Genomic DNA, 115,343 nt, shown 5'->3' on the forward strand with positions numbered 1-115,343 from the left:
CTGCGCGCACTGGGTGTCGCGCCGGCTGACGTGCCGGACGGCGCCGACGAGCGGGCCGGACGGTTCCGCTCACTCGCCGCCGGACGCCGGCTCCTGCTGGTCGTGGACGGGGTCACCCGGGCGGCCCAGGTGCGGCCGCTGCTGCCCGCCGGACCCGGTCCGGCCCTGATCGTGGTCGGTCAACGGCACCTGGGCAGTCTCGACGGAGTACGGCGGGTCGCCCTCCCGCCGCTGGGCGCCGCTCGGGCCCGTGACCTGCTGGCCACCCTCGCCGGACCGGACCGACTGGCAGCGAATCCGGCCGCCACCACCGAGCTGGTCCGGCTCTGCGCGGGGTCGGTGCTCGCGCTGCGGATCGTCGGTTCGAGGCTGGCGAGGTGGCCGGGGATGTCGGTGGCTGCCCTGGTCGGCCAGCTGGGGGATGGCCGGGGCCGGCTGGACCTGCTGGCCTACGAGGACCTGTCGGTGCGGGCCAGCCTGGCGATCGGTGTCGCGGTGGTCCGCTCTGAGGACGAGGTGGCAGGTCGGCTCTTCGAACTGCTGGGCGCGTCCCCGGAGGCTCCAGCGGTGGTGGACCGGGCCGCCACGCAGCTCGGCGTCTCTAGCCAGCGGGTGCGCCAGGCTCTTGAGGACTTGGTGGAGGCGCATTTGCTCTACCGGGACGGGCCAGGTGGCTACCGACTCCCCGCATTGGTCGGCGAGTATGCCGCCGAATTGGCCGCCGTGCCGTTCCCGTTGGCGCACCCACCGGTCAGCGGCACGCCCATCACCCTGCTGCCCAGATCGGCGTAAGGCCGGGTCGTGACACCTGTTGCCCATGTTCGTGGTGGCCCGATCTCCACCTCGCGTCCGGTCAACAGCAAGGAGTGACATCTCAGCCACCTGGCTAAGGCCAGAGCGGGGCGGTGCCCTGGGCTCAACCGGGCGGGTCTGGGCTGCGATCTGGCCGTCATCGAGGCAGGCGAGGTTCCCCCCGTTACCCCCCCGGGGCGCTCCTCGTCATGACCACTGCTGGTGTCGCACCGACGTTCGTGCCACCGCTTGATCGCGCCGGTCGTCGACTACCGGTACGACCGAGGAGTGCGTGCGCGCGGGCGCTCCTGCGGGCCAGGTAACGACCATCGCCGATATCGTGACGATCCGCCTACTGTCATACCCGCTGGTACTGAAGGCCATAAGAACGTGGACGGTTTCAACATCGACAGGAATAGCACTCGCCATCAATCAAATATCTCCAATATAGGAGATCGTGTATGACCCCTTGGAATCCTTACCCATCGTGTCTACCTGAAGACCGGAGGGTGACGGGTGAAGAAGATAGCGAGAGGTCCCCTGATCGGGGGGCTGGTGCTGGCCTTGGTGGCCACGCTCGGCGGGATGGAGGCGCTGCCGGACAAGGATCCGGGCAGCGTCGATCAGACGGCGAGCAGTCAGGAGGATGACGGCGGCCTTCTGTCCCGGCTCGGTCGAGCGGCGGGCGGTCTGGTGGACGGTGGGCCGCGTAAGGCGAAGCCGGAGGTGGTCAGCGCCGGGCTGGCGGTGAACGAGAAGCCGCCGGCGGCGAAGAAGTGGCCGCCGCAGAAGCGGGTCAAGGAGTTGACCGGCAAGCGGACCGCCAACGGCAAGGTCTACCAGCTCTCGGACGGTCGAACGCAGGCCGAGATCTCGATGGTGCCGCTGCACTACCGCGACGCCAAGGGCACGTTGCAGACCATCGACACCCGGGTCCGTCCGGTCAAGGACAAGGGCTACGTCCAGGGCAACCGGACGAACACCTTCACCAGCCTGTTCGGTGACAGCTCGGATGAGCTGGTCCGCTTTGAGCAGGGTGGGCAGAGCATCGAGCTGGGTCTGCAGGGCGCGGCGAAGGGCGTGACGCCGACGGTGTCTGGCTCGACGGTGACCTACGCCGGTGTGGCGGGTGGCGCGGATGTCGTTTATGACGTCACCTCCACGGCGTTGAAGGAGAAGATTGTCCTGCGCCGGGCCCCGAGCGGGCCGGTGTCGTACACCTTCACCCTCGACACCGCTGGTCTCACCGCGCAGCAGCGGGCGGACGGCTCGATCGCGTTCGTCCCGCGCGCCGGCGGCGAGCCGGCGTTCGTGATGCCGGCGCCGTTCATGTTCGACGCGAAGGACGACAAGGCGTCACCGGTCGGCAAGGTGTGGAGCGACAAGGTCACACAGACGGTGAGCCAGTCCGGCGGCCGGTCGACGATCACGGTTGCCGCCGACGGCGGCTGGCTGGCCGACCGGGCGCGGGTCTACCCGGTGGTCATCGACCCGACCATCAAGGTCCAGCCGGTGCCGACCGACGCGCAGGACGTGCAGATCTACTCCGCCGACCCGGCCCACGCATACGGGCAGGACGTCACCAAGTGGCCGTTGCACGTCGGCACGTCGGGCGCGGGCAAGTGGCGCTCGTTGGTCAAGTTCGACACCAGCCTGGTTCCGGCGAACACCACGATCGACGACGCGCGCCTGGAGATGTACTACTCCCAGACGCACACCGCTTGGCAGTACGACGTGCCGATCGAGGCGCGTCGGGTCACCGCCGAGTGGGACGAGGACTCCGCGACCTGGGACTCGATGTACAACAAGGTCGACACCGGACCGGCGGGCAACTTCGTGACCGTCGACGACGGTAACACCGGCTCGTCGGCGCAGGGCACCTGGACGGCGTCGACGAGCCCGCTGACCTCGGAGGCGGTCGGTACCGACTATCGAGTGAACAAGGACGCGGTGACCGGGGAGACCTACACCTGGACGCCGACCATCACCGAAGCCGGTGACTACAAGGTCGAGGTGCACTACGTCGGCGCCTTCGACCGGACCGACACCGCCACCTACACCGTCCACTCGTCCGGCGGCAAGAAGACGGTGCACCCCGCGATCGACCAGCGGACGCCTGACGAAAAGGGCGCCTGGAAGACCCTCGGCACCCACCACTTCGACGCCGGCACCACCGGCAAGGTCGTGCTCGGCGACGTGGCCAACGAGGTCGTGATCGCCGACGCTGTGCGGTTCAGCAAGCAGGGCGCGGTGAAGGACGCGGCGAAGTCCAGCGCCTGGCTGTCCTTCCCGGTGCGCAACGTGGTGCAGCAGTGGGTCAACAAGACCCAGGCCAACTACGGCTTCTCGCTGCAGGCGAAGAACGAGACGACCCTCGGCCAGGGCGGCCCGGTCTTCGAGGCGTCAGAGTACGCCTACGCCAACGACCGGCGGGACTACAACCTGCCGAAGCTGGTCGTCACCTACGGCCGGCCCGGTGTGGCGGTGAACCCGCCGACGACGGTCACCTCGACCGGCGCCGTGCTGACCTGGCCGGCATACGGTGACCCGACGCCCGCCACCGCCGACAACGACGACGTGGTCGAGTACCAGGTGCACCGCAGCGTGCACCAGAACTTCACGCCGTCCGGCACGACGCTGATCGCGCCGGTCTCGTCGAGCACGCTGACGTACCAGGACACCACCGCGGTGCCGACGGCGGCGGACAACACCGACCCGATGGACCGCAAGTTCTACTACTACATGGTCGCAGTCAAAACCCGGGGCGGGCAGATCTTCGCCGGTCCGACCCAGCCGGCGATGCTGCCGAAGGCCGGCCAGATCACCCGGATCTACCGGACCGCCGGCACGAACGCGACCGGCACCGACGGCGTCATCGACACCACGCTGTCGAAGACCCGCTCGACCGAGAACGTCGACGTCTACGACGGTGACCCGTACGTCAGTCCGGGCAACAACTCCGACTACTACGGCGACACGCGGGGCCTGATCAAGTTCCCCGCCCTGGCCGGCATCCCGACCACCGCGCAGGTGGTCGACGCGCAGCTGAGGATGTACAACACCTACCTCTACCCGGGCACCGACACCGACGAGTACGTCGACGTCTACAAGATGACGACGGCCTTCGACGAAACCAAGGCGACCTGGAACACCAGCAACGGCACCACCGCGTGGCTCACCACGGGTGGTGGCGGTGACTACGACACCAGCTGGAAGGCGAGTTTCAACGGGTTCACCAACGACCCGGAGTGGGAGAACTGGAACGTCATGCCCGCAGTGCAGGGCTGGCTCACCACGCCCAGCAGCAACAAGGGCTTCCTGCTGCGCCAGCGGGACGAGACGAACCTTACGGCGCGGGCGATGCTGCTCTCCTCCGAGGCCGAGGAGCCGCTGCTACGGGCGACGCTGGAGGTCACCTACCTCGAGCAGACCGCCGAGTCGACGTACTACGCGGCGTCGACGCCGCAGGTGGTGACGCCGAACGCCACGTACACCGTCCCGGTGACCGTGTCGAACCCGACCCTCGCCGCCTGGAACACCACGGACTGGGAGCTCTCCTACGACTGGAAGCGGGCCGACGGGACCGACCTCGACGATGAGAGCTACGAGCTGCGTACCCCGCTGCCGAAGAACGTGGTGGCCGGTGGCACGGTCGACATCACCGCACAGGTGAAGACCCCACCATCGTCAACGGAGGGCAACAAGCGCACCGAGTACGTCCTCAACTGGGACCTGCGCCGCAAGCTCGACGGCGCGAAGCTGTCGGCGTCCTCGCCGATCAAGGCGCTTCCGCAGAACGTGGCGGTGGAGGAGCCGACCTCCGACCAGCTCGGTCTGGAAAAGTTCTACTCCTACGCGGGGAAGAACACCGGCGCCGGCGGCACCCTGATGAACAACCTGTACGCCGGCAACACCGTCTGGTCGTACAACCCGTTCAACAACCCGTCCCAGGGCCTGTCGACGTTCGTCCGCATGTCCTACAACTCCCTCGACACCACCGACTCGGTCGCCGGGTACGGCTGGTCGCTGCAGGCGTCATCGATGATGCGCCTGGGCACCCCCTGGACTTCCACCCCAACCCGAACCCCACCAAGGTCACCTTCACCGATGGTGACGGCACCAGCCACTGGTTCACCTGGGATCCGGCGACCTCGCAGTGGAAGAGCCCGAAGGGTGTTCACCTCTACCTGGAGAAGGTCACTGCGCTCGACTGCAAGCCGAACACGCAGGAGCGGCGGGCCTGGCGGCTGACAAAGCCGGACCGCACGCAGTTCTACTACGACTGCGAGGGCTTCCTCTCCAGCACTGTCGACAACAACGGCAACGAGATGCTGTTCACCTACGAGGAGCGCAAGTCCAACAACAAGCCGACCAAGTTCCTGCGCTACCTCACTGACGCGGCCGGCCGCAAGACCCTGACCATCGACTACTACGCCAAGGGTCAGGCCTACGACTACATCAACGACACCACCTGGGCGCGGACGCCGGCGACCAACCTGACCAACCCGAAAATCATCGACCACGTCTCGCAGATCACCGACATCTCCGGGCGGAAGCTGACCTTCAACTACACGGACAAGGGTCTGCTCGGTGAGCTGATCGACGGCGCCGGCTCCACCAACGGCACACCGAAGAAGTTCCAGTTCCGCTACGACATGACGCAGGGGAACAAGAACGTCAAGCTGGTCAAAGTCACCGACCCGCGCGGCAACGCCACGGACCTGGCCTACCACTATCCCCAGACCGGCGACGACCCGAAGTGGCACTGGCGGACCAAGCACTACACCGACCGGAACGACAAGGCCAACCTGACCCAGTTCGCCTACGCCGACCCGGACGCCACCAACAACATCCGTACCACGGTCACGGACGCGGAGAACCACTCCACCGTCTACCTTCAGGACGGCTACGGCCGGCCCGTCCAGACCACCAACGCCAAGAACCAGACGACCAAGCTCGGCTGGGACGACGACCACAATGTCACCCGGCTCGAGGAGAACAACGGCGCGGTCTCGACCTGGCAGTACGACCAGAAGACCGGCTACCCGACCGAGATCAAGGACCCGGAGGCGGTCGAGAACGGCACAGCGGGCACGGTGCTGACCTACCAGCTGCAGCTCAACGGCTACGTCGCCGAACTCGTCGAGAAGACCAGCCCAGAGGGGCGCAAGCACACCTTCGGGTACGAGCCCGACGGCGACCTGTCGTTCGTGGTCGATCCGATCGGAAACACCACATCGGACCCCGACGACCACAAGACCTCGTACACCTATGACGCGTGGGGTCAGCTCATGACCGCCACCGACGCCAACAACAACACGACTAAGAACCTCGAGTTCCACGCGTCGGGATACCCGCAGGCGATCGAGGACGCCGCCCAGAAGACCACGCGGTTTGGCTACGACGTGCGCGGCAACGTCCTCAAGGTCACCGACCCGTTGCTGCACTACACGACCCAAGGCTACGACGTGTTCGGCCGGCCGACGACCTCGACGGTGCCCAAGGACCAGACCGCGGGTGAGTTCATCACGACACCGGCACCGGTCTACGACGGCAACGACAACATCACCGCGGCCACCACGGCCACGGGAGAGGTGGCGACGGCCATCTACGACGCGGCCGACCAGGTCATCCACATGCTGACGCCAATCGACAAGCCGGGAGACCCGGAACGCAGGTCGTCGTTCACCTACGACAAGGTCGGCAACCTGCTGACCGCGGTCGAGCCGAAGGGGAACCTGAGCCCGACCGCCGGGGACTTCACCACCATCAACGCCTATGACGAGATCTATCAGCTGACCGACGTTGTGAACGCCGGCGGCGACAAGATGTCGTACTCGTACGACGACGTCGGGAACGTCGTCAAGGTCGTCGATCCGGTCAAGAACGCGACCGCGGATCCGGCCGACTACATGTCCCGGTTCGAGCACGACTCCGCGCACCGTGTCGTCAAGGTGATCGACGCCACCGGGAAGTTCACCACGACGACCTACGACAAGGACGGGCTGGTCACCGCGTCGACCGACCAGCTCGGCAACAGCACGCTGATGGTCCTTGACCGCAACGGCAGGCCCGAGCAGGTCAAGGTCCCGCACAAGAACGTCAACGGGACGCTCACCCACCGTGTCACCGGCTACGGGTACGACGAAGTGGGCAACCGCACGAAGGTCACCAGCCCGCGCGGTATGGCGACGGCCAACCCTGACGATTTCGCACAGGTGTCGGTGTACGACTCGCTCAACCACGTCAAGGAGAGCCGCACCGAGTACGACCCAAACGACGCGCGTTACTCCACACCGGACAAGACCACCTTCGAGTACGACGACGCGGGCCGGCTGACCATCGTTTCCCAGCCGCCGTCGTCCGGTGAGACCGACCGGAACGAGACCACCAACACGTACTGGGACAACGGCTGGACGCGCAGCTCGACCGATCCGTGGAACATCGCCACCAGCTACGACTACGACAACGAGGGCGCGCAGACCCTGCGCAAGGTGAGAAGCGCCGACGAGGACTCGTCCAGCCGGACGATGTCCTGGCAGTACTTCCCGGACGGCAAGGTGAAGGCACGCGCCGACGACGGCGTTCCGGTCGGCCGCAACGTCGTCCTCGTCGACAACTCCGACAGCCAGAACGTCTCCGTCACAGGAACCTGGCCCGCGGCGACGTCGGCGACGAACAAGTACGGTCCCAACTACGCCACACACGCCGCCGGGACTGGGACCAACGCGTTCACGTGGAACCTCAACATCCCGAAGTCGGGCACTTATCAGGTGTACGCCCGCTACCCGACGGTGTCGGGCGCGGCGACCAACGCGGAATACACGGTCCGGCACGCGGCCGGCTCGGCAGTCGCCACCGTCAACCAGTCCGCCAACGCCGGCACCTGGGTGTCGCTGGGCTCGTTCAGCTTCACCGAAGGCAACACGCAGAAGATCACGTTGTCAGATCGGTCGGGCGGCACGGTCGCGGCCGACGCGATCAAACTGGTCCGCGACAACGGCGGTGAGACCGACGCCGAGAAGTACGACTACACGTACGGATACGACCCAAACGGCAACCTGACGAGCATCGCCGACTCGTCACCGGGCGCCCGCATCGACTCGTACGCGATCACGTATACCGGCCTCAACCAGGTCGAGGAGGTGCGGGAGAAGCTCGCCGGCGTCGAGAAGAACAAGACGGTCTACGGCTACGACGACAACGGCGCACCGACCAAGGTCAGCAACAGCAAGCAGCACTCCCTGTTCGAGTACGACGTCCGCAGCCTCCTTCACAAGATCACTAACGGGAAGACGGCGACGGACCCGGACGCGAAGGTCACGACGTACTCCTACAACGACCGAGGCGACCGCACCCACGAGGTGAAGGGCAACGGCAACACCGTCGACAGCACCTACTACCTGGACGGGTTGCTGCGCACCCAGGTGGAGAACAAGCCTAACGGCACGCTGGTCTCCGAACACACGATCGACTACGACCTCAACGCCAACCGCCTGCGCGACGTCAGCAGGAAGATGAACGCCGACAACCGCTCGGCGTACCTGGACTCGACAACGGACTACGGCTACGACCCGCGGGACCGGATCGCGACCTCGACCATCTCGGGCCACGGCGCGGGCACGGAGACCTACGTCCACGACGCGAACAACAACGTCATCTCGCAGACGGTCAAGGACGTGTCCACCACGTACGACTACGACCGCAACCGGCTCGTCGGTGCGACGACGTCCGGGATCACGGCGTCCTACAACTATGACCCGTTCGGCCGCCTGGACACGGTGACCGCGCTGGGACAGGTGTTGGAGCGCAACGTCTACGACGGCTTCGACCACGTCATCGAGAACCGCAAGACGTCGGGCGGCACGACCTCGACAACGAAGTTCACGTTCGACCCGCTGGATCGCACCGCGTCGAAGACCGATGGCGCCGGCGGCGCGGACGAGAAGACCACGACGTTCAACTACCTGGGCCTCTCCGGTGAGGTGCTGGACGAGCAGGTCGCGGGGGAGATCACCAAGTCCTACCGATACTCCCCGTGGGGAGAGCGGCTCTCCCAGGTTACGCACGAGACGGACGGCACCGAGGAGAGCTCCTACTACGGCTACAACCCGCACACCGACGTCGAGACGTTGACCGACGCCGCAGGCGACACCAAGGCGACGTACGGATACACCGCCTACGGCAACGACGACACCAACCAGTTCACCGGCATCGACAAGCCCGACTCCACCGATCCGACCAAGGAGCCGTACAACGCATACCGCTTCAACTCCAAGCGGTGGGATCAGGCATCCGGCACGTACGACATGGGCTTCCGCGACTACAGCCCAAGACTCAACCGGTTCCTCACCCGGGACATGTACAACAGCGCGCTCGCCGACCTCGACCTCGGCCTGGACCCATGGACCAGCAACAGGTACGCGTTTGGTGGCGGCAACCCGGTCTCGGCGGTCGAGCTGGACGGACACCGGCCGTACGAGGACCCGCCGGACACCAGCTGGATGAACTACTACACGCAGAACGTCACCAACAAACCGACGACCGGACAGTACGTGCCTGGCTTCGGCTGGGGCATCACCAGCGAGACGTTGTTCGGCTCGGTGTCGGTCTACGACGCGGACGGCAACCTGATCGCGGCGGAGGCGACGATCCGCAGTGGTGGTGGGCTGCTGCCAGGTGAGAGCGGCCGGCCCCTGACCGACCAGGACCTCGAGCAACGCGCGCTCAAGTGGGCCGAGCGGGAGGGCCTGCTGCAAAAGGGGAACACGCTGCGGATCGACGTGGACAAGCCGGATACGCCGCCGTGCAACAACTGCGGTGCCCACATGCGTCGCGCGGCCGAGACGCACGGCATGCGGATCTGGTACACCTCGCAAGGGACCACCACGGTCTACGGCGATGAGTTCTCCTCGGCACACCTCAAGGGCGCGGGCATCAAACCCATCACGCCCAAGAGCTCGCAGGGCACGTTGTTCGAGCTGCCACCGACCAAGCCCAACGGCGGCACCGGCAAGCCGGGTGGACCGCGCGGCGGTGGCGCCGCCCGCGGGATGAACGGCACCGGAAACGCACTGGGCCTGCTTGGCTTCGGCGCGGACATGTACTTCTACTACAAGTACGGCCCGTGCGGGGTGTTCTACTACGAAGTCGCCAACCCGGGGGCGTGTCAACCACAGATGACCGCCTAGCGCGGCGGCGCAACAGTGGAGACCCCGGCCGGCGTCGGCCGGGGTCTCCCGCGCCACCACAGGTAAGGTCCCGTCGGGGGCGACGCAGGAGGAGGGTGCACGTGGATGCTGCGCAGTGGTGGGCCCTAGACGACGCCGGTGCGCGGCGGTCGGCGTCGTCGATCGCCGACCGCCTTGGCGTGCGTCTGGTCGAGGTCCGGTCGCACGAGTTCGCCGGGCGGCGGGGACCGGTGGCCCTGTTCGACGTCGCCGGTGCGCGGTTCGCCTTCGTTCCCGGCGGCCGCACGAGCGTCGGCTTCGACGGCGCCCGGTTCGCGCCCACTGAGGGGCAACGGCGCAGCTTCTCGGACAGAGCCGAGCAGCTCAACGTCGCGGACGACATCCAGGCCTACGTCGACGCGATGACCTCGCCGCCGCGTACGGTCGTCGTGCCCTCGCTGCTGGTCAGCGTGGCGGCGGTGGACGTGGCGGCGGTACCGGTTCCGGTCGACGACCCCCAGGTGGTCAGTTTGGTCACCAACGCGCGCGCCACGGGCGGTGGCCTCGGCGGTTCCCAGCCCCGGAGGGTGGAGTCGGCGGGGCGGGCCGTCGCGGTGCTCGGCGACGACTGGGCGATCGAACGGGCGTGGTTGATCCGGACGCCGACGCACGCCGAGGTTGTCGAACGGCTGGCCCAGCGGGGGCAGCGGCTGCTCTCCGCGCATGAGTGGGAGCACGCGTGCGGCGCGGGAGCGTCTACGCTCTTCCGGTGGGGCGACGTCGAACCCGAGGGTGTCGTGCACACGCTGGCGGCCGGCCCGCACCGGGAAGCCAACCTTTTCGGGCTTCAGATCGGCCAGAACCCGTACGACGAGGAGTGGACAGCTGAGCCCGCCGTGGTCCGGGGCGGCGACGGCGGCAGCATGGCGCATTCCGGCATCGGCGGGTTTCCCAGCTGGCTTGCCCTGGCGACGGCCTACCGGGACCCCCACTACGAGCAGTGGTTACGCACCGACAGCGACATGCTCGACCGGGTGCTGGTCAGACCGGCGATCCTGGTGCCGTAGCCCGCCTGGTCGATCCCGACGTCGCCTGTCAAGCGTGACGCACGTCGACTCCGTCACACGGATACGCCGTACGCACCCATTGATGCTCGTCGCCAGCGCGGAGGTAACGGTCGTGTTCCAAGGGCACGTGCCGAGTCGCGATCGACGCGCTCTCGGTCGGCACCTGCACCACGGTCGTTTCAAGATCATGTGGTGAGTTGGAGGATGGTGAAGGGTCGGTGCATGTCGCGGCTGGCCCAGCGGGTGGCTTCGGTGATGTCGTGGCGTCCGGCCAGGCGTATTGCTCCGATGGCGAGGTTGCGCAGGGTGGCCATGATGCGGGGGCCGGAGCGGGTTCGGGTGGTGGAGGCGTCTTCGGCGTAGAGGGTGTCGCGCAGCCAGTGCAATGACTCGACGCCCCAGTGGCTTTGGGTGTAGCCGGCCAGGTCGGCGGGGCTGGCGATGGTGGCGGGTAGGTTGGTGACGCCGAGCGCGGCGGCGGCGCTGGGGTGCCCTCCGGCCAGGTCGGTGACGTAGCGTTCGACGAGGTAGACCTGTGCGGCGTGGGGGGAACGGCAGGTCGGGCGGCGCGGGAAGCACCCGGATCGTGCGTCGGGTGATCCGGGCGTGGCCGATGTCGGTGTGGCAGTACGCGATCGGGGTCTGCGACCAGGGCAGGGCGTTGACCGCGGTGTAGAGGGCTTGACGGTTCTCCTTGACGGGCAACACGTAGAAGCCTTCGCGGGCGTGGATGTGCGCCGCGGTCGCCTTGACGGTGTGTAACGCATCGGCGGTGACCACGGCATCGCGTAGATCCTGGATCTGGTCCAGAACCTCGGTGGCGTGCGGCACCTCGTTGGACTTGGTGTCGATCTGGGTTTGCGCGGCGACGACGGTGACGTCGCCGGGCCGGCCGGCCAACGCCGCGAGGAGGTGAACCTGGGTGCCGTCGGCGTCGGTGGCGCCGCGGACCACCTTGCCGTCGAGGCGTACCTGCATCAACCTGTTGGGCTCGTAAATTCGGTTCGGTGGCTGTGACGTGCGGCTTTGTGCGAGGTCGGTCCAATCAGGGCGGCGACGATCCAAGGTATGGCAGCCTCGCTGGTGTACCTGCTCCTGCGTCAGGTCCTGCAGATGCTGACCCAGCTCGCCTGGGACGGCGGCGCGAAGGACGTCGAACTCCTGGTCTTACGGCATCAGGTGGCGGTGCTGCGCCGGCAGGTGCACCGACCCGATCTCCAGCCCGCGGACCGGGCGGTGCTGGCGGCGTTGTCGCGGCTGCTGCCTCTCGGCAACACTGGGCGGCGTTCTTCGTCACCCCGGCGACCCTGCTGCGCTGGCATCGACAGCTGATCGCACGACATTGGACCTACCCACACGCGCGACCCGGCTGGCCACCCGTAGACCGCGGGATCCGGGAACTGGTCCTGCGCCTGGCCGCGGAGAACCCGACCTGGGGGGCATCGCCGGGTGCAGGGTGAGCTGGCTCGTCTGGGCTACCGGCTCGCGGCCAGCACGGTATGGAAGATCCTGCACCAGGCCGGCGTCGACCCGGCACCCCGCCGAACGGGACCGACCTGGAAGCAGTTCCTGACCGCTCAGGCACACACCATCTTGGCCTGCGACTTCTTCACCGTCGACACCGTGCTCCTGAAACGGATCTACGTACTGTTCTTCATCGAGCTCGCCACGCGGCACGTCCACGTCGTCGGTGTCACCGCACACCCGACCGGCACCTGGGTCACTCAGCAAGCACGGAACCTGCTCATGAGCGTCGACCAGCGCGCCGATGGGATCCGGTTCCTGCTCCGCGATCGCGACACGAAGTTCACCGCCGCCTTCGACACGGTCTTCACCGCAGCGGACATCGACGTGATTCGAACACCGCCACAAGCGCCGAGGGCGAACGCCTACGCGGAACGGTGGGTCGGCACGGTGCGGCGCGAGTGCACTGACCGGATGCTCATCGCCGGCGAACGGCACCTGTCGAGCGTCCTGACCGAGTACACCAAGCATTACAACGGCCACCGGCCACACCGATCACTCGGCCAGCGACCACCGAACCCGCCACCGCAGGTCGTTAATCTCAGCAGTGCTCGCGTCCAACGACGCCCGATCCTGGGCGGATTGATCAACGAATCCTCGCAGGCAGCGTAGGCCGAATCTGATTTACGAGCCCGGCAGGTTAGGCGTCGGTGTAGTACCCCCATTCCTCTGCGCCAAGGGACCGGAAGCCCGCCAGTCTGGCCTTCGCGTTCATCCAAGACCGAGGCCCCCAAGAGTCGAGCCACGCAGGTGGGGTTCTGTCAGGCGGTTGGTAGCCGGCCCACGGGTCCTCCTCGGCCTGATCCTCTGGGGCTCCGCTTTCATTGTCCTCGCCAGCGCGACCGTCCGAACTCTCGGTCGACTGGTCGACCCCGCCAAGGTCCGCATCGCCGCCAGTCGGCGGGGTTCCCTCATCTGCGGAATCAAGATCGTCAACAGCCATCTTGCCATTCTCGCCAAGAACCCCCTCGGCCGCATCCACACTCCGGGGCTACTCGACGTCGCTGGCCTTCGAACACGGATCGAGATGCTTGGCGACGAATTCAACCCTGGTCAACTGAATGTCGAGATCCTCCGTTACATGGCAATTGCGGAGTGCTCCGCAGTCCTGTCAGGCTGGTCGTCTGGGCCGGAGGCCGAGGCTCTAAGGGACGTCTCGTAACTGGGTGAAGGTGTTGCCCGGCGCCAGACCGGCGATCAGCCGGCGAGGATGATGTTGTGGAGGTTGGCGATGCCGGAAGCGGCGTCGGCCAATGTGTGAGCGGCGCGGCGGTAGTCACGCAGGATCTTGAAGCACTTCATCCTGGCCAGGGCGTGTTCGACCCCTGCACGGACCCTCCGGTGTTCGACGTTGAGGGCTTCTTTCCAGGCCGGCAGGTCACCGCCGTCGGCGGGCTTGCGGTACGGGATGATCACCTCGGGGTTGCCGCGGTAGCCGCCGTCGGCCATCACCGGCCGCCCGGCGAGTTTCTCCTCGATGCCGCTGGTGCGGTAGACGATCGTGTCGTTGCGGTTGCCCGGCTGTGGGTCGCCGACGGCGATGACCAGGCGGGTGCTGGCGTCGATGGCGACCTGCAGGTTCGTCGAGTACCGGTAGTTCTTGCTGCGGGCGGCCAGTCGGTGATCGCGGGTGGGAATCAGGGTGCCGTCGACGATGGCGATCTGCTCGACCGGCCGCCGCAGCACCGGCGCGAGGGCCAGCAACGGGCCGAGAGTGTCGATGACCCGGTGCGCGGCCGAGTGCGACACCCCGAACAGCGGCCCGATCTGGCGCATCGTCAGGTTCGTGCGCCAGTAGGTGGCCACCAGCAACACCCGATCGGGAAGGTCCAAGGCCCACTGCCGGCCCGGCCGGCCATCGGCGATGCCGTCACCGCCACGCTCGGCGACCACGCGGACCAGCTTGCGGAACTGGGCGGGCTGCAGCCCCGTGAACGGAAAGATCCACTCCGGGCGGGCCGCGGTGATCACCTGCACCCAGGCATCCTGACCGACCATCCACAACGGACAGACACCGGGGTTACGAGACGTCCCTTACGACCTCGTGCATGGTTGTGGGTGCTGGGTGGGATGATCTTCGGATGGTTCGGTCCACTGTGGTGTCTCATCGTCGTGTGACGGGCTTGTCCGTGGAGGTCCTCGCCGAGCTGGTGGCCGAGTTGGGTCCGGTGTGGCAGGACCGGCAGCAGGCCCGGTTGACTGCCCGGACCCGGCGGCGGGCGGTGGGTGCCGGTGCCCGCTACCGGCTGGTCTTCGTTGACCGGCTGCTGGCCACCCTGGTCTGCCTGCGCCACGGCGTGACCCACGATGTGCTGGCGGCGTGGTTCGGGGTGGACCGCTCCACGATCAGCCGTGCGGTGGGCGAGATCCGACCGCTGCTGGCCGAGCGGGGCTGCCGGGTGCCAGGCGGCGTGCGACTGCGCACCCTGGCCGACGTGGTCGCCTACCTGGATCATGTGCGGGCGGCGGCGTTGATGGACGCCACCGAGATCCGCGTCCGCCGTCCCAATGCCGGCCGGGCCGGACGACAGCGGTTCGTGTCCGGGAAGTCGCGCACCAACGCGATCAAGGCCCTGGTCCTCAGCGACACACACGGGCGGTTGTTGTTCTGCGGCGCCACCGCGCGCGGCAGCACCGCCGACATCACTCAAGCTCGCCAGGCCGGTCTGACGCACTGGCTGGACCACACCGTCGGGGTGCGCATCCTCGCCGACGCCGGCTATCAGGGCCTGGGCGCCCAGACAGGCGGCCAGGTGATCACCCCGACACTGCGGCACCACAAGAAAGCCCTGGAACGCCTGCCTGGCATCGCCGAACTACGCCAAGCCCAGCGCCGCGAACACGCCCGCCGCCGGGTGCGCGTCGAGCACGCCATCGCCCACCTGAAGAACTGGCGCAGCCTGACCCGCCACCTCGGCCGCCGCGACAGCCTCGACACCACCATCCGCGCCGTCGCCGGCCTGCTGTCCGACCACCAACACACCGACCGCGGCAAACCCATCGCCGCCATCACCGCCGGCCCCGCCGTGTGAACCCTTACCCGAGGCCGAGGGCACTCCCACACTGCGGACAACCATGCACGAAGTCGTTAGCAACGGCTTCGGCAGCCCTATCCTCCGCACGGCCTTTATGGCTCGAAGACACCAACCTCCCTCTCGCGCCTGCGTACGGACACTCCTTGAGCAGACGTGCCGGGCGCGAGCATGGCGCATCGGGCCCACACGGGCTCGACGGGTGGAAGCAGCACCAGCCTTGTCCAGTCCAGCGCGATGGATCGACGCTGCGGGGTGGGGACGAGCACGGACCATCGGCAAAGCGCTCGGCGAGTTCTCTCATGTCAGTCTGAAGCCCTGTGGGAGGGCGCCCGTGACTTCCTCGTACAACTCTCCACCGAGCCCGACGATCTGGTGCGTCGTCATACCGCACGCGGGCACGTCATCGACCTTGTGGCATACATGCTCGGCCACGCACCGGCGCAGCGACCAGGGCACACTCGAAGAACAGGCGGACTAGGCCAGCAAAGCGCTGCATGCGCTTGCCCGTCCGACGCTGGTCGTCATCGACGACGTCGACCGGCTGCAGCCCGAGCAACTCCTGGCGGTGTTCCGGGCTGTGCGTGTGCTGGGCCTGCTGCCGCACGTGCACTATGTCCTCGCCTCGTTCTACAACACCTCGAACTACTCCTTCGCCAACCTCCTGGCTGACGCCGATGGGCTGGCGGACAACCTGGCCAGCAGAGGGTTACCGACGGTTGCTGGGTGATGATCGCTTGCTCGGTGTGTGCTCCAGCGGTCGGAGCAACGGCGGGTGACAGCGGTGGGCGCGGCTGGGCCCTCCTGAGCACTCGTGGCAAACCGCTGGCAGGTACCCTAGGGCCTCGCGCCCTCGTAGCTCAGGGGATAGAGCATCGGTTTCCTAAGACGGTGCTCTATCTGTTTTTTCGGGCTCGATACCTGCTGTTTCCCATTTTCGTCTCTTGTTTACTGGTCGCACCGGCATGTTGCTGTGCTCGCTTGCTGAAGATCAGCAGGAGGAACTTCAGTCCTGTTTAGACCGCAGTTCGGGTGGTCCGGTGTGTCGTTGCTACGGTCTTCCGATTTCCCCGCGCTGCGTCAGTTTCGGGATGCCGCGAGAGCTTGGGTCAGCAGCGCGGCCAGCTTGGCTGCGCGTGCCGGGTGGTGGTGGTGACCGATCCAGGTGACTCGTCCGATGAGGTGTTCGGCGAAGGCGGGGTGGCTAGCCTCGGCCCTTCGTTAAGGGCTGTCCACGGGCTGGGCAGGAAACAAAGAAGTGCCTTCTGATCAGGGAAAATAGGGCTTGTCGAAGGTCCCATGTTCCTGTCACGGAAGGCACTTGCTGGGTGAAGGCTACCGGAACACGTCCGAAGATCATGGTGACCGGGGACGGGCGAGGCGTGGTCGGTCACGCCGGTGCCCGACTACTCGCCGATCTTGCCGATACGACCGGCCTGACCAGCGCCTTCAGTCAGGCACTGGCCGGCCTGCGGCAACGGCAGGGCGGACACGACCCGGGTCGGATCGCCGTGGATGTGGCGGTGATGCTGGCCGACGGCGGTGAGGCCATCGCGGATCTGGCGGTGCTGCGTGACCAGCCCGGCTTGTTCGGGCCGGTCGCCTCGGATCCGACAGCGTGGCGGCTGTTGTCGCAGCTGGACGAGCCGATGCTGGCCGAACTACGTGCCGCGCGGGCCCATGCTCGTGAGGTCGCCTGGGCCCAGCACGCCGAGACCCGCGGCGACCTGCCGCAGGTGACCGCGGCCGGCCGCCCGGTCGACGGCCTGGTCCTGGACATCGACGCGACGATCGTGATCTGCCACTCCGAGAAGGAATCCGCGACCCGCACCTGGAAGAAGACCTTCGGCTTCCACCCGTTGTTCTGTTTCCTGGACAACACCGGGGAAGCACTGTCCGGGCTGCTACGCGAGGGTCGGGCCGGATCGAACACCACCGCCGACCACATCACCGTCCTCGACCAGGCCCTCGCCCAGATCCCCGATGCCCACCGGCACGGCACCCCGATCCTGCTCCGCTCCGATTCGGCCGGTTCCAGTCACGGCTTCCTCGCCCACCTCCGTGGTCTGCGCCGGCAGCACCTGGACATCCGGTTCTCCGTCGGCGCCGCGATCACCGAGCCGCTGCGGCAAGCGATCCGCGCCGCAACCGACTGGTGTCCCGCCGTCGATGCTGGTGGTGACCTGCGGGAACACGCCGAGGTCTGTGAGATCACCGGCCTGTTCGACGCAGCCGGCTGGCCCGAGGGCACCCGGTTCCTGGTCCGCCGGGAACGCCCGCACCCCGGCGCCCAACTGTCGCTGTTCGACACCATCGAAGGCTGGCGGCACCAGGTCGTCGCCACCGACACTCCGCCCGGGCACGGCAGCATCCAGTTCCTCGAGGCCCGCCACCGCGGCCACGCCCGGGTCGAGGACCGCATCCGCTGCGGCAAAAACACCGGCTTCGGCCGGTTCCCGTCCCGCGTCTTCGCGATCAACCAGGCCTGGCTGCAACTGGCCCTGACCGGCATCGACCTACTCGCCTGGACCCAGACCCTGCTCCTGGACGGTGACCTCGCCGCAGCCGAGCCGAAGAAACTGCGTTACCGGCTGCTGCACGTCGCGGCCCGCATCACCCGCACCGCCCGACAGACCCGCCTCGCCATCGCCGCGAACTGGCCCTGGACCAACGAACTGACCAGCGCATTCAACCGCCTCGCGGCGCTACCCCAGCCCGCCGGCTGACCCCACGGCCTCACACCCCGACCAACGCACGGAGGAACCCGGCCCCGCGCCGGGCCTTCAACATGCCAGCGAACCGATGCACAGCACACAACGCCTGGCCATCGAGGAGCCACTATGAATCAGCGGCCAAGCGAAAGACGGAGGCTAGTCTGGTTTTGCACGTCGAGGCCCGTGCGGGCAGCGTTGTGGAGGATGGAGCGGAGCCGGTCGTAGTCCTCGCGCGGTGTGGCGGGGCGTTGGTTGACGACGAGTCCGGCGAGGAGTTGCCGGTCGGCGTGGCCACGTACGTGCGTCTTGTCTGGGTGGATTCGGAAGCCCCGTCGCGGACTGCGGCGGTGACAGCAGCGATGAGGTCGCGGACCCGGCGGGTGGTGAGATCGCCGGAGAAGGCGAGATCGCAGTTGCTCCGACTCGACCACCCCGCAGCACCAGGATCCCGCCGCCTGGCCCGCGCCGGGACGCCAGCAGACGACGTGGGCGTCGCCCATCAGCATCATCCACGGTGACGCCTTCCGGGTGAGAGCCCAGGGCAGCGTCCAGATCGACGCGTGGGGCACCACCAAGAGCATCGCCGGCGAGCTACCGACCGCTCCGACCACCGGCGGATGGCCGGCACCCGGTGCCCCCCGGTACGCACTCATAGCCCGGGTCACCACGGGCTCCATGTGGTGAAGAAGACCAGCCGGATCTACGGACCCAGCTCCTGGTTCCCGGTCGGCACCGACAGCGACTGCATGCTGTTCTCCAGCAACGGCGATCCGGCGCCGCACCTGGTCTTCACCTTCAACGACAACAACCTGGGCGACAACAGCGGCGGCGCGGGGGTCGTCGTACGGCAGTGGTTCTGAACAGGCGGGGGTAGAGCAGTCGAACAGCCACGAACCCGATCATGCTTCAACTCGGTCAAACTCCAGCTCACAACCTGTGCGTCGAGTTCTGGCACGGTACAGGTGGCGACATCCCCGATTTTTTCGGCAGATCGTTGGATCCGCTTGACGACCACCTCATCCGTCCAAGGCATCCTCGCTGGTGTCGCAGCTCGCGCGGTCCGTCCTGCGATCGCCGCAGGTCTCGGTTTCTCGTACGGCTGAGGCCGCCCGAGGTGGAGGTCACCGGGCCGCGCAGTCCGTCGTTTTCCTTTCTGGAGATTCCGGTAAACGCGGTGGCGGTGGGGCCGGTCGAGCGGTTCCAGGCTCAGTGATGTGGCGGGCCGGGATCGTCCCAGGAGATGACCACGGGTTCTGCCGGGCTGATCGGCGAGTACCAACACGCCGCTTGTCTCAGAAGACTGCAGCTCAGGGCCGGAATCGTATTTCAAGCGCCACAGGAGTGGATCGACGTGTGGACGGGCCTTTCCCTGAACGGCGGCCGGTGGTCACGCTGCCCGCGCCCATCGACCGCCGGCCCGCCCGCGCTGTGCACGGCCGGGCGCTGGCCGGAGCTGTCGCCCGCCTTCGGGGAAAGGCCCGCCACGGTTATCTCAGGGTGAAGGCGCGGACGGTGGTCTGCTTGATGGTGTTGCCTGCCTCGTCCCAGGCCTCGACCTTCAGGGTGACGGCGCCCTTGGCGGCCCCGTAGCGGGCCTTCGCCGTGTAGGTGCCGTCCTGGTCACGCTTGACATCGACGGGGGTGTAGGTGGCGCCGTCGTCGGTGCTGGCCCAGAGCTTCAGGCCGGCGATGTCGGGCATCTTGGAGGCGGACGGGGAGTGATAGGGGGAGACGGTGAAGGTGTGCGTGCGGCCCGCACGCACGCTGTTGGCGGCGTCCAGGGTGTCGCCCAGGTCGTAGCTGACGAACACGACCGGGGCCGGCTTGCAGGGCTTGGCGGTGCCGTACAGCACTTCGAGGGAGCAGAACGATCCGGGCAGGGGGTCGGCCGCCACCGGGGTGGTGAAGGTCCACTCGGTGTCGTGCTGGGCGTTCTTGGCGGTCAGCCGGTAGCTGCCCGGGCCTTCCGGCATGGTGAAGAGCGGGAGGACGTCGGTACCGGAGACCGGGGTGCGCGGGATCTCCTTGCCGTCCCGGAAAAGGCTGACGTCGATGCCGGGCTCGAAGGGGTTGGCCCAGTAGTCGGCATTGTACTGCCTGGTGCCAGGCGAGCCGTTGCTGAGCTCGAACTCCGCCCACAGGCTGTCGCCCTGGACACAGATCATGCACCGGAAGCTCCAGCCGAGGTTCGCGCCCGGCTTGGCGAGCTTGTAGAGGCTGTCCGGGCCGGTCGCGGCGCCGGGCGTGAAGGGGGCGGTCAGCCACGACTGCCGAGTGCGGATCGGCTTGTCGAACACCTCCAGGGCCCACTGCGATCGCGCATCGGAGAAGCGCAGCGGATCGGGTATCTCCCACATGCCGTGCGAGCTGACGACCTCGGGGTCGAGCGGTCCGACCCAGTCACGCCGGTTCGGCAGGGTGAGCCTGGGGGTGCCCCACTCTGAGGGCTGCGACACCAGCGGGAGGAGGTCGTCGGTCTTCCACGCGTACCGCCAGTCGCTGTAGCGCTGCGGTGCGACGGTGTGGATGTCCATGTCGATCCGGGCCAGGTCCCGCTCGGTGAAGGTGTAGTGCAGCGAGCGGGGCACGCGGCCCTCTTCGTATGGGGCGAAGGTGTAGGTGTAGGGCGACTCCTCGGTGCCGGTCACCCGGATGGTGAGCCGATTCCCGCCGCTGAGCCGCTCGCGTAGGTCGAGCGCCTCGCGGGAAGGCAGAGACACGTTGGGGATGCCGACCGGCTTAGGGGGGCCGGTGAACGGCTTCTGCGCGAGGCCGAGCGGGATCGCGCAGTTGCTCCCCGGCTTCGGGAAGTGCGCGATCGCGGCCGCGCCCGCGTCGCGGATTGGGCCGATCCGCTCGATTTGGGCTCCGCAGACGTCGCCGAACAGGCCCGCCGCCGTCGGCGCCTCCATGAGGACGAGCTTGCCGCGCAGGTCACGGCCAGCGATGTCCTCGGGCCTGCCCTCGCCGACGTCGACGACGTCCAGATCACGGGTGCCGGTGAACGGCCGGAAGTCAGGGAAGATGTCCTGCTGTAGGTGATTCCCGTAGACGTCGAAGCCGTGCATCGGGGCCGCCGGGTGCAGGGCAGGTGCGCGAGGCGTGCGCACGCTCATGGCGACCTCGCTCCGGCCGAGGGTGAAGCGGGTGTGGAAGCGGAACCCGCCCTTGGTGACCGTCTTCGTGGGCAGGGCCCATAGCCGGGCCCACGAGCCGATCGGCGTGTTCGTCGAGATGGCACCCATGTAGGAGGTGCCGTTGGACACGGTCCGCTGGTAGGCCATGGTGGGGGAGTTGTTCAGCGGTTCAGCCGGCTGCGGGGTGGTGAAGCGCACCTCGGACAGTTTCCGGGCGTCGAGCGTGATCTCCGTGTCGCCGGTGACGGTGATCTCGGGCTGGAACAGGAAGGCCAGGTTGTGCCGGTCGTCGCCGTCGACCCAGATCAGCCCCTGCGTCACGCTGACGACGCCCTGCGGAACGCGGGTGACCGTGGTCCCCACTTTGCTCAGCAGGGTGCCGCCGATGACGCCCTTGCCGCCGGACACGTCGATGGTGTCCTGGCCCCAGGGGCTGTACGGCTTGCCGTCCCGGCCCAGGGTGTGGATGGTGAGCGTGGCCTTGGGCGCCTCGCGCACCGCACCGGCGGGGGTGCGCAGCTGGACGCCGTCGGCGGCCGCGGTCACCACGCCCGTGTAGGTGTCCAGAGCCAGGCCCTTGGAGTCGAGGCTGACGGTGGTCGTCGCGGTCGCCGAGGCGGGCACGGTCAGCGTCGCGTCGGCCACGCTGAGCGCGCCCTCCACCACGCTCCCGTCCGATTTGCGCAGGCCAGGGGTGAGGGTCAGGGTGACCGGCTGCCCGCTCAGGTTGGTGTAGGTCAGGTCCCGGCTCGCGGGCCCGCTCTCCTCCGTGAGGGCACCGAAGTCGAGCCCCGAGGTGGTGGCGAAGACCTGCTGGGTGTACGCCCTGGCCACGTCGACCCGGCCCGCGCCCTGCTTGTACACGCTGATGTCGTTGTCCTTGGACGTCGACATCAGCGCGGCCTTGATCTGCTGGCCGGTCCAGTCCGGGTGCTGCTGGGCCAGGATCGCCGCAGCTCCCGCGACATGTGGCGTGGCCATCGAGGTACCGCTGGCTGCTGTGTAGTGCTCGTCGAACGGGGTGCCCATCATGGTGCCCCCGGCACGCGCGGCGGTGATCGCCACGCCGGGGCCGGCGATGTCGGGCTTGAGCCCGCCGTCACCGAAGCGCGGCCCCTGGCTGGAGAAACTTGCCCACTTGTCCTCCTTGTCGACCGCGGCCACGGTCAGCGCGGCGTCGGCCGCACCGGGGGAGGAGACCGTCTCGGCGCCGGCGGCGCCGGAGTTGCCTGCGGCGATCACGAACAACGCGCCGCTGGAGGCGCTCAGCGCGTTGACCGCCTGGCTCGCGGGGTCGGTGCCGTCGGTGGGGCTGCTGCCCAGGCTCATGCTCACCACCTTGGCGCCGCTGGCGACGGCCCACTCCATGCCCTCGATGGCACCCGAGTCGGTGCCGGAGCCGGAGTTGTCGAGCACCTTGCCGATGATCAGCTGGGCACCCGGGGCGACGCCCTTGTACCTGCCGTTCGCCGCCGCGCCCGATCCGGCGACGGTGGAGGCCACATGGGTGCCGTGCCCGTGCCCGTCCTTGACGTCCTCGCCGGGCATGAAGGACTTGCTGGCGACGACCTTGCCGGCCAGATCGGGATGGGTGGCGTCGATGCCGGTGTCCAGGACGGCAACCTTCACGCTGGTGCCGTCGTGCCCGCCGGCCCACGCCTGCGGCGCGCCGATCATCGGCACGCTGACGTCCAGGTCGGCCTTGACCTTGCGGTCCAGCCACACCTTGGCGATGTCGCCGCGCAGCATGTCCGGCGTGTTGGCCAGCCCGGCCAAGCCGCTCGCGTCCTTCTTCTCGGGTACGGCCCGCACCGCCTGCCAGAACGTGCCCGCCTCAGCCTTGGTGACCTTGACCGCGGCGGCGTTCACGCTCTCCAGGGTGAGGGCGGGCTCGCTGGCCGGGATCGCCTGGGCCGCGGCGGCGACGGACGCGTCGCTGCGCTGCGCGGGGTACTGCACGATGACCGGCAATTGCTTGGTCTTGTCGTCGGTGTAGCCGTTCTCGGCCAGGTAGGTGACGTTGAACAGCTCCCGGTCCAGGCGGCCCGCCTGGATGGCCGGCATGGCGTCGCTGGGGGTGACGTAGATCCCCTTCGGGAAGGCCAGCGTGGACAGCAGCGCCCGGGTGCCGTCGGGGCGGGGCGTGGCCTCGGCCTTCACGGCGTACTTGCCGCCGCCGGCCTCGACGAGGCTGACGACGTCGCCGGTGACCAGGGTGATCATCTTGGAGCCCGGGCTCAGCCCGGCCAGGGGAATCGGACCGGGCGTGGAGGGCTGGAGGGCTGGGGCGGCCAGCGCGGGAGGTGCGCCCGGCGCGACTAGGGTGCTGAGCACCAGGATCGAGGCCGCCAGGAGCGATGGGCCGCGGGATCTGCGTGGAGACATGCGGAACTAGCCCTTCGGGTGTGGGGGATGGGGGGTGTCAGACCGGCTCGAAGCCGTCCGGGGGTTCTTCCGGAGCCTCATCGGGGGTGGGGGCCGGCTCTGCGTCGTCCGGGTTCGGGTCACCCGGGTCGTCGGATTCGGACATACCGCAAGCCTCGCCGTCGCGGGTACGCCGGGACTATGGGGCAGATCCCCCATTCAGCGCGCCCGAGCCCCCAAGCGCGGCGCGGGAGCGCAGCCCCAGCTTGCGCAGCACGGCGCTCAGATGCTTCTCCACCGTCTTGGGGGACAGGAACAGCTCCTTGCCGATCTCCCGGTTGGTCAGCCCGGCGGCTGCCAGCTCGGCCACCTCGCGTTCCCGGGGCGACAGCGCGGGACCGTAACCGTTCGGGCCGCCCGGGTGGCGCCCCTTCACCGCCACGCCGTGCCTGCGCGCTGCCTGCGCCGCGCGGTCCAGATCCCACCGGGCGCCGAGCTCCAGGTAGGCCGCGTGCGCCGCGCGCAGGCTCTCGCCGGCGTCCGGGTCCCCGGCCCCGAACAGCGCCTCGGCCGCCTGCTCGCGCGCCTGCGCCGCCTCGTACGGCGCGCCCAGCCGGTCATAGGCGTCGGCCGCCGCGGCGAACTCCTGGGCGTCGCCGCTCAGCTGGGCACGCGCGTACGTCAGGGCGGCGGCGGCCAGCGGGGCGTCCAGCCCGTCCAGCGTCACCGAGAGCCGGGCGACCAGGGCGACGGCCTCGTCATGCCCGCCGGTCCCGGCCATCGCGGCGGCCAGCGCGGGCAGCACGCGTACGGACAGCGGCCACAAACCCTTGGTGTCCCAAACCTCGATCGCTGCCCGGGCCACGCCCGGCTCCGCCGACAGCCGCAGCAACGCGGTCACCGACAGCGGCAGCAGCTCGTATCCACCCAGCGTGATGGTGCGCCGTACAACGGCGGGCAGGTCGCGCCTGGCGGTGTCCAGGTCGCCCCGCGCCAGGGCCAGGCAGGCCGAGACAGTCTCGGCGGTGATGCGGTCGAACGGCCGCCCGTCGTACTCCTCCAGCAGCTCCGCCACCTGGTCGTCCAGCCCCTCCCACCGGCCCCGGCCGTAGGCCAGCAACAGGCCGACGAGGCGGCACCTGGCCAGCGGCTCGCCGTCGTCGGCGGCGCCCAGCGTGGCGGCCGCCAGCAGCCGGTCGGCGATCTCGAAGTGCCCGGCGCAGCAGGCGTTCTCCGCGATGGACCGGTAGGCGTTGACCTCTTGGCGGTGCCGGGGCCGGTCGCCGGTCCGCCGCCGGATGTCGCCGGCCAGCTCCGCCCAGCGCGGGTCGCCGATGCAGATCAGCGACATCGCGACCTTCCCTAGCACGAAGACTTCGGCGACCGGGTCGCCGATGGCGGGCACGGTCTCCAGCGCGCGGTCCAGCCAACGGGCGTGCTCGGCCACGGACACGGTGGGATCCATCGGCCGGCCGAGCGCCGCCATCACCCAGGCCGCGAGGTCCGGACGCTCGCCGAGGTCCTCGACCGCGGCCGCGAGGGCGTGGCGCTGCACGGCGGGGTCGCCGCCGAGCCGTTCGTGCAACATGCTGATCAGGAAGTGCAGCTGCCCCCGCTTCAGGCCGGGGCCGGCCGACTCCAGGGCGTCGGAGAGCAGGTCGACCACGGCCGGAGGCCGCAGCACCTGGGCCGCCGCCCAGCCCAGGCGTACGGCCAGCTCTCCTCGCCGCTCCGGCTCCAGAGGCGCGCTGCGCAGCACGTCCTCCAGGATCCGCACCGCCTCCGCGTCGTCGCCGAGAGCCGACGCCTGCTCAGCGGCCCGCTCGGCGATCCCCGCCCACTCCGCCAGCAGCCCGGCGCGGCGCAGGTGGTGCGCCAGCTGCCCCAGCGGCACCGGCTCCACCGCGCGCACGGCGGCCGACGCGCGCTCGTGCAGGTCCTGCCGCCGGCCCAGCGGGATCCCGCCGTACACCGCCTGAGCGGCCAGCACGTGCCGGAAGACCACAAGCCCGTCCCGCTCGGTCAGCAAACCGGACACCAGCAGCTCGTCCAGCCCGGCCACCGATTCCGCCTGGGCGAGGCCGGCCACCTCCCTCAGCGTCGGTACGGCCACCGGCACCTGCAACACCGCCGCCGCCTCGGCCACCCCGCGCGCCACCTCGGGCAGCCTGGCCACCCGCTCACGCACCGAGTCGCGCACCCCGCGCGGCACGTCCAGCTCCTCCAGCGCCCGGCGCGCCCACCGGCCGCCGCGCAGCCGGATCAGCGCGCCGCGTGAGCGCAGCAGCGCCAGCAGTTCCTGTACGGCCAGCGGCAGCCCCGACGACAGCGTGTACAGATGGGCGCCGAACTCGGTGGTGACCCCCTCCTCCTCCAGGATGGCGGCCGCCAGCACGCGGGTCTGCTCGAGGTCGAGTGGCTCCAGCACGAGGTGCTCGCGCACGACGGCGTCGGCCGGCCGTCCCGTCATCTCCCTGATGCCGGCCGTGGCCTCCTCGCCCCGGTAGGTGACCACAACCGACGCCGTGGCCGGCGCTACGGCTAGCAGGTAGGCCAGGAACTCGATCGTCTGGTCGTCGGCCCAGTGCAGGTCCTCCACGACCAGCACCGCCGGCCCGAGCGCGCCCAGCACGTCGGCCAGGCCGCGGAACAGCCGGTGCCGCTCGGCCGCACGGTCGTCCAGGGGCTCCAGCAGAGGCGGCAGCACCGCCGCCAACTCAGGCAGCAACCCGCGCAGCGCGCCGGCGACCGGCGACAGCTCGGCCGTCGCGAGTGCCGCGCCGGTGCCGCGCAGCGCTTCCACGACCGGGCCGAGTGGGAACGGCTCGCGGATGCGCCGGCACCCGCCGGTGAGCAGCAGCCGGCCGGCCAGTTCCGGATGCGCGACCATCTCCGCGACGAGCCGGCTCTTGCCGATGCCCGCCTCGCCCTCCACCACGACGACGGCGGGCGGGCGGGTCACCGCGGACACCAGACGTCGTAACTCCTTCTGGCGTCCCACCAGAACCGTGCCGTCCAGCGCCATCGTGCCGCCTCCGCTCGCCTCTGCGATCATTCAAACAGGTCCTCGTATGACAGAGCGCTGCTGGTCGAGGTCCTCGCGCTGCGGCATGAGGTGGCGGTGCTGCGCCGCCAGGTTCCGGGCCGGCCGCGGCTGTCCTGGCCGGACCGGGCGATCCTGTCCGCCCTGGCCCGCCTGCTGCCCCGCCGGATACGGGCACGTCGAATCGTCACCCCGGCGACGTTGCTGGCCTGGCACCGTCGCCTGGTCGCCAGACGCTGGACCTACCCGAACCGACCCGGCCGGCCACCCGTCAGCGACGAAATCCGTGACCTGGTGCTACGGCTGGCCCGCGAGAACCCTGTGGGTGCCGAAAACCTCATCCCTCCTGCTCAGCGGTTGTCTTGATCACGGCGATGAGGTCGCGGGTGTATTGACGAGCGCTGTCCTGGACGCGGCGGTGATCGACGTTGCGTGCTGCGCGAGGATGACTGGCTGTGCTGTTTCGACTGGCCTACCTCGGTGTGACGAACGCTCTCGCGCTGCTGCGGCTCCTGCCGATGAGCGACCGGGACAAGGATGCCGAGATCCTGGCGCTACGCCACCAGGTCATGGTCCTCGAGCGGCAGCTGGGCGGCGAACGGCTGCGGTTCACCCCCGCTGACCGGGCGTGGCTGGCCGCACTGCTGCACCGACTGCCACGCGACGTGTTGCGCAACCTGCGGCTGCTGGTCCGTCCGGGAGACCGTGCTGCGCTGGCACCGTGACCTGATCGACCGCAGGCACGCCAGGTTCTCCCGACCCCGTAGGGCCGGACGGCCACGAACCGTGCGGTCGATCCGCCGGCTGGTGCTGCGCCGGCTCCGTTGCGTTGAGCGTTGGCACGATCGAGGCAGACTTGAGCAGTGAGGTCATCGAGCCAGCCTGACCCGTGGCTGCCGCCGAAGTCGGCGTTCGCCGGGTTCCGGTTCCCGCCGGAGGTGATCGTCGTCGCGGTCTGCGGTTCAACCTCTCCTATCGCGATGTGGAGGAGCTGCTGGTCGAACGTGGCGTGGAGGTCGATCACGTCACCGTGTACCGGTGGGTGCAGCGGTTCACGCCGCTGCTGGCCGACGCCGCCCGCTTCTGCCGGCACTCACCAGGCGATAGGTGGCACGTCGACGAGACCTACGTCAAGGTCAACGGAGTCTGGCGGTACGTGTACCGGGCAGTCGACCAGGACGGGCAGGTCATCGACGCGCTGGTCTCGGCCCGCCGCGACGCCGGCGCGGCGCGGCGGTTCTTCCGCCGGGCGCTGTCGACGTTGAAGGTGACACCCGCAGAGGTGGTCACCGACGCAGCGCCGGTCTACCCCGGCGTGCTGGATGAGCTGATCCCGTCCGCGTGGCACCACATCGAGCAGTACGCCAACAATCCAATCGAGGCTGATCACAGTCAGCTCAAACAGCGGTTGAGACCGATGCGCGGGCTACGAACGGACAAGGCAGCGCAGGTGGTCATCGCCGGCCACGCGTTCATGCAGAACCTGCGCCGCGGACACTACGAACTCGCCGTTGACGCCCCGCCCGCTCTGCGGGTCGCCGCGGCGTTCACCGAACTCGCCCAAGCGATCTGACTGCGGACCCGACACGGGTTCAACACGTCCGCCGATCCGACAACGCAACGGCGCCTACGGGGCCGACCCTGTTAATCCTCATCGCCGCCACGGTCTTCCTGGTCCGCCTCGCAAGACCCTGACCGCCTGCCTCGACCCCCAGGGAAGATAGTCGATGGGCTATCTTCCCTAGCTAGCCGCGATCCGCCGGCCCTCCCGGCCGTCGGTAGATGTCCCCGAAGGTCGTCCTTGGCTGGGCGTCGAGGCGCGGCCGATCGGCAGTACATCGATCGTCAAGCTGAGCATAGGAGCAAAAGGGTGCACTTGAGGCAGACCATGATCCCCGCCATCGCGGTCGCGGTGGCCATGACAGTGGCGGGATGCGGAGGAGCTACCGAGTCCGGCGCGGCGAGCGCTCCGAGCCAAAGCGCCAGCGCGGTCCCATCGACCCCGCCGCCCTCGGCACCCGCAGGGAACAAGCTTGGCGATGCGATTCCCTTTGACGAGAACACCTCGACCATCACGTTCTACGGTTACAAGCACAACGCCACGCAATTCGGAAAGCCATCAGACAGTGCCTATGTCTATGGCGCGATCGACCTCAAATACTGCCTCAAAAAACTGCCCAAGGGATACTCCGCTGTCTCGATTGGCACCTCAAACTGGGTATTGAAATTCGGGGACGCTTCAATCAAGAGCACTGGCCACGCTGGCGGCAACGGCATGAAGCCCGAGTATCCCGACCGGAAGGAAATCAAGGTCGGGACCTGCGTTCGTGGTTGGCTTGAGTTCGAGGTACCCAAGGACGGAAAGCCGACTGCGGTGGAATATACGCCAGCAGGGGCTCCCGAACCAATCACTTGGACTCCGTGACCTTACCGTTCCAGCACCTGCGGCTGAGAGCCGGCCGAGGCACCCGGCCCGACACGGGCGCGAATCATCGACCTGACCCGGACGACCCCACCATGAGATTGTTTACTTGGGGCAGGTGTGTTTGTGAACAGTTATTGCGGTTGGGGCAGCAATAACTGTACACAAACCCCTACTAGGCCCAGGTCTTCGCCAAACAGCTGGTTGTCAGGTGTTTGCCGGGGCATCCTTCGGCTCGGCGCTGATCGCCTTCGGGGTGTGGAACAATGCCAGATCGATGCGGCCGTGACCGTCCGGGGTCCGCAGCATCGCGTCGTCCTGCCGGACGTCGTCAATCCCAATGATGACGCGCTCCACCCAACGTCCCTCGATTGGCCCCTTGCCCTCCAGCTTCATGCCAAGTTCGACGAAAAACGAGATAACAGCGTCAAGGTCGTCGACAACGATGAGGACGTTGTCCATCCGCTGACTCGTCATGCCGGGCTTCCTTGGCGTTGTACGGCCACGGTGGCCGCATCCACTTTTGAGACGGAGCCGCCAAGCCATTCTCGGCATCCTTGCAACATTTTCTTCGGGAACCTCTTGACGCGGCAGCGCCCGTCACACGCCGGTCGTACCACTTCGGACGAAACACCGCAGGTCAGAGAGCCTTTCGCTACTTTGCGGAGCCAACACTGACGCTCAGCCGGGCCTTGAAGCCCATAAGTAGCAAACCTCGTCGGATCGTCGGTGTGTACTCATTTGCCGCGAGCCGCGCAACGAGTGGCCCTTACCGATCGACCTGCCACCCAACTCCGGTAGGCGGACGACCGTGATCGACAAGGTGTTTGACGATCATGAGGGCCTGTCCCAGCGGGACTGTATCCCGGTCGTCGTAGGTATCGTGCTGGTCCGTTGCTCAGCACGTACCCGCCCTGCTGGCCACTTGCCGTTGGGTCGGTCGCGTGCTCGCCAGCGTCGCCGGGCTCATTGAGGATCATGACTAAGGGACGTCTCGTAACCCCGGCGTCTGTCTGTTGAGGACGATCATCGAGGATCTCTGGGTGCAGGTGATCACCGCGAGGCACCCGGAGTGGATCTTTCCGTTCACTGGACTGCAGCCCGCCCAGTTCCGCCGGCTGGTCCACCTGGTCGCCGAGCGTGGCGGTGTCGCGATCGCTGACGGCCGGCCAGGCCGGCAGTGGGCTCTCGACCTGCCGGATCGGGTGCTGCTGGTCGCCGCGTACTGGCGCACGAACCTGACGATGCGCCAGATCGGCCCGCTGTTCGGGGTGTCGCACTCCGCCGCCCACCGGGTCATCGACACCCTCGGCCCACTGCTCGCCCTGGCCCCGGTTCGCCGACGCCGGGTCGACCAGATCGCGATCGTCGACGGCACCCTCATCCCGACCCGGGACCACCGCCTGGCCGCCCCGAGCAAGAACTACCGCTACTCGACGAACCTGCAGGTCGCCATCGACGCCCACACCCGCCTCGTCGTGGCCCTCGGCGACCCACAACCCGGCAACCGCAACGACACCATCGTCTACCGCACCAGCGGCATCGACCAGAAGCTGGCCGGACGGCCGGTCATGGCCGACGGCGCCTACCGCGGCAACCCAGAGGTGATCATCCCGTACCGCAAGCCAGCCGACGGCAGCGAGCTACCCGAGTGGAAGGCAGACCTGAACAGACAGCACCGCACCGTCCGAGCACAGGTCGAACACGCCCTGGCCAGGATGAAGTGCTTCAAGATCCTCCGCGACTACCGCCGCGCCGCCCACACATTGACCGACGCTGCTTCCGGCATCGCCCATCTCCACAACATCATCCTCGCCGGCTGAACCACCAGCCCGGGCGGGGCAACACCTTCGGTGAGTTACGAGACGTCCTTTAGCAACCGCTGGCGAGCAGCCTCAAGGAGCTGCACGTAGTCGGGGCTGAATATGCCGACCAGAGACTTGTCGAGGGTGCCGCTGATGGTGTGCAGCGCAGACCAGACGGCCCGGTCGTCGACCACTTGAGCGAAGGTCCGCGAGGATTCCATGCGGTCAAGCCAATCCGAAAGCACCAGCGCTTGGTCGTGGCTCAGCTTCAGGACGACCTCTCCACCGCTCATCCTGGCAACGTAGCGCAGCCGGATCGGAATCAGGGGAGTGTGACGTGCCCGTTGCGTGCCCGATGGGACGGGACCCCAGGGTCAACCCCGGTCAGCTCCTGGACGTGGCTGCCGGCGTGGCGAGGCAGGTCAAGCCAGGTCACTGTCGTCCGACTATCGGCCGTGACCACACTTCCTAAACCGTGTGCCGTAGGTTCGAGTCCTCTTCGGAGCGTTCTGCAGACCAACAGATCACGTCCGCTGCAATCGAGCAAATGCGTCGACCGCCGGCGCTGTGCCTGACCGCGACAGTCCGTCAGGTCCCGAGCCTGACGTGCTTGCAATCGTTAAGGCTCGTTCGGACGAGGCTCAAGGCGTCGGGGCGTCTTCTCAGGGAAACATAGTGACCCCTTGTGTTTCCGCGGCGTCGCGGTGGTCGTGTTGCGGGGTAGGCCTTGCCGGGCCGCCCCAACAGCGAGCGAGCGACACCAGCGGGAATCTCGGCTGGGTGGCCCGACCACGTCGGCGCCGGCAATGAGCGCCGCGATGGCGGTTGCTACTGCGTGCCTGGGTCGGGGATGCACGAGACGCACGAGATCCGGCTCGTACTCGGCGGCCGCGATCACACCGAGTCGAGGCATCCCGACGATCGTCGCCCACGACCCTGCCGCCATCGGCACCGCCAGCAGCACGTCGTCATCTGCAGATTTGGCAGCGACCGTCAAGCCATGGCCTGAGCCTCCCCAGCAGCGGGCGGTCGGTCAGGTCAGCGTCGGATGAGGCCGAGCTGGGTTGCGGTTGCGACGGCGGCGGTGCGGGACTCGACGCTGAGCTTGGTGTAGATGCGGGCGAGGTGGGACTTGACTGTGCCTTCGGTGAGGTGAAGCCGGGAGCCGATCGCTTGGTTGGACAGGCCGTCGGCGACCAGGGTGAGGACTTCGGTCTCGCGGCGGGTCAGGGCGGTGCGGGGGTCGCGTAGCCGACTCATGAGCCGGTCGGCGACTGCGGGGGCCAGGGTGGTGCGGCCGGTGGCGGCGGTGCGTACGGCGGCGGCGAGGTCTTCAGGTGGAGCGTCTTTGAGGAGGTAGCCGGTGGCGCCGGCTTCGATGGCGGGCAGGGTGTCGGCGTCGGTGTCGTAGGTGGTGACGATCAGTACGCGGGGTGCGCCGGGGCGTGCGGTAATGGCGGCGGTGGCCTGAGCGCCGTTCATTCCTTTGCCGAATTGCAGGTCCATGAGGACGACGTCGATGTCACCGCGGCCTGCGCGGGTGACGGCTTCCTCGGCGGTGGCGGCTTCGGCCACGACTGTGATGCCGGGTTCGGTTTCCAGTACGGCGCGCAGCCCGGCCCGGACTATGGGGTGGTCGTCGGCCAGGAGCAGGCGGATGGGGGTGTGGGTCACGAGTTTGCCTCGACGCTGTTGTCGGCGGGGGAGGCGAGGGGTAACTGGGCGGCCAGGGCGGTGCCGTGGCCTGGGGCGGATTCGACGGTTAGGGTGCCGCCGAGGGCCAGGACGCGGGCGCGCATCGCGGGCATCCCGAATCCGCCGTTCTGGGCGTCGGGTGTGGGAAGCCGGTGAGGGTCGAAGCCGTGCCCGTTGTCGATGATGTCCACGGCGACGTGGTCGCCGAGGTAGCTGAGGGTGACGTCGGCGGTGGTTGCCTCGGCGTGGCGCACGGTGTTCGCGAGGGCGGACTGGACGATGCGCAGCAGGGCTGCCTCGTGCTCGGTTGGCAGCGGCCGGGGATCGCCGGTGAGGTGGAAACGTGCGGTGAGCCGGTGGCGAGCGCTGGTGGTGGCGCATAGTCGTTCCAGGGCGCCAGCCAAGGTTGTGTCTTCGAGGTCAAGTGGGGCGAGGGCGGCGACGAAACGGCGAGCCTCGGCGAGGTTGTCAACGGCGGCCTGGCGGGCCTGCTCGACGTAGCGGGTGGCCTTCTGCGGTGTGGAGGGCAATGCCCGTTCAGCGGCGCGCAACAGCAGTTGGATGCTGGATAGGCCTTGAGCGAGGGTGTCGTGGATTTCCCGGGCGAGGCGCTCGCGTTCGGCGAGCACGCCGGCGGTGTGCTGTGCCGTGGCCAAGTCGGTGCGGGCCGCAATGAGCTCGTCGATCAGCTTCCGGCGGTGTTCGCTCTCGCGGTACAGGGCCTGGTACCCCCATACCACCGCGATCGACACGGCGGCGCCGAGCGCCGGGCCGATCGCCATCGCCGGGCTGACGGAGCTCTGGTGAGCGCCGAAGCCTGCGATGGCCGCCGCCGCGGTGATCACTACGGCGGCCAGGCCGCCGCGGCGTGACAGCAGGTGCAGTTGCAGGAAGTAGAGCGGGAAGGCCACCCACACCGCGTCGGCCGATAGGACCAGCAGCATCAGCCACAGGGCGACCACGGCGGTCAGCCATACCGCGGCGGCGCGCCGGGAGCGGCTGATGCGGGCCAGGAAAGGTCCGGCCGCGTAGACCAGCCCACACGCTGCGGCCGCAGCGATGACCGTCCCGGCGTGCGGACGGCTGTTAACTACCGCCCGTCCGGCGGTCAGGGCGAGCAGGCCGACGACCAACACGTGCACACACCAGGTCAGGGTGCGGGTGGCGGGCGTCATGCCCGTAGCAGTCATCCTCACAGTTCTTCCAGCCTAGGCAGTCAGCTGCCGGAACGGCCTCGATCAAAAGTTAGAACCGGCGTGCAGCCTTTCGACGCACCAGGAGCTGCCCTGCGCCAGACGCGGACTCAGAGGGTGCGCGGCGACGCTAGAGACCTACCGCTTCCACCCCATGAAGGGCAGGTCAAAGCCGTGTTCGTCGCCTGGAGAGATCTGAAGTTCGCCAAAGGGCGTTTTGCCCTGATGGGAGCCGTCATCGTGCTGATCACCCTGATGGTCGGGCTGCTGTCCGGGCTGACCGCCGGCCTCGGTCAGCAGAACATCTCCGCGATCACCGGCCTGGCGGCCAACAAGATCGCTTTCAACGCGACGGGCACCGGTGAGAAGCTGTCGTTTTCGAACTCCACCGTCACCGAGAACCAGTGGCAGCAGTGGGCCCGGACCCCGGGCGTGCAGAACGCCCAACCGCTGGGCATCACTACCACCAAGGCCGCCGCCGGCGACAAGACCATCGGGGTCTCCGCCTTCGGCGTCCAGCCCGGCTCGACGCTTGCCCCAGCAAGCAACAAGATCAACGAACGCGCGGCGGTCCTGTCCATCACCGCCGCTGACAACCTCGATGTAGCCATGGGCGACACCTTCACCCTCGGCGGGCAGCAGGTGACCGTCGCCGCCGTGCACGGAGACGCCTCCTTCAGCCACACCCCCGTCGTCTGGACCAGCCTGGACCTGTGGCAGAAGCTGACACCTCCCACCGACAAGCCCAACGGGCCCACCGCCACCGTCATCGCCGTGAACACCACCACCGACGCCGACGTACGGGCCGCCGACAAGGCCACCGGCACCACAACGGTCGCCAAGACCAACTCACTGTCCGCGATCGGCTCCTACACCTCCGAAAACGGCTCCCTGCAGCTCATGCGCGGCTTCCTGTTCGCGATCTCCGCACTCGTCATCGGCGCCTTCTTCACCGTCTGGACCATCCAGCGCAGCGCCGACCTCGCCGTACTCAAAGCCCTGGGCGCCTCCACCACCAACCTGCTCAAGGACGCGCTCGGCCAAGCCGTCGTCCTGCTGACCGGCGGCACACTGCTCGGCACCGGCCTCGCCGCCGGCCTCGGCGCCCTCGTCGCCGGCGCCGCCGTGCCCTTCATCCTCACTCCCGCCACCATCCTCGTCCCGGCCGCCGTGATGATCGCGCTCGGAGCACTCGGAGCCGCCCTGTCCATCCGTCGCATTACCTCCGTCGACCCGCTGACCGCCCTGGGGAGCGCCCGATGAGCCTCAACGTGCACGACATCACCCTCACCTACCCCGACGGCGACACCCGCCTGACCGCCCTCGACCACGTCACCCTGAACGTGCCCAAGGGCAGCCTGACCGCCGTCGTCGGCCCCTCCGGCTCCGGAAAGTCCACCCTGCTCGCCGTCGCCGCCACCCTCATCAGCCCCGACGCCGGCACCGTCACCATCGACGGCACCACGACCACCGGCCTGAGCCGCCGAGAACTGACGACCCTGCGCCGGAACAAGATCGGCATCGTGTTCCAGCAGCCCAACCTGCTGCCGTCGCTCACCGCAGCCGAACAACTCCAAGTCATGGCACACCTCGACGGACGCTCCCCGGCCAAGGCCCGCAGCCGAGCCATGGAACTGCTCGACAACGTCGGCCTTACCGCACAGGCAGAGCGGCGCCCCCACCAGCTGTCCGGCGGCCAGCGCCAGCGCGTCAACATCGCCCGGGCGTTGATGAACGACCCCACCGTGCTCCTAGTCGACGAACCCACCAGCGCCCTCGACCACCAAAGAGGTGCCGCCATCATCGACCTGATCACCCGACTCACCCATCAACAGGCCACCGCCACCGTGCTCGTCACCCACGACCACACCCGCCTCGCCGCAGTGGACCAGATCGCCGAGGTCCACGACGGCCGACTCAAAGTGCCCACACTGATGCCGTAACCACTGTTCTCGAGACGCCCACAGCAGGCCGGATTCCAAGACGTGCTCCACCAAGATGCGGACCTGACCGCCGCCCACAGCATCCCCCGCGCGACCGTGACCGCCGTCAGCTCACAAGCCCCGGGAGTCTGGTCTGTAGTCGCTCGAAATCGAGCAGGCTGCGGCAAGGTCCGGCGAGTGCACTCCCGCGACCGGAACGGCCGACCCCGATGCGTTGCCTGCCGACGTGACGACCAGGACGCGACCGACACGGTGGTCGGTATCGTTGCCCGGATCGACCCCGATCTGCCGGTCGACGTGATCGCCCCCTGCGGTCATCGCGGCGGTGAGCCAGCCCGGGCAACGCCAGCAACTCGCCGACGACCAGATGGTCCGACTGCTCCTCGGCGACGAGCCCGTCGAGCTGTCCGAACCTCTCACCAGCCTCGTCCTGCACCTGATTGCCGCCCGCCGAGGGCACGCCCGGCTCGGTCGCCGAGGCGCCTCTCAGCGGCTGTTCCCCGAAGGCGAACCCGAGCGACACGTCAGCTCCTTCCACCTCACCGAACGGCTCCGCCACCTCGGGCTCCGGCCCAGCCACGACCGATCCGCCACGCTGTTCCACTCAGCACCGAACTCCCAGCCGCATTACTCGCCCGCATGCTCGGCTTCGAGGACTGGCGAGCTGCCCCCCGACTCCACGTCACCGTCACCGTCGCCTGGCAATGCGCCTCAGCAGGAGACTGGCTGCCGACGTGGCAGAGGTCAGCCGCCGATGAAGACGAATGACGACGTCAAGTAACGACGGATGATTCAGGCGGCATTCGGATTTGCCGACCACAGTGCACTGAGCGTCCCGCCGGGACCGTCGCTAGCTCTGATAGAACGGCTGCATGACCAGCGCCGAGGATCTGCCGGCTTTGACCGCTGCCGACCTGCTCGCCGGCTCGGTCGCTGTCAACCTCGGCGCCGCGATGCGGTCGGTGATCCCGCACGGGTCCCTGTCGGCCGGCGGATTCGTTCTCCTGCAAACCGCTGGCAGATACACACCGCTGCTCACCGCCGTCGCCACCTGCTGCGCACTCGCCGCCATCGGCATGACCATCCGAGCGACAACCCCTGCGCCACAACCCTTCACCGCCCAGACCTGAGACGATCAACCATTCGCGCCCGGACCGAGCCGTTACACGGCCATACGGGCGTCGGGTCCGACAACGTCACTCACATTTGTCGTCGGACCCTCGCCCGTGCGGCTCGCAGCAATCGGGACGGTGTCGGTACACCCGCAGATCACGCCCGTGACGGAGTGCTGCCTCGGACGTGACCTCGTACAGGCACGCCTGCCACAGGACGTTCCCCCCGCCGCGGCGGACCACTTGGCCGTCACCCGGCCCGCCGCGCAGCAACACGTCCACTCAAGCGACGGTACGTGGTTCCTAGGCACCTGGTGGTACGACCGGTCCGGCCGCCTTTCCCCGTAAGGGCTGCGGGAGCAGGGTTGGAAACCGTAGGCTGCCGAAGCTCTATGCGCCAAGTCGGCAATTCCGGCGCGGCCTGGAGCTGGTCCGTCGGCTGGCAAGCAGCTGGCAGCGGGTTCGTGGCGGCGTCAACCGCGCGGCGCGTACATGATCACGGCGACGCCGATCAGGCAGATCACCCTGCCGGTGACGTCCCACTGCCCTTCACCCAGGGCCTTCTTCTCGGTCATGCTCCGACGGTAGACCCGTACCTAGATACAGGATGCAAGCCGTTCGCGCGAGTTGCCGGAGACAACCGGCGCGGTCTCCGCACAGCCGTTCGTTTGACAGACCCGGACCGGGGACACGGGCGAAACGAACGCCGAGCCCTACGGGTCGCACCCTGCGACGACAGCCTGTTCCCCGGCGCCCGGCAAGTCTTCCGGCTACGCCGCGACACGGGCAGACTACCGCCGCCGAAATCGGAGGAATGTCCTGCAGGGAAGCGGGTACCCGGCGACGCCAAGTTTGGGCCGAACAGCGAGGTGTGTGATGCGATCAGCACGGCTACTCCCACTTCTCGCATTGACCACCTTGGCGGCAGCGGCGGAGGCAGGGGCGATGAACGTGGCCGGCTTCGAACGCACCAGGGCGATCGCACCTCAATTCGCCGCTATCTGGCCGTACGGCATGTTCCACGACCTGCGTTGGGTATTGGTCTACCACGACAGCTGGTTCAGTTTCGGCATCGGGCTGGCCTGCGCGGTCATCGTACGAGGGCTGTTCTGCGCTGGATGCGTCGCGCTTGCCTGGCCCACGGCAATCCCGCGGCCGCCACTGCGCCGGCTCATCGGACGTAGCCTGCTCTTCGCCGTGTTCATCGCCGTGATTCTGCTGCCCTGGGCCACGGTCGCGGTTGCCACCGCCCAATTCGCGTTGGCCGGGATCCTGCTCCTCGAACTGCTGCCAGTGCTGATCCTGGCCCCGCTCGTTTCCCGCGGCGGAATCGTGCCCGACTGGTGGCGTGGCCTACCCACGCTCCGACTGGCCGGCTGGTCGCTGCTCACCTTCACGTTGCTCACCGTGGGTGGCGCCGCAGTGGCTGCCACTCCAGGCTGGAGCGTGGTGGCAACGGCAGGCGGGATAGGCGCGATCAATGGTCTACTTTGGCGACAAATGGTCCACGCCGCCCTCCGTCAGAAGCCAGCGCACTGGCGACTGGCGCCGGTAGCTCCGCTCGTCGCCGTCCTGGCAGTCGGCAGTCTGTATGCCGTCGATATTGCCTCGACGCGGGTCAGCAGCACGCGGCCCGTACCGGCATCGTCGCTGCCCGACCTACCTGCCGTACCCCAGGCTGTGATCTACCTTGCTGGCTTCAACTCCGCCTACCCCGGTGATCCCGCGCCACCGACCGGACCGGTGATCCGCTTCTCCTACCGGGGCATCGATGCCGACGGCCGGGCTCGGCCGTACGGACCCGTCGACACCCATCAGTCGATCGTCGACAGCGCCCACCTCCTTGCCGAGCAGGTGGACCGGGCCCATGCCACTACAGGCCGCCGGGTGGCACTTGTCGGAGAGAGCGAAGGGGCAATGGTCGTCCACTACTACCTCCGCCGACTGCGGAAGCCGGCGGTGACAAGCGCCGTCCTCACCGACCCGTTGATCCGGGCCGGCCGCACCTACTACCCACCGCCGGACGCCGAAAGCGGGTGGGGAATCGCTACCGGCTGGTTGATACGCACCTTGCTCGCAGTGCCCGGCGGAGCCAGCTCGGGCGCCCCGGACCAGCCGTTCCTGCGTTCACTTCTGGACAACGCGCCGCTGTTTCGCAACCACCTGCTCTGTCCGGTGCCCGGGGTAACGACAATCTCGTTCCTGCCGACCATCGAAACGATAGTCCTCCCGCCCTCGGGACGGACCGTTCCGCAGATTCCCCTAGTCGAGGCCAGCGGTATCCACGGACAGCTCACCAAACGGCCATCCGTGCAGCGCGCCATCGGCGCCTTCCTCAACGGCCAGCCACCGGTCGACCCACAGCTGCATCGCTACCGCCGCGCCCGACTGGACTTCTTCGTAGCGTGGCAAGCCCCAGCCCTCCCGCTGAGACTAAACCCGACGTGGCGGACGTAGGCCCGCGCTGACGCCCTGTTCCAGCCGGTGGGCTGCCAGTCCTGACACCTGCCGCGACGACACCGCACCGCACGACCCGGTGCAGCGTTTCGAGCGCCGCCGCGAACACCAACGCCCGCAGCGGCCCCGCAGCGTGCGCTGCCAGCCCGCCGATCAGGATCGCCGTCTCGCCCGGTATGACCAGCCCGAGCAGGGTCAAGGACTCCAGCGCCGGCAACACGAGCACCAGGGCCAGGACGAGGCCCGGCGGTAACCGCTGAGCACCGCGATTAGCTCGTCCACCTGCTGATTGTCGCACCTAGCGGGTTGATTTTCGGGCAAGAACCGTTCCGCCCGCGGGCGGTCCGTAGGGTTCGGACCGACAGCGGGAATCGAGCCGGATGAGGGGTCAGCCGAGGATCGGTGGTAACGCGGAGGCATCGCCCGTCGCCGGCGCTGCTGGTCAGCCTGGCCGTCTCGGCCGGTCTGCTGGTCGTCGTCAGCGTCTTGGTGCGGCACCGACCCGTAGCGCTGTGGGAGCGGGACCTGTTCGTCCTGATCAACCACCTACCCTCAGGGCTGACGCCGGTGCTGGTCGTCGTCATGCAGGCCGGCTCGTATGCGGCGGTGTTCGTCGTCGCCGCGACAGCCGTCATCCTGCGGCGCACCGCCGTCGCGTGGCGTTTCCTGCTGGCCGGCAACCTCGCGTACTGGCTCGCCGTCGCCGTCAAGGCCGCGGTCGCCCGGCAACGACCGGCGGCGCTGCTGACCGAACTGACCCTCCGGGACACGATCACCGGAGCGCTCGGCTACCCCTCGGGGCACGTCGCGGTCGCCACCGCCCTGGCCCTCGTCGTGGCGCAGGCCGGCAACTCCCGCTGGCGCCGCCTGGCCTGGGCGATGATCGCTCTGGTCGCCGTAGCGCGGATCCACGTCGGCGCTCATCTGCCGGTCGACGCCCTCGGTGGGATCCTCGTCGGTTGGCTCGCGGTGTGCCTGACCCGGCTCGCCGTCGGCGAGGTCGGACCGCAGCAGTCCGCCCGCGATCTACGCGAGACGCTGCGGCGACGCGGATTCGACGTGCGGCGGCTGGAACCGATCGGCGGTGACGCCCGCGGCTCCCAGCCGTGGCAGGCGGTCACCACCGATGGACGGCGGCTGTTCGTGAAGGTGACCGGCGGCCAGCAACGCGATGCGGACTGGGCCTACAAGCTCTACCGGAGCCTGCGCTACCGGCACGTCGCCGACGCACCGCCATACCTGAGTCCCGAGCAGCAGAGCGAACACGAAACCTACCTGACCCTGCTGGCCGAACGCGCCGGCGTCCGAGTCCCGGCCGTCGTCACGACCGCCACCGCACCCGGCGGAAACGCCCTGCTGGTGCAGGAGTTCATCGACGCGGCCCCGCTCGGCGCCGTCGTCGGGCCGGTCCCGATCGCCGCCGTGCGGGACGCATGGGGACAGGTGGCGCTGCTGCACCGGGCGGGCATTGCGCACCGCGACCTGCGGGCCGCCAACGTGCTCGTCGACGGCGACCGCGCGTACCTGGTCGACCTCGGGTTCGGCGTCGACGACGCCCCGGCCGACCAGCGGGCCCGGGACATCGTCGAACTACTGGTCGCCCTCGCCACCCGGGTCGACTCGGCCAGTGTGGTCGCAGCCGCAGTCGACCGACTCGGCGCCGAAACGGTCGCGGACAGCGTCCCGTTCCTGCAACCGCCGGTGCTCTCCCGCGCCGGCCGCAACGTCCTACGCGCCCACCCCGGCCTGTTGAAGTGCCTCCGCGAGGAGATCCTGCGGCGCTGCCCGGACCGGGAGCGGCCCCCGGCCAAGGTGGTCCGGGCAGCGCCGCGGGACATCCTCCTGCTGGTGGTCCTCGGGCTGATCGTGTACCTCCTGCTCCCGCAACTTGGCGAGCTACGCACCGCAATCCACCTGATGGTGCACGCAAATCCGGTGGCCGTCGTGGCAACGCTGCTCGGCTCGGCCCTCACCTACCTGCTCAGCGCCGTCGTGCTCCGGTTGGCCGCGGCCAACCGGGTACCGCTCGGCGAGGCCACTCTGGTGCAGGTCGCAGCGTCGTTCGCGAACCGGCTGGCCCCCGGCAGCCTCGGCGGTGCCGCGCTCAGCCTGCGCTACCTGCACCAGAAAGGACTCGACACCGCGGCGGCGGTCACCGCCGTGGTCGTCTCCCGCACCGCCGGCGTGGTCTCGCTCGTGGTGCTGCTGCCGATCCTGCTGCCCTTCGCGCGGCAGCCCGCCCGTACCCTCACCCACGGCGCGACCAAGGCGCTGCCGCTGCTGCTGGGCGCCCTCGTCGCGCTGCTCGTCCTCGCGGCCGTCCTCGCCGCACCCCGCATCCGGCGGCGCGCACGCGCGGCGGCCGGCCGTGTCATCGCCGCCCTGCGCACCTTGACTCACCAGCACCGTCTCCGGCGGCTCGTCGCCGCGTCCGTGACGCTCACCCTCACCTACGGCCTCTGCCTCTACCTCGCCCTACTCGCCACCGGCCAGCCCGTCGACATCGCGCTACTACCTCCGGTGATCCTGGTCTGCGTCATCGGCGAGGGCGTCGCCTCCGCCGCGCCCACCCCCGGCGGGCTCGGTGCCACCGAGGCCGCGCTCGTCTCCGGCCTGCTGCTCTACGGAGTGCCGCTGGACACCGCCGTCGCCGGCGTCCTGATCTACCGTCTCGCGACCTTCTGGCTCCCGGTGCCGCCGGGTTACCTGGCCCTCCGCCACATGACCCGTCACCGCTTGCTGTAACCGCGACTGCGCAGAACGAGACGACGACCAGCGCTGCGGCCTACACTCGACGGGAGCGGACCATCAAGGGCACACGACACCAGGGCAACGTTGCACTGGTGCGATGTCCGGGTTCAGCGGCCGCGCCTGCAGCGCACGGCCACCCGATCGGCTGCGGCGAACAGCCACCCGTGGTGCGCGTCGTCGGTCTCCTGCCGCGCCCGGTGGTGCATCTTCTCGAACACCCGCGGCACGGCGAGAATGAACGTCGGCTGATATTCGCGCAACTGGTCCAGCACCCCTGCGAAGTCGGAGCTGCGCACCATTGTCGCCCGTGTCTGGACCATTCCCACCTGGATCAGTCGCGCGAACGCGTGCGCCAACGGCAGAAACAACACCGTTGCTGCACCCGGGTGCAGCAGCTGGGGCAACACCGCCACCGCGCTGGTCGTGTCGCACATGATGTTGCGGTGGGTCAGCACGCAACCCTCCGGACGCCGGGTCGTACCGCTGGTGTAGACGATGGTGGCCACATCGTCACCAGACACCCGCCGGCGCCGCGCGTCGACGTCGGCATCGGCGACCCCACGGCCCAGCCCCGCCAGGGCGATCAGCCCTCCGGCATCCATCTGCCACACGTCACGCAGGCCCGGCAGATCCCCGCGCACCGCCTCGACCAGACCACCCGGAACTGACCACCGGAGAGCCGTGTGTCTGGGAAACCGGCCAGCCACGGTTCGGGAAGTGGCCGACAGAAAAGGACCCAACCCCTGGGCACCGCGCTGGCGGCCCACTTCACTCTGAGGGGGCGGCGGCGCAGCAATGCGCCGTCGGTACCCGGCCGAAGCGAGTGGGCTTGCACGCCCTCAGCGATCGTCTCCAGCAGGGATAAGGAGCCAGCGCGCAAAGCAGCTTTCGTCGTCCAGCTCGGTGTACCACCGGATCTTGAACCGATACGCTGTGGTGTCACCCGTCTGGATCAGCATGCCCGGGTCAGGCTCACGCTGCGGTGGACCGTGAACGATTGGCACCGGCCCTGGCCGTGCCGGCAACAACGGAGCCGAGTACTCGCCGGCGCCGTCGATTGCTGTGCTGAAGATCGCCAGTTCACCACTGCCGACGGCGAGGTCATCACCCTCGTCGTCCTCGTCGTCCGGATACTCCAGTGCTGCAGCGAGCACACGCGGGTAGTCGGGCCCAGATGCCTGCACGAAGGCGAGCGTGCCGCCCTCGGACTGGAAGACCTCAACCCAACTGTCGTCGCGGACAACCCCGTCCCCGCCGACCAGAGCCGCCCTGCCAGCCCCGACGACGATGGCGGTGTCCTCCGTCGCCATGTCAACGACCCGTTCAAAGTCGTCGTTGCTGTAACCGCACCATTCGCTCCGACGCATGGCGTCGATAGCGAGGAACGGTTCACCGTTGGTCCACAGCCGGCCGACATGAACCCATGATCCTCGCACTGACCCAGTATCACTGCCGCGTACGAGGACCCAGCAGGGGGGCATCTCGTGGCCATCGCCCCAACCAGCCCTACCGGTCCGTCGATGAGCCATTCGGGCCCGCGTCCGACTCGCATCGCCCGCCACGGCATCCGGACATGCCGCTGACATGGCGCACCGACAGCTCAGTTGCCATCACCGTTGATGTCGCCCTCGCCGTTACCCGCCCGGCCGGGCCATCCTCGTGGCCGCAGATCAGCGCCAGCATCATGGAGTTGGCGTCACTCAACGTGACTGCCGGATCAGCGGTGAACACGAATACGAGACAGGTGGATCACGCGACCCTGCCAGTCCGTTGTGTGGCTTTCCGCCGTCGGGACGGGCGGGGGCTGCCAGACTGGGCGGCATGAGCACCGGCCACTGGCGGGGTCGGATCCTGCCTGCCGCGCCGGGGTCCCGCGTCACTCGCCTGGAGTTGTTCTACGACCTGGTGTTCGTGCTCGCGTTCCTCAACGTCACCACCCTGCTGTCGGCGCACCTGCACGTACGCACGCTGCTCGCGGGGCTGGTGGTGCTGGCCCTGCTGTGGTGGTGCTGGGTCTCCTTCGCCGCCCTCGGCAACGTGGTCCGCACCGACCAGGGGGTGCTGCCGCTGATCGGCGCGGTGACGGTGGTCGCCCTGTTCGTGCTCAACCTGAGCGTGCCGGAAGCGTTCACGAACCGACCCGGTGGGCCGCCCGGCCCGCTCGTCTTCGCCGCCTGCTACCTGGTCATCCGGGTGGTTCAGGTGCTGGTGCTGCTGACCCGCGCCGACGCCCCGGGCCGCGCGGCACTGCGGTCCGGCCTGCCGCTGCTGGCCAGCGTGATGCTGATCCTGGTCGCCGGGGCGCTGCCCCACCCGCCCCAGGTCGGGGTGACGTGGCTGCAGCTGACGCTGTGGGCGGCCGCCGTGGGCATCGAGTTCACCGCCGGGGGCCTGGTCCGCAGCGCCGGTCTGGCGGTGGTCTCCGCCGCCCACGTGGCCGAGCGGTACGCGCTGATCCTGCTCATCGCGCTCGGCGAGTCGATCATCTCGCTCGGACTGGGAACCAAACCGGCCGCCGGCCTGCCGCTCAGCTGGGCGGTGATCGTGGCGTCGGTCCTCGGCGTCACCACCATCGCGGCGCTGTGGTGGATGTACTTCGACACCGTGGCGCTCGAACTCGAGCAGAGGCTGCACGGCACCCGCGACCCGGACGCGCGGGCCGCCTACGCCCGTGACGTCTACGCGTACCTGCATCTGCCGTTGATCGCCGGGATCATCCTGTTCGCCCTCGGCCTGAAGCGCTACCTCGCCGTGATCGCCGACCCGCACGGTGACCCGTGGCGGGTGCGGGCGCTCAGCCTGGACTACCGGGTGCTGTTCGCCGGCGTGATCATCTACATCGTGGGCCTGCTGGCGTTGGGGGTGCGGGCCAGCCACCGGGTGCGCCTGTGGCCGACCGTGACGGTGGTGGCGCTGGCCGTCGTGCTGCTGCCCGCAGGCCGGTTGCCGGCGGTCGCCGGCCTGGCGGTGCTCGCCGCGGCCTGCGTCGCGCTGGTGCTGGCCGGGCTGCGCGCCAGTGACCCGCTGCGCCGCGAGGTGCGGCAGGTCGCGCTGCAGGAGCAGGTCGCCGCCGAGCAGGAGCAGTCCGAGTGGCGCCGTCGCCACCTGTGAGCCGAGGGGCCGGCCCTTGAGGACCAATGGCCGGAAATCCGGCGCTGCGCCCACACCCCCGGCGACAACACCCGGATCATACGTACGTGCCTGTGGCTGGACGACCCGCCGCGGGACCCCAAGGGCTGGCTGGTCGCCGTGGCCTGGCGTAAGTTCCTCGACGCCGCCCGCGCCGATACCTCCCGGCGGCGGCGAGAGGAACTGGTCGAGGCCGAGCCCATGCCCGACCCGGGCGAGGCGGTGGACGACACGCTTCAGCTGTACTGTCTGTGCGCGCACCCGCCCCTGACACATCCCCGGCGCTCGGCTGTGCACGGGCAGCCTGCTCACCGTGCTCGATGCCGCGCTGCATGCGCTTCGTCTCGCGTCGCCTGAGGCCAACCGGGCAGCGATACTGGCCGCACTGCGCCACCAGGGGACCGTCGTCGCGTGCGCGACCGGGGTACGCACCGCCCGCCCTGCCTTCGCCGCCTTCTGGGCCAGCTACACCAGCGGCTTCCAGGACGCGCTGCGCAGCTATAGACCCGTCACCGCTCCGCTGGAACTGCTCGGCGGACGGAATTGGTGACTGGGCGCACCGGCGGAAGAGCAACACGGGTGGCAACGGCGCCACCCCCACCGTGCCGGTTCCGGACGGCGAAAGACGGCGAAACGTCGGCATTGGCTCGTGGTGAACGACGGCTATCCCAGACGGCCGTCCTGCGCCGATCATTGCCCCATATTGACATGAGTCATTCTCACCTCCAGGCGGAACGCCCGGGCACGGAGGGCGAGAGGTCGGCACCAGCAGCCGGGCGTACCGAACGGCCCGACTCCGCGTCCCCGGAGGATCGCCATGCCCAGACCCGCCCTTCGCGCCCGGCTCGCGGCGCTCACCGCCGCCGCCCTGACCACGAGCGTCCTGACGGTCACCCCGCCGTCACCGGCGCTCGCCGCCACCACCTTCACCCCCGACGACTACTGCCTCGGCCAGTGCGCCGACATCCTGCCCCCCGGGCAGAACGGCAACGCCACGCTGGTCGCCATCCTGGCCCACCAGACGCTCGGCACCCGCCCAGCACACTCCAGCGACCAGCTCGACGAGTACGCGAACCTGGTCTACAACTACGCCGGGCTGACCGACGAGCAGATCGCCCACTTCTACAACGACGCCTCGTTCGGCGTCCCCGCCGCGCAGGTCGAAAGCACCATTTCACCGCGGGCGGACGTCACCATCGTGCGGGACAAGGCCACCGGCGTCCCGCACGTCACCGGAACCACCCGCGCCGGCACCATGTTCGGCGCCGGCTACGCCGGGGCCCAGGACCGGCTCTGGGTGATGGACCTGCTGCGGCACGCCGGTCGCGGCACGCTCACCTCGTTCGCCGGCGGCGCGCCGGGCAACCGTGAGCTGGAGCAGAGCATCTGGGCCAACTCGCCCTACGCGGAGGCGGACCTCCAGGCGCAGGTGGACGGGCTGCGCCTCAAGGGCACCCGGGGCCAGCAGCTCTACACCGACGTGGTCGACTACATCACCGGCATCAACGCCTACATTGACAAGTCGATCGCCGACGACAACTACCCCGGCGAATACGTGCTGACCGGCGCTGGCAAGCCGACGCACTTCACCATGACCGATTTGATCGCCACCGCCGGTGTGGTTGGCGGGCTCTTCGGCGGGGGCGGTGGCAGCGAGATCCAGTCCGCGCTGGTCCGGGTGGCCGCCAGGGCCAAGTACGGCACCACCGAGGGCGACCGGGTCTGGCAGGCGTTCCGCTCCCAGAACGACCCGGAAACCGTGCTCACGCTGCACGACGGGCAGAGCTTCCCCTACGGCGCGACACCGCCGGGCGCGACCAGCGCGGTACTCCCCGACGCCGGCACGGTGATCGCCGAGCCCCTCGCCTACGAACAGAGCGGCGGGGCCGCCGCCCGCGCCGGTGCCAGCACAGCCACCCACGGGCTGCTCGGCGGGCTGTCCAACCTGCGCGCACACGGCATGTCCAACGCAGTGGTGGTCTCCGGCCGACACACCACCACCGGCAACCCGGTCGCCGTGTTCGGCCCGCAGACCGGCTACTTCGCCCCGCAGCTGCTCATGCTCCAGGAACTCCAAGGGCTGGGGATCAGCGCGCGCGGCGCCGCGTTCGCCGGGCTGAACCTCTACGTGCTGCTCGGTCGAGGTCAGGACTACGCCTGGAGCGCCACCTCGGCCTCCCAGGACCTGACCGACACGTACGCGGTGCCGCTGTGCACCACCGACGGCAGTGCCCCGACGCTCCGCTCCAACCGCTACCTCCACCGGGGCCAGTGCCTGGCGATGGAGGTGCTGGAGCGGCGCAACTCCTGGTCGCCGACCCTGGCCGACCCCACCCCTGCCGGCTCGTACACGCTGCGCGCGCTGCGCACCAAGTACGGGCTGGTGGCCTACCGGGGCCTGGTGAACGGGCAGCCGACCGCGTTCACCAGGCTGCGCTCGACCTACCGGCACGAGGCCGACTCGGCGATCGGCTTCCAGGCGTACAACGACCCGTCGGCCATGGGCAGCGCGGCGGCGTTCCAGGCGTCCGCAGCCAACGTCGGGTACGCGTTCAACTGGTTCTACGTCAACTCGACCGAGGCGGCGTACTTCAACTCCGGCTCGAACCCGGTACGGCCCGCCACCGCCGACCCGAACCTGCCGACGAAGGCCGAGCCGGCCTACGAGTGGGTGGGCTGGAACCCGGACACCAACAACGCCACCTACACCCCGGCGTCGGCCCACCCGCAGTCAGTCAACCAGGACTACTACGTCAGCTGGAACAACAAGCAGGCGCAGGACTTCGCCGCAGCCGACGGCAACTTCAGCTACGGCGCGGTGCACCGGGGCCAACTGCTCGACGGTCCGGTGCGCGCAGCCATCACCCAGCGCAAGCTCGGCCGCGCCGACATTGTGAAGATCACCGCCGAGGCGGCAGTGACCGACCTGCGTGGCCAGCAGGTTCTCGGCGAACTGCTACGGGTGCTCGACAGCACGCCGGTCACCGACCCGGCGCTGGCCGCCGCCGTGAGCAAACTGCGAGCCTGGCAGCAGGCCGGCTCCCGCCGGGTGGAGACGTCACCCGGCTCCAAGGTCTACCAGCACGCCGAGGCTATCCGGATCTTCGACGCCTGGTGGCCGCTGCTGGCCGCGGCCCAGTTCCGACCCGGCCTCGGGCCCGACCTGTATGCCGCCCTGGTCGATGCCATCGAGGTGAACGAGGCGCCGTCAGGCGGCCAGAACGGCGGGCGTGACGGCGCCGTGAGCTGGGCATTGCAAGGGCAGGCGCACAAGGGTTCGTCGTTCCAGTACGGCTGGTGGGGCTACGTCGACAAGGACCTGCGCACCGTGCTCGGCGACCCCGTCGCCGGCGGGCTGGGGCGCGCGTACTGCGGCAACGGCAACCTCGGCGCGTGCCGGCAGGCGCTGCTCGACACGCTCGGCCGCGCCACCGCGGTGCCGGCCACGACGGTCTACCCGGGTGACACGTCCTGCGGGGCCGGCGACCAGTGGTGCGCCGACTCCATCGCCCAGTCCGGGCTCGGCGGCATCACCCACCCGCTGATCGCCTGGCAGAACCGTCCCACCTACCAGCAGGTCGTCTCGTTTCCGGCGCGACGCGGCGACAACGTCACCAACCTGGCGCAGGGCCGTCCGGCCACCGCGTCGAGCACCCAGTTCCTGACCAGCAACACCCCGGACAAGGCAGTCGACGGCAGCCTCGGCAGCCGATGGTCCAGCAGCTACAAGGACAACCAGTGGCTCCGGGTTGACCTCGGCGCGGCCCGGACGGTCAGCCGGGCGGTGCTGCGCTGGGAATCCGCGTACGGCATCGGGTACCGGATCGAGGTCTCCGGCGACGGTACCTCCTGGCAGCCGGTGTTCAGCACCACCACCGGCAACGGCGGCGTCGACAACGCCACCTTCACCCCGGTCAGCGCCCGCTACGTGCGGGTGTACGGGGTCAACCGGGCCACCTCGTACGGGTTCTCGCTCTACGAATTCGAGCTCTACGGACGGTGACCTCGGCCGGAGGGCCGGCGGGAACCACCCGCCGGCCCCTGCAGGGCGTGCACAGCGCCATGGCCGGCGGGCGGGGCCTGCAGGCTCTCCCGAACGCGATCGTGGTGCCGGCGGTCCGGGCGGTGACGACGATCCACGTCGCAGCCATCTCGGGCTGAGGCGCTCTACCGGCGGCGCCGGGCGTCGGCCTCCGCGTCGAGCAGGTCGTTCAGCGTCAGTGCCGAGTTGATCAGGCAGAGGGGGCTGAACGCCCATCGTGCCGAGCCGACGCAATTTCCCGTCGAAGTCAGTGGCGACGAGATCCGGGACGAGGCCAGAGGTAACTCTTATGTACCCGACGCCCAACCAGCTTCGACATGAGCCACCTTGGCCACCTCAATCCGGAAGGCGTGGTCGCCGCTGGCCGCGGGGCGTCTCGGCGCCCACCAGCGCTCGGCTGCTTCCTGTCGCTGATCGTTCTCACCGCGTTTGCCGAGATCAACGGCGCGCGGCTGTTTGGCAAGGCTGGCACAAGCACCAGGGCATACGTTCGATCCCCGGATGAGTTTCGTCGGCAGATCGCGTCGATGACGCAGCTGGGGCTACCGTCAGGTCGTGACGGTCAGTCGCGCGTCGAGCCAGGGGATCTGGATGGTCGGCATTGAGTACGTGATCGCGTTCGGTACCTCAGCCGGCCCGCTGGAGGCACCGGTCGCGATCATCGGCTCTCGACGGGTCGATGTCCGGTGAGCGCCGTCGAGGTTCTGGTGGTCGGGGCGGGGCCAACCGGACTGGCCATGGCCGGGCAGTTGGCCGCCCTGGGTGTGCGGGTCCGGGTGGTAGATCGATCTGTCGACCGGGTGCACGAGTCCCGTGCCCTGGCGGTTCAGCCGCGCACTCTGGAGGTCCTCGCCAGTCTCGGGGTGACCGATGAGATGGTGGCCGTGGGGAACCGCGCGGTGCGACTGCGTCTGCACGCACGGGGGCGGGCACGTACCGTGCCGCTGTTTGACTTGGGTTTGTCCGGCACCGCGTATCCGTATCTGTTGTTCCTGTCGCAGGCGGAGACCGAGCGCATCCTGGGGGAGCACCTCGCGGCGGTGGGGCTTGATATCGAACGGGGTGTCGAGCTGGTGGGTCTGGACCGTGCCGCCGACGGTGCGGTGGCGATGCTGCGGCACGGAGACGGCCGGGCGGAGCGGGTGGCGGCCCGGTATGTGGTGGGTTGCGACGGCGCGCACAGCGCTGTGCGGCACCTCGCCGGGATCGGATTCGAGGGCGGCGCGTATCCGCAGACGTTCGTCCTGGCTGACCTGGAGGCCGACGGCCTCGACACGGGGACGGCGCACGTGTTCTTGTCCGAGCGGGGGATGCTGTTCTTCTTCCCACTCGGCCACCCGAGCACCTGGCGACTGCTGGTCATGCGACCGCCCGCCGAGGTGGTCTCACCAGACGCCCCGGTCACCCTCGACGAGGTGCAGGCACTCGCCGACACTTACACCGCCGCGACTGTGCGGCTGCACGGTCCTGTCTGGATGACCAACTTTCGGCTGCACCACCGCGCCGCCACCCACTACCGGGCCGGGTCGGTGTTCCTGGCCGGCGACGCCGCGCACATCCACAGCCCCGCCGGCGCGCAGGGAATGAACACCGGCATCCAGGACGCCGTCAACCTCGGTTGGAAACTCGCCCAGGCCCTGCGGGGCGGCGCCACCTCGACGCTGCTGGATACCTACGAGACGGAACGGGCGCCAGTCGGTCGGATGGTGCTGCGCTTCAGCGACCGGGCGTTCACTGTCGCGACGTCCACCAACCCTGCCGTCCGGTTCGCTCGTACCCGGATCGCCCCCGCTCTCATCCCGGTCGTGCTCGCGTCCCGGTTCGTGCGGGCCTCCGCGTTCCGGACGGTTTCGCAGTTGGGCATCAGCTACCGGAACAGTCCGCTGTCGGTGGACGGGCCGCGTCCATCGCGCACCGGTCCACGACCCGGCGACCGGCTGCCCAACGCCCCGCTCCCCGAAGGCGGCACGCTCCACCGGCTCACGGCCACGCCCAGGTGGCACCTGCTGCTGTGCGGGCCGCCACCCGCCTGGTCGAGCGGCGAGACCGTGACATTAAGTCAGCAGTACTCCGACCGGCTCGACGTGCACTGGCTGACCGAACCCGACGCGAGTGAAGCGGCTACCGCCGCCCACGCGTTGCGACAGCTCGGCCTGGCCCCCGGCTCCAGCGGCCTGTATCTGATCCGCCCCGATGGTCACATCGGCTACCGGTCAGGCGGCACCGACATGACTGGGCTGGTGACCTACCTGCAACGCTGGCTCCGCTCGCCACTGCCGTGAGACGGAGCCCCGTCGAGTATCGGCACCGTGCAGCCGTGCCGGTCAGCGCGGAGAGGTCATCGCGCGGTGGTATCGGCGGCCTCCTTAAGCGCTCGGCGTAGGCGTCTGATCGGTGGTACGCCTGACACGCCGGTGTCCTCGATATAGAGCCGGCATGCCATCGCCGGACGGTGGTGGGGTTCGGCGAACGGATCCTGGCCGTCGATAAGGACACTGGGTGAGCCGACGAAGCCGAGCTGCTCGGCCTCAGCCTGGCTGGCCACCACTCGGACGGTGATCCGCACCGTCGCCAGGCCCACCTCGTCGAGTGCTCGGCGCACCACGACAATGCCCGGTCGGCGCCATCGCTACCATCGATCAATGACGTTGCGACAGCGCCGCTGGTTGATCAGGTGTGCCAGCAGACGGCGGGTCTCTGCGAGGGTGATGGAGATGAGCCCATCGTCGGGATGTTGCCGTCCTCTCCCACTGCGGCGGCCGTGACGGCAAGGTGGTCAGGGTGATGTGGCGGTACCAAGCCTCGTAACGGCGGACCTGGTAGTGGTCGAGGCCGGTTTCAGTTCTGGCCTGCTGGAAGCATTCCTCGATCGCCCAGCGGCGCCGGCGACGCGGACCAGGGGGTATTGGTGGTGCCGGCAACATGTGTCTCGGCAGCATCGACCCACCCGATGTCGACCCGCTCGAAGCCGCGGTGAATGACCTGTCGGCCCAGACCGGGGCGCTCTTCGTCATCGCGGCGGGCAAGGACGGCTGTGGTTACGGCGTTCACCCAGTCGGCTCACCGAGGACCGCCGTCGCGGCGCTGAGCGCGGCCGCGGTCGCGGTCGCCGACAGGGGCTACATCGCCAACTTCTCGAGCTGCGGCCCTGGCGCCGGTGACTCCGCGCTGAAGCCGGAGATCAGCGCCCCTGGCGTGAACATCACCGTGGCGGTCCCGGCGGCGGCTCCACCGCGGCACAGCTGCATCCGACAAAACGGTCTGCTGGCCCCTGCCGTAAATGGACAGCTCCAGTCAAGCGGGCTGGGGCATAGATCGAAGTCGGTCGAACGGGTGCAGGTGTCGACGTTGCGGCGCGTGGGTGCCCGATAACTGGCGGGGTCTCTGGTAAACGGTTCAGCCTCAGCTCACGGCAAGGTCGATGTATGCGGGGTCGTGGTCGGACCCATCACCGCTGATCTGGGTGCGGCGCATCACGTGCGCGGCGGTGACGGTCAGGTCGGGGGTCGTCCAGATCTGGTCGTAGAGGGCGAAGGTGGTGACGCCCTTCGCCCGGTGCCGGTGTGTCCACATGGTGGGGGACAGGTCGGCGAACTTGTCGTCGATGAGGGTCCCGTTGCGGTTGGGGCCGGCGATCGTGGTGCCGCGTTGGATGTGTTCGGTGAGGTTTGCTTGTTGCAGGGCGGCGAGGGTCTCGGCCTCAGGGGCGTCGTTGAAGTCGCCGGTGACCACAACGCGGCGGGTCAGCCGCTGTCGGCGCAGGATCTTGGCGATCGCCGTGGCTTGGTCGCGGCGTCGTTCGGCGATGGCTTTTCGAGCGGCTGCGACCTCGGCGGGGCTGAGGGTGTGTTCGTCGGTGATGAAGTTGCTCTTGAGGTGGTTGACGAGCACGTGCAACGGTTTACCGTCCGGGGCGGCGATCTCGGCTTGAAGGAGGTCGCGGCCGAACACCGGTTCCCCGGCAGGGTTGGGCCAAAACCGCCAGGAGCTGATGCGGGTGATCGGGTGGCGGGAGCAGATGGCAACGTCGATGCGGCGGGGGTCGTTGCCCTCTACGACGACCCGGTAGCGGTAGTCGATGCCCAGGGGGCGCAGGTCGTCGCGGTGGAACGTGTCAAGGGCGTCTTGGTCTTCGACTTCCTGCAGGCACAGCACGTCGGCGTTCAGGGCGGCGATGCGTCGGGCGATCCACGCCCGGGCTTTCGGGTCCTTGCCCTTCACGAGTCTGCCGCGGAAGGTGCGCAGAATTCCGCTCATGTGGGTGCCGTCGGGCAGGACCACCTCGACCACTGACGGTTGCTCGCTGCTCGGCCCGCCTGTTGCGTCCGGCGTAGCGTCGGTGGCGATCTCGGCGAGCGGGGGATTGGCCACGGTCCGGGAAAGCTCCGCCTGGAACGACCAGCGGGAGAACAGGTTGTTGGCGTTGAACGTCGCGATCCTCACAGCTACCGCCCGCTTCCACTGTCCACGGATCGGCCCTTGGATGAGCTTGACGATACGGTCCGCCCGCCCCAGGAGGGCACAACTATCAGCAAGCCGCCAATCCTGGAGCCCGCCGGCCCCGCCTTGGTGACCCCGTCGGGAAGACGTAGAGGTCCGTCGGTGCCTTCAAGCCGCCGCCGATTCAGATCAGCTCATCGACTCTGGCCTCAGGGGTACTACGAACGGCGGAGTGTCACGTAGGCCCTGAGACCCCATGGCCTATTAACCGGCATTTGGGTGAAACTTGTATGCGCCTTACGGCCCTCCGCGGGCGGCCCGCGACGAGCGTCAACGTCCGGAGAAGCTCGGAGCCAGAGCGGCTACAGGTATCGGCAGACCTGCTCGGGTGGGCAGGTGTCCGGTTCGGCGTCGGCGGCGGACTGGTGAAGCTGAGCCACGGTGCAGCGTAGGGCGTGCAGGTCGGCCAGCTGCGCGTCGATGGCGTCGAGCCGTTGGGCGAGCAGTTCGCGTACATGTCCGCAGGGGGCGTTGCCGGCGTCGCGGACGGCAAGGATGTCGCGGATCTGGGCAAGGGTGAATCCGGCGGCGCGACCGCGGCGGATGAAGTCGAGCCGCGCGACCGCCTCGTCGTCGTAGTCGCGGTAGCCGTTCCCGTAACGTCCCGCAGGTGGGAGCAGGCCGCTGGCTTCGTAGAAGCGTAGCGTTTTGGTAGTAATGCCGGTTGCGTCGGCGAGTTCCCCGATCCGCATTCGTGGCCTCCTGCCGTCGCGCCTTGACCTTCCCCTGCACTGGAAGGTCCAGTCTGGTACCGGTAGAGCCGTAACGGCCAAGCGGTGTGCCTCATGCCACCGGTCAGACGGAAAGGGGCTGTGATGACCGCAGCAGCAGAGCGCCAGCTTGCTGTTGAGCTTCGTTCCGTGCCCGAGTGTCCGAACCTTGGCCCGGCTCGGCAGGAGCTGCGCGCCGCGCTGGCCGACGTCGGGCTGCCGCCGGAGGTTGTCACCGAGGTGGTGGGGGACTATCCGTCACCGTCGATCCTGGTCAACGGCTTAGATGTGATGGGCAGCACCGGTGACGGGTCGGCGGCCTGTCGCCTGGACCTTCCCACGGGCGAGCGCATTCGTGCTGCCTTGCGCCAGGCGATGGGCCCCGAACCCGCCACCGCCGCAGCCGAGCCGAGCCCGGTGGATTGCTGCGCGCAGCCGGGCAACGCTATCCGGACCGACCGACCCCGCCGCGCCGAGCATCTGCCCGACCGCCTCCGGCAGGTGCACCAGACGATCCTCCGCCACTTCTCCACTACTGGAACCGTCCCCACGGACGCCGACATCCGCACTGCTGTCGGCGCCCCGGACCTGGACACCGCTAACGCGCTGCGCGAACTCGCCCGGGAAGACCTTGTCGCTGTCGACAGCGCCGGGCGTCTGGTCGCGGCCTACCCGTTCTCCCCAACGCCAACGCCGCACGTGGTCTCATTCGGCGATGTCGAGGTGTTCGCGATGTGCGCCATCGACGCGTTGGGCATGCCGTTCATGCTCGGTACCGACGCAACGATCACCTCCGCTGATCCGCACACCGACCAACCGGTCCGCGTGACCATCACCAACGGTGCCGCCACCTACGAGCCGGCCGAAGCGGTGGTCGTCTACGCAGCCACCGGAGGCGCTGGTGGCTCCGTGGACACCTGCTGCTCCACCATCAACTTCTTCACGAGCGCGCCCAACGCTCAGGCGTGGATCACCGCCCATCCCCACCTGGCCGCCACTGTTCTCGACCAGAACCAGGCCGTCACGCTCGGCCGCGACATCTTCGAACCGCTGCTCGCCTGAGGCCGACAGCACCATCACCACCCCGCCGCCGCCGGACCCGACACGAGGTGCCTCAATGCAAGGCTCCGCAAAAAATCAACAGTTCACCGCCACGGTCACCGCAGCCACACGCGGCCGCGTCCTGATCCCGGTCCCCTTCAACCCGGACACCGTCTGGGGAGCCAAGCCCGCCCACCACATTCGCGGCACCGTCAACGGCATGGGTGTGCGTGCCGTGGTGGAACCAGCGGGCGATGCCTTCGGGTTCACCCTCGGCCCGGCCTGGCTACGGTGCTGCGGCCTGGCCGCCGGCGACACCGTCTCCGTGACCATCGAGCCCGAAGGGCCCCAACGCGGCGACCTCGCCGAAGACGTGGCCGCCGCGCTCGACGCGCATCCGCAAGCTGGCGCGTTCTTCGACTCGTTGGCCCAGTTCTACCGGCGCGCATACCTACGGTGGATCGACGCCACAAAACGCCAACCCGAGCAACGGCCCCGACGCATCGCCGAGATGATCGAACTCCTAGAAGCCGGGCACAAGGAACGCCCGCGCCCTTAGCGACCCGGATCGACGCGGGGTAGTGCCAGCGGGCGTGTAGCAGCGCCTGTAGCAACGATGACGAACGACGGCGGACCACCAATGGCTCTTGACGGGGACGACGAGGGCCGGGCCGGCCGCGGGTGGACGCAACCGGAAGGCAGGGTGGCGTCGGGCGATGTCGGGGAGCTGCGCGCCGGCGGTGACTCGTCGCTGCAGGTGGGCGAAGTTGGTTCGTTCGCCTTCCCACACCACCAGCTCGCCGTCGAGGACGGCACCCGGCTCGACGGCTTCGGTGACGGCTCGGGTGATGTCTGCTGGATATGCCCCGAGCGCTGGCTCGGCACGTTCACCGTTCCGGTCGGCGCCGTCGGATTTCAGAATGGTCCGAATTGCCTGGGGCCGCAGCCATGGCGGCGCCCCCTACGGTGTGTCGCTCGGCAGGGCTATCCCATGCGGCGCTGGGGCCAGCGCGACCAGACCAACTCGACCGTGAAGAGTTGGTCCTGTCCGCATGTCAGAGATGGTCGGGCTATCTCGTCTCAGGTTGCGAAGACGGGTTTTGAGATGAACCGCCTCGACAACAAGGAGCAGGTCATGAGCGAGGAGACGACCCACCAGAAGGTCGCGCTGGTCACCGGGGCGAACAAGGGGATCGGTCGTGGGGTTGCCGAGCAACTCGCTGCACTGGGCATGACGGTCCTGATCGGCGCCAGAGACCCGCGGCGCGGCGAGGAGGTCGCTGCGGCGATGCGCGCGGCCGATTGCGACGCGCACGCGGTCACCTTGGACGTCACTGACCAGGCCACCGTCCAGGAGGCCGCGAAGCGGATCGAGGAGCGCTTCGGCTACCTCGACGTACTGATCAACAATGCCGGCATCACCGGCTCCGGGCAGGTTTCACCCGAAGACGCCCGCGATCAAGTCCCCAGTTCCGTCGACCTGGACATGGTCCGAGCGGTGTTTGAGACCAACGTCTTCGGGGTGATCGCGGTGACCAACGCCATGCTGCCGCTGCTGCGGCGGTCACCGGCGCCGCGCGTCGTCAACGTCAGCAGTCACGCCGCGTCGCTGGCTCTTACCAGCGATCCGGACGGGCCCTTCGCGGCGCTGCTGCCGTCGGCTGCGTATTCGCCGTCCAAGAGCGCGCTGACCGCGCTCACCGTGCAGTACGCCAATGAGCTGCGAAAGGACGGCGTCCTGGTCAACGCAGTCGCCCCCGGCTTCGTCGACACGGACAGCAACAACCACACCGGGTTCCTTACGGTCGCGCAGGGCGCCGCAGTCGTGGTGCGGCTGGCTTCGCTCGGCTCGGACGGACCGACTGCCGGGTTCTTCAGCGAGGAGGGTTCGGTGCCCTGGTGATGGCGGCCCTGGACAGCGGGATGTTCTACGTGCCTCGCGACATGGCCGGTCCGCAGGTGCCGGGCCCTGCTGCTGGCCGGCCAACAGGCAGTGGTAATTGATGGTCGAGGGGCGCTGCTTCTCCAATTGGGAGTTCTGCCGCCCCTTGTGGCGGCAGCGATTCAAGGAGGGGGCGGTGTGAGGAAGACCGAAGAGTTCCAGGAGTTGCGGCCGCTGCTGTTTTCGATCGCCTACCGGATTCTGGCCAGTGTGAGCGAGGCCGAGGACGTAGTCCAGGAGACCTGGCTGCGCTACCAGGCCACCGCCACCCAGCCCGGGTCGGCTAGGGCGTTCCTGTCGACCGTGGTCACCCGGATCTCGATCGACGTGCTGCGCTCGGCCCGCGTCCGGCGGGAGGAGTATGTCGGGCCATGGCTCCCCGAACCGCTGCTGACCGACCCGTACGAGGATCCGGCGCGGTCGGCGGAGCTGGCGGACTCGCTGTCGATGGCGGCCCTGCTCCTGCTGCAGCGGCTCACCCCGCTCGAGCGCGCGGTCTTCGTGTTGCGGGAGGTGTTCGCTTTCGGCTTCGCGGAGATCGCATCGGCGGTGGGCCGTTCGGAGGCGGCGTGCCACCAGCTCGCGGTGCGGGCGCGCCGTCACATGGACGCGGGCCGGACTCGGTTCGATGCCGACCGGAGGGAACGCGAGGAACTCGCCGAACGGTTCTTCGACGCCTTCCGGGAAGGGGATGTCGACGGTCTGACCGAGCTGCTGGCCGCCGACATTCACATGATCGGCGACAGTGGCGGTAAGGCCCCACAATTCAAGCCCATCATCCTTGGCGTCGAGAAGGTGATCCGGGTGCTGGCGATGTTTGTCCCGCTGGTGATCAGCAGCGGTGGCGTCGTGGAGGCGCAGCAGGTGAACGGCCAGCCGGGCGCAGTCTTCCGCGACCGGGACGGCCAGGTTCTCAGCACCTGGACGTTAGACATACTCGACGGACAGATCCAGACGATCCGCACGGTGAACAACCCCGACAAGCTCGGGCACGTTGGTCCCGTAGCGGACGCCTGGGCATCATTCCGCGAGGCGCGGCACACCAGCGTTGGTCTACGGCGGCCTAGATCCGGCTAGTTCTGTCTCGTAGATCATGTTGGTCGGGGATGGCGGGTAGCCAGTCGAGGGTTGCGACCAGGTTGAGAGTGGCCTGGAAATGGGTGGCGAGTTTGTCGTACCGGGTGGCGAGGCCGCGCCAGTGTTTGCGTCGGTTGAAGCCGCGTTCGATACCTGGTTGCGGCGCTTGTAGGCGGTGGTGTCGAAGGTCGGTGGGTGGCCGCCCCGTCGTCCCCGCCGGTTCTGGTTGGCGATCTGGTCGTTGGGCTCGGGGATGACGGTGGTAATGCCCTAGAGCCCTCCGGTTCGCTCGGGAGGAGTACGCCATGTCGCCGGTCACCGAGTCAGGTCGCATGCGTGGTCTGCCGGCATCACCGGGTCGGGGTGCCCAGACCTGGTGCAGTAGCGGGATCAGTTGCCGGGTGTCAGCTGCCTGGCCGGGGGTGATGCGGGTAGCGAATGAGCAGCCACGTCCCAGGCCAGGGACCCGGCGACGAAGATCCCGCCGTAGGCGGCCAGGATACGACCGAAGTTCGGATCCGGCTGCAACGACGCCGCGAATCCGTACGCACCGAGAGCCACGATCCCGGCGGCGATCCACAGCAACCCGCGATGCTCCCGCCAGCCCTGCCAGACCAGCCAGGCCCCGCCGATCTCGGCCACCGCAGCCAGGACGAAGAAAGACGAGGGAACGCCCGAGTGTCACGACGAGGACCCGACCGAGGTCTCCTCCGGCGACCGATGTGTAGGCGGTTCGGCGCACGCACAGTCCCCACCAGCACATCCGGTGCGGTGCCGGCGGACCCGCCGGGTTGCCCACCACCAAGCGACGCCTGCCGCGACTGCCAAACCGACCGCGACGCCGGGCATCGCCCGGGTGGCGGTGGCCCAGCCGGCACCGCCGAGGAGCCCGGCCGCCAGCAGCAGCGGCAGCACGCAGCATGCCGCGCACGCGACGCCGGCCAACCCGGTCAACCCGGACGGCAACAATCGACGCGGATTAACCCTCGACACGATCAGCTCCCTTGGCTAGTTCCACGAACGGAAGCGGACAGCATGGGCTTTCCGCGCAGGCAACCAGGTCGTCGCAGCCAGCGGCGACAGCCTCACGTAGCGTGTCCCGGATCACCGACAGGTCGGCGATCTTCTGCTCCACCTCAATCAGCTTCGCCTGCGCACGGGCCTGCAACCCGGCCTCGGGACGCCGACCATGCCGGTGAACACTCACGTCCAGTAGATCGGCGACCTCATCCAGGGTGAACCCGAGCCGCTGCGCGGTCTTGATCACCCGCAGGATCGTGACAGTCTCCGGCGGGTAGAGCCGATGCCCACCCAACGTCCGATCCGGCTCGGCCACCAGACCTCGCCGCTCGTAGTAGCGCAACGTCTGCTGGTTCACCCCCGCCGCCTCCGCTACCTGCCCCGACCGCAACCCCGGCTTCACGCGCCCTCCTGGAGCCCGGCGCGTGCGGCGAGAGCGTCGAGTACGTCGACGTGACCCTCCGGCACCGCGACGTCCAAGGCGAGCTGCCCGCCGGTTGCGGTCAAGGTGAAGGTGAAGAACGAGCAACACCCGGTCTCCCGTGTAACCAGGTCCGCCGCCCGTCCGGCTACCGTCGGCGCGGGCCGCAGCTCCAGCCGCACCCGCAACCGGTCAACGCGCTCCATCCCGACCACCGCTGAGGCGAACAGGTCATCGAACTCGGCCAGCCGCAACGGCTGCTCCACCGTCGGCAGCGTGCACTCCTGCGGCACCCACGACCCCTCACCCAGGGTCCTCATCTCTGTCATGCTCAGACGGTAGGCCTGTACCTAGGTACAGGATGCAAGCCGCTCGCGCGAGTTCCAGTCAGGCGGCCCGGCAAGGTCGACTGGCAGCGAGGAACACGGGCCAGCGAACGGCTGACGTTCAGCTCTAGATCACTCGATCAACAACGGCACCTCAAACGTCGACATGTCCGCCCGTAAACGCAAGTAGCGGACGTGGTGTCGCCACCGGTGATGTTCGTAGGCGGTGTCGACGTCGATTTCCGCGACGATGCTGGGAGTGACGGGGGAGTACGGCAGGGTTGGGGCCGGTCGAGTTGTCCGGTCCACGCGGCGGGCAGGGGTTGCGGCCAGGGGTGTGACCCCTGCGGGTCGACGGGCGTGAGCAGGGCGGCCAGTTCGGCGCGCTGTGCGGGTCGTAGAGGGCTGGTTCGACCGGTGTAGCGGAGCCGTCCATGCTGATCGCAGCGGCCCAGCAAGAGGGTCTCGGGACCTTCGATGCTGGGGGAGACGCCGCCGATGATGGCTTCGGTGGTGCGGTAGGCCCGGACTTTATGCCAGCCACGTCGGCCCGGTTCGTAACGCCCGTCGAGGTGTTTGATCACGACGCCCTCAATGCCCGCGGCGGTCCAGGTCGTCAACCATTCGGCGGCCTGGTCGAGGTCGGCGGTCTGTGGGGACAGGGTGAGTTGGGCGGGTGCGCCGGCGAGCAACTGGGTGAGCAGGGCACGTCGCTCGTGCAGGGGCCGGTCCAATAGCGGTCGGCCCGGTGGGGCGCTGAGCAGGTCGAAGACGACGTAGTGCGCGGGGTGGCGTCGGGCGATGTCGGGGAGCTGCGCGCCGGCGGTGACTCGTCGCTGCAGGTGGGCGAAGTTGGTTCGTTCGCCTTCCCACACCACCAGCTCGCCGTCGAGGACGGCACCCGGCTCGACGGCTTCGGCGACGGCTCGGGTGATGTCTGCTGGCGATGTGGGATATCAGAACTGTCCGAATGCTGGCCTTCGTGGCGCCTGGCGATGCTCGATGAAGAAGTGTGTCGAGGCGGCGTAGTCGTGGAGGTGCCGAGGCACGCCGGGTGTGGTCGCGAGCCCAGGGGGATCCTGACCCTGAATCGCATGGAGCCCGTGCTCGCGTGACACGTAGTTCAGCGGCGCACTGCCCCTGGGCGCGCGGTCAGCGGCATAGAAAGAGTGCATTGCTGTGGTTGGTCCGGCTCGAAGGTGTTTCCGCGGTGTTGAGCACCGTTGTGGCGAGTGAAAGACGCGGGGTAGTGTCGTTGCACTGCACGTGCTAACGTCTCTTGGCATGTGCAGGGTCCGCTTATGAGTGCTCCTGGGATGGCCGGGGACGATCTGTTACAGGTGCTGGCGGCGCTGGCCAGCCCACACCGCCTGCGGGTCGTCGCGACGTTGGCTCGGGAGCGCAACTACGTGAGCCAGCTGGCCCGCGAGCTCGGCATCAGCCGGGCGCTGCTGCAGGTCCACCTCCGCAAGCTCGAGGCAGCCGGTCTGGTATCGGCGCACCTGGAGCTTTCCGAAGACGGGAAAGCGATGAAGTTCTACGAAGTCAACGAGTTTGTCTACACGCTCACGCCGCAGTCCATCGCGGTCGCGGCGCAGTCGCTTACGACGCCAGAGCCGGTGGAGGAGTCATGAGCGGAAACGACTGGGCCGAAGTGGTCGGGGCCGTCGGCATCTTCGCGTTCATTACCACCGTGATCGCGGTGATCATCGTACAGGTGGCCACCACGCTGCGGGCGAAGGCAGCCCTCGCCCGCGAGGACGAATATCGCAAGCTCGCCGAGAGGGCGGTCCAGCTACAGGAGGCCACGGAGCAGCGGTTGGCCGCTATCGACGATCAACTTGGGCAGACGCAGTCCCGGCTCGCCTCGATCGAGCGGGTCCTCAAGCAGGTCGAGTAGCCAGGTAGGTCCCGGGCCGTCGAGGTGCAACTCGACGGCCCGGGTGAAAGACGCACCGCCTCGCCCAAGGGCGAGTTCTCTCCGGAACGTTCCTTCACCGAAAGGACAGCATTTCATGCTGCCCAGAAGCAAACCCGGCGGTCCGCTCATCGAGCGAGTCGCCGGGTGGTCGATCCGCCATCGGTACCTCGCGGTGCTCGGTTGGCTCGCGCTCGTCGTGTTCGCGGTCCTGTCGAGCGCGCTGATTCCAGGGGATGAGGCTCGTTCCGTCGACCCGGGCGACTCCGGTCGCGCCCAACAGGCATTGCGGGCGCAGCAGGTCTACGAGCCCATCCGCGAGAGCGTCCTGGTGCAGGCACGAGCTTCCGGTGCACCGCGGCTGCTCGACGACCCCGCGGCGCGGGCCACGATGGAAGATCTTGTCACCGCGTTGCGGGAGTCGGGTGCGGTGGCCGACCTGCGGTCGCCGCTGGCAGCGGACAGCGTGGAGTTGCTCTCCCAGGACGGCCGGTCCGGCTTGGTCACCTTCCAGGTGGCTGGAAGCGATGATCAGCGAGTCGCCAAGTACGAGACAGCGGTCGGCGTGATCGAGGCGGCGACCGCCCGGCACCCAGACATGCGGGTAGCGCAGGCCGGCGACCGGAGCCTGTCGGTCGCGGTCGACCAGGCCGTCCAAGACGATCTCCAACGCTCAGAGCTCATCTCGCTGCCGCTGACCGTGGTGATCCTGCTGGTCGTATTCGGCTCCCTCGTCGCGGCGGGCATCCCGCTGCTGCTTGCGGCGACCACCGTCGCAGGCACGTTCGGGTTCCTGCAGACCATCGGGCACTGGATGCCGATCAACAGCGCCGCCTCCTCGATGGTGCTGCTGATCGGGGTGGCGGTCGGGATCGACTACTCGCTGTTCTACATTCGCCGGGTACGGGAAGAACGCGTCGCCGGCCGCGGCATCACCGAGGCGCTGCAGGTCACCGCGCGTACCTCCGGGCACGCCGTGGTGGTCTCCGGGCTCACCGTCATGCTGTGCGTGTGCGGGCTGCTGTTCACCGGGCTCGACAACCTACAGGGCCTTGCCGTCGGCGCGGTGCTCGTCGTCGGCCTGGCGATGACCGGTTCGGTGACCGTACTGCCAGCGCTGCTTTCCCTGCTCGGGCGGCGCGTGGATAGCGGCCGGGTCCCGTGGCTGGGCCGGCGGCGAACCGCTGCGGCGCAGTCGCGCGCATGGTCGGCGGTGGCGCGTTCGGTGGTGCGGCGTCCACTGCTTTGGGGCGGCGTTGCGAGTGCGGCACTCGTTGTCGTGGCGCTACCCGCGCTCGGGATGCGGCTGCAGGACGCGGCCGTGACCGACAGCCTGCCGCGAAGCGTGCCCGCCGTCGACGCCGCGATCCGGATGCAGGAGGCGTTTCCCGGTGCGGCTACGCCATCACGGGTGGTCATATGGCGCACTGACGGCAGCGATGTCGACGGTCCGGCGGCGCGGCAGGCGATCGACGAACTGCGCCGGCGGGTCGCCGGGCCCGTCGCCGTGGTCGAGGTCGACCAGGCCCTGGTGGTGCGGGTCCCGCTGCCGGGCGGCGGCACCGACGCCACATCGAACGCCGCGCTGAATGCCCTCCGCGATGACGTGCTGCCGGCCACCCTCGGCAAGGTTCACGGCATCGAGTACGCGGTGGCCGGACGGACAGCGTTCGCCCACGACTTCACCGACGTGGTGCGCGACCGCAGCCCACTGGTCTACGCATTTGTCCTCGTGATGGCGTTCATCCTGCTCATGGTGGCGTTCCGTTCGGTGGCGATCCCGGCGGTGTCGATCGTGCTGAACCTGCTGTCGATCGGCGCCGCATACGGCGTGGTGACCTGGGTGTTCCAAGACGGCCACCTGACCTCGGTGCTCGGCTTCACCCCGTACGGCGGGGTGGTCGGCTGGCAGCCTCTGTTCATGTTCGTCATCCTGTTCGGCCTGAGCATGGACTACCACATCTTCATCCTCAGCCGGATCCGCGAACGGTGGACCGCCGGAGCGACCGCCCACGACGCGATCGTCGGCGGCATCAGCACCAGCGCCGGCGTCGTCTCCAGCGCCGCCGTCATCATGACCGGCGTCTTCTCGGTCTTTATCACCCTCGGCGCGATCGAATACAAGATGCTTGGAGTCGGGATGGCGGTCGCCGTGATCATCGACGCCACAATCGTTCGCGGAGTCCTGCTACCAGCAGCGCTGGCGCTCCTCGGCGCTCGCGCTTGGACTCTGCCCGGCCGCCGCACGTCACGAGACCCAGTACCCGATCCGACGAGTTCCGCCGCCGGTATACCCATGCCGAAGCCAGCAAGCATCACCTGACTGAAAACCAGCGACGGATAACACACTCAACTCGACAGAAGCGGATGCGGCATGATGGGTCTGCTGCACCGATAGGTGACAGTTTCAGTCACGCGGCCTGACTGGCCGGTCGGGTCATGATGGTCTCGTACTCGATAGGGGTCAACCGGGACAGGGATCGTTGGCGTCGACGGCGGTGGTAGGTCCGTTCGACCCAGGTCACGATCGCGGTCCTCAACTGCTGCCGGGTCGTCCAGGTTCGGCGGTCAAGGACGTTGTTCTGCAGCAGGCCGAAGAACGATTCCATGGCGGCGTTGTCGCCGGCGGCGCCGACTCTGCCCATCGACCCGGTCACGTGGTGCTGGTTGAGGGCACGGACGAATTTCCGGCTTCGAAATTGCGACCCGCGGTCGGTGTGCAGCACGCAGCCGGCCACGTCACCACGGCGGGCTACGGCGTTGTGCAGGGCGTTGACGGCCAGCCTCGATTTCATGCGTGAGTCGATGGAGTAGCCGACGATCCGGTTGGACCACACGTCCTTGATCGCGCACAGATACAGCTTGCCCTCACCGGTGCGGTGTTCGGTGATGTCGGCCAGCCACAACCGATTTGGGCCGTCCGCGGTGAAGTCGCGGCGCACCAGATCGTCGTGCACTGGCGGACCGACCTTGCCGCCCTTGCCCCGACGCTTCTTCTTGCTGAACGCGCTCCACCAGCCCATGCCGGAGCAGATTTTCCATGCGGTGCGCTCGACCATCGGCTGGCCGGCAGCGCGGGCCTCATCGGCCAGGAACCGATATCCGAACTCCGGGTCATCGCGATGGGCGTCGAACAACGCGTCCGCCCGATACGCCTGCGCCAGTTCGGCGTCGGTGACACGGCGGGCAAGCCATCGGTAGTAAGGCTGACGAGCGATGCTTAATACCCGGCACGTCACCGCCACGGGGACCCCGTCGGCGGCCAGCTCGCTCACGAGCGGGTAGAGCCTTTTCCCGGCAGATGCGCCTGCGACAAGTACGCCGCGGCCCGGCGCAGGACCTCGTTCTCCTGCTCGAGTAGCTTGATCCGCTTACGGGCCTCACGCAGCTCGGCCGAGTCGCTGCCACTGACGCCAGGCTTGGTCCCGGCGTCGATGTCGGCCTGGCGCAGCCACTTGAACAACGTCATCGGGTGGACCCCGAAGTCCTTGGCGATCTGCTCGACCGACACGCCAGGCTCCCGGTCACGGGCCACCCGCACGACATCATCGCGGAACTCACGGGGGTAGGGCTTGGGCACAGCAACATCCTTCCAGCCCGCCACCAAGGCAAGCCATCTCAGATGTCACCTATCGGTGCAGCAGACCCGATCGCCCCGTGCGGCGGCTACTCGTTACAGGCCCGGCGCTTGGGTAGCTGTCCCAGTCCGCAAATCTTTGATCTTGAAGCCAGTGGCGGGGACGTGGAACGGCCCGAGAGCGAGGTTGCTGCTCCCGGGCCGTTCGGGTGTGTATTCAGCCGACGGTGTCGCGCTCGTGGAGGTCGAGGGGTTCGATGTCGTCGTCCTGGTGGTCAGGCTCGGCGGGGACGTAGAGGTCGGGGTAGCGCAGGGCGTCGGGGCCTTCGTCCCAGTCGAGCCGGTCGGGCCATTCGCGGCACTCGGCGATGGTGAGGGCGCGGGTGGCGGCGCGTTCAATGTCGGCGGCTGACGTCGGCTGCGTAGGTGGTCCAGTCTCCGGCGCAGGCTCGTTGCCATCTGACCGCGCCTTTGATGTCGATGCCGAGTACGCGTGCCAGGATCGCGGCGGGCAGTTCGGTGGCGAGCTGGAACAGTGCCGCGGTCCGTGCTTCCGTGACCTGGATGCCGATCCGCGTCAGGCGGTCACGGAGCGCGCCGTCGGTGATGGGGCGCCCGGCGAGCCGGCCGGGGAACAGCCACGTCTGGCTGCCCACGTGGGTGTGAGAGCAGGTTCTGGCGGTGACGAGTTCGCGGGTCAACGCGGCGAGCGGTTCGGGTATCTCGATGGGCCGGTCGCCGAGTCGTATCCGCACGTTGTCGTCGGTGACCTGCACGTGGCCGAGGGTGAGCCGGCTGACGTCGGCGGCGTTCTGGGCGTAGAGGATCACGAGCAGCCCGGCGACGCGGTCGGCCAGGTCGATGGTGTGGTCATGAAGGAGCCGGCGGGCGATCTCCCACCGGCGATCGCCGTCGATGGGTGCACCTGGCCCGCCCCATTGCTGGACGGGTAGGTAGACCGTTGTCAGCTTGTTGGCGTTCGCCCAGCGCAGGAAGGCGCCGACTGCCTTGCTGTTGCGGATCTGTCCGCCGGCGAGCCACCGGTCGACGTGGGTGTGGGTGCAGGTGGCCAAGGTCAGGTGATCGGCTCTGAGCAGGCCGAGGAAGCTGATGACGGCGCGGGTCTGGTCCCGCACCGCGCCGCACTGATTGGTGTTGGCCCGGGTGCCGGCGACGCGACGGCGGAGCCGTCTGAGCAGGTGCCATACCGTGTATTGCTGCACGAGGTGCCGCTGTGCCGGGTCTGGGATGGCGTCGATGGTGGCGTGCAGCCACCGTTCCAGCCGGGCCAGGAGCTCGTCGCGGGGCGGCAGCACTCCCGCGCCGACGAGTAGTTCTCGCAGGTACCGCCCGGCTTTGTCGGGCTCCAGCGCGTCGAAGGTGTCGTGAGTGAGCGGGATGCGGCCGGTGGCGAGGTCGGACAGCAGGGAGCGGGCACGCGGCTGGCGATGCAGCCAGGCCGACACGTTCTCGGGCCGGTCGCCAGCCACGAGGAAGCCACGTAGTGCCTGCAGCGGGGCGGGGATCGCGCCGGTGTGGTCGGCCAGGAGCCGGTCAAGCCGGTCGCTGAGCGCACAGCGCTTGCACATGGCGGCCGTGAGCTGGCCGGAGACGCCGCAGCGGGGACAGCACAGCCAGAGGTCAGGTTCGGCCCGGGTGCAGGCAGCGCACAACGGCCGGTCGATCGTGCCGCTGCGCACGAGCCGTACGTGGCTGCAGCCGGCGCACCTCATCCGCCTGCTTCGGCAGGGCACGCACCACGGCAAGCCCGTGGCTTTCGAGGTTTCGCAGTGCGCGAGCCGGCCGCAGATGGAGCAGGCCTGCACCGGTGGCGGTGTCCGGCACGCCTCGCAGACCGGCCCGTCGTCGGTCCGGGCGTAAACACGACGGCGTCGGCCGCAGCGCACGCACGGCTTCAGGTTCGCCGGGTCGGTCGCGTTGCAGTACCGACACAGCGGGCGCCCCTGCAGATCGCGGGCGGACGGTTCGCGGACCTTGCCGCAGCGGCTGCATTCCACTTCACGGGACTTGCCGGCGCAGGTACGGCAGACCCGCGCTCCGTCGCGGAACTCGACCAGCGCAACAGTGCGCCGGCAACCGGGGCATCCGGGCGGGCGGATACGGGTAGCGCCCCGTGCGCGGAGGTGGTCAATGAGCAGCAGCACCGTGTGGGTCGGAGCGTCGTGCCCTTGTCCGGCGAGCAGGTCTGGGCGTTCTGTTACGGCCCAGGCGAGCCGTCGCAGCTGCTGCGGCTTGGGCGCCGACGCACGCACGGCTTCCTCGACCAGGTGAGCGGGAATGCCGGGGTCCGCCGCGGCGACGGCCGCAGCGACCGCCTGCAGGCACGCGGCGCGGTCCGCCGGCGTGCAGCGGGCACACAGCGCACGCCCGTCCCGATCCCGGCTGTGCGCCTTCGTGATTCGCTCACAGGAAGCGCAGGCCTCCCGTCGCGGGCCACACACCGAGCAGTACCACTGCCCGCCGCGTCGCCACATGTTCCTCACCAGGCCCTTGCCGCAGCCCGCGCAGCGTGGCGCCGACACCTGCGCCAGGCCCTCCTGGCGTAACGCCAGGAGGAGCTGGCCCACGACCGAAGGAGCCGGTGATTGGCCGTCGACGAGCACCTGCGGCCGCTCCGAGATCGCCTGGGCCAGCCGACGACGCTTGGCGGCGTGGCCGCCCACCACCGCGGCGACCGTGGCCCGCACCAACGCGGGGTCAACTGTTGGATCAACCCAGGTGATGGCCTCCACGACGGGAAGCAGCAGGTCAAGCTCGGTTCTGCTGTCCGCAGCGGTCACTTCTCGACACCCGTGATGCGGGCCCGTTTGGGCCGCAGATCCCCGACCCCCGCCTGCCCGGAGGCGACCGCCTTGCGTGGCCGGGCGGCCGCCTGGGCTGCGACGGGCTCGACCAGGTCGTCCATCCGGCAGTCGAGGATGTCCAGCAACGCCATCAAGACCTTCAAGCTCAAGCGCTCCGGCCGCTCGACGACCAGCCGATAGACCTGACTGGAGGACAGCCGGATACCTCGCTCGGCCAAGGGCCCGAGCAGGTCGGTGGTGGAGAACATGCCGCGGCTGGCCATCACCTGGCGTAGATGCCACCGGTAATCCAGCTTGGCGCCGCTCAACGTCGCTCCTCGGCTCCGATGCCGCCGCCGGTGAAGGCCGGCGACAGCGCCCTACGCAACGCCGTACTCATGAAGTCGTCGCTGACATGGGTATACACCGCTGTTGAGCTGTCGCGCTCATGCCCAACCTGCTGCTGAATGAATCGCCGGTCCACGCCGTCCTCGGTCAGGTGCGTCACATACGAGTGGCGCAGCGAGTGCACCGTCAGTCCCTTCGACATCCCCAACGCCTCACGATAGGCACCGAAGCGGGCGTTGATCTCGGCCGGCTTGATGCGGCCACCCCGCTCAGTGACCCACATGGCCGGGTGCTCCTCTGAGCCGAACCGCGGCCGGACGTTGTGCACGTAGTCGGCCACCGCCTCCACCGCCCATCCCATCACCGAGGCGACGTTCCGCCGGCGCGGCTGCTGGCCCCGTTTGGCCTTCCCGTAGCGCACATGCAGCATCCCGAACCGGTCGAACTCCGGAGCCGCCGGGTTGCGGCCCCAGTCGAGCAGGTCCAGCTTCGCGGTCTCTGTGCGCCGCAGCCCCCACCCGTAGATCACCTTGAACAAGGTGGCATCGCGATACGCCGCCAGCGCCCCCTTGCGCCCGGCCCGAACCGCCCGGCCGACCTGATCATCGGCATAGTCCAGGAACCGCTGCAGCTCCTCCCGAGTGAAAGCACGTGCCTCGGGATCGCCCTCGTAGTCGTCCAGGTGCGACAGTGTGTTCCACTCATGGCAAACCGGGACAGGACGCGTTCCGAACGCCTCCTGACACGCCGCTACCCAGCCATACCGGCCATCGGTCAGGAACTCGGTGAACAACCGCAACTGGCCCTGGTAGCTGCGGATCGTCGACGGCCGCAGATGCTTCTCGCTGGTCAACGACAGCGACCATTCGTCCACATGAGAGGCCGACCACGCCCAGGGAAACTCATTCGTGAAGGCCAGAAAACCACGGACCAGATGCTCCCGCTGCGCGATCGTCTCCTCTCGCAGCCCCCGCGCCGTCTGCTGCGCCCGCCAGCCCCGCAGCATCGCCTCCACCATCGCCTCCTGAGGTCGCAGCTGCACCACACCGGCGACCAGCTCCAGACCCGCCGAACCTGCCAGGTTAGCCCGCCCCACTCGCCCTCCCCGAGCTCGCATGACGGGTGAATCATGCATCAGACGGGATCGATAGTCCAAAAGCCCAGCTCACTGCCCCTCTGACCGAGGGCGTAATCGGTCACAGGTAGGCTCCAGAGCTAGCAGCTCACGAGGGAACGAGCCCATCCGATGCAATTTCCGAGGGTTGGGGAAGTAGGTGGTGATGTCCCGGCCGGCTCGGGACTGCAGGTACACGGTGTCGGGCCGGCGGAAGGCCAGTGCCCGCCAGCCGTCCCACTTCGGCTCGTAGGCCAGGTCCGATGCCTCACGGACAGTGTCGACGGCCTTCGCCAGCCTCGGCGTGAGCGGCGGACGCAGTCCGTCGGTGGTGCCGACACGCCGACGGGCTCGAGTCACCGCAGGACCGACCCACGACATCGAACTCGAATTTCACTCACCTCCTCTCACATGGTTGAGGGGCGCACAGGGATGGCGCTGGAAGATGCCGAACGCTCGATGGCGGTAGCAGAACGAGAAGCAGGACGAGGTCCGCCGGGTGCGCCCAGCTCGTGCCCGCACGCCAGCGAACCGCTTCGAAGTTTCGTAGCTGCTTCCTCGCCTCTTCACAAACATGCCCTTCGATGGACATGATCGTCGGAGACGGTTGCCGTCCACCCAGTGCCGAGGAGGCCCTCATGCGGGTAACCCCAGTCTCTGCCCGTTTTCCACGCATCACGCGCCACGCCGCCGCAGTCGTCCTCGCCGCGCTCGCAGGCGCCGGTCTGGTCGGCGTCAGCGCGCAGCCCGCGTCGGCCACGCCTCCCGGGATCCCGTCGAAGGCGACGGCCCAGTCGCAGCTCAACTCCCTGACCGTAGCGGCGCAGGGCTCGACCAGCGGCTACTCCCGTGACCTGTTCCCGCACTGGATCACGATCAGCGGTAGCTGCAACACCCGCGAGCAGGTCCTCAAGCGCGACGGCACCTCCGTCGTCGTCGACAGCTCCTGCGCGGCCACCTCCGGCCGCTGGTACAGCCCCTACGACGGCGCGACCTGGACGGCCGCCTCCGACGTCGACATCGACCACGTCGTGCCCCTCGCTGAGGCGTGGCGCTCCGGCGCCAACTCCTGGACCACCAGCCGCCGGCAGAGCTTCGCCAACGACCTCACCCGCCCGCAACTGATCGCGGTGACGGACAACGTCAACCAGTCCAAGGGCGACCAGGACCCCTCCACCTGGCAGCCGTCCCTGTCCTCCTACCGGTGCACCTACAGCAAGATGTGGATCACCGTGAAGTACAACTGGAGCCTGAAGCTGCAGTCATCCGAGAAGTCCGCGCTGCAGAGCATGCTCAACACCTGCAGCTCCTGACACAGCCCCTCGGCCGGCGGGGCGTCCTTCGGGGCGCTCCGCCGGCCGGACTATGCCTGCTGCGGCGGAGACGCTGGGCTGTCGCCGGCCTGCTTGCGCCACTGGCCGCCCGCGTCAGCGGCGAGGAGGCGCTTGACCATCGCCAGGGCATCCGCCTCGGTGTCGAACTCCCAACGCAGCACCCGGCCATTCTCGCTGTCGCCGGCACGGGCTACGACCTTCCACCGAACCTCACGGGTCAGCCACACATCCCGGCGACCCAAGCGCCCCCAGATGCCGTTCCACCAGCGACCCGCCACGTCCTCCACCACGGCATCGTACATGTGTTCGATCATCCGATCGGGGCTGACCGCGCTAATGCCAGGCTCTGATCGATGAGGCGTGACAAGGGTTGGCTCGGGTGGTGACCAGCGAAGACGGCCCATCCGCTTGTCTGGCGGTAGGGTCGCCGGCGTGCTGCCCGGGTGAACCGCACCGCTGTGCCGTCGTCATGCAACTGCGCCGCAGCCAGAATCCGATCACATGTCCCGTCCGCCGTCCATCGGCGCAGGCGTTCGTGGCGGGTCTTCCACGGCCCATACAGTTCGGGCAGGTCGCGCCACGGCGCACCCGTTCGCAGTTTCCACAGGATCCCGTTGATGACCTGACGGTGATCCCGCCACCGCCCCCACGCCTCACCCGGCTCGGGAAGCAGCGGCGCGATCACCGTCCACGCCTTATCGGTCAACTCGCCGCGACGCACCACCGACACATCGTCAGCGATCAACCACTACACGATCGGACGCCCCAGGCGGGCGCAGGTGTTAGTGCCGCCGGCTTCGGAGGGGAACTTCAGGGACGCGCGTGACTGCGGCCCGAACTGGCCGTCCGCGCTGATGCCCGCCTTGCTCTGAGCGAACTTCAGCGCGTTGAAGGTCAATTGGCCGAACGACGCGTCCTCTTGAAGCCGCGCCTTGCCCGCGGGTGCGAGGTAGCAGTCGTTCAGGGCCCACTGGAGGGCCAGCGTGCCCGGCCCGCCGTCGCCCCAGAGCAGCGAGCACGGCAGGGCGCCGTACTTGCCGATCGGCGCGGCGACCGTGTAGCCCGCCTGGTTCGAGACGTACGTATAGGACTCGCACTCGGGTTGGCTGCGAGCGTAGGCAGGGTTGGCGGAGACGAGCGTGCCCGCGATCACGGCCGCGAGCAATGTGCACAGTGCTGCCAGACGTTTCATGGAACCCCTTTTCATCGCAACTTCATTCGGGCCATGCATCGATGCATGGGCCGCGCCGGTGCCCTTCGCCTTTCGCGGTACGGCGAATTGAAGCTTCATCCCCTTGTTCTCCTCCGAACTCTCAGCTGCCATGGCTCGTGTCGGTCCACAATCTGTCGCCGGGCATCTTGAACCAGGTGACTCCGTCCGAGATCCTGTCCCGGATGAGGAAGGTTCGGCCCTCCTTGCGTCCGTAATACGTGTAGTACAAGTAAGTGCCGTCCGACTTGTCGAAGTGGTAGCCCCAAACGGAGTTCTGGCTTGCCGCTTCCCAGGTCTCCGGACCAACCCAGCCGTCGACGTCGATGTCAACCGGGTGTGTGGCGTTGTAGAGCTGCTGCCAACGGACCGTGGCGTTGTGAGTGTTAGATCCAAACGCCCCGTCAATGTCGCTGTAGCCTTCATCCGCCCAGAGGTGCCGCTGCCAGAAGCGCACCAGATTGCCGCTGTTGATGCATGGGGTGGCTTCCTTGCAGAGCATGTGAAGGCCGGGGTAAGCGGTATGCGCCGACGCGGGGCTCGCTGTGACCAGGGAGGCTCCCAGCACCACAGCCAGCGCGAGGACCACCCGCGATGCGAGGACCCTGCTGCGCAGCCGGACCGTACTTTCGGTTTGATTCATGTAGACCCTGTTCTCGAAAGGTGAACGGAAGCATGATGCCGCGTGTGTAACTGGCATCCGCTTTTCCGTCACGCAGCTCCTTGATTTACATCAATCTTCGGCGCGCCCCTAAAGGTGCAAGTCGCAGCGTTGATCGTGCATGCCAGGCTCGCTCGTGCGACGAAAGCACTGAGAGTTCACCCGATATGCAGACCGGAAGGTTCGGCTGAAACCGCAATGTCGCGACCCCGCGCGCACCTCGTTACTTCAGCACGGCTGTTTCGCTCCTTTCTCCTCACGTCTGGGCCGAACACCGCGATGCGGGGCCGCCATCGGTCAGCGGGCCTCGTGGTGGCGGCCACCGAGGTTGTTCGCCGCGTCCACGGTGGACCGTCCATGCGTTGACCGGTAGCGTGGCACGCACCGGACAAACAACGTCGGACAAAGCTTCGCGTCTGCGCTGGTCAGAGGCGTGCCCGCAGGCCGCGTGGAGCGACCAGCTACCGACCCCTTGAACGGCGACCCCCGCCCCGCACCCGGCACGCGAAGTCCCTGATACTGCCCTCGATCCAAACGATGGGCAGCGGACGCCTGACGGCACGAAGCCCGCCACGGGTGCGCGGCGGGGGAGTCTGCCTGGAGGCAGGACTTGGAGGTTGGTGTTGGGCCGTCGGGAAACGCCCCTGGACCCGAAGGCGGGCCCGGTCCACCGGCTGGCGTGGCAGCTGCGCCAGTTGCGGGAGCGGGCCGGCAGCCCGAGCTATCGGGTTCTGGCTCGGCGCGCGCACTACTCGGCGAGCACCTTGGCGGATGCGGCGAAGGGTGACCGGCTGCCCTCGCTGGAGGTGACGTTGGCGTACGTCGAGGCGTGCGGTGGCGATGCCGACGAGTGGCGGGCAAGGTGGTCGGCCATCGCGAATGCAATGGCTGCATCGGCGACGCCAGTTCGCGATGAGGAGCGCTGCCCCTATCAGGGGTTGACGTCGTTCCAGCCTGAGCAGGCGGAGTGGTTCTTCGGCCGCTCAGAGTTGGTTGACCGGCTACTGAATCGGGTCGAGCGGCTACCACTGAGCTGCCTCATCGGGGCATCCGGTAGCGGGAAGTCCTCGTTGCTGCGGGCTGGTCTGCTGGGCACCATCGCAGCCGATCGCCGGGCAACGCAGCGTTGGCGGACCATGTTGATGACGCCGACCGAGCACCCGCTCGAGGCCTTGTCGGCCGAGGTTGCGAAGTTGTCCGGTCAGGACGTCGAGCAGGTGCGCGAAGAGCTGACGGAGGACCCAGCCGGCCTGGACATCGCCCTACGTACCACCTTGGCCGCCGGTCACTCGCAAACCCGGGCACTGTTGGTGGTGGACCAGTTCGAGGAGATCTTCACCCTCTGCGCCGACAAGGACGAACGCCGCAAGTTCATCGAAGCGCTGCTGGACGCCACTCAGGGTTCGGACCGCCGTGCCACTGTGATGCTCGGCGTGCGCGCCGACTTCCTCGCTCACCTCATGAAATATTCGGGGCTGACCGACGCACTGGGCGACGAAGGGCACCTGATGGTAGGCCCAGTGACCACCGCTGATCTGCGTGAGATTGTTACCCGGCCCGCCGCGCAAGTCGGAATGGGAGTGGAATCCGATCTGCTGACCACGGTGCTCGCTGATGCCGCCGACGAGCCGGGCGCGTTGCCACTGGTGTCGCACGCGCTGCTGGAGACGTGGCAGCGACGAAGCGGGGCGACCCTCACCCTGTCGGCCTATCACGCAAGCGGGGGCGTACGGGGGGCGGTCGCCCAGACCGCCGAGCGGGTTTATGCCGAGTTCGGGGCAGCGGAGCAGCGAGCCGCTCGCCGGATATTTCTCCGGCTCACGGCCTTGGGCGATGGCACCGAGGACACCCGCCGGCCCCTCGCGCGAACGGAACTCGAGGGTATCGCCGATGAGGCCGTCACGATCAGGGTCCTGGACCAGTTGGCCGCAGCCCGGCTGGTGGTCCTGGGCGACGGCACTGTATCGGTGGCCCATGAGGCGCTGATCAGTGCCTGGCCACGGCTACACCGATGGCTCACCGACGACCGTGCGAGCCTGCTCATCCACCGGCGGCTCACCGACGCCGCCCACACCTGGACTTCATTGCACCGCGATCCCGGAGCCCTGTACCGGGGCGCCCAGTTGGTTGCCGCGAATGCGTTCTCCGATGACCGTCGCGACGAGTTGAACCAGCACGAGCGCGACTTCCTGCGCGCCAGCAGCGCTCTCGCCGAAGCCGAACAGGACAAGGCCCGGCGCCACGCCCGTCTCCTCAAGCGCCTCGTCGCAGGCGTTTCCGTCCTCTTGGTACTCGCCCTACTGGGCGGCACGGTGGCGGTGCGGCAGCGCCAGGACGCCCGCCGGCAGCAGGTGGTCGCGCACTCCAGCGAGCTGTCGCTACAGGCGCGATCTCTGCTCGCCACCGATCCGGAACTGGCCGGCCTGCTGGCCGTCGAAGCGGATCACCTCCACTCCAGCAACGAGAGTCGGGGGAGCGTGCTGAGCGCGGCAGCCGCGCCTCGCCACACCGAACTCAACGTCGCCGGACCGTCTATCTACGCCGTCGCGTTCAACCCTGACCATTCCCTACTCGCCTCCGCCACTGCGGACGGCACGATCGGGCTGTGGGACCCCGCGCGCGGTGAACGCATCGCCACACTGCCGGGGCACCCCGGCCGGGTCGCGAACCTGGCCTTCGCCAGCGATGGAAAGCTGCTCGTTTCCGTCGGGGTTGATGGAACCAAAGGTTCCATCATCGTCTGGGACGTTCACACACGCCAGCAGATCACCTGGCTGGAGGAGAACAACCTCGCCTCCGGCACGGCCTTCAGCTCCGACGGAACAAAGGTCGCCGTCGGCTTCGCGAGTGGCGCGGGCGGCTCCGGGGCCAGCGCGGACACCCCAAAACCCGGCGACATTGCCCTATACGACCTGCGGGCCGGGACCCGCACGCTGCTTCGCGGGCACCACGTGCCGGTCGCGTCCCTGACCTTCAGCCACGATGGCAGGCTCCTCGTGTCCGCCAACGGGAAAGAGAACCCGACCGTGTGGGACGTGGCAAAACGCAGACCGATTGCCCACCTGCCCACCGAGCACATCTTCTCGGTCGCCTTCGGGCATTCCGGATATGTTCTCGCCGGTTTGGCGCACGATCGAGGGGTGTACCTGTGGAACCTTGGCGACGACCGGCCGGTTCCGCTCCCGCCGTTGCCCCTGTCGGGCCGCTATGCGTGGTCGATCTCCGCTCCTGTGGACGACAAGCTCGCCGTGGCCGACGAAAACGGCGTGATCACCATCTGGGACCTGCGACGCCGCGAGCCCCTGCAGACCTACCAGGACCGGGGCCGCAGCGAGACGGCCTCCGTCGCGATGAGCCAGGACGGAGCCATGCTCGCCTCAGCCGGGTTCAACGGAACCATCGTGCTCCACGACCTCGGCCACGCCTCATTCACCGGGTTCACGGCACAGGTGAAGGACGTCAAGGTCAGTCCGGACGGAAGCACCATCGCCTCAGCGGGCAGCGACAGGACAGTTCGGCTGTGGGACGCACATGGGAAGTTCCTGGTCACACTGGGTGGGCATCCAGACGAGGTTCAGGCCGTCGCTTTCAGCCCGGACGGACGCCTGCTCGCCGCGGTCACCCGAAATAACATCGTCACGATCTGGGACATCCAGGGCCGAAAGCATGTGACCCGGCCCTTCCCGACCAAAGGAGTCGGTGCCTCGACGGACGTTGACTTCGATCCCGGTGGCCGTATCCTCGCAGCCGCCACTCTCGGCCCTGCCTTGTGGGACGTCACGGACATAAACAAACCGTCCGAAATAACCGCCAGGTTCCCGGCCCGCATCGTCACGTCGTTGGCCTTCACCCCGGACGGGCGTCGACTCCTGGGGGCGAGCGTGGGCGGCTATGTCAACACGTGGGATATCACTACTGGAAAGCTGCTCAACCGGGTCAACGCCCAGCAGAGCACGGTGCAGGATATCGTGGTCAGCCCCGACGGCAGCTGGCTGGCCACCGCGGGTGACAGCCGCACCATCAAACTGTGGGACGCCGCGACCGGTCGGGAAACAGCCGTACTGAGTGGCCATACCGCGCCCGTCCAGGTCCTCGCCATCAGCCGAGACGGCCGCCGTCTCGCCTCCGCCGGCGACGACCACACCATCATCGTCTGGGACACCAGCACCCGCCAGCACGTCGTCACCCTCACCGGCCATACCGCAAGAATCCGCGGGCTCGCATTCACCCCGGCCGGAAGCCTCATTTCCGGCGCCGAGGACGGCCGAATCATCAGCTGGTCGTTTAATCTCCATGCTGCCAAGGCCCAGATCTGCGTCGCCGCCGACCGCAACCTGACCCGACAGGAATGGGCTACACACATTTCCACGGAGCCATATAAGCCCTCCTGTGCTGCACCGCCGAGTCGCTGACGGCGCGCGGCGTACCTGTGCCAGGCTGCCGGCCGACCTCGACGTCCACCCGAGAGTCGCCATGCGGGTTCTCTGGCATGCCTGCTTTCTCGGTGGCGATGGAGAGCTACGCGCAGCTCTACAAAGACAACCTGGGAAGCCGTCAAGCGCGGCGGGCCGTGCGCTCGGCAGTTGAAGGTCAGTTCGGCGGTTGGGATGGCCCTTCCGGTCAACTCTCGGTCGCGTATCGGCTGCCACACGCAGGCGCCACCCTCACGCGGGCTAGAGACCGTCGATCGGACGGGCTTGGCGTTGCGATACCGTCAAGGCGCCCGCGCCGGCGTCGAGTGGTCCGCGTCCGTCGGCTGTCGATGGTCCGCAGGGCGCCCCACGAATCCAGGGAGATACCGATGCCGGAGCCTGAGCCCGTCCAAGACGACCACGCGGCAGATGCCGACACCTCAACCACGGCCGAGACCGACCAGCCTGCCGCTCACGCAAACCGGGCTGCCCGACGCGCGAAGGGCAAGGTCGCCTCGCCTCAACCGCATGGAAAGGGTCAGCACCTCGGTGGCCGGGGCTCGGTCCAGAGCCCGCGCCAGTGGGGTAACCGCCGAAGCGGCTGATCCGATGGTGGAGCCCATTGTCAGCACGCGGCTCCCGGTGTCAACAGCGAGCGCCGCCACACCGACCGCGTACGTCAGGGCCACCATGCCGCCGGAGCCGGCGTAGACAGGAATTGTCGGAAGCGATTGACGTCCCTAACCGACAAGCGGAATCGACGGATGTGATAGGTGCGTACCACCCGCCGCATGTTGAAGGCGGGTGGTACGGGCAGCACCGGCAAACCTGCTCGCGCTGCCTTTCAACACCCACGCCCCCTCAGGAGGGAGCGTCATGGCTAGCTCACGGATGCCCGAGGCCACCGCGGTTGTACCGCACCAACATCCGCGACTGCCTCCCACACCCGCTGCGCCGGGATGTCGATGGTGACTTCGACACAGACCGTGGCCATGACTCGATACTTCCCATCGATGCACGGAGGCGATGGCGGCCGGCGCAGCCTACCGGCCCCGCTCACCCAATCGCCGGAAGGACCGAGGCGTGGATTCTGCCATCCGCTTCTGACATCCGCCGACTGCGCGTGGTAGCCAGCGGCGGGCGGTCACGCTCGGTAGCGGCTCACTTGGCGAGCCGACACCCTGAACTGCCGACATGCGGATACTGCCCGCCGGCTACCTCCGGCCGGATTCTTCTGCAGGATCTGATACGAGGCCGGATCGCTGGCGGAAGTTCCGGCAGCCCTCACTCATAGAACACCAACACCTGGTCCGCGATGCACGCAGGCTTGGTCTCGCCCTCGATCTCCACCTTCACTTGTACAACCACGCGGGCGCCGTTGGACAGGGGTCGGGCCTGCGTAAGCGTGGCCACACCGCGGACGTGCGAACCGACCAGCACTGGCGTGCGGAAACGGACCTTGTTCAGACCACCGTTGACCACCAGACGAACGCCGTCGACGTGGATCAGCTCGGACAGGAAGGCGGAGCATAGCGAGAGCGTGAGCGCGCCGTGCGCGACGGTCTTCCCGAAGGGGCTCTCCACAAGGGCGCGCCGCTCGTCGACGTGAATCCACTGATGGTCGCCGGTGACGTCCGCGAACGCATTGATCCTGCTCTGGTCGATGACCTGCCACTCGGTAGTGCCGAGCAGCTCGCCCTCGTGCTTGAGGAACGCGGCGATGCTCTCGTACGTGCTCATCCGCTCCCCGTTCCCCCGCGGTTCATAGTCATGGTCATGGGCAGCGGATGATCTGCCCGGCGTACGACAATCCTCCGCCAAAGCCCAGAAGCAGCACCGGTGCACCGGGCTGCAACTCGCCGCGTTGGAGCAGTTTCGACAGCGCGATCGGGATGCTCGCCGCCGAGGTGTTGCCCGATTCGGTGACGTCACGGGCAACGACGGCCTTCGTCGCCCCGATCCGCTGTGCGACCGGCTCGATGATGCGCAGATTGGCCTGGTGCAGGACGATGCCGCCGAGATCGTCCGGCGTTATGCCGGCGGCGGCGCAGATCCGGCGGGCGATGTCGGGCAGCGTAGTGGTGGCCCACCGGTAGACGGTCTGTCCAGCCTGGGTGAACTTGCGATCACGCTCGATCACCACGGCCTCGCCCATGTCTGGGTAGGAGCCCCACACCACCGGGCTGATCTCGGGCTGCTCGGCGGCGCTCAGCACCACCGCGCCGGCTCCGTCACCGACCAGCACGCACGTCGTCCGGTCGGTCCAGTCGGTGAAGTCACTCAGCCGCTCCACGCCGATCACCACCGCGTTCGTCGCCGAGCCGAGCCGAACGGCGCCGTCAGCCGTGGCCAACGCGTTGGTGAACCCGGAACAGGCGACGTTGACGTCGATCGTCGCAGGTGACGGCATGCCGAGCCGACGCGCGACCCGGGCGGCGACGTTGGGACTGCGGTCGACCGCCGTGCAGGTCGCCACCACCACCAAATCGACCGCCTCGACGGCCACGCCGGCATCACGCAGGGCCGCGGCCGCCGCCTCGGCCGCCATCAGGTCGAGCGGCTCGGCGGGCCCGGCGATCCGCCGTTCCCGGATGCCGACCCGACTGCGGATCCACTCGTCGCTCGTCTCCACCATCGTGGCGAGGTCATGGTTGGACAGCACTTTCGCAGGCTGGTAGTGACCTGCGCCGACGACCTTCGAACCGCGCACCAGTGCTTCCCTTCAGCCCACGCCAAGACCAGTAGGTAGACGTTGTCTACCATCTCGGCGTAGACGATGTCTACGCATTCGGCGGCCCGGTCGAAGTCGCTGCTCTATGGGGACAGGGTGAGCTGGGCGGGCGCCTCGGCGAGCAACTGTGTGAGTAGCGCACGTCGCTCGTGCAGAGGACGGTCTAGCAGAGGTCGACCCGGTGGACGCTGAGGAGGTCGAAGACGACGTAGTGCGCGGGGTGGCACCGAGCGATATACCCGGGAGCCGCACGCCAGCGGTGACTCGTCGCTGCAATTGGGCGAAGTTAGTCCGCTCGCGGGTCGGGCGAGGCATCAGGCACGTAGCTGGTGACGTAGTTGGGCGCGATCAGCAGGATGACGTCGGCGCTGGTGGCGTCAGCCCGCACGGCGCCGTGTTCACGAGCCCGACACCCGCGCGTAGCCGATGCGGATCTCGGTCGGGTGCGCCGGTGCCGAAGGGGTTGGAGCGTGGCATTGGTGGTCGGCGGCGATGCCTGGGTCGAGGAGGTCCTCATACACTCCGACCTTGAACCTGATCAGGTCCAGGCATTCGGCGAGTTTGCCGATCTGGGTGGTGACGTGGGCTTGGTGCTCACGCATGAGCGTGAGTCGTTCCTCCTCGTTTCCGGCTCCTTGCCGCACGAGGTCGGCGTATCGGCGTAGCGCGGGCAGGGGCATGCCGGAGGCGCGCAAGATGATGCAGACGGTGAGCCAGTCCACGTCATCCTGGCTGTAGACGCGGCGCCCGCCAGGTCCGCGCCGCACAGGGTTGATGAAGAGGCCCTCGTGCTCGTAGAAGCGCAGCGCGTGCACACTCAATCCGGTGCGTTCGGCGACCTGCCCGATGCTCAGACTCGTGGTGACCTCAGCCATGCCGGTCAGGGTAGCGGCTTGACCTAGAGCCGACTCTAGATCCTAGGGTTCCCCGTGCGATCGACGCTTTTGTCGCTCTGTGTAATCACGGCTGAACCAGTAAGGGAAGCATCACCATGCGCTATCGCACCCTCGGCGGAACCGGTATCGAAGTCAGTGCCTACTGCCTCGGGACCATGATGTTCCAGGATGGCTGCAACTCCGACCACGACGATTGTGTCCGTATTATTCACACGGCTCTGGACGAGGGGATCAACTTCGTCGATACCGCTGACATGTATGGACAGGGAGAGTCCGAGGAGATCGTGGGGAAGGCGCTGCGGGGGCGCCGTGATGACGTCGTACTCGCCACCAAGGTGCACTTCCAGATGGGCGAGGGCCGCAACCGAAGTGGCAACTCGCGCCGTTGGATCCTCAAGGCGGTTGAGGACAGCCTCAGGCGCCTGAACACCGACTGGATCGACCTCTACCAGGTCCACCGCCCCGACGACTCGACCGACATCGAGGAGACGCTCTCGGTGCTCAGCGACCTCGTACACCAGGGGAAGATCCGCGCTTTCGGCTGCTCGACGTTCCCGGCTGAGGAGATCGTCGAGGCGCATCACGTCTCCGAGCGTCGTGGCCTCGGACGCTTCCGCACCGAGCAGCCGCCGTATTCGATCCTGGCCCGCGGGATCGAGGCCTCGGTCCTGCCCGTCTGCCAGCGCTACGGAATGGGTGTGCTGGTCTGGAGCCCACTGGCCTTCGGGTTCCTCACCGGCAAGTACCGCAAGAACCAGCCCATCGACCTGTCAACCGGCCGTCCCACAATCCGGCCGGAACGATTCGATCCCACGATCGCAGAAAACGCCGCGAAGCTCGACGTCGTCGAGCAGCTCGTCGAACTCGCGGAAACCATCGGCTGCACCCTCCCGCAGCTCGCCATTGCGTTCACCGTGGCCCATCCGGCCATCACCTCGGCGATCATCGGACCGCGGACCATGCCCCAGCTGGAGGATCTCCTCAAGGGCGCCGCACTCACTCTGGACGATGCGACCCTCGACCGAATCGACGAGATCGTGCCGCCCGGAACCAACCTGTACAACCCCAACGCTCCTCTGCCCCCGCGTTCACTGACCGACACCGCACGGCGTCGCCGCCCACTCACCGACCGCGCCGCCGCCTGAGTGAGCTGACTGTGGTGGGTCAGGTGCTGAATTGAGGGAGACGGGCGTCCCCTCAGGGACCCCTTCCACGGCGACTGGAACCACACCGTGCACTGTGGATCTGTCACCGACACCGCCCCAGACAGCGCATCCGTCCCGAAACGGACCAACCAATTTCGCGGCGGGCTCTGAGCGCAGTGGCACGTTCAGCGCACCCGGCTATTCACTGTCCGACGTGGTAGGAGAACGCTGACGGTCGCAGCGGGACGGGCCCGGCGCTTATCAAACTCGTTGAGCCGGGACCTCGACGCCGAGAGCGTCGAGGTCCCGGCGGCCTTCGGCGGCACGGTCCGGCAGCAGCAGGAGCGTGGATGCCCGTTCGAACCGGGCGCCGATGTGCTCCCACCCCGCCACGGCGGCGGTGAGGGCTGCGGTGTCGCCGTGGAGGCGGCCTCGGGCCCGGGCGGTGCAGGCGGCGGCCCACGCGCTCTCGTGCCGCTCGGCGGCCGACAGCAGCTCCGGCGCGTCGGGAAGCCCGGCGATGACGGCCAGCTCGGCGCCCACCGCCCGCGAGTAGGGCGGAGACCAGCTGCGGATGCCGTTGAACGTCAGGCGGACAAGCGCGGCGGCGTCCTCGACCCGCCCGGCGTGTACGGCGAGCCGCGCGTCGACCATCGACACGAAGGTGGAGTGCGGGGGTAGCTCCCCGATGACCTCGATCGCGCGGGAACGCCACAGCGTGTACCCCTCGTCGTCGCCGCGCAGCCCGTGGACGAGGGCGACCGCGGCCATCGGCGGCGACATCGTGCCGGTGTGCGGACGGCCGGCCCGCCGCCAACCCTCCCACGCGGTGCCCGCCATCCGCAGCGCCTCATCGAAGCGTCCGCTGAGCACCAGCGGCGTGATCAGAAGGGCGGCCGAGTAATAGGAGCTGCCAGCGAGGTCGTCGTCCATGGTCCGCTGGCCGATCGACAGGGCAGCCGGCAGGTCACCGACGCCGAGGGCAGCCAGGTGGGCCATCCGGTACGTGTCGACGATCTCCGGGGCGGCGTTCGGGTCGTGCCGGGACATCGCGGGCAGCAGGGTCAACCGTTCGTCCATGATCCGGCGAACGTCTGCGCCCCGCCCCGCCACGATGTCGGCGGTGGCCACCGTGTCCAGAGCTGCGCTGATCAGCACCGGATCGCCGGTGGCCCGGGCGGCTGCCACGGCGGCCTCGGCGAGCACCGGGTCGGCCTCATACCTGTCTGCGGTCGCGGCCCAGGCCGCCGCCTCGGCGAGGCGGGCCGCCACCACGGCGTCGCTCGACCCGTCGGCTGCCGACGCCGCCTCGTCGAGGAGATCACGCAGGCGCTCGTACGGAACCTCGGCGGCGAACCCTGCCGGGTGCCGCCGCGCGGTGGTGACCGCCTGCGCCAGCGCGATGGCCGTGGCCCCACGATCCCCGGCCACCCGGGCCTGCTGCGCGGCGGCGAGCAGCAGGTCGAAGGGCCGCTGACCGTCGTCGCCGATCGCATGGGAAACGGCGGAGGCCGCGTACAGGTCCGCCGCGGCCTCGCCCGGAGCGGGGGCCCGTTCGGCGGCGGTCCGGTAGTGGCCGAGCGATTCCATCAGGAACCGCCGCGTGTAGGCGAGGTGTGCCAGTGCCTGCGCCAGCCGGTGCGGCAGCTCACCCGGGCCTTCGGGGGCGACGGCGAGGGCGGCTCTCAGATCGTCGGCGACACCGTCGAACTCTTCGTACCAGTCGTCGCCATCCAGCCTCGTCTCCAGCTCGGTGGCGACGTCCGCCGCCCAGCGCAGGTGCCGGTCCTGGATCTCCGGCCGCTCGCCCGAGACGTCCAGCTGTTCGATGGCGAACGCGCGCACGGTCTGTAGCAGTCGCCACCGGACCGCTCCGCCTCGGCGGTGCACGCTGACCAGGCTCTTGTCCGCCAGCCTGCCAAGCACGTCGGCAATCGCACCGTGGGTGCTCCCGGCAGAGCTCACCCCGGCGACGGCGGCGAGGTCGAACGCCCCGGCGAAGACGGCGAGCCGCCGGAACAGTGCCTGTTCCTCGTCATCGAGCAGGTCGTGGCTCCAGCCGATGACTGCGCGCAGCGAGCGGTGCCGTTCGTCCACACCCCTACCGCCGGCCACCAGCCGTAGCTGGTCATCGAGCGCGGCCAACAACCCGTTCTCGCCCAGGCCGGCACTGCGCGCCGCGGCCAACTCGATCGCCAGCGGCATACCGTCCAGCCGCGCGCACAGCTTGGCCACCACCACGGGGTCCGCCCCGAACCCGGGGTCGGCGGCGGTAGCGCGGTCGATGAAGAGTCGCTCGGCGTCGGACTCCAGCGGCAGCGGGCCCAGCGGTACGGCACGCTCACCCCGTACACCGAGGCGTTCCCTGCTGGTGGCGAGGATGTGGGTAGCCGGGCAGGCGGCCAGCACCCGCTCCACGAACGGTGCCACCACGTCGATCACATGCTCGCAGTTGTCCAGCACCAGCAGCGATCGACTCTCTCCGAGCCGCTCCACCACAGCGTCCTCCAGCGACTGCTGGGGGCGCTCGCTGACGCCGAGCACCGTGGCCACCGCCTGTGCGATGTACCCGCCACGGGCGGGGACGAGGTCGACGAACGCGCCACCGGAGGGAAAGGAGGACCCCGCCGCCCCGGCGATCTGGCCCGCCAGTCGGGTCTTCCCCATCCCGCCTGGTCCCACCACGGTCACGAGTCGGGCGCCGCGCAGCGTCTCCATCAGGTGCTCGCGCTCCGCGCTCCTGCCGATGAAAGTGGTGAGCGCCGATGGCAGGCCGGCCAGCCGCCCAGGTACCGGCGCCCCCGCCTGCACCTGTACGGCGAGCTCGCCGAGCGCCCGCCGGTCGGCGACGCCGTACTTGCGCAGCAGCGAGGAGACGTGATTCTCCACGGTCCGCACGGAGATGTGCAGCCTGCCGGCGATGTCGGCGTTGGACAGGCGCGCGCCGAGCATGACGAGCACCTCGATCTCTCGCTTCGACGCTCCGGCGGGATGCGTGACGTCCATCGCACCATCCTGCCCGACGCTGGCTCCGTAGTGCGTAGTCCAATGAGTGGTGGAATGCGTGGTCGCCGCCGATGCCCGTCCCGCCCCCCGTGCAGCAGGCTCTACCTGAGGTCACCGAAACTACGTGGGAGACATCATGGGACGCGTCGTTCTGTCCATCTTCACCACCGCCGATGGGGTCGTCGACGACCCGCAGCGGTTCACCTTCCAGTTCGTCAGCGAGGACTCCATGCGGACCGGGCTGGCGCAACTGCAGGCCGCCGACGCGCTGCTGCTCGGCCGGGTCACCTATGAGGGGTTCGCCGCGTCCTGGCCGAACATGACCGACGAGGCGGGCTTCGCCGACAAGATGAACAGCATGCCCAAGTACGTCGTCTCGACGACACTGGACCGGGGCGAGTGGAACAACACCACCGTCATCAGCGAGAACGTCGCCGAGACGATCACCAAGCTGAAGGCCGAGGTGAGCGGCGACATCCTGATCTACGGCAGCGTCGCACTGGTCAGGTGGCTGCTGCGTAACGAACTCGTCGACGAACTGCGCCTGGTCACCTACCCCGTCGTGATGGGCGGTGGCGTGCGTCTCTTCGAGGAGTCGGGCGAGCCGGTGGTCCTCCGGCTGGTCGGCGCGCAGGCGTTCAACTCGGGCGTTTTCGTGCTGACCTACGCTCCCACCGGGGACAAGCTCGTCGGGTGGGAGCAGGAGCCCGGGGCCCCAGGCGGTGAAGGGTAAGAGCGAGGCGGCACTCGACCCTCGGCTACGACACGTTCTGTAGGCCCGTGCTTTCCAGCGAACAGTGATGAAGGAGAAGACCGTGGACGACGATGTCACCCAGTACATCAACAAGACGCAGCCGTGGCAGATCGACGTATGTGAAAAACTACGTGCGATGATCGACCAAACCATTCCAGGTGTCGAGGAACGGCTTCAGTACGGCAAGCCGCACTACATGAAGAACGGCCACTACGCGGCCGTCATCGCGGTAGCCAAGTCCAAGGTCTCGTTCATGGTCTTCAACGCAACGGACATCCCTGAGGTCAAGGGGTTCCTCCGGGCAATGGGCAACGGTGAACGCAAAACTGTCGACATCAAAGAAGGGCAAGACGTCGACTACGGCGCACTCGCCAGCATCCTGGGAAAGACCACGGCTGCCTTGTAGTTGCCAGCGGGGCTGCCGTGGCAGAGTCTGATCGATCTGACCCGCTGCGCGCATTTCGGTGGACGCCGCCGAAGCGCAGCGGGTCAGCGCGACGGACGGACGGCCGGCCGATCGTGTACTGGCGCCCCGGCTGTCGCTACTGCCTCCCGGCAAGGGTCGACGGGTGGCGCCGCCGTACCCGGAGCTTGACCATGACGGCTACGGGCCGCGAACCAGGCGCGGGTCCTGCTCACCATCGCGCCCGACCGCGTCGGCGCAATGGGCTGACCTCCTGATCAAGCCAGTCGGCCGTCGTGGGCGAGCAGGGCGATCTGGGTGCGGTTGTCGAGGTCCAGCTTGGTCAGGATGTGCGAGACGTGGGCCTTCACGGTGGTCACGCTCATCAGCAGCTCGGTGGCGATCTCGGCGTTGGAGCGTCCCTGCGCGATGGCCAGGACGACGTCGCGTTCCCGGGGCGTGAGCAGGGCCAGCCGGGTACGCGCCTGCTCGTAGGACTCGGCGCCGGACGCGACCCGCTGCATGAGGCGGCGCGTGACGCCCGGCGACAGCATCGGGTTGCCGGCGGCGACGGCGCGGACGGCCTGGCTGATCCGCTCCGGCGGGGTGTCCTTGAGCAGGAACCCGCTGGCGCCGGCCCGCAGGGCCCGCACCACGTGCTCGTCGGTGTCGAACGTGGTGAGCACGATGATCTCCGGTGGCCGGGGGCGGCGGCGCAGGCGCTCGGTGGCGGTGATGCCGTTGACGCCGGGCATCCGGATGTCCATCAGCACCACGTCGGGCATGTGCCGGTCCACCGCGGTGATCGCCGCACCGCCGTCGGCGGCCTCGCCCACGACGACGATCCCGTCGGCGCCGTCGAGCATCATCGTGAGCATTCCCCGCACGAGGGGATCGTCGTCGACGATGACGACCCGAACCGGGCCCGTCACGTCGGCCATGGCAGCCACGCGGTGAGGTGGAACCGACCCGAGGCGTCGATGTGGTGGGCGACGCGGCCGCCGGTGAGGGCGGCCCGCTCGGCGAGACCGATCAGGCCCGCGCCGTCGTGCCCGGCGGCACCGCCGTCGGGTGTGGTCGGGTTGCTCACCGCGATGCTCAGGCCGGAGCCGGGCGCCCCGACGACGGCGAGTCGGACCGGCTGCCCGGCGGCGTGCTTGCGGGCGTTGGTCAGCGCCTCCTGCGCGATCCGGTAGGCGGTGCGGCCGACCGTCGGGGGGACCTCGGCCGGCGGGCCGAGCGGGTCGTCGACCTCGATGTGCTGCCCGGCGGCCCGAGCCTCATCGACCAGGCGCGGCAGGTCTGCGAGGGTCTGCCCGGGCGGTGCGTCCGCTGGCGCCTCGGCGTCGTCGGTGCGCAGCAGCGTGATGACCTCGCGCAGTTCGTCGAGGGCGTGGTGTGCGCTGGCGCGGATCACCCCGGCGGCGGCGCTGAGCCGCTCGGGTGGCGCGTCCGGCCGGTACTCCATCGCGCCGGCGGCCGCTGCCAGCAGCGACAGCCGATGGGCCAGCACGTCGTGCATCTCCCGCGCAATCCGGGTGCGCTCGGCCGCCCGGGCCTCGACGACCCGCCGTTCCTGCTCCTGCTCCGCCCGCCAGGCCCGGTCCCGCAGTGCCGCCAGCAGGGCGTACCGGGCCTGCGCCCAGGTGCCCCAGCCCAGCAGGGCCGCGTACGCGGCCGTCATCAGCACCAGCCGCCACCCGTACGGCAGGCTGGGCATCGGCCGCCACACCGCCTGCACCGCCTCGCCTACCACGCCGACCGCCGCCACCACCGCGGCCTGCCGGAACGGCCGGTTGCGGGCGGTGAACAGCACCGCGAAGCTCGCCACCGGAGTGGCCACCGGCGACAGCGCCACCAGCAGGCCCGCCAGCACGCCAGCGACCTCCGGGCGGCGGACGACCACCGGGACGAGGGCCAGGGCGGCCACCGCCAGCGCGACATCGGCGCGGACCAGGGCGGTCGACTCGGAGCGGGTGGCGGACCACAGCACGGTCGCGATGAGCACGCCCATCGTCACGGTCGCCACGCCCACCGGGACCGAACGCCACGTCCGCGGCGGACCCACGTCACACGTCGCCGCATCCACCAGCGCAGGCTACTGGGCTCGCGGAGCGCCGGACCACCTCCTTTGGTAGTACGCGGCGCCGCTGACGGATGTACGCGCCGCGGCGTCCGGACCGACGTGCCCGACCCGGGCCGGTCCACAGACTCAGGGCATGACGAACAACCTTCTCCTGCGCCGAGCCGCAGTGGCGGCCGGCGCGACCCTGGTGGCGACGGCGGAGTTCGCGATCCTGCACTCGGCGGCCGGCGTCGACCTGGCGGCCGGCACCGGAAACGCGACCCGGCAGATCACGGTGGCCGCGGTCGTGGTGGCCGCCGCGGTCGCCGCACTGGCTGCCTGGGCGCTGCTCGCGATGCTGGAACGCCTCACCAACCGGGCGCGCGCCTGGTGGACCTCGGTCGCGGTCGCGGTCCTGCTGCTGTCACTGCTGGTCGGGCCGCCGAGCGGCGTCGGCGGGGGAGCGAAGACGGCGCTCGCGCTGCTGCACCTGAGCGTCGGCGTCGTCCTCATCCTCGGCCTGCCCCGGCCGCGCCCGGAAGGGCTGAACCGATGACCGCGCTGACCATACGCAAGCAGGACGGCGCCTTCGTCCTCGACTCCGATGCCGGGCCGCGCGCCTCGCTGCGGACCGGCTGGACGTGGCGGTGCGGCGAGATCCGCACCGGCGCGGGCCTCTGGACGGTCGAGCCGACCGACCGCCGACGCATCGGGGTCACCGCCCAGGCCGAGCGCGGCGCCGCGGTACGGCTCGACCCGCACCAGTCGCACGTGCCGGGACCCGGCGGGGTGACGCGCTGGGTGCCCGGCCGCTGCGGTGGCGAGCTGGTCCGCGACGGGCACTGGCTCGCGGTGCGCCTCCCCGGCCGGCCCGGCGGGCCGATCCGCGTCGACGTAACCGGTGAGTGGGCCGAGGTGGAGCTGGTGGCGCTCACCGCCTGCTTCGCACTGATGAGTCGACGGCGGCAGCGCACCCTGATCATGATGGCGGTCGTCAGCACCGCCAGTCGCGGCCCCATGGGTTGACGCGAGCGTGTCCGGCAGAAGGCGATGACGAGGACGAGTGATCGATGGAACCGGCAGGCCCGGGATGGGTTGTGCGATGGGCGTGAAGGAAACGGGTGCCTTCCCAACCGACAAGCGCTGAGGAGTGACACGGATCTGCTCGCCGTCGGTGGCACCGCTCGCTCACCCGTGCCCGCGCCGGTACTCGTCGACACGGGTGCTCCGGCCAGCTTGGCTCGCAGGGTCGAGTTCCGCGACGCTCCGCGCCCAGCTGAGCATCGTGATCGGTTCGACGGCCTGCTGGCGGTCCTTGACCGGGGTCGACACGATACAGGCGTGAGCCGTCCGCCCACACTCCCGCCGTACCCCGGTGCCCGCCCCGCGCCGTCGGGGCGGGGGAGCGCGGGGTGGTGGGTCCTCGGCGCCGCCCTGGTCGTCGTGATCGCGGTCGGAGGCGTCGTCGTGTTTTGCGCCGGCCTCTGGACGTACGCGAACCACGACCGGCCCGAGCTGATCGACAATCCACCGGTCAGCGAGGTGGCCGAGAGCGCGTGCGCCACGATGCGCGCCACCGTGGCGGCGAAGGCTGTACCTCCCGACTCACCCGCCGACGCGCGGGCGCGCTCGATCCGGGAGCAGAACGACGCAGTGACCGCCATGGTGGCGCGGGTGCGTGACCTGGACCGCGACCTGTTGGCGGGCGATCATCCGGTCAACGCGTGGCTGGGCGACTGGGAGACCCTCGTCGAGGCCCGCGAGCGGTATGCCGCCGATCTCGCCGCCGGCCGCCGGCCGCGCTTCGTGGTGCCGACCGCGGATGGCGAGCCGCTCACCGATCGGATGAACTCGGTGGGGCTGACGTGCGAGGTCCCGCCGCAGCTCATCGACCTCCTGTAGCCGGGTCAGCCCTGCCGACGTGGTCAGTGCGTCCTCGTCCGTGCGATGTCACCGGGAACCAGCTTCACGCCGGTGGAGCTGCTTCTGGCTGCCATCGGCGGCTGCACGGCGATAGACGTGGACCACATCACCAGGCGTCGTGCCGAGCCGACGCAACTCTCCGTCGTAGTCAGCGGCGACAAGATCCGGGACGAGGCCGGAGGAAGACTGAGGTCTGCGGGTGCCGGGTGAGTCTGCGGTTGAACAGGTTGAGCAGTAGCGCATCCATCGGCAGGCGGTGGGACCGGTGTGTGCGGACAATGGTGAGAGTGGCACCTGCATTCGTCCTGCACCACCACCGCAAACCACGACCGCACTTTGACCTGCGGCTCGAGGAGGACGGTGTGCTGCGCTCCTGGGCGGTGCCTCGCGGCCTGCCGGACAGTCCCGACGACAACCGGCTCGCGATCGCCGTGCCCGACCACCACCTCGATCACCTCATCTATGAGGACGCCGACAAGTCGATCGCCGACATCGGCACCTGGGAGGAGCACGACCGCACCGAGCGTCGAATGCTGTTCACGTTGAACGGCCGCGCCGGCCGTCGGCGATACGCGCTCATCCGGACCGGTGAGGGTTGGCTGCTCCACCTGACGAAAGAGCAGCCTCCGGACGAGCGCGGTTAGAAGGCTCCCGAGGTCCGCCCGTACTCCTAAAGCGCCTTCGACCAGCGCTGGTAATCGGGCCAGGCCTGCGGGGTGGTGCCGCCGGCTGTGAGGCGCCGACACTCCCGCCGCCGGCGGCGGCACTCGGGGGCCTGTCCGGGGTGCACGCGCCGCATCCCCGCCACGGCCTCATCGCGACCAGCGCCACCCGCCCCCGCTGCGTCCGACCGTCGTCAAGGTCCGATTGACAAGGGCGGTGCTCGGCGCAATCGCTGTGCGGCTCGTTACTCGTACCGGTACTTCAGCGAGTCCGCCTCCGCCTGCTCGATGTCAGCGATCGTCAGCTCCGGCATCCGCAGCTGGGCCAGCGTCACCTCGGCCGAGGTCGGCTGCGCGTCCGCTGGCAGCCACTTCTCCGGCTCCCAGACCCCGGTGCGCAGGAGCGACTTGGGGCAGTGCGGGTAGACCTCGTCGATTCCCACCACCAGCGCACTGGCCGGCGGCTTGCCCACGGCGGTCAGCTGCGACAGCAGATCGGGGCGAGTGGAGACGCAGGCCCGGCCGTTCAGTCTGAGCGTCGTGGTGCGCCCCGGGATGATGAACAGCAGCCCGGCCCGTCCGGTCGCGATGACGTTCTGCAGGGTGTCTAGACGCTTGTTGCCAGTCGCGTCCGGTATCGCCACGGTCCGTGCGTCCAGGACGGCGACGAACCCGGCGGGGCCGCCGCGCGGGGAGACGTCACAGTTGCCCTCGGCGTCCACGCTGGCGACCAGGACCAGCGACGAGCAGCCGATCAACCGCCGGGTCTGCTCGGTGAGTTCGGTCATCTGCTTGCGCACGGCCGCGTCGCTGGGGAGTTCGTAGGCCCGGCGCAGCGCCTCCTGGTCGGGCACGGCGTCGAGGCGCAGCGAGTCGAAGGCGCTGGCGGCAAGGGCTGGCGTCATGCCGCCGACCCTAATCGGCATACCTGGCCAACGATAGCCACATTGACTGGCGCATCGACCTCGCCAACTCCGGCCCGCCGGGCCGGCCTCAGGCCAGCAGCACGTTGACCCCGGCGGCGCGTAGGTCGGCGACGACCTTCGCGTCCGCGCCGTCGTCGGTCACCAGGACGTCCACTGCGTTGACGTCGCAGATCCGGGCAAAGGAGTGCCGGCCCAGCTTTTCCGAGCCGGCCACGACGACGACCCGACGGGACCGCCGGACCATCGTCGCGTCGATGCCGGCCTCGCCCTCGTCGTGACAGGACGTGCCGCCGTCGGGGGAGAACGCGTCGACCCCGAGGATCAGCACATCGAGCCATAGCTCGTTCAGGACCATCGTCGCCAGCGGCCCGGTCAGCTCGTACGACTGAGGCAGTGCCACACCGCCGAGGATGACGGTACGGACGTGGCGTCGCAGCACCATCTCGGTGGCGATGTTGAGTGCGTTCGTCACTACCGTCACGGCCGGCCGCTGAACGGCCTGGGCGAGGTCGACCCGCGCGGCGAGGCGTCGGGCCGTCGCGGATGTGGTGGTGCCACCGTTGAACGCGACCACGTCGCCCAGTTCGACGAGCTCGCAGGCGATCGCGGCGATGCGCTCCTTGGCGCCGTTGTCGCCCCGGCCCCGGTAGCGGACCGGCAGGTCGTACGAGACGGACGTGGCCACGACACCGCCGTGCGTCCGAGCCGCCAATTGTTGCTCCGCCAGGGTGGTGAAGTCCCGGCGGACCGTCGCCTCGGAGACCTGCAGGGCGCTGGCCGCCTCGGCGACGGACAGCCTGCCGCGCGCGCCCAGGATGTCGAGCAGCGCCTGCAGGCGCTGGGCGCGGTCGCGGCCGTCCGCCCGGTCGGTGGCGGCCTCGGCCGTGCTCACTTGATGGCCCCCGCCGTGAGACCTGCCACCAGGCGCTTTTCAACCAACGCGAAGAGAATGATCACGGGCACGATGCCGACGATAGAGACTCCAAAGACGTATTGCCACGCCGAATCGTACTGACCGACGAATTTTGTGATGGCGACGGTCAGCGGCTGGTTCTCCGCCGTGGTCAAGATGACGAGGCTGGCGGCGAACTCGTTCCAGCACGCGACGAACGTGAAGATGATCGCGGTGACGATGCCCGGCCAGACCACCGGCAGGGTTACCCGCCGCAGCGTCTGCAGTTTGCTGGCACCGTCGATCATTGCCGCCTCGTCTATCTCCTTGGGAACCCCGGCGAAGAAGCTGTGCATGATCCACACCGCGAAGCTGAGGTTGAACGCGCCGTTGACGAGGATCATAGCGAGCCAGGTGTCGTCGATGCCGATCGCGAGGAACTGCCGGAACAGTCCCGCCGCGAGTACGGTCGGCTGGAGCATCTGGGTCACCAGCACCAGGAGCAGGAACGCCAGTCGTCCGGGAAAGCGGTGCTTGGCCGTGTAATAGGCGGCGGGCATGGCCACCACCAGGACCAGCAGTGTCCCGCAGGCAGAGATGATGACGGTGGAGACGAGGTTGTAGGCGAGCGGTGTCTCCGGCGTGGACCACATCGACGCGTAGTTCGATGGCACCCATTCGGTCGGCAGGTATGTGGCCGGAATGCGCAGGATCTCCGAGTGCCGCTTGAACGAGCCGATCAACATCACCAGGTAGGGTGCCAGGAAGAACAACGCCACCACCGCGCCGGCCAATGTCATCAACCATCGGCGGCGGCCGTGGCGCTGCCCGCCACGGCTCCGGGTGCGACCGTTGTCTCCGCTGACGCGCACCGATTTCTTGGCGCGCTCATCGCCCTGAGATCTCGTTGCCGTCGTCGCCAAGGCTCACACGTCCCTCATCGGCCGGACAACCCGGAGGTAGATACCGATGACCGCGAGGACGATGACGAAGTTCACGACACTCAGTGCGCTCGCCGTCTCGACCTGGCGGTCCTGCTGGATGTATTTGAAGATCAACGTAGTGGTGGTGTCTGCGTCGTACCCGGGAATGCTGCCGGTCAGCGTGCGGAGGATGGGCAGCGAGTTGAAGACGTTGATGATGTTGATCAGCACGGCGACGGCGATCGCTGGCCGCAGGACCGGGAAGATCACGCTCCAGTAGGTCCGCACCGAGCCGGCGCCGTCCACTGAGGCGGCTTCCACCACCTCGCGCGGCACCATCTGCAGCCCGGCGAGGATCGTGTACGTGGTGAACGGCAGCGAGACGAACACCGCCACTCCCATGGCCACCAGGAAGGCCGGCACCGGCTGTCGGGTGAAGCCGAACCCGGTATCCAAAATCCCGAGGTCGACCAGGAACTGGTTCATGACGCCGTAAAAGGGATCGAGTCCGTAGTAAAAGACGGTAGACGTCATCACGACACTGGCCGCCCACGGGACGATGACCGCGAGTCGAACCAGTCGGCGTCCAGGGAAGGCCTTGTCAAGGAATTGCGCGAGCGCCATCGAGACGAGCAGCGTCACCACGACGACGCCGACCACCCATATCGCGGTGTTGAGCAGCACCCTGCCCAACGCGGGGGAGTCGAACAGCGTCACATAATTGTCGAACCCGGCCGAGCCGCGGTCGACCCCGACTGGCGAGACGTCCCGGGTCGAGGTCCAGACCAGATAGCCGGCCGGGAACAGGACGATAGTGACAATCAGCGTCAGCGTCGGCAACAGCCATGGAAGTGCCGCCACCAGGTCCCGGCGTGCCTGACGACGCGCAGAGACCGCGGGTGCCGGCACTTCCACCAGTTGGTTGGTCATCATTTGTTAACCGCGCAGGCTAGCCGTTGGCCTTGGCCTGAATTTCATCCAGCACCGCCCTGGGATCCTTGCCCTGCCCAATCTGTCCCATCAGGCTCTGCATCGCGCCCTGGGTCGCCGCCCAATGCGGGTTCGTGCTGGGGTAGAACCTGGCGTTCGGCAGGACCTCGAGGAAGCTCGCGATCTCCGTCTTGCCCGCCTGCGCCGCTGCACCGGACTTGGTGGTGGGCAGGAATCCCTCGGTGTCGACGAACTTCGTGTAGACCGGTGCGCTGAACACGTAGTCCAGGAAGGTCTTGAGCGCTTCCTGCTTGTCACCCTCGTTCTTGAACGCCATCAGGTGGTCGGCGACCCCGAGGGTCATCGGCTGACCGTCCTTGGTGGGAATCGGCGTGCTCGCGTACTTGAGGCTCGGGTTCTTCTCCGCGATCTGCCTGACGGTTGGCGGGAGCGCCACCACCATGCCAATCTTGCCCTGGATGAACACGTCCAGCATGGGGGTCCGGTCGGACGCCCCGGGGTCGGGCTGGGTGGCCTTTTCGTCGATCATCCGTTTCATGAACGTGACGGCTTCGAGGTTCGCGGGGGTGTTGACCGCGATGGTCGACCCGTTGGTCCACGATCCGCCGTTGCCGAAGGTCCAGATTGAAGTCTCCGCCTGGGCCTCCTCGCTGCCCAGCGGCATGCCGTAGCCGTAGACGCCGTCGCCGAGACTGGCCACCTTCTTCGCCGCGTCGAGCAACTGGTCCCACGTCTTCGGCGGTGCCGCGACGGCGGCCCGCTCGAACAGTTCGGTGTTGTAGAGCATGGTGCGGGCCGAGGCGATCAGTGGCAGGCCGTACATGGTGCCGTCGATCGAGGCGTTGTCCGCAAAGGACTGCTGGAAGTCCGCCCTGGTGTTGGCCGAGACCACTTCGTCGGCGGAGTACAACAGATCGTCCGCCGCGAAACCGGAGAAGGCGTCGATGTTGAGGATGTCCGGTGCGGCGTTCGACTGGACCTTGGTACGGACAACATCGTTGATGTTGTCCCAGGACTGGATCTCGAGCTCCACGTTGATGTCCGGGTGAGCCGCCTCAAACTCGGCGATGATGCCCTCCCAGAGCGCCTTGGTGCCGTCGCTGTAGCTGGGCACAAGGAACGACAGCGTGCTGCCGCCCTCACTCTGCCCGTCGTCGCCGCCGAACCCGCAACCTGTCAGCGCCAGGCCGGCAACCGCTACGGCTGCCCACGAACGCACGAATCTCTTCATATCCGCCTCCACCGGCGCAAGGACATCGCCAAAGTCGTGATCGGAATCCTGGCTGGCTGTGATCGTTCGTGACTGGTTCTGGTCGGAATCTTCCACGATCAAGCCGCCGCTGGGGGAATTCTGCGTTGCCGCCCCGAGCAACGTCAAGGCCTGCCGCTGTAACTGCTGCTCCGGTCGTGGACGGTCCCTCTCGGATCTCGATGCGTGTTCCTGACTGATTCCGTGACTTTCTTGACAGACTTGATCAGATCGCTCCATTCTGGAGGCCCTCCAAACCCGCTCGCATGAACCACGAGGACGAGGCACCCGATGAGTGAAGGAACCTTCCTGGCGGCCGAGATCAAGACCCAGCCGTGTGACTGGCTCCGTGTCTTGGACGTGCTGCCGTCCGTGGCGATGGACCTTCCGCAGCCCGGCGAGCGAGTCGCGGTGCTCGGATGTGGAACATCGCTATTCGTCGCCCAGGCCTACGCGGCCCTGCGCGAGAGCGCCGGCGAGGGCATCACCGACGCGTGGCCGGCCAGTGAACACCAACTCGGCCGTGGCTACGACCGGGTGCTCTGCATTACCCGCTCGGGCACCACGACCGAGGTGCTCGACGTCCTCAAGCAGCGCCGGGACAGCGCGCCGACCACCGTCATCACCGCCGACGCGACATCACCGGCGGTGAGCATGGCCCGTCCGGTCGTGCTCAGCGACGTCGACGAGCGTTCGGTCGTACAGACTCGCTTCGCGACGACCACGCTCGCGCTGTTGCGGGCGGCCCTCGGTCACGACCTACGTCCGGTCGCCGAACAGGCACGGCAGGTTCTCGATCGTGGCGTCGACGCGACGAGCCCGGCCGCGACGGCTGACCAGATCACCTTCCTCGGACGCGGCTGGACGGTCGGGCTCGCGCACGAGGCGGCCTTGAAGCTACGCGAGACGACTCAACTGTGGACCGAGTCCTACCCCGCCATGGAGTACCGGCACGGTCCGCTCAGCATCACCGGGCCCGGCCGAGTCGTCTGGGCGCTCGGAGAGGTTCCCGTCGGCCTGGCGGACCAGGTCCGGGCCGCTGGCGGACACTTCGAGTGGTCCGAGGTGGATCCGCTCGCCGATCTGGTCCGCGTCCATCAGTTGTGCCTGCTGCGGGCCGGGGCAGCAGGGCTCGACGCGGACCAGCCGCGCAATCTGTCCCGGTCGGTCATCCTCGACGGCTGACCGCTGGGCACCCGGGCCAGGGTGCCGGAGGTAGCCGGGCCAGGTGGTCCGGTGCTGACTGACCCCTCGCGTCGGCCAGCATGGTTAAGCAATTGTGCCAGGATCGTGCGTCAAACGATCACCTTCAAGCAGAAGATCTCTGATCGGCCATTGCGCTCGCAAGTGGAGTGATCGATACTGCTTGAAATTTCGCGTGACACGTCACATTCCCGCAGAGGAGCTGATCCACGTGAGTCCCAACGAAGCCATCCCGAGCGAGTCCACCGAGGCAGCCAGATCCCACCCCTCGCGGCGCAACGTCCTGAAGGGCGTGGGCGCGCTGGGCGCCGCGGCCGGACTGGGCGGTGCCCTACTGCCGGGCGCGGCGGCCAGTGCGGCGCCCGCGGCCGAACCTGCCCGGATCAAGGGCAAAGAGAAGTCCATGGCCAACGTGCCCTTTGAGGGCTTCGACGAGGTGCGCGTCGGCATCATCGGGCTTGGCAACCGCGGCGGAGACCAGGCCATGCGGTGGGCCGCCGTCTCCACGATCACCGCGGTCTGCGACATCCGGCCCGACCACGTCGCGGAGACCATCAGCCGAGTCATGGCCCAGGGCTTCCAGGACAAGGAGCCGGTCGGCTACTCCAACGGCGAGGAGGACTTCGAGCGGCTCGTCCGCCGCGACGATATCGACCTGATCTATATCGCCACGCCGTGGGAGTGGCACCACCCGATGGCCAAGGCGGCCATGGAGCACGGCAAGCACGTTGCCATCGAGCTGCCGATCGCGCCGCACCTGGACGACATCTGGGACCTGGTCCGCACCTCCGAGCGCACCGGCAAGCACTGCATGCTGCTGGAGAACGTGAACTACTTCCGCCCCGAGATGCAGATGTTCAACATGGCCAAGGCGGGGCTTTTCGGCGAGTTGCAGCACGCCTCCGGTGGATACGTCCACGACCTGCGCTGGCCGTACACCTTCGGGGGTGCCTACTACCCGGAGCACTGGCGGCGGCGCTGGCAAACCCGGATGAACGCCGCCCACTACCCGATGCACGGGCTCGGGCCGGTCTCGGCCTGCCTGGACATCAACCGCGGCGACCGCTTCGACGAACTCGTCGCGGTCGCCTCGCGGCCCAAGGCGCTGGCCCTGTTCCGCGAGGAGGACCCGCGGGTCGGCGCGGACCACCCGGCCTGGGACGACGATCCCTACATCTCCGGGGACCGCAAGCAGGTCTTCATCAAGACCGTCAACGACCGGTTCATCCGGGTCGAGCACGACGTGAACTCGCCCCACCCGTACAGCCGGGAGACCACGCTCACCGGGACCCGGGGTTCCCTGGAACTGGACAACGCCCGGATCTACCTGGAGTCGCTCGGTCACACGAACCACGCGTGGCGGACCGGCAGTGCCTTCAGCACGATCATGAACCAGCACGACCACTGGATCTGGCCGGCCCTGCAGAACCTGGCCAGCCAGTACGGTGGGCACGGCGGCGGCGACTTCATCTCCATCTTCCGGATGGTCCAGTTGATGCGCCTGGGCATGACCCCGGACATCGACGTCTACGACTCGGCGGCGTGGTGCTCGGTAATCCCGCTCAGCCACGAGTCGCTGAAGGGCAAGGGTTTCAAGTCGGTCAAGGTGCCCGACTTCACCCGCGGCCACTGGACGGAGGCACGCCCCACGTTCGACCGGCCGCGGCCGGAGGACCCGTGGCTGGACGGCAACGGCCGGCCGCGCCGGTAGGCATAGGCGCGGGCTGAGCTAACGCACCCGGGGTCGGGCACGAACGGTATTGTCCGTGCCCGACCCCGGTGCTTCGAGAGCCACCCAGCGAGGTCTGCCTGGCCGGGCCACGGTCGCAGGTCAATGAAACAAGTAGCCGATGTGCGTGCGTTCGAAGGTGGGCACGACATGCTCGGGGTCTCGACGGGCTCGTGCTCAGACCATGCGACGTAGCGCGGTCTCCACGGCATCGATCAGCGGATTACCTTCGGTCCGTGGGTGCCGTGCGAGACCGAGCTCGACGTCCGGCAGGGTGGGCAGGGCGTCCGCGTCGTGGCAGGCCATGACCGGTTCGAGGTTCGCGGGCATGAGCGCCGCGACGCCGAGCCCGGCCCGTACCGCGGCGAGCACACCGATCAGGCTGTTGCTTTCGAACGCCACCCGCCAGCGCCGATCGGCACGTTCCAGCGTTTCCAGCACTGACGTACGCCAGGAGCACGGGTTCGAGAACAGCACCACCGGCAGCGGATCGGCAGCCACGTCCACACCCTGGCCGATCGCCCAGACCAGCGGGCGGCGTACCGTCCAGCGCGGCGGCCCGGGAACGTCCGGCACCGCGTCGAGCACGAGTTGGACGCGGCCCGCGTCGTAGGCCTCCCGCATCGCGGCGCTGGAAATGCTGAGCACCTCCAGCGTCGCGCCGGGGTGCAGCCGGGCGAGGTCGGCGAGGGCCTGCGAAAGCTGGGACTCGGCGAGGTCTTCGAGCAACCCGACGACGCAGTGGCCGGTAAGCGCGCGTCCGGTTTCGGTGAGTGCCTGGGCGGAGAGCGAGAGAATGCGTTCGGCGTACGGCAGGAGCTCCTCACCCGCCCGGGTCGGCGAGACGCCAGACGGCGACCGGTAAAGCAGCGGACGGCCGACAACGCTCTCGAGCTTGCGCAACTGCTGGCTGAGCGCGGGCTGTGTATGCCCGAGCGCGGTCGCGGCGCGGCTGATGCTGCCCGCCCGCACGGCGGTGACGAACGACCGCAGCAACGCGGTCTCAAGATCTCTGGCCATAAGCATTCATTATGCCAGCTCCAACAAATTGCCCACTTCTTATGCCGTGAGGGATGATTTAACGTCACGCTGGTGACCGGATACCGACAGGTGCTAGCCGTGCCAGGGATGGCATCGCTGCTGGGCGTTTCGCTGCTCGCCCGGGCCGCGATCACGGCTGACGTGATGGCGCTGACGATGTATGTCGTGCTGGGCCTGGAGCTGAGCTACGCCGCAGCGGGCGGGGTCGCCGCGGCCCTGACCGCCGGAGTGGCGCTGGGCGGGCCGCTGTTCGGCCGCATGATCGACTCGCGGGGCCCGCGCACCGTGCTGCTGGTAACCGTCGTAGTGCAGGTCGCGTTCTGGCTGAGCGTACCGATCCTGCCGTATGGGTTCCTGCTGGTCGCCAGCTTCGTGGCGGGTCTGCTGATGGTGCCGGCCCAGGCGGTGAGCAGGCAGGCGATCGCCGCGATGACGACAACGGAGCAGCGCCGGGCCGCGTTTGCGCTGGAATCAGTGCAGGGCGAGCTGTCGTACATCGTGGGCCCGGCGGTGGTGATCCTGTGTGCGGCGACGATGTCCCCCGATGTGGTGGCGTGGGGGGTCGGTGCCGCGATCGTGGCCGGCGGAGCCGGAATCGCCTTGCTCAACCCCCCGGTGCGTGCCGATGCCGAGGCGGATGCCAGCGCGGCCGGACGGCCCCCGCGCAGGCAGTGGCTGGGCGCCGGAATGATCGCCGCGCTGACGATGGCGTTCGGCACCACGACGCTGCTCAGCGGCGTCGACCTCGCCATCGTCGCCACGCTGCAAGAAGCAGGTCAGGTGTCCTGGGCTGCCGTGGTCGTAGTGGTGTTCGGCACGTCGTCCGTCGTCGGCGGACTGATCTACGGCGCGCTGACCCGGCCGCTGCCCACGTGGCTGCTGCTCGGCTTGCTCGGGCTTGTGACGATTCCCGCCGGGCTCGCCCACGACTGGCCCTGGTTGTGCGTGGCCGTCGTCGGCAGCGGGCTACTCACCGCGCCGACCCTTGCCACGGTTGCCGACGCGGTGAGCCGGCTGGCGCCGGCCGGCGTGCGGGGTGAGGCGACAGGTCTGCAATCGTCAGCGCAGAGTGCTGGCTTCGCGCTCGGATCCCCGCTCGTCGGCGTGGCGATCGACCTCTCCGTGCCGGCGGCCGGCTTCGCGGCGGCCGGGCTGGCCGGCCTCGCCGCCGCACTGACCGGACACCTACTGTCCCGCCGCTCGCCCGCTCGAACGGCGGTGCCCTACCACCCTGTTCCAGTTGATCTCGGATAGTGAGCGTGGCGAGGCGGCGGGGGTGCCGCGATCCTGCCGGGAGACGAAGTACGACTCGCGGCGCCGACCGGGGGCGACTGGTCACCACGGCGGCAGCGGCGCGCCGGTGACCGCAATCGACCACTCCGCCAAGGGCGTCGGCCCATATCCGCAGTTCATCTGCACACCCGACGTGAAGACCGTGTGGAACCGCGTCCATCTCGACGTCCGCCCATGCCCGGGTGACGACCTGAAGGCCGAGGCGGCCAGACTGCGGACTCTCGGCGCCACCGCCATCGACCTAGGTCAAAACGATGTCCCGTGGACCGTCCTCGCCGACCCGGAAGGCAACGAGTTCTGCCTCCTTGCCCCAGGCTGACCCAAACCCTCTTCATCCGCTCGCTACGGCCACCAGCCCGAATTCTGCGACGCACCCTAGCCGGCATTGCCTACGAGTACTCGGCACGTCCGGATCTGGCTCCCCTCTGTGTCATCCATGAAGGAGCGGGGCCGGTCAAGGCTGGGGTTTGACCGGCTGACGTTGATTTTTCCGGTTCCGGCATTGGGTTTCGGGCAGGCGTGTGTGCGGTGCCGGGGTCAACGGCTGGGCCGTAGGCCCACCCCGCAGGGGCTTGGCCTTGGCACCGGCGCCGTGCGCGCCATGCTCGTGATGCCGGAAGGCGTTGTGGGTGGTCGCGTCACCAGTTCCGACCGATGTCGGAAGTGTCGATCTCGGGGTTCAGGTCGGCCGCGCTGGATTGCAGAGTCGCCCCCGTGTGTCCTCCCGGACCCGTCCTGACCAGCTTCGCGTCGGCCGTCATCTGCCGGTAGACGATGTCGGACAGGCGCCGCTTCAGCGCCCGTAGGGCTTCCATCGGGGTCTTGCCCGCGGCCAGTCTGCGTCGGTAGTAGCGGCGACCTTCGGTGTTACGTCGTAGCTGGACGATGGCCATGATGTGCAGCGCCCGGTTGATGCGCCGGTTCCCGGCTCTGGAGAGCCGGTGCCGGTTCTGGTCGCCGGACGAGGCGTCGATCGGTGCGGTTCCGTTCCACGAGGCGAAGTGGGCACGACTGGGAAACCGGTGGATGTCTGCGATGTCGCCGAGCAGGCGGGCCGCGCCGGACGGCCCGATGCCGGTCAGGTCCATCAGCCGGCTTCCGGTGTTGTTGACCAGGTCGGTGAGCTCCTGTTTCGCGGTTTTGATCTTCCTGTCGATGACGCTGAGTTCGCCGATCAGCTCGGAGGCCAACCGGCGGCGGGTCTTGCCGACCACGTCGCGCGGGCGCACAGTGCCCAGCAGGGCGCGGGCCTGTTGGGCGGACAGGTCCTTTTTCGCACCGCCGGGCACCAGTTCGAGTAGCAGGTGGTGCAACCGGGAGACCACGTCGGTGCGGGCGCGGCCGAGCTGGTCACGGCGGTCGACCAGCAGCCGTAACGCGACTGTGGTGTCGTCGGTGACGACCTGCCGCAGACCTTCGGTGCGCAGGGCGACCACAGCGACGCTGCGGGCGTCGACCGGGTCGGTCTTGCGGCCCTGACCGGTGGCGAACACCCGGGCCCGGGCGGACAGCTTCGCGGGAACGTCCACGACGGTCTCGCCGTCAGCGACCAGGCGTTGAGCGACGTGCCGGCCGATGCCGTTGCAGCCCTCGACCGCCCAAAGGCGGTCCTTGTGCTTGCGGCCGGCGGCGAGCATGGCCTGGTAGCCGTCGCGGTCGGTGCCGAACCGGCCCTGCCCGAGCGCCTTCTCCCGGGCGTTGATGATTTCGATGGTGGCGGAACGCTTGTGCGGGTCCACGCCGATGATGACCTGGGCCATCGTGTCCTCCCTCGATCCGACGGTGTTCGTCGACGGGAGGGCAGCGCTACCTTGAGCCGGGCAGTCCCCTCTTGAGCCTCTCTCCGCCGCGGTGACCGGCGGGGCGCACGCCAGATGAGAGCCACACCAACCTGCGGTGGGCAGCCGCGATGAGAGCGACCCCACCGGTCACCTCGACCAAGCCTGGCCGGGCTGCGGTCGTACCACCGGCTAACAGGTAGCCGCGATCCGCGCGTCACGCTATGTGACGGCGGACGGCGCACCGCAGGCGCCCGGAACTGCCGATGAGCGCGCGTTCCCTATCAGGCGTCCGCGAGGGGCCCGGGGAGGCGGTGGAAGCCGAACTCTGCATGGTTGCTGGTCAGCAGCGGGGACCATCCCGAGGCCAGGAACTCGGCTATCGGTCCGACGGCCATCTGACTGTGGTCGACGATGGTGGTGCCTTGGTACGTGGCGACAAGGATTAGCGCGCTTCGGTCGGGGAGAGCGAAGAACCCTTCGACGCGGTCGTTGGGCGACATGGCCGCGACCAGGTTCAGGTGGGTGCCGGCGGGATCCGTCTGGAAGAGCCCGTCGACCCGGCGTGAGCCGCCCTTTTCGGTCAACGTCGCGGAGAACCACACGTCGTCGCCTAACACCTGAAGATCATGGTAGAACTCCCACAGTTGATCGGCTGGTAGCTCGGCAAGCGCTTGCAACTGGGCCGTAGCCCCGGCCACGCCTTTGCGCACGTGGTTGCGCAACCCCTGCCCGAACCGCCGGGTGTCACCGGAGGCAATATCCAGCAGGCGGGGGCGGGCACCGTGGATGTAGACCAGGGTCTGCGAGTCGAGCCACGCGTACCGGTACGCCCGCGTGCGGAACTGGGTCGACCGCCCCGGTTCCACGCTCTCAAGGCACAGCCGCTGGTCATCGCCTATCCACCGCACCCACGCCACCGTGTCCCCGGCAGGGCTGACCGACAGCGACGGCGGCCCCCAGCTGAACCGCCCGACCTTCACCTCGCGCACCACCGCGCCCTGCCCGTGGAGCAGGGTCAGGCCGGCGCCGCGATGCACCACGTATCCGCCCGCGGGCAGGCACACCGGATCGTGCGCGTAGCCACGGTAGATCTGCTGCCAGACGCCGTCGCGCGGGTCGCACCGGAACAGGCGTAGATCACCTCGGTCATTGGCCCATACGTCGGGGACACGTTGCCCGGCTGTAGCAGCGGTCATGATCAGCTCCTGCCGGTGGCCGCACCACCGGAGCGCGGACACGAACGAGAACGGTTGCAAAGGCACCCGGAACACCTCTGCCTCCGGCCCCGACGTGATCAGCAGATCGTCTGCTTGCAGGCGACGAAACACCGCAACAGCATGACCACCGTGGGAGGGCGCGACAAGCTCTACTGCCCTCGTCTTACTTCGTGCCGGTAACAGGGCTCACGGACGTCCTCACATGCCGCCGACCGAGCGTGCGTAGCGTCCGGGTCAAGGTCTCCCGGCTCCCGGTGCGGGCGCCGGGAACGCCACCATCCTCCCGCTAGGTTGCGACGGCTCCGGTCCACCCCACGCCTGGCCGACGACGAACAACCGCGGGTCCCGCCCGCGGCTGAGCACGCAGGCGAAGGCTCCGCGATCAAAGCCGACGGTGGCCAGCACCTCGCCGCCCTCGTGTACCCGAACACAGCGCTGGTTGCCGACGTCGGCGTACCAGACGGCGCCCTCGGCGTCCATGCAGATCCCGTCGGGGTGGTCATCGGGCGTCTCTGCCCACACGTGTCGATTGCTGAGGACCCCGTCGCTGCCGATGTCGTAGGCGGTGAGCCGGCTCGCGTACGACTCGGCAACGACCAGGGCCGCGCCGTCCGGGCTGATCGCCATGCCGTTGGGGAACGCGAGGTCGTCGGCTACCTGCTCGACGTCGCCCTCGGGGGTGACAAGCACGACCAGGCCCGGTGCGAACTCGCCCCCGGGAAAGTCGAAACCGATGCTGTTGACATAGGCGTTTCCCCGGTCGTCGACCACGATGTCGTTCCACGGCTTGTCCGAAACCGCGGACAAGTCGGCATGCTCGACCAGCGACCCGTCCGGCTCACGGCGCAGCAACCGACGCTGGGCCGAGTCCACGACGAGCAGCCGCCCGTCCGGCAGGAAGTCGATGCACATCGGAAACGACGCGACGGTTGCCACCACTTCGTGGCTACCGTCGACGTCAAGCGAGATCACCTGGTTGGCGCCCCAGTCGGAGAACCAGACCCGCCCGTCGTGCCAGCGCGGTGACTCGCCGAAAACGATGCCTTCCATCAGGACTTCAGCTTCGCTCATCACGTTCTCCCTCTGCTCGGCACTGGAGTAGAAACGATTCGGCACCGGAACTCATCGCCCATCCTGGACCCGCCACCACCCCGAGCCCCCGGACACCTACCCCGCCGTCGCCGGCAGCTTCCTTGTCGGTCAGTCGCTCGTCTCTGTGTGCTACCAAGAAGCCGTTGCCTGCTGGCCTTGGACGTACTGCGGCTGGACTATTTGCACGAAGGGCTAGGGGTACGCGGATGAGAGCGATCGTGTACGACAGGTACGGGCCCCCGGATGTGTTGCGGATCGAGAACGTCCCCAAGCCGTCTCCCACTGCCCGGCAGGTGCTCGTCAAGATTGCGGCGACCTCGGTCAACCTGAGCGATTGGGAGACCCTGCAAGGCTCACCACTGTATTCGCGCATCGGTGGGCTGCGCTCGCCGGCACGCCGGACACTCGGCTCGGACATCGCCGGATGGGTCGAGGCGGTGGGCCCGGCCGTCACCCGGTTGCGACCCGGTGACGAGGTGTACGGCGACAACCTCATGCTCAAGGGCGGTTTCGCCGAGTACGCGATCACTCCCGAGTCGGTTCTGGCCCGCAAGCCCGCCGCCCTTACCTTCGCCGAGGCCTCGGCGATCCCGCAGGCGGGCGTAATCGCGTGGCAGGGGACCAAAGGCGCCGCAGCCGGGAAACGGGTCCTGATCAACGGTGCCGGCGGAGGATCGGGCTCATTCGCGATTCAGCTCGCCAAGCGACTCGGCGCCCAGGTGACCGGCGTCGACAACGCCGGCAAGCTCGACTTCATGCGGTCGGTCGGCGCGGACAAGGTGATCGACTACCGCAGCCAGGACTTCACCCGCAGCGGCCCGTACGACCTCATCCTCGATCTGGTCGCGCACCGGTCGGTGTTCGCCTACCGCCGGGCACTGGCCCCCGGCGGCCGTTACCGGTGCGTCGGCGGATCGGTCTCGGCGCTGCTGCGCATACTGACGATCGGCGCGGCGGCCGGCCGACTCACACACCGCCGGCTGGGCGTGCTCGCCGTCAAGGAAGGGCCGACCCACTTCGAACCGGTGGCCGACCTCTGCGCCACGGGCAACCTCGCCATCCACATCGACCGAGCCTTCACCCTCGACGAGGTGCCCGAGGCGTTGGCCCACGTCGGAGAGGGACGCGCCCTCGGAAAGGTCATCGTGACCGTCAACTGACCAGCGACTGCGCACATCTGCCGCCGACCGCGCCCCACGCAGCGTCACAGCCCGTTGAGCAGGTCAACGTCCGGGCATGCCGATGGGCGCGCCGGGAGTGACACGGTACGACGGCGTGGGGCTGAACGTGTCCGCACGGCCGAGCCACAGGGTTCGAAGGACGCCGGCTCACGACATCGGTTGACCGCTTGATCTTCGGACGCCCCGTTCGGCGTGCGGGGAAGGGGGGTCAGCTGATTAGTTGGCGGATCACCAGGATCGCGATGAACACGACGATGAACGCCAAGTCGATCGAGACCGTGCCCAACCGCAACGGGGGCAGGAACCGCCGAACTGGAGCGAGGATCGGCTCGGTGACCGCTCGCGCTCCGGCGGACAGCCGCGACCGGATCGACCCGGGCGCCGAGGGACCGGCGAGCGCCACGCTCCAGTCGAGCACCACGCGGGCAACCAGCAGCAGCTGCATCAGCAGCAAAATCAGGCTCACGATGCCGAGCACAGGACCCATGAGATACCTCCAGAACCAGTTTGACCCAGCTCAACTGTGCGTCACCTTGTTGTGAATCCGCTGAGCGACAAGCTGTTACTCATGGCTGAACGCGCCGTACGGCGGGGCTGCCCTTCTACCTCGCCGGCCGCGTACTCGCGACAGCGGGCACGCACGTCCTCCGCGTCCAGGACATAGGTCGGCGTGCCGAACTCCTCGGCGATGTCCGTCAGCGCAACGCCACCCACGCGGATCCCGCCGGACTCGCATCTGGTGGTCGCCGGCCACAGATGCACGGGCAGACGCGGTGGCAGCGACGCCCGTGACGGCGGGATCGCGTCCAGCAGGGTCATGATTCCTCTCCCGCCTGGGGTCATCCGGCTGCCGCAGCAGCAGATGGATAATGCACCTCCGACCCCCGCCACGGCGCGATGCGCAACCAAATCCGGCACCCGACCAACTCGGTGCTACGCCGTGCCTCTGGATCGGAGGCGCAACCCACGTGCAGGCGCACCTGACCCTCCCCACCAATTCATCGTTCGATATGGATGTCTGACCTGGTGTAACGCAATTGTGGTCGGCAACGCTGCGGACTTTCGTCGCTTTAGAGAAAAGTAGAGCCGGGGGCGACGAAAGCTCTGGACACCTCGAGACCAACTTAGTAGTGTCCGTAACCATCAATATGTTTCATCGAGATTAACCGACGGCGCGGTGAGTCTCGATCGATGGCCCCAGACGGCGCAACACGTCCGGCGGCCACCGACCCAACCAGGGATGGCACCCCGGGTCAGCGGTACGACCCGTGGCCCGCAGATTCGGTGGGTTTGACCGATGTCCGTCCCTACTCGATGACGCCTCCTCAGCTCCGAGGCGCAACCCTCACCCCATCAGCTCCACGCTGAACGCCGTCCGACGACGCGTGCGATCCGGCTCGCCCGCGGACCAGGACGGAGTCCATCCACACCGGACGGCCGTGGCATCCGCCCCGGCCGGGGATCCCGTGCGGCCAGGAGGGGGCCACGCGATTCGTCGCTCGGGCGACATATCTCGACAAGAGGTGATCTGGCACCGACGGGGGACGTCTGCCCTGCCGGCGCACGCCTCGAACCTGGGAGAGAGGCATTGATGAACGGATACCCACCTCCCGGCCGGCTCCCGGCCGGCCGGTTGCGGAAATCGATCGCGGCCGTCGCCACGGCCGCCCTAGTGTGGGTGACCGCCGGGCTGGTGGCGGTGCCGGCGAGCGCGCGCCCGGTCGACCCGCAACCGTCGACCACCGCCGCCGCGCCGTCGCCGCCGCGCCAGTTGCAGGCCCAGGTGCTCACCTGGACCGCCGGTGACAACTTCCTCGCGTACCGCTCCGCCCCGACCACAGCGGTCGCCGGGCCGACGACGCTCGTCTTCGAGAACAGCGCCGCGACCGGCAACACCACCGGCATGCAGCACACCCTGACGTTCGACACCGGCAACCCGGCGTACAACAGCGACGTCGACGTGAACATCCTGGCCGATCCGACGGACGCCAACGGCGGCCGGTGGACCGTCGACGTGGTCCTCTCCCCAGGCACCTACCGCTACTTCTGCGCGATCCCCGGCCACGGCGGAATGACCGGGCTCCTGGTCGTCACCGGTGGCAACTCGGACACCACCCCGCCGACCGTGGCGGCCGCGGTCACCGGTGAGCGCGACGGCAACGGCGCCTACCTGGGCGCGGCGACGGTGACGCTGTCGGCGACCGACAGCGGATCGGGAGTGAGCCGGGTCGAGTACTCCCTGGACGGCGGGACCTACGGCACCTACTCGGCGCCGGTCACCGTGAACCAGGCGGGCTCGCACACGCTGACCTACCGGGCCACCGACCAGGCGGGCAACACCTCGACCCCGCAGTCGGTGTCGTTCACGGTGGTGGAGCCGCCGGCCCCGGACACCACCCCGCCGACCGTGACCGCCGCGGTCACCGGCCAGCGCGACGGCACCGGCGCGTACGTCGGCACCGCCACCGTCACCCTCACGGCTGTCGACACCGAGTCCGGTGTCGACCGGGTCGAGTACTCCCTGGACGGCGGGCCGTACGCCGGCTACTCGGCGCCGGTCACGGTGAGCCAGCCGGGTCAGCACACGGTGAGTTACCGGGCCACCGACAAGGCGGGGAACACCTCGGCCGCGCAGTCGGTGTCGTTCACCGTGGTCGAACCCCCGAAACCGGACACCACCCCACCCACCGCCTCGGCCGCGCTCACCGGTGAGCGCGACGACAGCGGGGCGTACGTGGGCTCGGCGACGGTGACCCTGTCGGCCACCGACACCGAGTCGGGCGTCGACCGGGTCGAGTACTCCCTCGACGGCGGGCCGTACGCCGGCTACTCGGCGCCGGTCACCGTGAGCCAGCCGGGTCAGCACACGCTGAGTTACCGGGCCACCGACAAGGCGGGCAACACCTCGGCCGCGCAGTCGGTGTCGTTCACCGTGGTGCGGCCGCCCGCGCCGGACACCACCCCGCCCACCGCCTCGGCCGGCGTGACCGGCCAGCGGAACGACGCCGGCGCGTACGTGGGGTCGGCGACGGTGACCTTGTCGGCCACCGACACCGAGTCGGGCGTCGACCGGATCGAGTACGCCCTCGACGGCGGCGCGTACGCCGCCTACTCGGCGCCGGTGAGCGTGAATCAGCCGGGCCAGCACACGGTGAGCTACCGGGCGACGGACAAGGCAGGGAACACCTCGGCCGCGCAGTCGGTGTCGTTCACGGTGGTGGAGCCGCCGGCCCAGGACACCACGCCGCCCACCGCGACCGCCGCGGTGACCGGCGAGCGGAACAGCGCCGGGGCGTACGTCGGGTCCGCCACGGTCACCATCTCGGCCACCGACGCGGGCAGCGGCGTGGACCGGATCGAGTACTCCCTCGACGGGCAGCCGTACGCCGGCTACCCGGCGCCGGTCACCGTCAACCAGGTCGGCCAGCACACGGTCAGTTACCGGGCCACCGACAAGGCCGGCAACACCTCGGCCGCGCAGTCGGTGTCGTTCACCGTGGTCGACCCGCCGGCCCCGGACACCACCCCGCCCACCGCCACCGCCACGCTCTCCGGCCAGCAGGACGACACCGGCGCCTACCTCGGCAGCGCCACCATCACCCTCACCGCCGCGGACGCGGGCTCGGGCGTCGACCGGATCGAGTACGCCCTCGACGGTGGCACGTACGCCCGGTACTCGGCGCCGGTCACCGTCGACCAGCCGGGCGCGCGCACGCTCAGCTATCGGGCCACCGACAAGGCCGGCAACACCTCGGGCGCCGCCTCGGTCACCTTCACCGTGGTCGCCAGCGGTCCTGCCGCCTGCCCGGTGCCAGACACCCGGCCGACGGTCTGGCTCGGCACGGTGGACAGCGGCGTACCCAACCGGGTGGTCGCGGACGCCTGCACGATCAACAACGCCATTCAGGACGAGCGGGCCTGGCCGAACCACGGCCAGTTCGTCAAGCACGTCATCGATGTCGCCGAGCACCTGCACCACCTGGGCGTGATCGACCACAAGGAGCACGGCCGCCTGGCCAGCGCCGCCGCCCGCTCGGGCGTCGGCAAGTCGGACGACAAGAGCGGCTACCAGCCGCTGCTGGACACCTCGGCGGCGTCGTTCAACCGGTGGGAGCACGTCGGGGCGGGCGGCTTCACCCGCCACGCTGACGGGTCGATCACCAGTCGCCCGGTCGCCGGCCTCGGCATGCTCTGGCTGCCCACGGCGACGTACGGGGACTTCTCGCTGAAGCTGCAGTGGCGCGACGACGCGCCCGGCGACGGTCGCGCCAACAGCGGAGTCTTCGTCCGCTTCCCGGACGTGCACGGGCACCCGGCCGAGTCCCGGCCCGAGTGGGTGGCCATCAAGTACGGCCACGAACTGCAGATCTACGACCGGCCCGACGGCGACCAGTACAAGAGCGGGTCGGCGTACGGGTTCGACCGCGTCGACCTGGCCGGCGCGCGGGTCACCCCGAAGGGCACCTGGAACGACTACGAGATCCGGGTGGTGGGGCAGCACTACTCGGTCTACCGCAACGGCGAGCTGATCAACGAGTACGTCAACACCCCGGAAGCCGCGTTCAGCCCGCCCCGCGCGGATGACCCGGGCGGGGCCGGACGGCAGAGCGCCCGCGGCTACATCGGCCTGCAGAACCACGGCACCGCCGATGTCGTCAGCTTCCGCAACGTCCGGATCGCGCCACTGAGCCCGTGCTGCCCGGACGGGACGCCGTCCGCCTCCACCAGCTGCTGCTGACCGAGCGAAAGGACCACACCACCATGGCGAAGAACAGGATCGACCGCCGGGCGCTGCTCCGCGGCCTCGCCGGATCCACCGTCGCGGTCGGCGCGGCGAGCCTCGCCGGCGCGCTGCCGGCCGTCGCGGCGGGCGAATCGAGCGGCCGCCTGATCCCGCAGGGGCATCTGGGCATCCAGCTCTACAGCGTCCGCGACAAGATCACCCAGCTCGGCTTCGCGGCGGTCTTCGAGGAGCTGTCCCGCATCGGCTACCGGGAGGTGGAGTTCGCCGGCTACACCCAGGGCAACGTCGGCCCGATCACTCCGGAGCAGATCCGGCAGCTGCTCGACGACAACGGGCTGAAGGCGGCGGGCAGCCACCGTGGGCTGGGTGACTTCCGCACCAACCTGGAGTGGGAGCTGGACGCCGCCGAGACGCTCGGCATGTCGGCGATCGGCACCGCGTCCGCGCCGACCGGCAACCGCACCATCGCCGGCTACCAGGCGGCCGCGGCGGAGTTCAACGCGTGGGGCGCCGCCGCCGCGGCCCGCGGGATCAAGCTCTACCAGCACAACCACACCATCGAGTTCAGCTTCGCGACCGACCGGCCCGACGTGCGGCTCTACGACCTGTTCCTGGAGCTCACCGATCCGCGGTACGTGTTCCTGGAGATGGACATCCTGTGGGCGTACGGCGGGGCGCGGAAGTACCCGGGCTTCCGCCCGGTCGACTACGTCAACGCCCACCCGCACCGCTACCCGCTGTTCCACGTCAAGGACGGCGTCCCACTGCCCGACCCTCAGCAGGGCAACTCGTACCTGGACGTGGAGTTCGGCGCCGGGGTGATCCCGTTCGCGGAGTTCTTCACAGAGCTCGACGGGGGCGGACGGTTCACCTACCTGTGGGAGCAGGACACCGGGCCGAACGCGCAGCCCAACCCGCCCGGCTCGCTGGGCGCCGCCGAGCGCAGCTACCAGCGGATGGTCGACCTGCGGGGTGAGCGGTGACGGCCTGGCGGCTCACCGAGGACGCTCCGCCGCCCGAGGACGCTCCGCCGCCCGAGGGCGCAGCGGCGGCTGAGGAGGGCCACTCGGCCGACCCCCGCCGCCCGCGGTCGAGCACCCGCCGGCTGCTGGTGGTGGCGGCAACCGTGCTGCTGACCCTGGTCGGCGCGGGCGGCCTGGCGATCGCCGGCACCAGCGTGCTCTCGGCGGAACGGCCGGAGGGCTGCGTCAAGCCGGACCGCAGCATGCAGCTCTACGCGGTGGAGTTACCCAGGGACGGCACCCAGATCCGGCTCGGCTACGGCACCAGCCCGCAGACCGCCTCCTACCCGGGGCCGACCATGGAGATGATGGAGGGGGAGTGCCTCGCCATCACCCTGCACAACCTGGTACCCGCCGCGACGCTGGAGCAGCTGCGCACCGACCCGGCGCACCCGCTGGGTGTGTCGCTGCACGTGCACGGGGTCAAGTACACCCAGCTCTCCGACGGCACCGTGCAGAGCGGCTCGTTCGTCCCGCCCGGCGAGTCACGCACGTACACCTGGTTCGCCCAGCAGCGGAACAAGAAGACCGGCTCGCCGGGCACGGCCGGCTACTGGTGGTACCACGATCACGTGGTGGGCGGCCCGCACGGCACCCAGGGCCTCGGCGCGGGACTCTTCGGCGGGCTGGTGGTACGCCGACCCGGCGACCCGAAGCCCGACCGCACCTACACCGTGGTCTTCGGTGACCGGCAGAGCATCAACCTGCGCCGCGGCGCGGCCACCGACACCTGCGACGCACAGAACCCGCAGCCCGGCCCGACCTGCCTGGTCGCCCGCAAGGGGGAGAAGGTGGAGTTCATCGTCGTCGGGATCGGCAACGACATGCACACCTTCCACCTGCACGGGCATTCCTGGGCGGACACCCGGACCGGCCTGGTGAGCAACGGGGAACCGTTCGCCGACAGCGTCCCGGTCATCGACAACAAGCCGCTCGGGCCGGGCGACTCGTTCGGGTTCCAGGTGGCGGCGGGCGACTCCGTCGGGCCGGGGCACTGGATGCTGCACTGCCACATGCAGTTCCACTCCGACGGCGGCATGTCGACGATGCTGCACGTCCTGGACGAGTCCGGGGCGATGCCCCCGGGCCACGACCACTCCCACCCGGCGACCGCCGCCGGCACCGGTGCCGCCACCGACACCGGCGAACACCAGCACAACTGAGCACCGGCGCCACCGCGCCGGTGACCGGGCCGGTGGCTGCTGGTCTGTCGGCGGACCAGCAGCCACCGGCGGGACCCCGCGCCCACGGCGGGCTCCCCAGCCATCCACCAGTCCGCCGCAACGTCCCCGCACTCACCCCCAACCCGTCCGGGCGTCGCCGGTGGTCCCACGCACCGGTGTCCGGTCGATCCCGGCACGACCGCTCGGCAGCGCATGTCCGCCACATCCCAACCTGAAGAGGAGTCGAGATGGCTCAAGGACGCCATTTCCGGTTATCCCGCTGGGTCGGACGACGGCTACGGTCCGACTCGACGACCACCCCACCACCGCCTGCCCGACGGCGGGCCATGCGCCGCGCCGGTGCCCTCGCGTCGAGCGCCGCGCTGGCCCTCGGCGTGCTGGGTCTGCCCGCCCAGGCCGCGAGCCCGACCCCGGTCAAGGCCGCGGCCGCCGAGGCCGCCGCGGCGGTCAAGGTGCTGGTGTTCCACGGTCCGGTGGCCCAGCAGGACGACCCGGTCAACCGGGCCGTCACCGCAATCCGGAGCCTCGGCGCGGACCACGGATTCTCCGTCGACGACTCCAGTGACCCCGGTATCTTCACCTTCGGCAACCTGTCCCGGTACCGGGGCTTGGTGTTCCTCTCCGCCAACGGGGTGACGCTCAACGACGCCCAGGAGGCCGCGTTCCAGGCGTACGTCAAGGGTGGCGGCGGGTTCGTCGGTGTGCACGACGCCGCCCGCGCGCAGCCCAGCTCGGCCTGGTTCACCGGCCTGATCGGCACGCGGCCGGCCGCCAGCCTGCCGAACGCCGAGAAGCCCGTCTCCGCCACCGCGAGCGCCGAGAACGCGCCGAACGAGACCGCCGCGAAGGCGATCGACGGGTCGACCGGCACCAAGTGGCTCACCTTCAACCCGACCGGCTGGCTCGCGGCAAAGCTGGCGAAGCCGGTCGTGGTGAGCCGCTACGCGCTGACCTCGGCCAACGACTTCCCCGGCCGGGACCCGAAGAACTGGACCCTGCAGGGCTCCCAGGACGGCACCACCTGGACGGACCTGGACACGCGCAGCGGGGAGTCCTTCCCCCAGCGGTTCCAGACCAAGCAATACAGCTTCACCAACACCACGGCGTACCAGCACTACCGGCTGAACATCACGGCCAACGGCGGCGAGCCGTTGATCCAGCTCGCCGAGCTGTGGCTGATCGGCCCGGACGCCGGACCGGCCCCGGACACCACGGTGCAGCAGGCCGTGGTGGACTTCACCGACCGTCAGCACCCGGCGAACAAGGGGCAGCCGCTGACCTTGACCCGCTCCGACCAGTGGATCAACTGGGACCCGAGCCCGACCGGCCGAGTGCACACCCTAGCCCAGGTCGAGGAGGGGACCTACAACCCGGGGCTGAGCGGCAACGGCGCGTTCCACCCGATCTCCTGGTGTCAGGACTACGACGGCGGCCGGTCCTTCTACACCGGGATGGGTCGCACCGAGGCCAGCTGGACGAGCGACACGAAGTTCCAGAGCCACCTGGTCGGCGCCATCCAGTGG

The 115,343-nt window shown here is 68.7% G+C and carries 95 protein-coding genes and 7 pseudogenes (2 of these 102 running past the window's edge); 55 read left to right on the forward strand and 47 right to left on the reverse strand.

Features of this window, described 5'->3' with window-relative positions; all coding sequences use genetic code 11:
- The 4 genes from OG470_RS22545 to OG470_RS22560 form a co-directional block, all read left to right on the forward strand.
- Positions 1-792, forward strand: partial view of an AfsR/SARP family transcriptional regulator gene (locus OG470_RS22545; protein WP_328415180.1) — the final stretch only. The gene continues 954 nt to the left of window position 1, outside the view; 792 of the gene's 1,746 nt are visible here — the last part of the coding sequence; the start codon falls outside the window, past its left edge; the stop codon is at positions 790-792.
- Positions 793-1,308: 516 nt separating this feature from the next.
- Complete coding sequence (locus OG470_RS22550; protein ID WP_328415182.1) at positions 1,309-5,043, forward strand: DNRLRE domain-containing protein; 3,735 nt, start codon at positions 1,309-1,311, stop codon at positions 5,041-5,043.
- Between the two features lie 77 nt (positions 5,044-5,120).
- On the forward strand, positions 5,121-9,983 hold the full coding sequence (locus tag OG470_RS22555) for a golvesin C-terminal-like domain-containing protein (RefSeq protein WP_328415184.1): 4,863 nt from the start codon (positions 5,121-5,123) through the stop codon (positions 9,981-9,983).
- A gap of 101 nt (positions 9,984-10,084) precedes the next feature.
- On the forward strand, positions 10,085-11,029 hold the full coding sequence (locus OG470_RS22560; protein WP_328415186.1) for a hypothetical protein: 945 nt from the start codon (positions 10,085-10,087) through the stop codon (positions 11,027-11,029).
- Between the two features lie 185 nt (positions 11,030-11,214).
- Here the strand turns inward: OG470_RS22560 and OG470_RS22565 are convergent, their stop codons facing one another.
- Positions 11,215-11,415: a hypothetical protein gene (locus OG470_RS22565; RefSeq protein ID WP_328415188.1), complete on the reverse strand. Its 201-nt coding sequence runs from the start codon at positions 11,413-11,415 to the stop codon at positions 11,215-11,217.
- Positions 11,416-11,599: 184 nt separating this feature from the next.
- Positions 11,600-12,007, reverse strand: a pseudogene (locus OG470_RS37345) (ISAs1 family transposase); the annotation flags it as partial.
- A 90-nt stretch (positions 12,008-12,097) separates the two neighbouring features.
- On the opposite strand from OG470_RS37345, the gene OG470_RS22575 reads away from it, so the two are divergent.
- Together OG470_RS22575 and OG470_RS22580 are read left to right on the forward strand one after the other, a co-directional pair.
- Positions 12,098-12,361, forward strand: a complete 264-nt coding sequence (locus OG470_RS22575) for a hypothetical protein (RefSeq protein WP_328415190.1) — start codon at positions 12,098-12,100, stop codon at positions 12,359-12,361.
- Between the two features lie 117 nt (positions 12,362-12,478).
- Positions 12,479-13,165, forward strand: a complete 687-nt coding sequence (locus OG470_RS22580) for an integrase core domain-containing protein (RefSeq protein ID WP_328415192.1) — start codon at positions 12,479-12,481, stop codon at positions 13,163-13,165.
- A 585-nt stretch (positions 13,166-13,750) separates the two neighbouring features.
- Here OG470_RS22580 and OG470_RS22585 read toward each other — a convergent pair.
- Entirely contained in the window at positions 13,751-14,530 is a 780-nt protein-coding gene (locus tag OG470_RS22585; protein ID WP_328415194.1) for a transposase family protein, read from the reverse strand.
- Between the two features lie 137 nt (positions 14,531-14,667).
- Here OG470_RS22585 and OG470_RS22590 point away from each other — a divergent pair, with 137 nt between their 5' ends.
- The 4 genes from OG470_RS22590 to OG470_RS22605 all read left to right on the forward strand — a co-directional run bounded on the left by OG470_RS22590 (position 14,668) and on the right by OG470_RS22605 (position 19,159).
- Positions 14,668-15,585, forward strand: coding sequence for a transposase family protein (locus tag OG470_RS22590; protein WP_328415196.1), 918 nt, complete (start codon positions 14,668-14,670; stop codon positions 15,583-15,585).
- Between the two features lie 493 nt (positions 15,586-16,078).
- The gene (locus OG470_RS22595) at positions 16,079-16,315 is read left to right on the forward strand and encodes a P-loop NTPase fold protein (protein WP_328426548.1); all 237 of its coding nucleotides are present in this window, start codon (positions 16,079-16,081) and stop codon (positions 16,313-16,315) included.
- 598 nt (positions 16,316-16,913) lie between these two features.
- Positions 16,914-18,311 (forward strand): IS1380 family transposase, encoded by a 1,398-nt coding sequence (locus OG470_RS22600; RefSeq protein WP_442930928.1) that lies wholly within the window; start codon positions 16,914-16,916, stop codon positions 18,309-18,311.
- A gap of 668 nt (positions 18,312-18,979) precedes the next feature.
- Positions 18,980-19,159 carry a hypothetical protein gene (locus OG470_RS22605; protein ID WP_328415198.1) on the forward strand — a complete coding sequence of 60 codons (180 nt, stop codon included), beginning with the start codon at positions 18,980-18,982 and terminating at the stop codon, positions 19,157-19,159.
- A 627-nt stretch (positions 19,160-19,786) separates the two neighbouring features.
- Here the strand turns inward: OG470_RS22605 and OG470_RS22610 are convergent.
- Positions 19,787-23,770 (reverse strand): S8 family serine peptidase, encoded by a 3,984-nt coding sequence (locus OG470_RS22610; RefSeq protein ID WP_328415200.1) that lies wholly within the window; start codon positions 23,768-23,770, stop codon positions 19,787-19,789.
- Positions 23,771-23,999: 229 nt separating this feature from the next.
- Positions 24,000-26,855, reverse strand: coding sequence for a helix-turn-helix transcriptional regulator (locus OG470_RS22615; RefSeq protein ID WP_328415202.1), 2,856 nt, complete (start codon positions 26,853-26,855; stop codon positions 24,000-24,002).
- A gap of 66 nt (positions 26,856-26,921) precedes the next feature.
- On the opposite strand from OG470_RS22615, the gene OG470_RS22620 reads away from it, so the two are divergent.
- From OG470_RS22620 to OG470_RS22635, 4 genes and pseudogenes are all read left to right on the forward strand, one after another.
- On the forward strand, positions 26,922-27,209 hold the full coding sequence (locus OG470_RS22620) for a hypothetical protein (protein WP_328415204.1): 288 nt from the start codon (positions 26,922-26,924) through the stop codon (positions 27,207-27,209).
- An 89-nt stretch (positions 27,210-27,298) separates the two neighbouring features.
- Positions 27,299-27,568 carry a hypothetical protein gene (locus OG470_RS22625; protein WP_328415206.1) on the forward strand — a complete coding sequence of 90 codons (270 nt, stop codon included), beginning with the start codon at positions 27,299-27,301 and terminating at the stop codon, positions 27,566-27,568.
- Positions 27,569-27,736: 168 nt separating this feature from the next.
- A pseudogene (locus OG470_RS22630) lies at positions 27,737-28,416 on the forward strand (IS6 family transposase).
- A 297-nt stretch (positions 28,417-28,713) separates the two neighbouring features.
- The gene (locus OG470_RS22635; protein ID WP_328415208.1) at positions 28,714-29,268 is read left to right on the forward strand and encodes a hypothetical protein; all 555 of its coding nucleotides are present in this window, start codon (positions 28,714-28,716) and stop codon (positions 29,266-29,268) included.
- A 204-nt stretch (positions 29,269-29,472) separates the two neighbouring features.
- Here the strand turns inward: OG470_RS22635 and OG470_RS22640 are convergent, their stop codons facing one another.
- Positions 29,473-29,742: a VOC family protein gene (locus tag OG470_RS22640; RefSeq protein WP_328415210.1), complete on the reverse strand. Its 270-nt coding sequence runs from the start codon at positions 29,740-29,742 to the stop codon at positions 29,473-29,475.
- A gap of 566 nt (positions 29,743-30,308) precedes the next feature.
- Here OG470_RS22640 and OG470_RS22645 point away from each other — a divergent pair.
- Positions 30,309-31,088, forward strand: a complete 780-nt coding sequence (locus OG470_RS22645) for a transposase family protein (protein WP_328415212.1) — start codon at positions 30,309-30,311, stop codon at positions 31,086-31,088.
- Positions 31,089-31,123: 35 nt separating this feature from the next.
- Here the strand turns inward: OG470_RS22645 and OG470_RS22650 are convergent, their stop codons facing one another.
- From OG470_RS22650 to OG470_RS22660, 3 genes are all read right to left on the reverse strand, one after another.
- Positions 31,124-31,363: a hypothetical protein gene (locus tag OG470_RS22650; RefSeq protein ID WP_328415214.1), complete on the reverse strand. Its 240-nt coding sequence runs from the start codon at positions 31,361-31,363 to the stop codon at positions 31,124-31,126.
- Between the two features lie 745 nt (positions 31,364-32,108).
- Positions 32,109-32,744 carry a response regulator transcription factor gene (locus OG470_RS22655; RefSeq protein ID WP_328415216.1) on the reverse strand — a complete coding sequence of 212 codons (636 nt, stop codon included), beginning with the start codon at positions 32,742-32,744 and terminating at the stop codon, positions 32,109-32,111.
- Positions 32,741-33,940 (reverse strand): sensor histidine kinase, encoded by a 1,200-nt coding sequence (locus OG470_RS22660; RefSeq protein WP_328415218.1) that lies wholly within the window; start codon positions 33,938-33,940, stop codon positions 32,741-32,743. The genes OG470_RS22655 and OG470_RS22660 overlap by 4 nt, the downstream gene beginning before the upstream one ends.
- 243 nt (positions 33,941-34,183) lie before the next feature.
- Between OG470_RS22660 and OG470_RS22665 the strand changes: the two genes are divergently transcribed.
- From OG470_RS22665 to OG470_RS22675, 3 genes are all read left to right on the forward strand, one after another.
- A complete protein-coding gene (locus tag OG470_RS22665; protein WP_328415220.1) occupies positions 34,184-35,221 on the forward strand; it encodes an ABC transporter permease in 1,038 nt (345 codons plus the stop codon).
- Entirely contained in the window at positions 35,218-35,901 is a 684-nt protein-coding gene (locus tag OG470_RS22670; RefSeq protein WP_328415222.1) for an ABC transporter ATP-binding protein, read from the forward strand. Before OG470_RS22665 ends, OG470_RS22670 begins: the two co-directional genes overlap by 4 nt.
- Before the next feature lie 872 nt (positions 35,902-36,773).
- Positions 36,774-37,031 carry a hypothetical protein gene (locus OG470_RS22675; protein WP_328415224.1) on the forward strand — a complete coding sequence of 86 codons (258 nt, stop codon included), beginning with the start codon at positions 36,774-36,776 and terminating at the stop codon, positions 37,029-37,031.
- 66 nt (positions 37,032-37,097) lie between these two features.
- Here OG470_RS22675 and OG470_RS22680 read toward each other — a convergent pair whose 3' ends face one another.
- Together OG470_RS22680 and OG470_RS22685 are read right to left on the reverse strand one after the other, a co-directional pair.
- Positions 37,098-37,295, reverse strand: a complete 198-nt coding sequence (locus OG470_RS22680) for a hypothetical protein (protein ID WP_328415226.1) — start codon at positions 37,293-37,295, stop codon at positions 37,098-37,100.
- Positions 37,296-37,486: 191 nt separating this feature from the next.
- Positions 37,487-37,588: a hypothetical protein gene (locus OG470_RS22685; protein ID WP_328415228.1), complete on the reverse strand. Its 102-nt coding sequence runs from the start codon at positions 37,586-37,588 to the stop codon at positions 37,487-37,489.
- 370 nt (positions 37,589-37,958) lie between these two features.
- Between OG470_RS22685 and OG470_RS22690 the strand changes: the two genes are divergently transcribed.
- Both OG470_RS22690 and OG470_RS22695 read left to right on the forward strand, forming a co-directional pair.
- Positions 37,959-39,470 carry an esterase/lipase family protein gene (locus OG470_RS22690; RefSeq protein ID WP_328415230.1) on the forward strand — a complete coding sequence of 504 codons (1,512 nt, stop codon included), beginning with the start codon at positions 37,959-37,961 and terminating at the stop codon, positions 39,468-39,470.
- A 402-nt stretch (positions 39,471-39,872) separates the two neighbouring features.
- Entirely contained in the window at positions 39,873-42,215 is a 2,343-nt protein-coding gene (locus OG470_RS22695) for a flippase-like domain-containing protein (RefSeq protein ID WP_328415232.1), read from the forward strand.
- A gap of 119 nt (positions 42,216-42,334) precedes the next feature.
- Here OG470_RS22695 and OG470_RS22700 read toward each other — a convergent pair.
- Positions 42,335-42,874: pseudogene (locus OG470_RS22700) on the reverse strand (AMP-binding protein); the annotation flags it as partial.
- Positions 42,875-43,060: 186 nt separating this feature from the next.
- Entirely contained in the window at positions 43,061-43,657 is a 597-nt protein-coding gene (locus tag OG470_RS22705) for a hypothetical protein (protein ID WP_328415234.1), read from the reverse strand.
- A gap of 385 nt (positions 43,658-44,042) precedes the next feature.
- On the opposite strand from OG470_RS22705, the gene OG470_RS22710 reads away from it, so the two are divergent.
- The 6 genes and pseudogenes from OG470_RS22710 (at position 44,043) to OG470_RS22735 (ending at position 51,674) form a co-directional block, all read left to right on the forward strand.
- Positions 44,043-45,332: a low temperature requirement protein A gene (locus tag OG470_RS22710; protein WP_328415236.1), complete on the forward strand. Its 1,290-nt coding sequence runs from the start codon at positions 44,043-44,045 to the stop codon at positions 45,330-45,332.
- Between the two features lie 90 nt (positions 45,333-45,422).
- A pseudogene (locus OG470_RS22715) lies at positions 45,423-45,623 on the forward strand (RNA polymerase subunit sigma-24); the annotation flags it as partial.
- Between the two features lie 40 nt (positions 45,624-45,663).
- Entirely contained in the window at positions 45,664-45,900 is a 237-nt protein-coding gene (locus OG470_RS22720; protein ID WP_328415238.1) for a hypothetical protein, read from the forward strand.
- A 267-nt stretch (positions 45,901-46,167) separates the two neighbouring features.
- Positions 46,168-49,353: a penicillin acylase family protein gene (locus tag OG470_RS22725; protein WP_328415240.1), complete on the forward strand. Its 3,186-nt coding sequence runs from the start codon at positions 46,168-46,170 to the stop codon at positions 49,351-49,353.
- A 356-nt stretch (positions 49,354-49,709) separates the two neighbouring features.
- Complete coding sequence (locus tag OG470_RS22730) at positions 49,710-49,997, forward strand: hypothetical protein (RefSeq protein WP_328415242.1); 288 nt, start codon at positions 49,710-49,712, stop codon at positions 49,995-49,997.
- A gap of 81 nt (positions 49,998-50,078) precedes the next feature.
- Positions 50,079-51,674, forward strand: a complete 1,596-nt coding sequence (locus OG470_RS22735) for an FAD-dependent monooxygenase (RefSeq protein WP_328415243.1) — start codon at positions 50,079-50,081, stop codon at positions 51,672-51,674.
- Between the two features lie 56 nt (positions 51,675-51,730).
- Here the strand turns inward: OG470_RS22735 and OG470_RS22740 are convergent, their stop codons facing one another.
- Together OG470_RS22740 and OG470_RS37350 are read right to left on the reverse strand one after the other, a co-directional pair.
- Entirely contained in the window at positions 51,731-51,958 is a 228-nt protein-coding gene (locus OG470_RS22740; RefSeq protein ID WP_328415245.1) for a hypothetical protein, read from the reverse strand.
- A gap of 104 nt (positions 51,959-52,062) precedes the next feature.
- Positions 52,063-52,291: pseudogene (locus tag OG470_RS37350) on the reverse strand (IS701 family transposase); the annotation flags it as partial.
- Between the two features lie 23 nt (positions 52,292-52,314).
- On the opposite strand from OG470_RS37350, the gene OG470_RS22745 reads away from it, so the two are divergent.
- Positions 52,315-52,764 (forward strand): S8 family serine peptidase, encoded by a 450-nt coding sequence (locus tag OG470_RS22745; RefSeq protein ID WP_328415246.1) that lies wholly within the window; start codon positions 52,315-52,317, stop codon positions 52,762-52,764.
- A 30-nt stretch (positions 52,765-52,794) separates the two neighbouring features.
- On the opposite strand, the gene OG470_RS22750 is transcribed toward OG470_RS22745, so the two are convergent.
- A complete protein-coding gene (locus tag OG470_RS22750) occupies positions 52,795-53,835 on the reverse strand; it encodes an endonuclease/exonuclease/phosphatase family protein (RefSeq protein ID WP_328415248.1) in 1,041 nt (346 codons plus the stop codon).
- Positions 53,836-54,194: 359 nt separating this feature from the next.
- Positions 54,195-54,584: a heavy metal-responsive transcriptional regulator gene (locus OG470_RS22755; RefSeq protein WP_328415250.1), complete on the reverse strand. Its 390-nt coding sequence runs from the start codon at positions 54,582-54,584 to the stop codon at positions 54,195-54,197.
- Positions 54,585-54,707: 123 nt separating this feature from the next.
- Here OG470_RS22755 and OG470_RS22760 point away from each other — a divergent pair, with 123 nt between their 5' ends.
- The 4 genes from OG470_RS22760 to OG470_RS22775 all read left to right on the forward strand — a co-directional run bounded on the left by OG470_RS22760 (position 54,708) and on the right by OG470_RS22775 (position 58,662).
- Complete coding sequence (locus tag OG470_RS22760; protein WP_328415252.1) at positions 54,708-55,664, forward strand: alkylmercury lyase family protein; 957 nt, start codon at positions 54,708-54,710, stop codon at positions 55,662-55,664.
- 55 nt (positions 55,665-55,719) lie between these two features.
- The gene (locus OG470_RS22765; RefSeq protein ID WP_328415254.1) at positions 55,720-56,202 is read left to right on the forward strand and encodes a YdeI/OmpD-associated family protein; all 483 of its coding nucleotides are present in this window, start codon (positions 55,720-55,722) and stop codon (positions 56,200-56,202) included.
- Between the two features lie 57 nt (positions 56,203-56,259).
- A complete protein-coding gene (locus tag OG470_RS22770; protein ID WP_328415256.1) occupies positions 56,260-57,546 on the forward strand; it encodes an SDR family oxidoreductase in 1,287 nt (428 codons plus the stop codon).
- A 177-nt stretch (positions 57,547-57,723) separates the two neighbouring features.
- Entirely contained in the window at positions 57,724-58,662 is a 939-nt protein-coding gene (locus tag OG470_RS22775; protein ID WP_328415258.1) for an RNA polymerase sigma-70 factor, read from the forward strand.
- Positions 58,663-59,115: 453 nt separating this feature from the next.
- Here OG470_RS22775 and OG470_RS22780 read toward each other — a convergent pair.
- The 4 genes and pseudogenes from OG470_RS22780 to OG470_RS22795 form a co-directional block, all read right to left on the reverse strand.
- A pseudogene (locus OG470_RS22780) lies at positions 59,116-59,313 on the reverse strand (YnfA family protein); the annotation flags it as partial.
- A 328-nt stretch (positions 59,314-59,641) separates the two neighbouring features.
- A complete protein-coding gene (locus OG470_RS22785) occupies positions 59,642-60,085 on the reverse strand; it encodes a MerR family transcriptional regulator (protein ID WP_328415260.1) in 444 nt (147 codons plus the stop codon).
- Entirely contained in the window at positions 60,082-60,432 is a 351-nt protein-coding gene (locus tag OG470_RS22790; protein WP_328415262.1) for a hypothetical protein, read from the reverse strand. Before OG470_RS22790 ends, OG470_RS22785 begins: the two co-directional genes overlap by 4 nt.
- Before the next feature lie 137 nt (positions 60,433-60,569).
- Positions 60,570-61,307: an ATP-dependent DNA ligase gene (locus OG470_RS22795; protein ID WP_328415264.1), complete on the reverse strand. Its 738-nt coding sequence runs from the start codon at positions 61,305-61,307 to the stop codon at positions 60,570-60,572.
- Here OG470_RS22795 and OG470_RS22800 point away from each other — a divergent pair.
- The 4 genes from OG470_RS22800 to OG470_RS22815 all read left to right on the forward strand — a co-directional run bounded on the left by OG470_RS22800 (position 61,209) and on the right by OG470_RS22815 (position 64,670).
- Complete coding sequence (locus OG470_RS22800) at positions 61,209-61,544, forward strand: hypothetical protein (RefSeq protein WP_328426857.1); 336 nt, start codon at positions 61,209-61,211, stop codon at positions 61,542-61,544. The two genes, OG470_RS22795 and OG470_RS22800, sit on opposite strands and share 99 nt — an antisense overlap.
- 186 nt (positions 61,545-61,730) lie before the next feature.
- Complete coding sequence (locus OG470_RS22805) at positions 61,731-62,063, forward strand: ArsR/SmtB family transcription factor (RefSeq protein WP_442930944.1); 333 nt, start codon at positions 61,731-61,733, stop codon at positions 62,061-62,063.
- Entirely contained in the window at positions 62,060-62,329 is a 270-nt protein-coding gene (locus OG470_RS22810; RefSeq protein WP_328415268.1) for a hypothetical protein, read from the forward strand. The genes OG470_RS22805 and OG470_RS22810 overlap by 4 nt, the downstream gene beginning before the upstream one ends.
- 115 nt (positions 62,330-62,444) lie before the next feature.
- Positions 62,445-64,670, forward strand: coding sequence for an MMPL family transporter (locus OG470_RS22815; RefSeq protein WP_328415270.1), 2,226 nt, complete (start codon positions 62,445-62,447; stop codon positions 64,668-64,670).
- 88 nt (positions 64,671-64,758) lie between these two features.
- On the opposite strand, the gene OG470_RS22820 is transcribed toward OG470_RS22815, so the two are convergent.
- A protein-coding gene (locus tag OG470_RS22820) for an IS3 family transposase (protein WP_328415272.1) occupies positions 64,759-65,927 on the reverse strand; the annotation gives its coding sequence in 2 pieces (ribosomal slippage) (positions 64,759-65,640 and positions 65,643-65,927; 1,167 coding nt in all).
- A gap of 235 nt (positions 65,928-66,162) precedes the next feature.
- On the opposite strand from OG470_RS22820, the gene OG470_RS22825 reads away from it, so the two are divergent.
- On the forward strand, positions 66,163-66,336 hold the full coding sequence (locus OG470_RS22825; RefSeq protein WP_328415274.1) for a hypothetical protein: 174 nt from the start codon (positions 66,163-66,165) through the stop codon (positions 66,334-66,336).
- Here OG470_RS22825 and OG470_RS22830 read toward each other — a convergent pair.
- The 4 genes from OG470_RS22830 to OG470_RS22845 all read right to left on the reverse strand — a co-directional run bounded on the left by OG470_RS22830 (position 66,320) and on the right by OG470_RS22845 (position 70,571).
- The gene (locus OG470_RS22830; RefSeq protein WP_328415276.1) at positions 66,320-67,624 is read right to left on the reverse strand and encodes a hypothetical protein; all 1,305 of its coding nucleotides are present in this window, start codon (positions 67,622-67,624) and stop codon (positions 66,320-66,322) included. The genes OG470_RS22825 and OG470_RS22830 overlap by 17 nt on opposite strands.
- 1,097 nt (positions 67,625-68,721) lie before the next feature.
- Positions 68,722-69,057, reverse strand: coding sequence for a helix-turn-helix domain-containing protein (locus tag OG470_RS22835; RefSeq protein ID WP_328415277.1), 336 nt, complete (start codon positions 69,055-69,057; stop codon positions 68,722-68,724).
- Positions 69,054-70,094: a tyrosine-type recombinase/integrase gene (locus OG470_RS22840; RefSeq protein ID WP_328426550.1), complete on the reverse strand. Its 1,041-nt coding sequence runs from the start codon at positions 70,092-70,094 to the stop codon at positions 69,054-69,056. The genes OG470_RS22835 and OG470_RS22840 overlap by 4 nt, the downstream gene beginning before the upstream one ends.
- A gap of 147 nt (positions 70,095-70,241) precedes the next feature.
- On the reverse strand, positions 70,242-70,571 hold the full coding sequence (locus tag OG470_RS22845; protein WP_328415279.1) for an ATP-dependent DNA ligase: 330 nt from the start codon (positions 70,569-70,571) through the stop codon (positions 70,242-70,244).
- Between the two features lie 257 nt (positions 70,572-70,828).
- Here OG470_RS22845 and OG470_RS22850 point away from each other — a divergent pair, with 257 nt between their 5' ends.
- Positions 70,829-71,503, forward strand: coding sequence for a GmrSD restriction endonuclease domain-containing protein (locus tag OG470_RS22850; RefSeq protein ID WP_328415280.1), 675 nt, complete (start codon positions 70,829-70,831; stop codon positions 71,501-71,503).
- Positions 71,504-71,553: 50 nt separating this feature from the next.
- Here the strand turns inward: OG470_RS22850 and OG470_RS22855 are convergent, their stop codons facing one another.
- The 4 genes and pseudogenes from OG470_RS22855 to OG470_RS22870 form a co-directional block, all read right to left on the reverse strand.
- Positions 71,554-71,826: a hypothetical protein gene (locus OG470_RS22855; RefSeq protein ID WP_328415281.1), complete on the reverse strand. Its 273-nt coding sequence runs from the start codon at positions 71,824-71,826 to the stop codon at positions 71,554-71,556.
- Positions 71,827-71,971: 145 nt separating this feature from the next.
- A pseudogene (locus OG470_RS22860) lies at positions 71,972-72,245 on the reverse strand (transposase); the annotation flags it as partial.
- A gap of 27 nt (positions 72,246-72,272) precedes the next feature.
- Positions 72,273-72,815: a peptidoglycan-binding domain-containing protein gene (locus OG470_RS22865; protein WP_328415283.1), complete on the reverse strand. Its 543-nt coding sequence runs from the start codon at positions 72,813-72,815 to the stop codon at positions 72,273-72,275.
- Positions 72,816-72,837: 22 nt separating this feature from the next.
- Complete coding sequence (locus OG470_RS22870; protein ID WP_328415285.1) at positions 72,838-73,449, reverse strand: peptidoglycan-binding domain-containing protein; 612 nt, start codon at positions 73,447-73,449, stop codon at positions 72,838-72,840.
- A gap of 569 nt (positions 73,450-74,018) precedes the next feature.
- On the opposite strand from OG470_RS22870, the gene OG470_RS22875 reads away from it, so the two are divergent.
- Positions 74,019-77,807, forward strand: a complete 3,789-nt coding sequence (locus OG470_RS22875; RefSeq protein ID WP_328415287.1) for an nSTAND1 domain-containing NTPase — start codon at positions 74,019-74,021, stop codon at positions 77,805-77,807.
- Positions 77,808-79,091: 1,284 nt separating this feature from the next.
- Here OG470_RS22875 and OG470_RS22880 read toward each other — a convergent pair.
- The 3 genes from OG470_RS22880 to OG470_RS22890 form a co-directional block, all read right to left on the reverse strand.
- Positions 79,092-79,547 carry a MaoC family dehydratase gene (locus OG470_RS22880; protein ID WP_328415289.1) on the reverse strand — a complete coding sequence of 152 codons (456 nt, stop codon included), beginning with the start codon at positions 79,545-79,547 and terminating at the stop codon, positions 79,092-79,094.
- A gap of 34 nt (positions 79,548-79,581) precedes the next feature.
- Complete coding sequence (locus OG470_RS22885; RefSeq protein ID WP_328415290.1) at positions 79,582-80,517, reverse strand: beta-ketoacyl-ACP synthase III; 936 nt, start codon at positions 80,515-80,517, stop codon at positions 79,582-79,584.
- Positions 80,518-80,936: 419 nt separating this feature from the next.
- Entirely contained in the window at positions 80,937-81,413 is a 477-nt protein-coding gene (locus tag OG470_RS22890) for a MerR family transcriptional regulator (RefSeq protein ID WP_328415292.1), read from the reverse strand.
- A gap of 116 nt (positions 81,414-81,529) precedes the next feature.
- Between OG470_RS22890 and OG470_RS22895 the strand changes: the two genes are divergently transcribed.
- Positions 81,530-82,579 carry an aldo/keto reductase gene (locus OG470_RS22895; protein WP_328415294.1) on the forward strand — a complete coding sequence of 350 codons (1,050 nt, stop codon included), beginning with the start codon at positions 81,530-81,532 and terminating at the stop codon, positions 82,577-82,579.
- Positions 82,580-82,840: 261 nt separating this feature from the next.
- On the opposite strand, the gene OG470_RS22900 is transcribed toward OG470_RS22895, so the two are convergent.
- Positions 82,841-85,585 carry an ATP-binding protein gene (locus OG470_RS22900; protein ID WP_328415296.1) on the reverse strand — a complete coding sequence of 915 codons (2,745 nt, stop codon included), beginning with the start codon at positions 85,583-85,585 and terminating at the stop codon, positions 82,841-82,843.
- A gap of 136 nt (positions 85,586-85,721) precedes the next feature.
- Between OG470_RS22900 and OG470_RS22905 the strand changes: the two genes are divergently transcribed.
- Entirely contained in the window at positions 85,722-86,318 is a 597-nt protein-coding gene (locus OG470_RS22905; RefSeq protein WP_328415298.1) for a dihydrofolate reductase family protein, read from the forward strand.
- A gap of 82 nt (positions 86,319-86,400) precedes the next feature.
- Complete coding sequence (locus OG470_RS22910) at positions 86,401-86,745, forward strand: DUF1801 domain-containing protein (RefSeq protein WP_328415300.1); 345 nt, start codon at positions 86,401-86,403, stop codon at positions 86,743-86,745.
- Positions 86,746-87,020: 275 nt separating this feature from the next.
- On the opposite strand, the gene OG470_RS22915 is transcribed toward OG470_RS22910, so the two are convergent.
- The gene (locus OG470_RS22915; protein ID WP_328415302.1) at positions 87,021-87,683 is read right to left on the reverse strand and encodes a response regulator transcription factor; all 663 of its coding nucleotides are present in this window, start codon (positions 87,681-87,683) and stop codon (positions 87,021-87,023) included.
- Entirely contained in the window at positions 87,671-88,831 is a 1,161-nt protein-coding gene (locus OG470_RS22920; RefSeq protein ID WP_328415303.1) for a sensor histidine kinase, read from the reverse strand. The genes OG470_RS22915 and OG470_RS22920 overlap by 13 nt, the downstream gene beginning before the upstream one ends.
- A gap of 130 nt (positions 88,832-88,961) precedes the next feature.
- On the opposite strand from OG470_RS22920, the gene OG470_RS22925 reads away from it, so the two are divergent.
- The 5 genes from OG470_RS22925 (at position 88,962) to OG470_RS22945 (ending at position 91,374) form a co-directional block, all read left to right on the forward strand.
- Positions 88,962-89,363, forward strand: a complete 402-nt coding sequence (locus tag OG470_RS22925) for a DUF6069 family protein (protein ID WP_328415305.1) — start codon at positions 88,962-88,964, stop codon at positions 89,361-89,363.
- Complete coding sequence (locus OG470_RS22930) at positions 89,360-89,833, forward strand: hypothetical protein (RefSeq protein WP_328415306.1); 474 nt, start codon at positions 89,360-89,362, stop codon at positions 89,831-89,833. Before OG470_RS22925 ends, OG470_RS22930 begins: the two co-directional genes overlap by 4 nt.
- A 315-nt stretch (positions 89,834-90,148) precedes the next feature.
- Positions 90,149-90,709, forward strand: a complete 561-nt coding sequence (locus tag OG470_RS22935; RefSeq protein ID WP_328415308.1) for a hypothetical protein — start codon at positions 90,149-90,151, stop codon at positions 90,707-90,709.
- A gap of 45 nt (positions 90,710-90,754) precedes the next feature.
- The gene (locus OG470_RS22940; protein ID WP_328415310.1) at positions 90,755-90,940 is read left to right on the forward strand and encodes an OsmC family protein; all 186 of its coding nucleotides are present in this window, start codon (positions 90,755-90,757) and stop codon (positions 90,938-90,940) included.
- Between the two features lie 68 nt (positions 90,941-91,008).
- The gene (locus OG470_RS22945; protein ID WP_328426552.1) at positions 91,009-91,374 is read left to right on the forward strand and encodes a DNA polymerase ligase N-terminal domain-containing protein; all 366 of its coding nucleotides are present in this window, start codon (positions 91,009-91,011) and stop codon (positions 91,372-91,374) included.
- A 263-nt stretch (positions 91,375-91,637) separates the two neighbouring features.
- Here the strand turns inward: OG470_RS22945 and OG470_RS22950 are convergent, their stop codons facing one another.
- The 5 genes from OG470_RS22950 to OG470_RS22970 form a co-directional block, all read right to left on the reverse strand.
- Complete coding sequence (locus OG470_RS22950) at positions 91,638-92,297, reverse strand: MSMEG_1061 family FMN-dependent PPOX-type flavoprotein (RefSeq protein ID WP_328415312.1); 660 nt, start codon at positions 92,295-92,297, stop codon at positions 91,638-91,640.
- 88 nt (positions 92,298-92,385) lie between these two features.
- A complete protein-coding gene (locus tag OG470_RS22955) occupies positions 92,386-93,210 on the reverse strand; it encodes a DeoR/GlpR family DNA-binding transcription regulator (protein WP_442930945.1) in 825 nt (274 codons plus the stop codon).
- Positions 93,207-94,133: a carbohydrate ABC transporter permease gene (locus OG470_RS22960; RefSeq protein ID WP_328415314.1), complete on the reverse strand. Its 927-nt coding sequence runs from the start codon at positions 94,131-94,133 to the stop codon at positions 93,207-93,209. The genes OG470_RS22955 and OG470_RS22960 overlap by 4 nt, the downstream gene beginning before the upstream one ends.
- A 3-nt stretch (positions 94,134-94,136) precedes the next feature.
- A complete protein-coding gene (locus OG470_RS22965) occupies positions 94,137-95,063 on the reverse strand; it encodes a carbohydrate ABC transporter permease (protein WP_328415316.1) in 927 nt (308 codons plus the stop codon).
- A 19-nt stretch (positions 95,064-95,082) separates the two neighbouring features.
- Positions 95,083-96,462, reverse strand: a complete 1,380-nt coding sequence (locus OG470_RS22970; RefSeq protein WP_328415317.1) for an extracellular solute-binding protein — start codon at positions 96,460-96,462, stop codon at positions 95,083-95,085.
- Positions 96,463-96,624: 162 nt separating this feature from the next.
- Here OG470_RS22970 and OG470_RS22975 point away from each other — a divergent pair, with 162 nt between their 5' ends.
- A complete protein-coding gene (locus OG470_RS22975) occupies positions 96,625-97,518 on the forward strand; it encodes an SIS domain-containing protein (protein WP_328415319.1) in 894 nt (297 codons plus the stop codon).
- A gap of 229 nt (positions 97,519-97,747) precedes the next feature.
- Complete coding sequence (locus OG470_RS22980) at positions 97,748-99,247, forward strand: Gfo/Idh/MocA family protein (protein ID WP_328415321.1); 1,500 nt, start codon at positions 97,748-97,750, stop codon at positions 99,245-99,247.
- Positions 99,248-99,442: 195 nt separating this feature from the next.
- On the opposite strand, the gene OG470_RS22985 is transcribed toward OG470_RS22980, so the two are convergent.
- On the reverse strand, positions 99,443-100,285 hold the full coding sequence (locus OG470_RS22985) for a LysR family transcriptional regulator (RefSeq protein WP_328415323.1): 843 nt from the start codon (positions 100,283-100,285) through the stop codon (positions 99,443-99,445).
- A gap of 72 nt (positions 100,286-100,357) precedes the next feature.
- Here OG470_RS22985 and OG470_RS22990 point away from each other — a divergent pair, with 72 nt between their 5' ends.
- A complete protein-coding gene (locus OG470_RS22990; RefSeq protein ID WP_328415325.1) occupies positions 100,358-101,560 on the forward strand; it encodes an MFS transporter in 1,203 nt (400 codons plus the stop codon).
- Positions 101,561-101,666: 106 nt separating this feature from the next.
- Positions 101,667-101,918: a VOC family protein gene (locus tag OG470_RS22995; RefSeq protein WP_328415327.1), complete on the forward strand. Its 252-nt coding sequence runs from the start codon at positions 101,667-101,669 to the stop codon at positions 101,916-101,918.
- 319 nt (positions 101,919-102,237) lie between these two features.
- On the opposite strand, the gene OG470_RS23000 is transcribed toward OG470_RS22995, so the two are convergent.
- From OG470_RS23000 to OG470_RS23010, 3 genes are all read right to left on the reverse strand, one after another.
- A complete protein-coding gene (locus tag OG470_RS23000) occupies positions 102,238-103,359 on the reverse strand; it encodes an IS110 family transposase (RefSeq protein ID WP_328415329.1) in 1,122 nt (373 codons plus the stop codon).
- A gap of 302 nt (positions 103,360-103,661) precedes the next feature.
- Positions 103,662-104,708, reverse strand: coding sequence for a hypothetical protein (locus OG470_RS23005; RefSeq protein ID WP_328415330.1), 1,047 nt, complete (start codon positions 104,706-104,708; stop codon positions 103,662-103,664).
- Between the two features lie 123 nt (positions 104,709-104,831).
- Positions 104,832-105,668: an SMP-30/gluconolactonase/LRE family protein gene (locus tag OG470_RS23010; protein ID WP_328415332.1), complete on the reverse strand. Its 837-nt coding sequence runs from the start codon at positions 105,666-105,668 to the stop codon at positions 104,832-104,834.
- Between the two features lie 227 nt (positions 105,669-105,895).
- Between OG470_RS23010 and OG470_RS23015 the strand changes: the two genes are divergently transcribed.
- A complete protein-coding gene (locus tag OG470_RS23015; RefSeq protein WP_328415334.1) occupies positions 105,896-106,849 on the forward strand; it encodes an NAD(P)-dependent alcohol dehydrogenase in 954 nt (317 codons plus the stop codon).
- Between the two features lie 229 nt (positions 106,850-107,078).
- Here OG470_RS23015 and OG470_RS23020 read toward each other — a convergent pair whose 3' ends face one another.
- The gene (locus OG470_RS23020; protein ID WP_328415335.1) at positions 107,079-107,357 is read right to left on the reverse strand and encodes a YggT family protein; all 279 of its coding nucleotides are present in this window, start codon (positions 107,355-107,357) and stop codon (positions 107,079-107,081) included.
- Between the two features lie 41 nt (positions 107,358-107,398).
- Positions 107,399-107,689 carry a hypothetical protein gene (locus OG470_RS23025; RefSeq protein WP_328415337.1) on the reverse strand — a complete coding sequence of 97 codons (291 nt, stop codon included), beginning with the start codon at positions 107,687-107,689 and terminating at the stop codon, positions 107,399-107,401.
- 772 nt (positions 107,690-108,461) lie between these two features.
- Here OG470_RS23025 and OG470_RS23030 point away from each other — a divergent pair.
- The 4 genes from OG470_RS23030 to OG470_RS23045 form a co-directional block, all read left to right on the forward strand.
- Positions 108,462-111,608: an OmpL47-type beta-barrel domain-containing protein gene (locus OG470_RS23030; RefSeq protein ID WP_328415339.1), complete on the forward strand. Its 3,147-nt coding sequence runs from the start codon at positions 108,462-108,464 to the stop codon at positions 111,606-111,608.
- 23 nt (positions 111,609-111,631) lie between these two features.
- Positions 111,632-112,597, forward strand: coding sequence for a sugar phosphate isomerase/epimerase family protein (locus OG470_RS23035; RefSeq protein ID WP_328415340.1), 966 nt, complete (start codon positions 111,632-111,634; stop codon positions 112,595-112,597).
- The gene (locus tag OG470_RS23040) at positions 112,594-113,799 is read left to right on the forward strand and encodes a multicopper oxidase domain-containing protein (protein WP_328415343.1); all 1,206 of its coding nucleotides are present in this window, start codon (positions 112,594-112,596) and stop codon (positions 113,797-113,799) included. The genes OG470_RS23035 and OG470_RS23040 overlap by 4 nt, the downstream gene beginning before the upstream one ends.
- Positions 113,800-114,047: 248 nt before the next feature.
- Positions 114,048-115,343: the 5' end (the start) of a ThuA domain-containing protein gene (locus tag OG470_RS23045; RefSeq protein WP_328415345.1), read on the forward strand. The gene runs 2,754 nt beyond the window's last position; 1,296 of the gene's 4,050 nt are visible here — the first part of the coding sequence; it begins with the start codon at positions 114,048-114,050; its stop codon lies beyond the right edge, outside the window.

The organism is Micromonospora sp. NBC_00389 (genome assembly GCF_036059255.1).
GTDB lineage: Bacteria > Actinomycetota > Actinomycetes > Mycobacteriales > Micromonosporaceae > Micromonospora.

Excerpts from the sequence above, each read along its gene's own strand:
- OG470_RS22975 (WP_328415319.1), top strand. The coding sequence starts at position 96,625 with ATGAGTGAAGGAACCTTCCTGGCGGCCGAGATCAAGACCCAGCCGTGT.
- OG470_RS22575 (WP_328415190.1), top strand. The coding sequence starts at position 12,098 with ATGGCAGCCTCGCTGGTGTACCTGCTCCTGCGTCAGGTCCTGCAGATG.
- OG470_RS22855 (WP_328415281.1), bottom strand. The coding sequence starts at position 71,826 with ATGTACGATGCCGTGGTGGAGGACGTGGCGGGTCGCTGGTGGAACGGC.
- OG470_RS22660 (WP_328415218.1), bottom strand. The coding sequence starts at position 33,940 with ATGACGCCCGCCACCCGCACCCTGACCTGGTGTGTGCACGTGTTGGTC.
- OG470_RS22710 (WP_328415236.1), top strand. The coding sequence starts at position 44,043 with ATGAGCACCGGCCACTGGCGGGGTCGGATCCTGCCTGCCGCGCCGGGG.
- OG470_RS22905 (WP_328415298.1), top strand. The coding sequence starts at position 85,722 with ATGGGACGCGTCGTTCTGTCCATCTTCACCACCGCCGATGGGGTCGTC.
- OG470_RS23010 (WP_328415332.1), bottom strand. The coding sequence starts at position 105,668 with ATGAGCGAAGCTGAAGTCCTGATGGAAGGCATCGTTTTCGGCGAGTCA.
- OG470_RS22725 (WP_328415240.1), top strand. The coding sequence starts at position 46,168 with ATGCCCAGACCCGCCCTTCGCGCCCGGCTCGCGGCGCTCACCGCCGCC.
- OG470_RS22950 (WP_328415312.1), bottom strand. The coding sequence starts at position 92,297 with ATGACGCCAGCCCTTGCCGCCAGCGCCTTCGACTCGCTGCGCCTCGAC.
- OG470_RS22690 (WP_328415230.1), top strand. The coding sequence starts at position 37,959 with ATGAACGTGGCCGGCTTCGAACGCACCAGGGCGATCGCACCTCAATTC.
- OG470_RS23020 (WP_328415335.1), bottom strand. The coding sequence starts at position 107,357 with ATGGGTCCTGTGCTCGGCATCGTGAGCCTGATTTTGCTGCTGATGCAG.
- OG470_RS22810 (WP_328415268.1), top strand. The coding sequence starts at position 62,060 with ATGAGCGGAAACGACTGGGCCGAAGTGGTCGGGGCCGTCGGCATCTTC.
- OG470_RS22670 (WP_328415222.1), top strand. The coding sequence starts at position 35,218 with ATGAGCCTCAACGTGCACGACATCACCCTCACCTACCCCGACGGCGAC.
- OG470_RS22790 (WP_328415262.1), bottom strand. The coding sequence starts at position 60,432 with ATGACAGAGATGAGGACCCTGGGTGAGGGGTCGTGGGTGCCGCAGGAG.
- OG470_RS22745 (WP_328415246.1), top strand. The coding sequence starts at position 52,315 with ATGTGTCTCGGCAGCATCGACCCACCCGATGTCGACCCGCTCGAAGCC.
- OG470_RS22865 (WP_328415283.1), bottom strand. The coding sequence starts at position 72,815 with ATGAAGCTTCAATTCGCCGTACCGCGAAAGGCGAAGGGCACCGGCGCG.
- OG470_RS22890 (WP_328415292.1), bottom strand. The coding sequence starts at position 81,413 with ATGGCTGAGGTCACCACGAGTCTGAGCATCGGGCAGGTCGCCGAACGC.
- OG470_RS22845 (WP_328415279.1), bottom strand. The coding sequence starts at position 70,571 with ATGTCGTGGGTCGGTCCTGCGGTGACTCGAGCCCGTCGGCGTGTCGGC.
- OG470_RS22840 (WP_328426550.1), bottom strand. The coding sequence starts at position 70,094 with ATGGTGGAGGCGATGCTGCGGGGCTGGCGGGCGCAGCAGACGGCGCGG.
- OG470_RS23035 (WP_328415340.1), top strand. The coding sequence starts at position 111,632 with ATGGCGAAGAACAGGATCGACCGCCGGGCGCTGCTCCGCGGCCTCGCC.
- OG470_RS22675 (WP_328415224.1), top strand. The coding sequence starts at position 36,774 with ATGACCAGCGCCGAGGATCTGCCGGCTTTGACCGCTGCCGACCTGCTC.
- OG470_RS22945 (WP_328426552.1), top strand. The coding sequence starts at position 91,009 with ATGGTGAGAGTGGCACCTGCATTCGTCCTGCACCACCACCGCAAACCA.
- OG470_RS22965 (WP_328415316.1), bottom strand. The coding sequence starts at position 95,063 with ATGACCAACCAACTGGTGGAAGTGCCGGCACCCGCGGTCTCTGCGCGT.
- OG470_RS23030 (WP_328415339.1), top strand. The coding sequence starts at position 108,462 with ATGAACGGATACCCACCTCCCGGCCGGCTCCCGGCCGGCCGGTTGCGG.
- OG470_RS22940 (WP_328415310.1), top strand. The coding sequence starts at position 90,755 with ATGTCACCGGGAACCAGCTTCACGCCGGTGGAGCTGCTTCTGGCTGCC.
- OG470_RS22900 (WP_328415296.1), bottom strand. The coding sequence starts at position 85,585 with ATGGACGTCACGCATCCCGCCGGAGCGTCGAAGCGAGAGATCGAGGTG.
- OG470_RS22805 (WP_442930944.1), top strand. The coding sequence starts at position 61,731 with ATGAGTGCTCCTGGGATGGCCGGGGACGATCTGTTACAGGTGCTGGCG.
- OG470_RS22915 (WP_328415302.1), bottom strand. The coding sequence starts at position 87,683 with ATGGCCGACGTGACGGGCCCGGTTCGGGTCGTCATCGTCGACGACGAT.
- OG470_RS22765 (WP_328415254.1), top strand. The coding sequence starts at position 55,720 with ATGCAAGGCTCCGCAAAAAATCAACAGTTCACCGCCACGGTCACCGCA.
- OG470_RS22925 (WP_328415305.1), top strand. The coding sequence starts at position 88,962 with ATGACGAACAACCTTCTCCTGCGCCGAGCCGCAGTGGCGGCCGGCGCG.
- OG470_RS22815 (WP_328415270.1), top strand. The coding sequence starts at position 62,445 with ATGCTGCCCAGAAGCAAACCCGGCGGTCCGCTCATCGAGCGAGTCGCC.
- OG470_RS22985 (WP_328415323.1), bottom strand. The coding sequence starts at position 100,285 with ATGGCCAGAGATCTTGAGACCGCGTTGCTGCGGTCGTTCGTCACCGCC.
- OG470_RS22930 (WP_328415306.1), top strand. The coding sequence starts at position 89,360 with ATGACCGCGCTGACCATACGCAAGCAGGACGGCGCCTTCGTCCTCGAC.
- OG470_RS23015 (WP_328415334.1), top strand. The coding sequence starts at position 105,896 with ATGAGAGCGATCGTGTACGACAGGTACGGGCCCCCGGATGTGTTGCGG.
- OG470_RS22640 (WP_328415210.1), bottom strand. The coding sequence starts at position 29,742 with ATGACGAGTCAGCGGATGGACAACGTCCTCATCGTTGTCGACGACCTT.
- OG470_RS22880 (WP_328415289.1), bottom strand. The coding sequence starts at position 79,547 with ATGAGCACGTACGAGAGCATCGCCGCGTTCCTCAAGCACGAGGGCGAG.
- OG470_RS22770 (WP_328415256.1), top strand. The coding sequence starts at position 56,260 with ATGACGAACGACGGCGGACCACCAATGGCTCTTGACGGGGACGACGAG.
- OG470_RS22685 (WP_328415228.1), bottom strand. The coding sequence starts at position 37,588 with ATGACCGAGAAGAAGGCCCTGGGTGAAGGGCAGTGGGACGTCACCGGC.
- OG470_RS22895 (WP_328415294.1), top strand. The coding sequence starts at position 81,530 with ATGCGCTATCGCACCCTCGGCGGAACCGGTATCGAAGTCAGTGCCTAC.
- OG470_RS22760 (WP_328415252.1), top strand. The coding sequence starts at position 54,708 with ATGACCGCAGCAGCAGAGCGCCAGCTTGCTGTTGAGCTTCGTTCCGTG.
- OG470_RS22850 (WP_328415280.1), top strand. The coding sequence starts at position 70,829 with ATGCGGGTAACCCCAGTCTCTGCCCGTTTTCCACGCATCACGCGCCAC.
- OG470_RS23025 (WP_328415337.1), bottom strand. The coding sequence starts at position 107,689 with ATGACCCTGCTGGACGCGATCCCGCCGTCACGGGCGTCGCTGCCACCG.
- OG470_RS22730 (WP_328415242.1), top strand. The coding sequence starts at position 49,710 with ATGAGCCACCTTGGCCACCTCAATCCGGAAGGCGTGGTCGCCGCTGGC.
- OG470_RS22555 (WP_328415184.1), top strand. The coding sequence starts at position 5,121 with ATGCTGTTCACCTACGAGGAGCGCAAGTCCAACAACAAGCCGACCAAG.
- OG470_RS22755 (WP_328415250.1), bottom strand. The coding sequence starts at position 54,584 with ATGCGGATCGGGGAACTCGCCGACGCAACCGGCATTACTACCAAAACG.
- OG470_RS22650 (WP_328415214.1), bottom strand. The coding sequence starts at position 31,363 with ATGAGCGGTGGAGAGGTCGTCCTGAAGCTGAGCCACGACCAAGCGCTG.
- OG470_RS22665 (WP_328415220.1), top strand. The coding sequence starts at position 34,184 with ATGGGAGCCGTCATCGTGCTGATCACCCTGATGGTCGGGCTGCTGTCC.
- OG470_RS23000 (WP_328415329.1), bottom strand. The coding sequence starts at position 103,359 with ATGGCCCAGGTCATCATCGGCGTGGACCCGCACAAGCGTTCCGCCACC.
- OG470_RS22615 (WP_328415202.1), bottom strand. The coding sequence starts at position 26,855 with ATGATCGCAGAGGCGAGCGGAGGCGGCACGATGGCGCTGGACGGCACG.